Genomic DNA, 115,343 nt, shown 5'->3' with positions numbered 1-115,343 from the left:
TATCTGGACAACGGTCCGGTCGCCAAGCGCCGAGTCTTCCAGAACGTCATGCAGGCGCTGGGCATCGAATGGCAAACCCACATCCCTGCGGGCAAGGATGGAACACGCACCACTGCGCGCTCAAAGGGCAAGGTTGAGCGCCGTTCCGCACGGTAAAAGAAGCCCACGAGACGCTGTATCACTTCCACAAGCAAGAAACCGAAACGCAGGCCAACGAGTGGCTGATGCGTTACCTGGTGCGCACCTACAACGTGCAGCCCCATCGTAGCGAGCCGCATTCGCGGATTGAGGACTGGCAGTCCAATCTACCCGATGAAGGCATTCGTGGAATGTGCACTTGGGAGCAATTCTGCCGCTTTGCCGTGAGCCTGAACGGCGTAAGGTGGGTGTCGATGCACGGGTCACGGTTGATGGCACCGCTTTTGAGGTGGAGCCAGACATGGCTGGCGAGTTTGTAGTGTTGCTGTGGGGGCTGTTCGATAACGAACTCTATGCCGAATTCGGCGGTGAGCGATTCGGGCCTTACTATCCGGTGTCCGGACCGATTCCGCTGCATCGGTACCGAGCGTTCAAGCGTGGCAAAGTCGATGAACGATCTGACCGCATCCGTTCACTTGCCGATCAGTTGGGGTTGCCTATCGCTGCGCTGGCCGGTAACGATGTGCGGCTGGCCCCCTCCATTGCCTCATGGGAAACATTGAATCGCTTAGGTGGCATGAGGCGTGTGCAGAGCCATTTGATAGGTTTGAATAACCATTTCCAGTTCCAGAGAGCGACCCCTATCCCTACCAACGACAGTAGCCAGCCTGGTGTGAGGCTTTCAAAACTTTCCATATCCATTCCATTGCAATTTCCAGAGGCGCCGATAATACGTCAGCAGGCCCTAGCGTCGCTGCTCATCCTGTAGTTTGTAGCTTACGATTTTTCAGAATTCTGCAGGCTCCCCTTTTTCAGCGCGGAGCTTTCACCAGGTCATTCGCACGCTGCCAAAACGCATCGGCTTGGAGTTGGCTGAGCGCGCCGTCTTTGACGAACTGGGCGAGCCATCCTTCGAGTTTGCCGACCTGTGCTGGCCTTTTAGCCAGGGGCATACTAAGGGTAAACACCATACTTCGCGCTACGTCACGGTCACGAATCACCAGCTTATTGAATTTGATCGCCGCAAAAAGATCATCGGTGAATTGCCCGGCGAGCCGATCTTTGGTGCGCAGATCCGTCAGGCGTTGTTGCAGGAGTTTTTCTTCAAGGCTGGCCATCACTCTTCCCTAAGGAAACTCTGAAAAAGACTTCCCTATCTGGTGAAATACCCACCACGCACAAACGGAACAGTTGAGCCCCGATGTCACGGCACGGTTGTCGATGCAACGATCATTCATGCGCCGAGTTCGACCAAGAACAAGGACGGTAAACGCGACCCTGAAATGCATCAGACGAAGAAAGGAAACCAATATTTCTTCGGGATGAAAGCGCACATCGGCGTCGACGCCGAATCCGGCTTGGTGCATAGCCTGGTGGGCACCGCAGCGAATGTAGCGGACGTGACACAGGTCGATCAGTTACTGCACGGCGAGGAAACTTACGTGTGCGGGGATGCGGGTTACACCGGAGTGGACAAACGCCCAGAGCATCAGGGCCGCCAGATGATCTGGTCGATTGCCGCCCGGCCCAGCAGCTATAAAAAGCACGCGAAAAAGAGTTTGATCGGGCGCATGCGACGCAAGATCGAATACGCGAAAGCGCAGGTACGGGCCAAGGTTGAACATCCGTTTCGCGTGATCAAGCGCCAGTTTGGCTATACGAAAGTGCGCTTTCGTGGCTTGTCGAAAAACATCGATCAACAGACAACCTTGTTCGCTTTGTCGAATCTGTGGATGGTGCGAAAACGGTTGATGGGTATGGGCGAGATGCGTCTGTAATGCGGGCTGATCGCCCTGAAGCAGCGCGATCAGAGGAAAGAACCATGAATTAAGGGTAAGAAAGGTCTGATTTTCGACCGACTTATGATTTTTTGAGCCTCAAGTAGCGAAGGCATGAAAAATCGGTGGGTACTTCAGACCTCCCCTAAGAATTAACGCGTTAACTCTAAAACCGGCATCTACATGTGGCGGCTCGCGTTTGAAAACACGCTGGCTCGCATTCAGCGGCATTTCTGGCTCACATTAACTGCAACCAGCCAAAGCCGCCGGCTCACATTAATTGCAAATGAGCTTGCATTCCACGGAACGAGCTCGCATTTCATCGCGACAGGCGCACATTATTTGTGACTGATCGGCCGTCCATCAAACGTTCGGTTAACGGACTTATAGGAATGACTTTATGACAAAGCTGTTTTTACAGCGTTGTTTTGGGTGCGGGATTTCTTTTGCCCGCCTGAACCGCCGAGGATGCTTGGAAGGTTTGCGCTGGATCGGACGTTAAGTGTGCTGAAAAGAAATGGCTTAGAGGCCCACCACTATTTTACTGAAATCAGCATTGGGATAAAGAACTGTCCGATGCTGTCAGGTTGTTTGGTGATGCTGGTTTGTAGTGGAGAAATCGGTCACGTTGTTAGCAAAATGACCGGTCACGATGAGCGAAATACGCACTGTGGTCATGAGGATCCGCGCCGGCTGGCGTGATTCGAGTTTGTAGGCTATTTGTAGCGACCGTAAACGCGGCAAGGTTGGTCGGCATTTCTCCTGAAATACGTGGCTACTTCAGACCATCCCTAGCAAAAATACCGTCACTGAAATCGTCCGAAGACATCGTGAAAACGTTTAGGGTGTCATTTCGCCCCAGCCGGAACCGACCCCAGATACGCACCTCAAAGGACTCACCTCGTATCCTTGGGTCCAGCTTTTTTGCGCCGCCGCAAACCTTCTTCAGCCCTACGAAGTTCAAGTCCAGTTGTATCCGTATTAGTTCTTGATAATGAATCCCCGATCTTGTCAGCGGCGGCATTAGCCCCGGCAATGATCAACTGAGGAACAGCCTGCGTAACGGCGCGGGGAACGTGTTGAGTGATGTTCTCAGCCAGTCTGGCTTTTGTACCTATTGGTTGGCTATGCGCTAAGGTCGTACGGTCAGGATGGCGCAAATTCTGCCAGGGTACCTGGGCTCGGGTTGCAGGATTGTCCCTTCCGCCATTGAGCGCCTTATTTTCAGCCGCCGCCTGATTATTTGCAAAAAAAGGTTGCAAGGTTAGACCAGACTGAAAATACGTGGCCACGACGTGGGCGACCTTCTTGCGAACGCTTGGCTCATCCCCCAGTCCGGCGGCTTTCGCCAGGGCCGTGCTCATGGCGACACCCTCGCCCAAGCTCAGGATACGGCCCGCCAAGTCGTTGTAGGTCCCCATCTTGGTGGGATCGAGTTGAATGCCTACGGCGCGGAAGGTATCCCCCAGCGCTTTGCTGAAGTCCCGAGTATCTTTGGCGACACTGTGGGTTGGGATCTTTTCGTCACCATGAGCTTGCGAGTACTTGGCGACCGCTTGGGCGCCGGCCATGGCGGTACCACCGATGCCCGAGAACAGCGCCCTGGCATGTACGCTACCAGCATTGAGTGCCGTGAACTGGTCTAGCAGGTCACGTACCCCGTGCGCGCCGCCAAACGCCGTGAAGCCCGTAAAATCGCCGCTCATCGTGCCGAAGTAGTTGGCGTTTTGCATCGTTTTGTATTCGTTGCGCTTGGTTGTTTGTATGGTGTTCTGGGCATCGCGATTGGGATTGGCGACCCGCTGACCATCATTGCCCGCCACTACTTTGAGCGCCTTGGGATAAACCTTCAGGGGGTCGGCCTTGGCGACGTTGAGGCCGATACTCTGGTCCATGACCAATTGGATGAACGGTCGCACCGCGTCGCTGACGACTTTATGGGTGATGCCAAGCCCGGCGCCCGTCGCGGCGACGTGGCCGAGGAACGGCGCACCGATATCGTCCATGCGTTTGTCGATAACCGAACGGGTGTAGCCGAAGTGAAGATACGAAGCGCCCCCTTGGGGCACGCCCTGGCCCGCGAAGATACGGCCGGCGATCACCGCATTGTTGGCCTCTGCCTTGAGTTTGCCGACGTATTTATCGCGGCCGATATTGTTGAGACTAGTGTTTAAATTCTCGTTGGCTTTCGTCGCCTTTTGCAGGTCGGTTGGGCCGGTGGGGTTGGCGTGGTCGGCCACCCTGAGTAGCGAGAAGTCGGCGTTGGCCTTTTTTAGTTGCGACAGTTCGTCCTGGGCGACCGCGCGTTCGGTTTCTGACCGAGAAGTGTCCTTGACGGCGGCGTGGGCGTGGGCAATACGAGAATCGAAGAAATTGCTCATCAGGCTGGGCAACTCTTCGTTAATTTGCTTGGCGACGCCTGCAGCGTAGCTATTGAACGCCGTGCGGCTATTTCTGATGTGGACTTGGTCTTCTACCGAAGCGCCCTCGAGCGCTTTGTCATACAGCGAATGGTAGAAACCGAGGGTGTCGCCCACCCGCCCGACGTGTTTGTCGAAGACAGCTTGAAAGCCGCTGTCCTGTTGCGCGGCTTCTTCATTCTTAGTGAGGTATTCGGCGAGATCTCGGTTCAGTGCTTCGAGCTCTGACTGCCCCGACAACTCCGGGTGGGGGTGATGGCCAAGGGTGGCTAGGTATTGCTGCACCTGCTTGTAGCTCGCCTCCGGCGCGGCTCTGAGAATCTTGCCCTCCAATGCCATGTGTGCTCGGGCGTACTCGACGCCGTGGGTCTGGTGGTTCATTTTGCCGAGCTTGGTCGCGTCGGCCTGCAAGCGCTTAAGCAAGCCTTGCAGCTTTTTCGCTTGTTCGGCGCTGCCACTGCCGAAATGGTAGGGCACGACCGGCGTATGCGAAACATGGACCTGGGCGGCCAATCCACGGGGGGCTGGAGCGATCTGATCGTCTTGATGCAGTGAAAGGAGCTGGACCCTGGAGGTCGAGGCGCTGATGCGTGGGTCTGTCATGTCTGTCTCCCTAGCTCGAAAGCACGGTGTTCAGGCCTAGAACCCGTTTGCTTGCCTTCGACAGACGTGGAGGCTTTGCTTTGGCTCGCCTGATACCCATCAAGGAAGTAGTTCTTGCGCCACACCCAGGCCATGTCGGCGATGCCGCCCATCAACCCGAGCAGCTGCTCGGCAGTAAGGTTTTCCATCATGGCGTGGCCGGTCAGGACGACCTGCTGGCTGTCGGCGTTATAGGCCAGAGCCGGGCTGAACGGTCCGCTGAACAGCAGTAGATTGGCTTCGAGCAGGCGCTGCAGGATCACTTCACGGTTCGCCTTGGGCAGCGACCCGTAACTGCAATAAATGAAAACCTCACCCTCGCCGACGCTAGGGTTGTGGCGCAAGGTGAAGTCAACCTCCTTGACCGATAGGTTCGCGTGCTCATAGAACGCCGAGGGATTCGAAATCATCGTCAGCTCGCAGAGCTGATCAATCAATTTGGCATAGGCAGGGGTCGTCACAATAGGACTCGTCTTATATTTGTTGGTATCGCGGACGTATCCGTTTATCTATGTCGTTTGACAACCGATTAGGTTCCACAGTGCGAATGGCCCCCGGTGTCAGGGGGAGGGTAATTAACTCCATGGGGCGGAGGAAAACCAAATCCTGACATTATCGATCCTTTTGAGTGGTGTAGAGGCTTGATGGCAAACAAACGAGCATCCCATCCCCCCGGTTCCGTTGGCGGGTTTTTGGCATGTTGAAGGCGGTGCCGGATTCGCCCCTGCAGGAGGTGAGTGATATTTGCAGCGACTCGGTTCCACTTCATGCGTTCAGGCAGGCGGTGCGGGCCTGCAAACCTACCGCAATCAACGCGCGGTTCAACAAGCTGCTTGACCCACTGGCCGACTCGCTCACAAGGCACCGAATAGCGATTTCGCGCCACGCTGATCAGGCAGGTGCTGGAAACCCTTACGGTGCGCTCGACGTAGCCATCAAAGGCTGACGGCATCGGCATCATTTCGCCCCGTTCCAGCTCCAAAACTTCCGCCACTGTTAGTCCGTTGTACTGCGGATGCGGCATCTCGCTCCAGAGCGCACGACAGCGTTGGCCGATCCAGGCATTCAGTTCCTCGAAGGTGTGGAACATGCAGTTTTGAGCGTCAAGCCAAATGCGCCGTCGACTGTCTTGAACGTTCTTCTCGACAATGCCCTTTTCCCAGCCAGAGGCTACGTTGCAGAAATCCGGATCGAACAGGTAGTGCGCGCACATCACGGCAAACCGAGCATTGAACGCGAGGAGCTGGCGTCCCACACCGCAGCGCCGGGAACGACCGCGAGGCCCGGACTTCCGGGCGCCGCGGTGGCAGATCAACTAACCAATTTGGACAATCGGCCCAGAGGGCCCAGTCGGAGCATTTGGAGGAAAAGGTCCGTATGTGAGCGAGACAAGGTTCAGGGTATTCGTGAAGGTCTCCACGCCGCGCCCGCTCGACACCGAAGTGCTCCACCGGACTTGAGAGTATCCAGAAGAGGTCGGGGTACACGTGCCCGTTTCGCCGGGCTTAACCGCGTTACAAGTGAACTCCATGGTCTGTTTCCCATCGAAAATTTGGTTGTTCCACCAACGCACGTTCGCGATCACGTTGGATGAGCCATCGGTCACGTCCTCTGGCAATTGAAGCCATTTGATATCATTGCAAGAGGATATAAATGGGTGGATGAATTTCACGAGACACTAGGATGCTTGACCTCGTGACAGCTCTCTCCACAGAGCTAGCTGGCGTTGATGGTGCCTAAACAACGCCAGGAGCTGATCACGGCCGCCCTCGGCTTGGCCGACGAAAGGCACCAGGCCGAGGCGATCGCCGGGTTAGTCAATGGTTATCAAGCTGCGAGGGTTCGTGACTTTGTTGAGGGGCTGGCCGATACCATGCGCAAGCCGGGGGGTTAAGCCGGCCTTCCAGAAAATTCCGTCACCCCAGATTTAACCCGGCCAAGAGTGCCTCCAGGTCGATCACTTTGCCGTCGTGTGAAACGTGTCATTCCCTTTTAGTAGGATATGCCGCTAGGCAGCTAGCGAAATCTGCGTGGACGGCCGATCAGTCGCAAATAATGTGAGCCAGCGGAAGGTCAGTAGAAGGACGCCCGCTTTCGCGTCCGCGACACCGAGGAATGAAGCCGATACCCAACTGACTGAGTCAGCAAAACGAAATCCGTGACCGCAATTTCGATCAGCGACGCTACCCGCGCGGACATGGCCACGCAGTCGATGAATCGCTATTGCAGTATCTGTCGCCGCTGGGCTGGGAGCACATCAACCTGACAGGTGATTACCTGTGGCGCCGCAACAGCCCGTTACGACGGGCTTAGTATACGTTGAACTCCCTTTTCTGAGGCGACCCCAAGCGGCTGCACCTGACGTTGGCTTTCGAAGCCGGGTATCAGACCGGTGAGCGCCCAGGTACTATCACGGCACTTCGACGATTTGGAACCTGCGTTGACGCGCAATGGCTATCGCATGAAAGACCTTGTGGAACAGTTCAACGCCACAGCACACGAATTCAAGGCATTGTTCAGCAACATGATCCTCTTACGGCTTCTGTTTGCAAGGCAGTAGAGGACCAGACAGCAGCGATAACACCATCGCCTTCTACCGGCGTCGCGCACGCCTTATCGTTTGGAAGGCGCCTTCAGCTTCAACTTGAAGCCCCGGTTAATTGCCGCGCGCGTGCCTGGGTCAAGTCTGTGGTCCATAATGGCCGTATTGACCGCCGCCTCCAACGCTGCTGGGCGCTCTTCACCCGCAGCAGGCGCCAGCGCGGACCAGTGCCGACCCTGCTGCTCGAGATGGCACAGAAATCGTGAAATATTAGAGCGGTACGACTGGTCAAGGGTTTCGGGCAGTTGCGCCATCACTGTTTGGTGTTCGAGCAACACAGGTGCCAGTCGGACCTGACCGGAAGGCCCCTGCAGAAGCAGGTTGAAGCCGTGGTTAAGTGCCGCGCGCGTGCCTGTGTGAAGTTCGTGGTGCTGCACGGCCGTATTGACCGCCGCCTCCAACGCTGTTGGGCGTTCTTCACCCGCAGCAGGTGCCAGCGCGGACCAGCGCTGACCCTGCTGCTCGAGATGGCGCAGAAATCGTGAAATTCTAGAGCGCTGTTGCTTGTTAAGGGTTTCGGGCAGTTGCGCCATCACGGTTCAGTGTTCGGCCAGTAATCGTGTGGCTCCCCGCGTGGAGGCGGTCGATTGCAGCGCGCGCAAGGGGCCAGAGGACTGCGTCGACGACGGATAGGGAGGAGCCGCCCGCTCCTTGCCCCTGCGAGTGCGGGAAACGCCTGAGGTGGATGGGGCCGACGCGGCGTCGGCTCCGGACACAATGTGCCCAACAGGATGTGCGCCTTCGTCAAGCAGCGGCGGCGGTGCCCAGTATGATTCAGAGTGGTCCGAGTATCGTGAGGCCTTGCTCGACGTCGTCTCCCGGCTCTCGGTCGTGCTGCCCGACGGCAGGGACGACCCCGAGATGTCCTGCGGACTCCGTCTCTGAATCAAAGCACTGCGCAGTTGCGCTTCTGAGCGCGCGTGGAGGAAGTCGGAGCTATTCTGAGCCCGTTGCCGATTCAACTTCTCCAGCACAACCGTTTTTGGGGTGGGTCTAGCGTAGTCCTCGGACGGCAATGAATGCAGATAGTTCTTTGAGGAAGGTGAGAGCTCTCTGCGCGATGAGCCCGTGAACTCGGCGGGTTGGGGGGGGGATTGCCTCGACGAGCCGCAAGCAAGGTTTGAACGGTGCTGTTGCACGTCCTCTGCGGTGTTCGGCAAATGATCTGGTCCCAAAGCCGATTGCGTAGAGGCCTCCAATGGCGCTAAATCGCTAGGGCCTGCTGGTGGGTTGGTGGCATTGGGAACCGGGGCCGATGCAGCGAAGTTGGCGAGGTATGCAGAATACGGGGGAAGGGGACTCACTCTTTTCTCCTTGGGGGACGAGTAGCAGGCAGTCGCCTGCCAAAGATCGTTCGACCGAATGCTGACCATGGTCACGTGCATCGCCTATTGGGTGGTCTGGGGGCGAGTTGGGTTCCAGGGCACGGGAAAGTCGATGGGGCGCTCCGGCTGAATGACTGGCCACCTCGGACAATCCGCGCAGGCCTATCGCGTTGTCTCAGGATTTTCAATGTCGACAAGTAGTTGCAGACCCCATGAGTGAATGTCCCCTCATCTGGGCATGCCCCTGGTGAGCCCCTTAGAGGACGAGCATGCAGTGATAACAACCGTCGTCTTCTACCGACGGCGCGCAAGCCTTATCGCCTGGAAGGTGCTTTCAGTTTCAACTTCAAGCCCCGGTTAATTGCCGTGCGCGTGTTTGGGTCAAGTCTGTGGTGCTTAATGGCGGTATTGACCGCCGCCTCCAACGCTAGTGGGCGCTCTTCACCCGCAGCAGGCGCCAGCGCGGACCAGCGCTGACCCTGCTGCTCGAGATGGCACAGAAATCGTGAAATATTAGAGCGGTATGACGGGGTAAGGGTTTTGGGCAGTTGCGCCATCAGTGTTTGGTGTTCGGGCAGCACAGGTGTCAGTCGGATCTGACCGGAAGGTCCTACTAGAACCAAGTTGAAGCCGTGGTTAAGTGCTGCGCGCGTGTTTATGTGAAGTCCATGGTCCTGCATGGCTGTCTTGACCGCCGCCTCCAACGCTAGTGGGCGCTCTTCACCCGCAGCAGGCGCCAGCGCGGACCAGCGCTGACCCTGCTGCTCGAGATGGCACAGAAATCGTGAAATATTAGAGCGGTATGGCGAGGAGAGGTTTTCGGGCAGTTGCGCCATCAATGTTTGGTGTTCTGCCAGTAATGGTGTCAGTCGGACCTGACCGGAAGGCCCCTGCAGAACCAGGTTGAAGCCGTGGTTAAGCGCCGCGCGCGTGTTTCTGTCAAGTCCGTGGTGCTGCATGGCCGTATTGACCGCCGCCTCCAACGCCAGTGGGCGCATGTCGTCCGCAGCGCTGACCAACGCGGACCAGTGCTGACCCTGCTGCTCGAGATGGCGCAGAAATCGTGAAATATAGGAGCACTGTTGCGAGGTAAGGCTTTCGGGCAGTTGCGCCATCATTGTTCGGTGTTCGGCCATCAGTAATGATCTGGCTCCCCGCGAGGGTCCGGAGGACTGCGTCGACGACGGATAGGGGGGAGCCGCCCGTTTCTTGCCCCGGCGAGTGCGGGAAACGCCTGAGGTGGATGGGGCTGACGCGGCGTCGGCTCCGGACACCCTGTGCCCAAAAGGATGTGCGCCTTCGTCAAGCCGCGACGGCGGTGCCCAGTGTGACTCCGAGTGATCGGAGTCTCGTGAGGCCTTGCTCGACGTCGTCTCCCGGCTCTCGGTCGTGCTGCCCGACGGCAGGGACGGCCCCGAGATGTCCTGTGAACTCCGTCTCTGAATCAAAGCATTACGCAGTTGCGCTTCTGAGCGCGCGTGGAGGAAGTCGTCAGAAGTCAGGTGGCGAGTCAGGTGGCGAGTCAGCAATAAGTCCGTCACGACGGGTGTTATATCCGCGAGGGTATAATTCGCGCTGTCGGAGCTATTCTGAGCCCGTTGCCGATTCAACTTCTCCAGCACAACCGTCTTTGGGGTGGGTCTAGCGTAGTCCTCGGACGGCAATGAATGCAGATAGTTCTTTGCGGAAGGTGAGAGTTCTCTGCGCGATGAACCCGTGAGCCCGGCGGGTTGGGGTGTTGACTGCCTCGACGAGCCGCAAGCAAGGTGCTGTTGCTGCACGTCCTCTGCGGTGTTCGGCAAATGATCTGCTCCAAAAGCCGATTGCGTAGAGGCGTTCAATGGCGCTAAATCGCTATCGCCTGCTGGTGGGTGGGTGGCATTGGGAACCGGGGCCGATGCAGCGAAGTTGGCGAGGTACGCAGAATACGGGGGAAGGGGACTCACTCTTTTCTCCTTGGGGGACGAGTAGCAGGCAGTCGCCTGCCAAAGATCGTTCGACCGAATGCTGACCATGGTCACGTGCATCGCCTATTGGGTGGTCTGGGGGCGAGTTGGGTTCTAGGGCACGGGAAAGTCGATGGGGCGGTCCGGCTGAATGACTGGCCACCTCGGACAATCCGCGCACGCCTATCGTGTTGTCCCAGGATTTTCAATGCCGATAAGTAGTTGCGGATCTCATGAGTGAATGTCCCCTCATCTGGGCATGACCCTGGTGAGCCCCCTTAGAGAACGAGTGCAGTGATAACAACCGTTGCCTTTTACTGGCGTCGCGCAGGCCTTATCACCTGGAAGGCGCCTTCAGCTTCAACTTGAAGCCCCGGTTAATTGCCGCGCGCGTGCGTTCGTCAAGTCCGTGGTCCTTAATGGCCGTATTGACCGCCGCCTCCAACCCTGTTGGGCGCTCTTCGCCCGCAACAGGCGCCAGCGCGGACCAACATTGACTCTGCTGCTCGAGATGGCACAGAAATCGTGAAATTTTAGAGCGGTATGGCGAGTCGAGGCTTTTGGGCAGTTGCGCCATCAATGTTTGGTGTTCGAGTTGCACAGGTGTCAGTCGGACCTGACCGGAAGGCCCCGCTAGAGTCAGGTTGAAGCCGCGGTTAAGTGACGCGCGCGTGCCTTCGTCAAGTCCATGGTCCTTAATGGCCGTATTGACCGCCGCCTCCAACGCTAGTGGGCGCACTTCGCTCGCAGCAGGCGCCAGCGCGGACCAGCGCTGACCCTGCTGCTCAAGATGGCGCAAAAATTGTGAAATATTAGAGCGGTACGACCGGCCAAGGCTTTTGGGCAGTTGCGCCATCACGGTTAAGTGTTCGGCCACCAGTAATGATCTGACTCGCCGCGTGGGGGCGGTGGATGGCAACCCGCGCGAGGGGCCAGAGGACTGCGTCGACGACGGATAGGGGGGAGCCGCCCGTTCCTTGCCCCTGCGAGTGCGGGAAACGCCTGTGGTGGATGGGGCCGACGCGGCGTCGGCTCCGGACACCCTGTGCGCAAAAGGATGTGCGCCTTCGTCAAGCAGCGGCGGTGCCCAGTGTGACTCCGAGTGGTCGGAGTCTCGTGAGGCCTTGCTCGACGTCGTGCTGCCCGACGGCAGGGGCGGCCCCGAGATGTCCTGCGAACTCCGTCTTTGAATCAAAGCACTACGCAGTTGCGCTTCTGAGTGCGCGTGGAGGAAGTCGTCAGAAGTCAGGTGGCGAGTCAGGTGGCGAGTCAGCAATAAGTCCGTCACGACGGGGGTTATATCCGCGAGGGTATAATTCGCGCTGTCGGAGCTATTCTGAGCCCGTTGCCGATTCAACTTCTCCAGCACAACCGTTTTTGGGGTGGGTCTAGCGTAGTCTTCGGACGGCAATGAATGCAGATAGTTCTTTGCGGAAGGTGAGAGTTCTCTGCGCGATGAGCCCGTGAGCTCGGCGGGTTGGGGTGTTGACTGCCTCGACGAGCCGCAAGCAAGGTTTGAACGGTGCTGTTGCATGTCCTCTGCGGTGTTCGGCAAATGATCTGGTCCAAAAGCCGGTTGCGTAGAGGCGTTCAATGGCGCTAAATCGCTATCGCCTGCTGGTGGGTGGGTGGCATTGGGAACCGGGGCCGATGCAGCGAAGTTGGCGAGGTACGCAGAATACGGGGGAAGGGGACGCACTCTTTTCTCCTTTGGGACGAGTAGCAGGCAGTCTCCTGCCAAAGATCGTTCGGCCGAATGCTGACCACGGCCATGTGCATCGCCTATTGGGTGGTCTGGGGGCGAGTTGGGTTCCCGGGCACGGGAAGTTGATGGGGCGCTCCGGCTGAATGACTGGCCACCTCGGACAATCCGCGCAGGCCTATCGCGTTGTCTCAGGATTTTCAATATCGATAAGTAGTTACAGACCCCATGAGTGAATGTCCCCTCATCTGGGCATGACCCTGGTGAGCCCCTTAGAGGGCCAGCTGCAGCGATAACAACCGCGCCTTCTACCGGCGTCGCACAAGCCTTATCACCTGGAAGGCGCTTTCAGCTTCAACTTCAAGCCCCGGTTAATTGCCGCGCGCGTGTTTGGGTCAAGTCCGTGGTGCTTAATGGCTGTATTGACCGCCGCCTCCAACGCTGCTGGGCGCACTTCGCCCGCAGCAGGCGCCAGCACTGACCAGCGCTGATCCTGCTGCTCGAGATGGCACAGAAATCGTGAAATATTAGAGCGGTATGACGGGTTAAGGCTTTTGGGCAGTTGCACCATCAATGTTTGGTGTTCGAGTTGCACAGGTGCCAGTCGGACGTGACCGGAAGGCCCCACTAGAGTCAGATTGAAGCCGCGGTTAAGTGACGCGCGCGTGCCTTCGTCAAGTCCATGGTCCTGAATGGCCGTATTGACCGCCGCCTCCAACGCTAGTGGGCGCATGTCGTCCGCAGCGCTGACCAGCGCGGACCAGCGCTGACCCTGCTGCTCAAGATGGCGCAAAAATTGTGAAATATTAGAGCGGTACGACCGGCCAAGGCTTTTGGGGAGTTGCGCCATCACTGTTCGGTGTTCGGCCACCAGTAATGATCTGACTCGCCGCGTGGAGGAGGTGGATGGCAGCGCGCGCGAGGGGCCAGAGGACTGTGTCGACGGCAGATAGGGGGGAGCAGCCGGTTCCTTGCCCCGGCGAGTGCGGGAAACACCTGTGGTGGATGGGGCCGACGCAGCGTCGGCTCCGGACACCATGTGCGCAAAAGGATGTGCGCCTTCGTCAAGCGGGGGCGGCGGTGCCCAGTGTGACTCCGAGTGGTCGGAGTCTCGTGAGGCCTTGCTCGACGTCGTCTCCCGGCTCTTGGTCGTGCTGCCCGACGGCAGGGGCGGCCCCGAGATGTCCTGCGAACTCCGTCTTTGAATCAAAGCACTACGCAGTTGCGCTTCTGAGTGCGCGTGGAGGAAGTCGTCAGAAGTCAGGTGGCGAGTCAGGTGGCGAGTTCGCAGTAAGTCAGTCACGACGGGGGTTATATCCGCGAGGGTATAATTCGCGCTGTCGGAGCTATTCTGAACCCGTTGCCGATTCAACTTCTGCAGCACAACCGTTTTTGGGGTGGGTCTAGCGTAGTCCTCGGACGGCAATGAATGCAGATAGTTCTTTGCGGGAGGTGAGAGTTCTCTGCGCGATGAGCCCGTGAGCTCGGCGGGTTGGGGTGTTGACTGCCTCGACGAGCCGCAAGCAAGGTTTGAACGGTGCTGTTGCATGTCCTCTGCGGTGTTCGGTAAATGATCTGGTCCAAAAGCCGGTTGCGTAGAGGCGTTCAATGGCGCTAAATCGCTATCGCCTGCTGGTGGGTGGGTGGCATTGGGAACCGGGGCCGATGCAGCGAAGTTGGCGAGGTAGGCAGAATACGGGGGAAGGGGACTCACTCTTTTCTCCTTGGGGGACGAGTAGCAGGCAGTCTCCTGCCAAAGATCGTTCGACCGAATGCTGACCACGGCCACGTGCATCGCCTATTGGGTGGTCTGGGGGCGAGTTGGGTTCCAGGGCACGGGAAAGTCGATGGGGCGTTCCGGCTGAATGGGTGTCCGGTAATGAGATGGTCACCCCTGACCCAGCGAGGGCTAGGGGCATGCCGAGATAAGGCAAAATCAGGGTGTTTGCTTGTCCGGATTTTCAATACCGCATCGATGCCCTCACCAAGCGCCACTTGGGCCGCCCAACTTATACGCAAACCTCGCCTTGCGACACAACTGGCGCTCCAGGCATCGTCCCACCCCAGCTTGAGGACGAGCGCAGTGGTTGGCAGCCAGACCTCCCTCCACAAGCGGGCGCAGTGCTTGGGCTTACTAGAAAGCATCAAGGCTTTCACTCCAGGCGCTGACTGACCACAGAAACATAACTCAGGTTCGAAACTTATTTCGGAGACAGCAGGTTAGCCGCCCGGCGAACCAGATCATAGCTGGTGGTCTTGGGTTGCCGGCGTTGTGGTGCCAGCGTGGTATGCAGCGCTGTCTAAAATCGGAACATAGAACGAGATCGATGCCCGATGCGACGCCGGGCTAAACTCCTACTCTGGGATTGAGCACGGCTTGTCGCCTTTAGCCGCTAACTGACCAGTCCGGCGATCGCCCTCGCCTTGGCTTGCTCATCGAACAGACCGAGCGCTGCATCGACCAGGTTCTTGCGCTGTGACTCGTTCAGGTAAGCCAGCCCGGTGCCAAGCTCGGCGATCGCGTCGGCCTTGTACCTTTCATATATCAAGTTGAGGGTGGCGTCGACCAAACCCTGGCGCTGTGTCTCGTTCAGGTGCAGCAACCCGGTGCTTAACCCTGCGATCGCTTGAGTCCTGTACGCCTCATGGGCCAGGCCGAGAGCAACGTTGACCAGGCCCTGGCGCTGTGTCTCGTTGAGGTGCAGCAATCCGGCGCTTAACCCAGCGATCGCTTGGGCTCTGTATTCATCATGGGCCAGGCCGAGAGCGACGTCGAGCAAGGCTTGGCGCTGCGGTTCGCTCAGGTGCACCAGTCCCGCTCCTAGCCCGGCGATCGCCCTGACTTTTTCCCTCTCATCGGTCAGGCCGAGGGCGGCATTAACCAGGGATTGGAGTGGTGACTCGCTCAGATGCACGAGCGCGGCGCCCAGCCCGACGATCACCCTGGCCTTGCCCCACTCATCGGTCAGGCCGAGGGCGGCAGCGACCAGACCTTGGCGCTGCACCTCGTTCAGGTGTACCAGCTCGGCACCCAGCCCGGCGATCGCCTGGGCCTTGTACTTCTCATCGACCAGGCCGAGGGCGGCGTCGACCAGGTCCCGGCGCAGGGCCTCTTTCAGGTGTGTGATCCTCGCGCTCAGCCCGGGGATCGTCAGGCTCTTGGACCATTCATGAGTGAGGCCGAGGGCGGTTTTGACCAGATCCTGGCGCTGCGCCTCACTCAAGTGCTCCAGCCCGACGCCTAGCCCGGCGATCGCCTCGGCCTTGCGCCACTCATGGGGCAGGTCGAGTGCGGCCTTGACCAGGTCCTGGCGCTGCGATTCGCTCAGGTGCGCCAGCCCGGTACCCAACCCGGCGATCGCTTCAGCCTTTCGCCACTCCTGGGTCAGACCGAGGGCGGCGGTGACCAGACCCTGCCGCTGCGACTCGCTCAGATGCACCAGCCCGGTGGCCAACCCGGAGATCGCCGTGGCCTTGTGCATTTCACTGACCTGGCTGAGGGTGTAGTTAACCAAATCCTGGCGCTTGTTCGGACTCAATAATCCCAATGGTCTGCCACAGGAATAGGCTTTCATTGACCGAATCAATGCATAGGCGCCGAGACGATTAACGCTGGATATCAGGGCGAGGTGATTGCCCTCGAGGGCCTTGTCTCCCAGTTCCTCCGTCCTTAACCCCCTGGTACTTGGAAAGACGAGTCGCATATTCAAGAACGTATTGTGACCAACTGTGGATCGCTCTGTCGCTTGAGTCTCAGTTAACATTGGAGAGCTCGGAGAAGGGACCGACCCTGTTCTACAGTGGCCGGTTGCCAAGTGCCAGAAATACAGATTTTCATCGGTCATGGATTCCTTAAGAATTATGCAGGAAAGGGTAACAGCGTTCTGACGCGCTAATACTTGGCGCGCAGATGAACGTCTACCACGGTCTGTGTCGAGCGTACTGGGTGGCTTGAGAGCGATTCTGGTTCCGGAGTACGCGAAAATCGAGCGGGGTAGTCCGGCAAACACCGCATGAGATCGATGCGTCCAACTAATACTTTAGGTTACATATGATTGCGGGCAATTACGCTACACACAAACACCCGAAGGTGAAGGCTTGACTTAAGAAGCACAAACGTTCTACATGCATTTCCACCCCGACATCCAACTCGTGGATAAACGCGGTTGAGTGCTTATTTCGCAATATTACGGTGTAATTGCGTGAGGGTAGTCTATTTTGAGTAAAATATAGCTAGCCCATGAGGCGGTGGCCTCACAGGTTAATAGGTAAGTAATTTCAAAGCATCACATAGGCAACAGAATCCCAATTTCAATTGCCTTCACTTGCAGTCTTAGGTTTTACCAGGCAGGCGGATATGCCATCGCCGATTGTGTAATGAATGCGGCTGCAAACAGAGTAGCGCTGGTAATCAGGTATTTGATAAAGCTCATGGTTATTCCTCTTTATTTGAATAGCTAAGCCGAAAATTCAGCTGAGCTACGCTATTAGTAGTTCACCTTGTCAATTCAGTTCCCTTTAATTCAAATGGTACGTCGAGGCTAAGTTTACCGGCGAAAAAAATTTTCTTCTCAGGCAGTCATCAGGCCAGGAACGATCTCAAGCGAGACCCGGCGGTCGCGGTAGGAATGGCAGTCACCTGTCTCCCGCACAGATCCATACGTGCGGATTACCGCATCCTGCCTTGGGTTTTGACACCGAAGCGGGTTATGGGGGTGGTAAGGATGCATTGGTAAGGCCATCTACTCGTTGAACATCCCATATCGTAACGATGAGGCGCGGGATAAGACGGCACATGATTTGGTCGACCGAGATCAGCCAAGAGGCCGAGATGCGCAATTGCGTTATCGAAGCGGACGCCTGGGAGGAAGGCGCTGAGCGGCAATGGTAGGCCTTGCGTTGGTTTTTGGTTCATTGCTCCCAAGCCCCATCTCTCGCGCGATCTGAGAGTCTGCGATATCACGGGCATCCCGGCCGGACCTGGCTAAGCGGTCAGGTTTTTGGTCGGCGAGTGTATCCCCGCAACGAACCGCAGCAAGAGCCTGATCCAGTCCTGGTCAGGATCGATTGGTGCCAGTCAATCCATGATCCTCCTGCGCCTCTGTTTGCAAGGCAGTAGAGGACGACCAGCCAGCAGCGATGACACCGCGCCTTCTACCGGCGTCGCGCAAGCCTTATCGCCTATGAGGCGCCTTCAGCTTCAACTTGAAGCCCCGGTTAATTGCCGCGCGCGTGCGCTCGTCAAGTCCGTGGTGCTGCATGGCTGTATGAACCGCCGTCTCCAACGCTTCTGTGCGTTCTTCGCCCGCAGCAGGCGCCAACGCTGACCAGCGCTGATTCTGCTGCTCGAGATGGCACAGAAATCGTGAAATATTAGAGCGGTATGACCGGTCAAGGGTTTTGGGCAGTTGCGCCATCACTGTTTGGTGTTCGGGCAGCAAAGGTGTCAGTTGGACCCGACCGGAAAGCCCCAGCAGAGCCAGGTTGAAGCCCTGGTTAATTGCCGCGCGCGTGTTTGTGTGAAGTCCGTGGTCCTGCATGGCCGTATTGACCGCCGCCTCCAACGCTGCTGGGCGCCTGTCGCCCGCAGCAGGTGCCAGCGCGGACCAGCGCTGACCCTGCTGCTCGAGATGGCACAGAAATCGTGAAATTTTAGAGCGGTATGACGGGGCAAGCCTTTCGGGCAGTTGCGCCATCACTGTTTGGTGTTCGGCCAGTAATGGTGTCAGTCGGACCCGACCGGAAGGCCCCTGCAGAGCTAGGTTGAAACCGTGGTTAAGTGCCGCGCGCGTGTTTGGGTTAAGTCCGTGGTTCTTAATGGCTGTATTGACCGCCGCCTCCAACGCTGCTGGGCGTTCTTCACCCGCAGCAGGCGCCAGCGCGGACCAACACTGACTCTGCTGCTCGAGATGGCACAGAAATCGTGAAATATTAGAGCGGTACGACTGGTCAAGGGTTTCGGGCAGTTGCGCCATCACTGTTTGGTGTTCGAGCAACACAGGTGCCAGTCGGACGTAACCGAAAGGCGCCTGCAGAGCCAGGTTGAAGCCGTGGTTAAGTGCCGCGCGCGTGCCTCGGTGAAGTCCGTGGTGCTGCATGGCCGTATTGACCGCCGCCTCCAACGCTGCTGGGCGCTGTTCGCCGGCAGCAGGTGCCAGCGCAGACCAGCGCTGACTCTGCTGCTCGAGATGGCACAGAAATCGTGAAATATTAGAGCGGTACGACTGGTCAAGGGTTTCGGGCAGTTGCGCCATCACTGTTTGGTGTTCGAGCAACACAGGTGCCAGTCGGACGTAACCGAAAGGCGCCTGCAGAGCCAGGTTGAAGCCGTGGTTAAGTGCCGCGCGCGTGTTTGGGTCAAGTCCTTGGTGCTGCATGGCCGTATTGACCGCCGCCTCCAACGCTGCTGGGCGTTCTTCGCCCGCAGCAGGTGCCAGCGCGGACCAGCGCTGACCCTGCTGCTCGAGATGGCGCAGAAATCCTGAAATTTTAGAGCGGTACGACCGGTTAAGGGTTTTGGGCAGTAGCGCCATCACGGTTCGGTGTTCGGCCAGTAATCGTGTGGCTCCCCGCGTGGGGGCGGTGGATGGCAACGCGGGCGAGGGGCCGGAGGACTGCGTCGACGATGGATAGGGAGGAGCCGCCCGTTCCTTGCCCCGGCGAATGCGGGAAACGCCTGTGGCCGATGGGGCCGACGCAGCGTCGGCTCCGGACACAATGTGCCCCAAAGGATGTGCGCCTTCGTCAAGCAGCGGCGGCGCCCAGTGTGACTCCGAGTGGTCGGAGTCTCGTGAGGCCTTGCTCGACGTCGTGCTGCCCGACGGCAGGGACGGCCCCGAGATGTCCTGCGAACTCCGTCTCTGAATCAAAGCACTGCGCAGTTGCGCTTCTGAGTGCGCGTGGAGGAAGTCGTCAGAAGTCAGGTGGCGAGTCAGCAATAAGTCAGTCACGACGGGGGTTATATCCGCGAGGGTATAATTCGCGCTGTCGGAGCTATTCTGAGCCCGTTGCCGATTCAACTTCTCCAGCACAACCGTCTTTGGGGTGGGTCTAGCGTAGTCCTCGGACGGCAATGAATGCAGATAGTTCTTTGCGGAAGGTGAGAGTTCTCTGCGCGATGAGCCCGTGAGCCCGGCGGGTTGGGGTGTTGACTGCCTCGACGAGCCGCAAGCAAGGTTTGAACGGTGCTGTTGCACGTCCTCTGCGGTGTTCGGCAAATGATCTGGTCCAAAAGCCGGTTGCGTAGAGGCGTTCAATGGCGCCAAATCGCTAGGGCCTCCTAGTGGGTGGGTGGCATTGGGAACCGGGGCCGATGCAGCGAAGTTGGCGAGGTACGCAGAATACGGGGGAAGGGGACGCACTCTTTTCTCCTTGGGGGACGAGTAGCAGGCAGTCTCCTGCCAAAGATCGTTCGACCGAATGCTGACCACGGTCACGTGCATCGCCTATTGGGTGGTCTGGGGGCGAGTTGGGTTCCAGGGCGTGGGAAAGTCGATGGGGCGCTCCAGCTGAATGGGTGTCCGGTAATGAGATGATGACCCCCGCACCCATGCACTGTGAGGTGCAGGGGGAAGCGTTGACAGGGGAAGCCGATGGGCCAGCCATTGAGCCGCGTCATCAGGAGTCCGGGATGCTGCCGATGCTGTTAAGCGACGCAGGAAGGCAATCCGGAGCATGGCGTTATACGCCAATGCCTCGAAAACACGACTGATTGAGTTTGGTCGTTTTGCTGCGAGAAATCGTAGGAAGCGAGGTTTATGCAGACCGGAGGCGTTTGACTTCCTGGGCTTCACGCATTGTTGTCGTGCCAACAGAAACGGGGGATCTCAAATCCTGCGACTGACGGTCAAGAAGCAAGTGTGTACAACACTGCTGGCTATTCGGGATGAGTTGTAAGGCCAACGTCGTGAGCCTGTTCGACCAAAGGATCGCAGCAGCAGGCGCTGGTCACGGCCGCCTTCGGCCTGGCCGACGCCGTGAAAAACCGACTCCTCAGCGCTGAAGAATCGATTATCGAGACGTTCGACTAGCGCCTGCTCAGAGGACTCATCATGCGGGTCAGTTCGAAAGTGATTGATAACTGAATTTATCGGTGAACTTGTTTAGCCGTTCAGGGGCGAGCTTCTTGCGCAACGGGCCCACATGGAGCTGCTTGCCCGCCCTATGCGCCAACAACGGCAGGCGAGTTTCGTGGATCGAGGCTGGATCAGAAGCCTGCGGCCCCCTTGAGCGAGAGCTTTGGGCAACGTCACTGTTGGAAGAAGAGCCCAAGGCCCGCGCGGCCCTTGTCGAGCATCAGCCCCTGGGCAGGCGAAAACCGTCCCTTGCCGGTGCTCACCCAACTTTTGGAGGCGCGAACGATTACGACCAACATGGGAGTGCATCAGAACACGGAATTTAAAGCACGTTAAGCGTGTTCTGGGGCGCCCCCCCAGGAAGCCCCCCGAAGCGGATGCCTTGGAAGAAGGCACAGGGCGAGGTTGGTAGGGCGTAATTCCGTTGCTCCCCAAACCCCAATATTGGCGATGGCTGTCGGTGTTTGCCAGGCACCCGCGGAGGGTGTCGCTCTTTTCGCGGCCTCAGCGATTAACCGGCGTGTCCTGACTGGGGTTGTGGGTTGGCGCCAGTTTGCGCAGGGTATCGGCCAGCCCCTCAACGAAGATAGCCACGAACCCTCGAAGCTTGATAACCATTGACCAGTCCGGCGAGCGCCTGGGCCTTGTGCCTGTCGTCGGGCAGGCTGAGGGCGGCTGCGACCAGCGCCTGCTGCTGCGGCCGTTCGAGAGCCGCCAGCCCGGCGCCCAACCCGGCGATCGCCGTGGCCTTGTACCAGTCGTCGGCCAAATCGAGGGCGGCCGCGACCAGCCCCTGGCGCTGTGTAGGCCCCATCAACGCCAGCATGTGGCTATTTATCTGATGAATCGCCAGACGCGGTTTGAGTGCGTTGAAGGCGCCTATCAACGGTTGCAGAAAATCGTAATGCGCCTTGACCGACTGCTCACCCACTACCGACTTGCTTAAAAACTTGTTGCTCAACATGAGGGCGTGCCGCCCCGCGGCCGTATCACCCGCTGAGCCACTGGCGACCCGACGGATAATCTCCTGTAGCAACTCCGCGGGAAGGCTCCGGAGTCCGGTCTTGGGCGATGTGCCCGATCGGTCAAGGGTCGCCTCAAGGACCGCCGAGGACAACGAGGTTTTTTGTGAGGAGTTGCCCGGGCTGATCGGTGTCCCTGTCGCATCCGTACGATCCATACGCTTCTCGGGTGGCTCTGGTGTCGCTGTCGTTGAAGTCGAAATGGAGGCGACTGCCGAGGGGGGCGCGTCTGGCACAACAGTGGGCGGCGGGCTGGCAGAGGAAATACGCGTCATCGGTTATAGATTCCTTACGGTTCAGTTGACGGCCGGGCACGGAAGCCGGCGGTGTAACCGTGGATTGACTCACGGCCTTGTGTGTCGAGAGTATTGAGTGGTCTGAGCGCGGTTCGAGTTCCACCACGGCTACCCGACCCGAGGGGAAATCCCCCTGGCTCATGAAGCGCAGGGGCGAATGTATGGGGTCGTCATGAACTGGATACTGCGAGGGCTATTTCCGCGTTGTCGCGCAAATAACCTTGAGGGGCGGTGTTTGCCAGATACCCGCGGAGGGTGTCGCCCAGCCCCTCAACGAAGATAGTCACGAACCCTCGAAGCTTGATAACCATTGACCAGCCCGGCGAGCGCCCGGGCCATATGGCAGATCCGGGGGAAGATGCTTGCGTTGATACATACCCTAGTACGTAGCGGCAGCCCATCGGTTGCCGGTGTCGCGATTTGCGCAGAAACAATATGACTGTCCACCGGGGGGCGAAGCGGGTATACGACACTCTTTCCACCCATGCTAAAACGCTGATCACGCTGGTTGATTAGCGCTGTTGCCGAACTTGTCGATATTTTTGATGATCGAGCTGGTACCTGAATCCTGATGGCGGACGACTACGCCTGGCAGACCGGGCGATTTAACTGGAAGGTGTCATTTGGCGCAGCAGTGTTTGCGGTGTCTCAATTTGTCGCGCTTGTTCGCGCAATTGACGCCGATCTTCGCGGTACCGCAGCAGGTACGGTTTGACCCGCTCGCGCAACACCATTTGCTCAGTCATCGACAGTCGCAGCTGTGCGTCCAGGCTGTCATTCGCCTGCTGCCGGACAATGGCGGCGCGGCCGGGGGGGGGCAAAATGACTGCGCAATCGACAATTTCGTACTGCAATACAGGTCATGTAATTACACCTATAAAGCACCAATATTGATCGTAGCTGACTGGGGAATTGTCAGGTTTGAGAAGACAAGATTTTCACGCGTCATACCGCTTTTCAGCGTAGCCGCGGAAAAAAAAACGGTACACACAAGAGGCGCCCAGAAGGTTTGCGGTGCCTACCAGAAGCGGCTTGCAATCGAAAACGGCCATGCTTGCAACCAACGCTATTTGAGGCTCGGATTAATTGCGATTGAAGCAGCACCTGTGCTCGCATGAACTGCGACTAAACTTGCATCCAGCGGCACGTGCCTGCATTCCATTTGCGCAGGCTCACATTATTTGTGATTGACGGACCGTCCATCGAACTTTCGTTTTTTTTTGTAAAGTCGAAAGCCGCAGCTTCATTCACAACTAATGCTGGTTTGCGGAGGTGGATAAATGCAGCTAATTTTGGTCGAAAATCCCGATGAATACAGGTCGGTGTGTTTATGAATGCAAGTCACTTCTCTTATCCATGGAACTCAAAAGCTCGAAACGCCACTCATTGGTTCTGTGTTTTAAATTAAACCAATGAGCGGGATAAACAATGAGCGGGATAAACAGAGCCTCTGGTTCGCCGACTACCCCCATCCAACACAGCCCAAGCCAGTCGTCTGAGCCAGTTCGATTATTAAAGATAGAAACCGCTGATCAGGCTAGAGATCACTGGCGTACGATCACGAGCCCGTTACAAGCCGTAGAGGCGATGAGCGCGCTTGACCAGATGGCAGAGGTAGGGCATATAAGCGAGCAGACCTATCTGCTATTGGCGAATGCACTGCGGGAGTTACACAACACTCTACAGAGAGCAACTACTCAGCCAGGAGCAGCTAACCTGCCAGTACGCCCCCCGCCGCCTCTTTGGCGGCCTCCAACCACGGACCAGGCGAGTACGACTTACATCAGCGGACTGGGCGCCGGGCTGGCGGCGCTCGGACGGCCGGAGTAGCAGGCGTTGGGCCTGGCCCCCCGAGGCGTCGCCGACAGGGAGGGCCAGGCCTAAGTAGCGGCTTGCAATCGAAAACGGCCATGCTCACATTTACTGCAATTAAACGGCGGGAACGTGCATGTAACCCAATGTCGCCAAGATAGCTGGCCGTCCAGGGACGGGCTCAGATGCAGTTGAATCTGTAATTGGATGGAGTCGCCCGCGCCGAGGCGTCAATGCGCCGCGGTGGCAGTCTAATAAGCCAACGGGCCCTTATTTTTTCTCACCGTTCGCGCAAATCACGTTCGCGCTTTTCTCCCTGCGTGGGGATGCGTACCTGTTTTTCGGTGGACAAATCGTATAAAGCGCAGCGATGAAGGTGGCTAGCTTCATCGCTGTGCTTCTCAATGGCGAAGGACTTGGTACGGTGATTTTCTTTTCCTCCTCCATCACTTGTTGAAGGCGGCGTAGTATCGCGGTGAATCGCCCCGGATTCTCTAGACACCTTGCAAGCTTATTGCGTAACGCTTTTCAAACTCTACCGGTGACAGCTGATTGTTGAAACCATGGCGGCGTTTTACGTTGTAGAACATCTCGATGTAATCGAACACATCACTCCGAGCATCTTCCCGCGTGGTGTAGATTTTTCGCTTGATCCGTTCCCGTTTCAGAAGCTGGAAAAAGCTCTCGGCCACGGCGTTGTCATGACAGTTGCCTCGGCGACTCATACTGGCAACCAAATTGTTTGCCTTTAAAAAGCTGCGCCAATCGGAGCTGCTGTATTGGCTGCCTTGGTCGGAATGAACCATCACCTCTTGCTTAGGTTTACGCCTCCAAACCGCCATCAACAAAGCGTCAATAGCCAAATCACTGGTCATCTGCGCTTTCATTGACCAGCCAACGACCTGACGAGAAAACAGATCAAGCACCACCGCCAAATACAACCAGCCTTCATACGTACGAATGTAGGTGATGTCGGTGACCCAAACCTTGTTGGGTTCCACGACATCGAACTGGCGCTTCAGCAAATTGGGTGAGGCGACCGCTGGCTTACCGCCGTACTTTCCAGGGCGGCGTCGATAACCTGTCTGAGAACGCAGACCTTCAAGACGCATCAGCCTCGCCACACGATGACGACCACAATCCTCACCGACCTCGCGCAGATCGTCATGGATTTTGCGATAGCCATAAACGCCGCCGCTCTCCAACCAGGAATGCTTGATCAAACCCAGTAATCGCTGATCGTCTTTAGCGCGTGCAGATTGCGGCTCAGACAACCAAGCGTAATAACCACTGGGATGGACTTTCAGCGTCAGGCAAAGCCGTCGAATGGAATAGTCGCCCGCTCGCTGCTTGATAAAGGCGTACTTCAACCGCACTCCTTGGCAAAGTACGCGGCGGCCTTTTTTAAGATGTCTCGCTCTTCGGTGACCCGCTTGAGTTCGGCTCGCAGACGACGCAGTTCAGCGTGCTGATCATCGTCTTGCTGCCGTTCTGCCTGAGGTTTGCTGTAGCGCTTTATCCAGGCATAGAGGCTATGCGTCGACACGCCAAGACGCGCCGCCACATCAGCGACGGGTAGCTTCTTTTCGGTCACTTGATTGACCGCTTGGATTTTGAATTCTTCGGGGTAATGCGGGTTGCTCATGGCACCTCCTAATTGGCCTCAGTTTAAGGCAAAGAGGTGTCTACGAAACCCGGGGCGATTCAGTCCATCTATTTAAGTGGACACCATTTTTAGCCTCACAAGCGGATCGCCATGCGCTAACGAACCTCTTATCCAAAGCCCTTCAAAACCCAAGTCGTCCAGGAATGCCTGCAACGTCCTGGTCGGCGTCATCGTCGAAGGCGAATGGCATACCGATCGTGTTTAGTAAGGCTCATCACAGAGTGCACCTTAATAATGAAGGAAAGATAAGAATACTTCTTACAAAATTATCGAAAAAGCCTCTATAGGAATAAATAATTAATTCATAAAAAAAAGCACTTCCCCTAACCTTTTAGCATCAATTGCGGAGGTGCATTTATGTTGATTTTCATTAAGTCGATGATCATTGGGCTTTGTATTGCAGCCCCTGTGGGACCCATTGGGCTGTTGTGCATACAGAGGAGCCTTGCGCTTGGATGGAGAGCAGGTTTCGCGACAGGGTTAGGGGCGGCCACAGCCGATTCGATCTATGGATTTGTCGGTGCGCTGGGAATCACAGTCATCATAGCGACACTCATTAGCTTTAAGCCATGGTTGTGTATTTTGGGGGGGGGGTTCCTCGCGTACATTGGTTATCAAACAATAAGATCGAAAGCGAGCTCAACAGCCCTGGCGGGTGAACGAGCCAACCTGCTAAAAGCCTACTTGAGTACACTGTTTTTGACACTGTCGAACCCAATGACCATCCTGTCGTTTATTGCGATATTTGCTGCCATGAGCGACGGCATGGCTAATGATCAAAGCGGTCAGCACTCAGTGCTGCCTATGGTGACAGGTATATTTCTAGGCTCGGCTGTCTGGTGGCTGGGATTGAGCGGATTCTCCTCTATATTCAAGACCAGAATTTCCCAATCAAAGCTCAGGTTGATCAACTATTTTTCCGGGTCAACCATAACCATCCTGGGTGCCTACCAAGTAGCCACTGGCGTTATGCTCGCCACAGCAGTTTAAGCGGGAAATTGAGACAAGGCTTATTTCTCATTGACTGATGGGTAAGCCTTGGCATCAATCCCCTACGGTCTGACGGAAGGATGCTTTACTGCATTCTGGATTCAATGTACGCCCTGAGGTTGCCTATCGCTTGTTTGATTTCTGATTCTGTCGCATTGCTAAACGACAACCTGACCTGAGTGACAGCCTGATTCGTCAGCGAAAACAAGGAAGTGGGAAATACAATAACCTTGAAGTTCCTGGCGCACTCGCACATTTCAAAATATTCAAAGGTGAAAGGCAGCTGTACATTGATGAAAAAACCTCCCTCTGGATGGTTCCAGGTGACGCTTCTTCGAGAGTCAGCCTTGATCGGGAATTCACGTTCAAGGCATTCAATCATATAGTTTCTTTTTTGCCTGTAAGACAATACTCTTGGTTGATTAAGCTGTTTTAAAGAGTAATTGTTCTCTATCAGTAAACCTCCGACAATTGCTTGGCACAGGGCAGGTGTATTGACGGTGATCAAGCTTTTGGCTTTACATAATCTGGCGCTAAAGGAAATCACCCCAGCGCTCTCCGGGGCGACTACATAGCCCATACGCAATCCCGGAAAAATTGACTTTGCAAAAGAGCCAAGAAGGAATACTCGACTACTGTCGATCGACTTCATCAAGGGGATTTTATCTCCCTCGTACCTGAAGTAGCTGTAGGCATTATCCTCCAGGATAAAAAAATTCATTTCATTGGCCAAGGAGAGCAGAGCCTTTCTGTCTTCATAGGAAAGGCTGTTAGCAGTAGGGTTACTAAAATCTGAAATCGCGTACAGCGCTTTTACCTTTTCCCCCTTGGACTCAAGATCTTCAGCTACCTTGCGCAGGGCAGATGGATCGAGGAAGGTGTCCTCGGGAACGGGTACAATTTTTATTCTTAATAATTTCGCAATCCCCGTTATTCCGGAAAACACAGGGTCAGGCACTAATAAAACACCACCTCCTTCAAAAATTGATAGCAGTGTCAAGGTCGCAGCTTCCTGAAACCCCATACACACGACAATACTTTCAGGGTTGAAAATCTTTATGCCTTCATCCACCTGCAAGTGTTCGGCTATTATGCCGTTGATAATTCCGGTGGTTTTTCCATATTGGCAAAGTAGTGTCGCAAGCGAGTGTTCCGGATTGACGGCGTATCGTGCATAGCTGGCCAGCCCTTTATCAATAAGGGACAGGTCGCATTGCTCGTCGTCAGGTCGGCCGGAAGCCAGAGAGATTGCCTCTGGATTTTCACTGGAAATGGAATTTAGAAGATGGATAACGTTCAGAGTAGGGTCTTCGAATATCGTTTTTTCGAGTACGCTGGGCAATCTCGCTTCTCCATGAAAAAGCAACGAGCCGTTGAAGGCTCGTTGCTCATGATTAACATCTATTACACAGGTTTAAGTGCACTTTTTTGATTGGCCATATTTTCCATGGCCACAAATGCCTGAAGCAGATCCTCTTTAAGATCCTCAAGGGCCTCTAAACCAAAACACAATCGTACCAACCCCTTTTCAATCCCCATATCCGCTTTTTCCTGCTCAGTCATCGAGGCATGGCTTCCACTAAAGGGTTGCGCAACCATTGACGTGACACAGGCCATTCCTGTACCCGTTCCAAACCATTTGAGGGAGCTGGTGAAGGTTTTGTAAAAGGGGACCAGATCGGGCCGAATATCAACAAACACAATGCCACCGTAGCCGGTCAATTGTTTACCATCGACTCGTGGATAATAAACATGCTCAATAAAGGGCAGTTCCCGCAGATAGTTGAGCATGCTGGAGGTTGTGTTGCTGTGTTTCTCCATGCGCAGGTTAAATGTCTGCATGCTTCTGCGAAGCAGCCATGCGCTATTAGGCGCTAATATTGAGCCTGAATAAAAGCGGCCTTCGAGAAGGCGCGTATGAATCATTTCATTGTTGACGAGTACCAGGCCGCCCATGACATCGCTATGCCCGGAGAAATACTTCGTTGCGCTGTACAGAGAAATATCCGCGCCGAAGTTCAGAGGCTTTTGAAATATCGGAGTGGCCCACGTGTTGTCAACGACCACCAGAGCGTGTGGGTTGTTTTGCTTGACCGCCTTGCTGACCGCATGAATATCAATGTCTTTCAGAAAGGGATTGGTCGGTGTTTCGAAAATAACCATGTCCACGTTCAACGGCAACTCTTTCAATCCACTTTCCGTGGTGAGATCCAGAATCGTCAGTTTCGCACCGATACGTGCCGCATATCGCTGAAACAGCTTATAAGAACAGCCATAGATATATTTGTTGATCACCAGCGACCCACCGGGTTTCAGCAGCTCCAGCACCATGTAGATGGCACTCATTCCGGTGCTGTAGGCCAAGGCGTATTCGCTTCCTTCCAGTGCAGCGACAACCTGTTCCAGCTCAGTCACATTGGGATTGGCTTTTCTCGAGTAGAAGAACGCCGAGTCAGCGCTAAAAGCGCTGCACTGATAAATAGGCGTCACGGATGGGTGGGCCTCTCGGTCATCGACCCTGATATGGAGTATTTCAGTAGACACGCTCATGATTTGCTCACCAGTTTGATAACCTGCTCATACATGTTCTGCTTGCCTTCATACCCAATGGTCGGCGTGATGTCGTTTTGCGAAATACCAATCTCTTCAATCGACTCGGTTGGGAAGTGAGCCCTGTCGAATACTTCATGAAGATTTGAGTTCACCCCCTTGGGAAGCCAGACTTCAGGGCCTGATTCATCAATTCGTGCCTTGGCAATAATAAATCGATAGCTTTCATACGGCCGCAATGTCAGTGATTTCCAATCACTGTTGATCCCGTCGGTATAGTTGCGCCGCAGGTAGACGGTCTGTTCAAAGTCTTCAGTATTCAGCACTTGGGCGTGCAGCGATACGATATCCCCATGCCACTCGAACTTTCGCTTCTCGTAAGAGGTCAATGCAGCCTCTCGCAGTTCAACAGGCGTGTTCGCTTTGTGTTCGCCCAGTAACTTGAAGTGTGCGTCGTGCCCACACCGGGCACAGCAACCGTTGCTATCCAATCCGATTAGTTCAGCATTCAAACCGTAGCGGGTAACGAGTAGAGCGTTACAATTATTGCAGTTGGTGTTGGTGCCCTCGACATCATTTACGTTACCCAGATAAACATGCTCAACCCCCATGCTCCGGGCAATGTCCCGAGCCTTCAGGAGTCTATCCACGGGCGTCCTGATGCTATTACTCATTTTATAATCAGGGTGAAACCTTACAAAGTGGAGCGGTACATTCGGGCCCAGTTCATCCAGTACCCACTGGCTAATTTTCCTGGCGGTATCCTCATCGTCACTGATATCGGTAACCATCAAGGTGCTGACTTCAACATATTTACCAGCATCGTATACTTTCTTGATGCCAGCCAGAACGGGTTCTACCCAGCCTGTTGTGACTTTTCTATAGTATTCGGGGGAGATGGATTTTAGCGAAATCGAGAATATGTCGATGACTGGCAATAGTTCGTCAATGGCTTCTTCACTGATAAAAAAAGCTGATTTGTATAAATTGATTAAGCCCGCTTCCTTTGCCAGCTTTGCCGTGTCGAGGATGAATTCATGCCAGACAACAGGGTCGTTATACGTCCAGGAGATAACGCGTATACCATGCTTCAAGGCAGTTTCTACAACCTGCTCAGGCGTATAGTAGTAAACATCTTTATCTGTCACATACTTGGCCTGAGAGGTCTTCCAATTGTGGCAGTAGCCGCAGTTAAGCATGCAGCCGATATTGCCTAGGGAAAGGATTCGCTCTCCGGGAGCAAAGTGGAATACCGCCTCGGTTTCGATGGTCTCTTCGGTGCTGTGAACGCCTTTGCCATAATTCAACGTAACTAACCGGCCGCCTCTGTTTCCGCGCACCTTGCAAAAACCTACTTTGCCCTCCTGAATGACACAGTTTCGGGGAGAAAGATGACACTTTACAACGCCGTTCGGGAGTATTTCTTCCAACTTTGCAGGCGTGCTTTCCAAGGTCCAGTTTTTATTTTTTGTAGTGTCCATCTCTCACTCCTCATCTCACGGAAGTTGCTGTCAATATCATCGGTTTAAATAGTCGAGGCGAAACAATCCCGCCGCCACAGTGGCAGCAATCCCCTAGTGGTTATTGAAAGGCGGAAGAAATGCTGGTCAATCCATAATTCTTAAGTGAAAAACGCCTGGCGTTTATATTCATGAATGGCTGTATAAGAGGGCCTATGACCAACAAGAATGCAATGGTTCCCACACCGAAGGGCCCGCCCAGAAGCCATCCGGTTGAAAAGATGCCAATTTCAATTATCATTTTGGCTTTGGTGAATGACCACGCCCATTTGGACACCATGGTAAGCACCACAAGGTCCATGATCCTGATACCAATACCGCTCATGATAATCAGTGCAGACGAATAAGCACACAGCACCAGACCCATCGCCAATATCGTGTAATCATTAACTCTGACAATCAAATACTCTCCAAGCCCCAGCACGGACCAGAGGTCAATCAACAGACCTGTAAGTGTGGTTGTGATAAATGGGCTTATCGGAGGGTATTTCTTGTTCCAGAGCATCCACCACAGCAGAAAGAATAGAGAAACGATACCCGAACAAACGCCCATTCCGAGCATGAGTATTTTATTTATCGAGATGATCAGGACATCTAAGGGGTCAGTCCCCAGTTGACTGACTATGAAAAGCTTGGCCCCCACCGAGAAAAGTGCGACTCCAGCCAGATACATAAAAATCTGATCCATCTTGAAATCACGAAAACTTAGGACTTGCGTTCCAATATAATTCGCGAATGATGAATAGGATTTTTTTTCACACTTTATTTTTTCATCTTCCATACGAGCACCATCCCTGGAGGAGAATATTTTATTATGCAGTGCGTAACGCTAAGGATTCAGAGCTAATGATTGCCCGGGTTCTTGTTAGGCTTTATCGGGCTGCAAATAGACTAGCACTCTGCTTTATTTTGGTGCATTATTTTTTAATGAAAACCGGGTGCTTTTCATTAAAATTTATACTTTTTGCTGTGGGAGCTTACATGGATCGTATAGACATCAAAATCTTGGGGGAGGTGCAGGACTTTGGTCGCATTTCCATCACGGAGCTGTCCAAGCACGCAGGTCTTTCTATTCCCGCCACCACTGATCGGTTGCGAAAGCTCGAAGACTCTGGGGTCATCAAGGGATATAGCGCTCAGTTAGATCCAACCAAACTAGGGTTCGGCATATCTGCTGTCGTCGGCATGACCACCCTCAAGCCTGCGAAATCCAAATTGATAGCGACGCTCAACGACATACCCGAAGTCGTTGAGTGCCTGCACGTCACGGGTAACGACTCCTACCTGATCAGGATCTATGCCAGGTCAATGGCCGATATCGAAAATATCATTGCGAAGATCAACGCGTACGGTGAGACACGTACAAGCATTGTCTTGTCTGTCCCCATCGAGAGAAGAAAGCTTGTCCCTTGAGCCTGTACATAGAACAGTCAGCTGTCAGCTATTTCAAGGGTGATCATTTTGTTTGCCCGGAACGGCGCCAGCAGCGATTCATCTACCCTGAATCGGTAATTAACGTCCACGGCTCTTTGAGGAACGGTGAGCAATGTCATGCCGGTCGCAGATACTGCGGCCGATGTGCCTGCACCCACTAACGTACTTGGCCGTCATGGATCACCCGAAGAGGACATTGCGCCGGCGGTGCTGTTTCTCGCCAGCAAGGATGGGCAATTTTTGACGGGGTATAGCCTGACGCCTGACGGTGGCCAAATCATCGACAGCGCACGCTGATTTTACCGTCCAGTCTGCAACCGATTGCCCCACTGGGAACACAAGACTCGCCTTGGCGCGTCTTGTGTTTTTTCAAGCGATGCTCTCCGATGCAACAGGCTCTCGCGAAGCTGCGCGTGCGGCCAGGAAGGCAAGAACTGCCGCCACGCCTAGCAGCGTGGCGCTCAACTCGAAAGTCGCTCTATAGCCATTCGAGTCAAATACCAGCCCGCCAACGGTTGCGCCGGATGCAATGGCCAGTTGGATGATCGCCACCATTAAGCCGCCTCCGGCTTCAGCATCCTCTGGCAATGTTCTGGCCAGCCATGTCCACCATCCCACCGGCGCCGCGGTCGCAACCAGCCCCCAGAGGCCCAACAAGACGGTGGTGGTAGTCACAGAGCTGCCGTACGAAACGAGTGCCAGCGCGATCGCCGCCATCAATATCGGGATGACGATGAGGGTGCGATGCAGGCCATTTTTCAAGAATGCTTCAATCAGGAAGGTTCCCGCGAGGCCTGCCAGACCGAGGGCGAGCAACATCAGTGACAGCATGCAAATACTGACGTGCGTGACCGTTTCAAGGAACGGGCGCAGGTAGGTAAATAGCATGAACTGGCCCATGAAAAAGACACTGACCGCCGCCATGCCTAACGCGACCGGTGTGCTTTTCATCAACCTGAAAACATTTCCAGTGCCTGAACCGCTTTGCGACTTCATCGCAGGAAGGCTCGCCCAAAGCCAGATACTGGCGATTACCGCGACCGGGATGACGCACAAAAATGCACCGCGCCATCCGATGAAGGCTCCGAGAAAACTGCCCAGAGGTGCTGCAATCACTGTCGCCAGAGCGTTGCCGCCATTGACGACTGCCATGGCGCGAGCGATCTGGTCGTCAGGCACCAGGCGTATGGCAGTTGCCGCCGACAATGACCAGAAGCCACCAATTGCCACGCCGATCAGCGCGCGGCCGGCCATGAACACCCAGTAGTTCGGCGCGAACGCGACCACGGTTCCCGAAACGATCATCAGCAGAGTCAGGGACAACAGCAGTGGCTTGCGGTCGACCCGCGCCGCCACCGAAGCGGTCAGGAGGCTGGCGAATAGCGCAAACAGCCCGGAGACTGAAATGCCCTGGCCCGCTTGCCCTTCGGTGATATGCAGATCGGCGGCAATCGGTGTCAGCAGGCTGACGGGCATGAACTCCGATGCCACCAGGACGAAGGCGGCGAGCGACATGGCGAATACGGCACCCCATGATTGTTCAGGTTTTCGCGGGCCTGAGAGCGTGTGTTGGATCATTGATTGAATCCTGTAATGCGCGAAGCGTCGCGGCCCCGGGAACGAGGCCGCGCGTGAGAACGGATGCCCGGCCAAGGCACTGCTCAGTGCTACTTCAGGTTGCTTTTGAAGAACGTGGTCAACTTGGCGAATGGTATGAGGTTGACCCGGTCGTAAAGATCCACATGGCCGGCATCTGGAATGATGAGCAGTTCTTTAGGTTCTGCCGCGCGTTTGTAGGCATCCTCACTGAACTCGAGTGAGTGTGCCCGGGCGCCAGCAATGAACAGCAGTGGGCGAGGGGAGATCGTCTCGATGTCGTTGAACGGATAGAAGTTCATGAATTTCACGTTGCTGGTCAGCGTCGGCATGGTGGTTGTCTGCGCCGATGCGCCGGCAGGGGTGACCTCACCACGTGGTGTGCGATAGAAATCGTAGAACTCGTCACCCACGGCGTTGCCGGTTAGCTTCAGTGGTGAGCCGCTGGTATAGCGGACTTCGCCACCCCAGAATTCGGCGTTGCGCTGCTGCGCCGCTTCGCGAATGATTTGCTGGCGTTGTTCGATCGTTACACTGTGCTTGAGGCCATTACGATTGGCGGCGCCCATGTCGTACATGCTGACGGTGGCGATGGCCTTCAGACGCGGATCGATCTTGGCCGCACTGATGGCGAAGCTGCCACTGCCGCAAATACCGATGACGCCGATACGTTCACGATCGACCAATGGGCGAGAGCCGAGAAAGTCCACGGCGGCACTGAAGTCTTCGGCGTAGATATCAGGCGAAACGGCCTGGCGAGGCGTGCCCTCACTTTCACCCCAGAAGGACAAGTCCAGCGACAGTGTGATAAATCCCTGCTCGGCCATTTTTGTGGCGTAGAGGTTTGCACTCTGCTCCTTCACTGCCCCCATTGGATGACCGACGATGATCGCGGCATTCTTCGATTGAGGATTGAGGTTCTTCAGGATGAACAGATTGCCCACCACCTTCATGCCGTATTGATTCTTGAAGGAGACCTTTTCTACCGTCACTTTTTCGCTTTTGTAGAAGTTGTCCGCGCCGTTCGACAAATCGGCTCCCGTTGAAGAAAAAGAGGTAACAAGCAGCCCTAGGGCAAGCAAAATGCCTTTCACTGGATAGTCCTTTTGATGAGTGGTTATTCGCTGGCGCTTTTTGCTTAGCCAGCCAATGTGGCGTTGTCGATCACGAAGCGATACTTGACGTCGCCCTTGAGCATCCGCTCGTAGGATTCGTTGATCTGATCGACCCGGACCAACTCGATGTCGGCGACGATGCCGTGCTCGGCGCAGAAATCCAGCATCTCCTGCGTCTCGGGGATACCACCGATCATCGAGCCGGCAATCGTTCGTCGTTTCATGATCAGGTTGAACACATTGGGCGATGGATGCGGCGAGGCGGGCGCACCGACCAGGGTCAGCGCACCATCGCGCTTGAGTAGAACCAGGAAGGCATCGAGATCGTGGGGGGCTGCGACGGTGTTGAGGATGAAGTCGAAGCTCTTGGCATGCGCGGCCATCTCCTCAGCGTTGCGCGATACCACCACTTCGTCAGCGCCTAACTCCTTCGCCGCTTCGCGCTTGGATTCGGATGTAGTGAACGCCACAACGTGGGCGCCCATCGCGTGGGCCAGCTTGATGCCCATGTGGCCCAGGCCACCAATGCCGACCACGCCGATTTTCTTGCCCGGCCCGGCGTTCCAGTGACGTAATGGGGAATAGGTGGTGATGCCTGCACACAGCAGTGGTGCGACGGCGGCCAGTTGTTCTTCGGGATGGCGGATACGCAGAACATAACGTTCATGCACCACGATGTTTTGCGAGTAGCCGCCGAGCGTCCAGCCGGGTTCGTCCGGGGTCGGGAAGTTGTAGGTACCGACCATGCCGTCGCAATAGTTTTCCAGCCCCGTGGCACAGTCTTCACAGTGTTTGCAGCTGTCGACGATGCAACCGACACCGACCAGATCGCCGACTTTGAAATCCACAACATGCGCGCCGACCGCCGATACACGGCCCACAATTTCGTGCCCCGGTACGCAGGGAAATTGCGTGCCTGCCCACTCGGCGCGCACCTGGTGCAAGTCCGAATGGCAGATGCCGCAAAAGGCAATATCGATCTGAACGTCATGGGCGGCGGGTGTGCGGCGAATGATTTGCAACGGTTCAAGGGGCTTGTCACCCGCATGAGCACCATAGGCTTGTACAAGCATGGGAGAGTCCTCAATGGCTTTGTCGGATGAACATTTTCCGGCTCTGCCCAGACTCCCTGTAGTGCATTGCGCTGGATTATTTGCCTGATTCTATGAGTCTCTGTTTTTTTGCAGGACGGTCACGAGCGGGCGAGTTAGAGTTCAGCGAAGAGGTACAAGGCGAACATGACGATCAAACACGACACCGCTGCTCAACACCTGTCGCCACAAGAAACGCTTGCGCGGATCATTGGCGAGCAGATCCCGAAACCAGGCGACTACGGTACGCCCATTACGGGCCTGGGCTTTTTCAGGCGCGAACATCCGTCGCCGCCCGTCGTCTGCATGGTCGAGCCAAGCATCATCCTCGTCGCCCAGGGGGAGAAACAGCTGTGGGTAGGTGGCGAGGGCTACCCGTATGACACGTCGCGATTTCTGATCACCTCATTGGACTTGCCCGCCAATTCTGAGGTGCTGGTGGCAAGCCCGGAGCAGCCATGCCTGGGGCTGACTTTGAAGCTCGATCTGCGCATGCTGGCTGAGCTGATAGTGCAGGGTGACTTGCCGCCAGCCCGTGATCGATCAGTGGTGAAAGGTGTCGGGATTGGTTCAGTAACGCCTGCCATGTTGGCGTCGTTCGAGCGCTTGCTGGCGCTACTCGATGAACCCGAAGCCATCCCTGTGCTTGCGCCCCTGATTCAGCGCGAAATTCACTATCGTCTCTTGAAGAGCGATCAGGCTGCCAGGTTGCGGCAGATTACCTCGGTCGATGGCCAGGGTTATCGCATCGCAAAAGCCATCGACTGGCTGAAGTTGAATTACGCCTCGGCGCTTCGCGTCGAAGAACTTGCGGCGCGAGTGCAGATGAGCACACCCACCTTTCATCACCACTTCCGCCAGCTCACCTCGATGAGCCCGTTGCAGTACCAGAAGTGGCTGCGATTGAACGAGGCGAGGCGATTGATGCTCAACGAGCATCAGGAAGTATCAAGCGCAGCCTACCAGGTCGGCTATGAAAGCCCGTCGCAGTTCAGTCGCGAATACAGCCGTCTGTTTGGCGTACCCCCCAAGCGGGATATTGCGATGTTGCGAGGGCAGGGGGTAGCAACATAAATACACCCTGTCAGGCAGGCGCCATCAGGACGGCTCTCAGCTGGCAGCTAAGGCTATACAAGGCCGACAAACGACAGAATAACCAGGACAATCACAACTGCCCCGACGATGTAGATAATATTGTTCATGAAAGCCACCTCTCTATCCCAACAGGATTGCGACACCACGGTGCCTAATACAGATGACACCTTCGTTCGCAGTTCCGTTCCCCGAACCAGTCTCGGCGGCAGCGCTCACCACTGAAGGACTATCAGATAATGTTCTCCAATAAATCAGTCGTGCGTCGCGCAGCAGCAACTCTTCGAGGCAGCCACTGTCGACCGGCTCAAGTGATGAAGTTTGTGGGCGCTCGGAAAAGTCGTTCAAAATGGCCGATTCGTGACTAGATATCTTATCGGTCACAAGTTGTCAGTCGGCGATTGGGTGAGTAAGCTGTTCTCATGAATCAGCCATCAATATCTTCATCTTCGCCCAGCCCCCGTGGTCCTGCCGATCACGACATTCGAGACCAGATTGTCGTGGCGGCCAACGAACACTTCAGTCAATACGGCTACGGCAAAACCACGGTTTCCGACCTGGCTAAGACCATCGGGTTTTCCAAGGCCTACATCTACAAATTTTTTGATTCCAAGCAGGCGATCGGTGAAGCCATCTGCGCAAATTGTCTGGCAGAAATCGTCGCGGCTGTGGAGCAGGCGATCAATGTAGAAGACCTGTCGCCGACGGAGCGCTTTCGACGATTGGTCAAAACTGTGATCGCCACAGGTGTGAATCTGTTCTTTAACGACCGAAAACTCTATGACATTGCAGCATTTGCGGCGTCGGAAAGCTGGCCCAGTACGCAGGCTTATGACGCACAGATCAAACGCTTCGTGTTGCAAATCGTGCGGGAGGGGCGAGAGATCGGCGAATTTGAACGCAAGACTCCCCTGGACGAAACAGTAGAAGCGATACATCTGGCTTTGCGGCCTTTCGTCAATCCATTACTCCTGCAGTACAACCTCGATTATGTCGAGGAGGCGCCCACGCTCACCTCCAACCTCATTTTGCGTAGCCTCATGCCTTGACCTTCGGCTAACGGTTTTACGTCATGCCTGTGTAAGCGACACATCACCAAAACGGCTTTTCACTTTGCCCTTCTTCCAGTCGTCGAAGGGCATTTCATTTATTCGCATTGTGACCGTTGACTGAATCGGTCACATGAATAAATATGGTGGGCCGTTGCTTCTACTGCTTCATCTCAGTGATCCCATAGAGTTCAAACAATGAAAAAAATAGTGCTCAAGAGCCCATTTGGCCTCGCTGTCGTGCTCGCATCTTCAAATGTGTTTGCAAGCGGTTTCGCTCTCAATGAACAAAGCGTCAGTGGGATGGGGGCCGGGTTTGCCGGGCGCTCCTCATCCGCTGAAGATGCGAGCACGGTCTTCGGTAATCCGGCGGGTATGTCTCGATTGAAAAGAGAGCAGGTCAGCGTGGGCGCGGCGACTCTATTCGCGAAGACCGACATAAGCCAAACCCGCAGTACATTCGGGGGCCAGGAAGACGGCGACATGGTGCCAACCACCACAGTGCCTATGGGTTACTACGTCAAACCCATCGATGAGCATTGGGCGTTCGGTGTAGGTTTTTATGTACCTTTCGGTCTGATGACTGACTATGGCAGCGGTTTTGCCGGGCGTTACTACGCCAACAAAAGTGAGGTCACGACCCTTACGTTCCAGCCCACCATCAGCTATGCCTTCAACGACAAAGTTTCGATCGGCTTCGGTCCGACCATCAACCGCATCACCGGTGAGCTGTCCGGGATGGTGCCCAATCCACTTAGCCCAGGTCGCAATGACGGAAAACTCAAAAGCACGGGCGATGACACGGCCCTCGGTTTCAACGCCGGTATCCTGGTGCAGGCTACAGACCAAACTCGCTTGGGCATGACTTACCATTCCAAGGTCAGTTACCACTTGGACGCCAAGACCAAGGTCACCGACGGCATCTTTAGCGTGTTGGGGGTCAGCGGTCGGAGTTATGACGCTTCGCTGGATGTGGATACCCCAGAGTCAGTGGATTTCTCGGTGACTCATCAGCTCAATAATGACTGGACTCTATATTTGGGGAGTACCTGGACACGCTGGAGTCGCTTCAAAGAGTTAACCATCGAGAACACGGGTTTACCCCCTTTGTTGAGCGGCTCCCTGGGCACGATTACCGAAGAACAGAACTGGCATGATACGTGGGCTCACGCTATCGGCACGGCGTACAAATTGAACAGCCAATGGGTACTTCGCGCAGGCTTCTCGGTCGACCAGTCTCCCACCAACAACACCAACCGTGGACCACGTATTCCTACGGGTGACCGGAAGGTTATCAGCTTCGGTGCTGGCTGGACTCCGGCGAACAATGTCACGATCGATGTTGCTTATTCCTACCTATGGGAGGAGAGCGTGCGGATCAACGACGCCTCTGCGAACAGAGGTGCATACAGTGCCAAATTTAAGAACAGTGCGAACGGGCTCGGTACGTCTGTGAGTTACCGCTTCTAATTGAGTGCTGTTACACGATGAATGTCCTGTCGGGAGCACGCGTTGCCTCCCGACCGTTAAGAGCACATCTCGGGCCTTTTCCCTGAGGTAAAAGGCCTCTTTGTCGCCCCCTCAGACTCCCATCACCTGCGCCATAAGGCCCTGATGAAACCGACGAGGCGTGGCCCAAGTCAAGACAGTAATGGCCTTGTTGCCAAAACCCGGCACCACACTCATGCGTCCGGCTTGCAGCGCACGGATTCCTGCACGCACGACGGGTTGAGGCTGCATCATCACCATTTTTAAGGTCGGTGTGATCCGTTGCTTGGCGCTTTCTGCAAATCCGGTATCCGACATTCCTGGGCAAAGAGCGGTAACGACGACGCCGTCATTTTTCAGTTCGCGATGAAGCGCATCAGAGAAGCGAAGAACATAGGCTTTCGCGGCAGAGTAAACGGCGAAATTCTTCACGCCCTGGAAGGACAGCAAGCTGGCGACCATCAGGATGTGCCCACGTTTGCGGGCTCGCATGTCGGCCGCGAAAAGGCGTGTCAGGGCTGTCAGGCTGGCGATATCCAAATCAATCATGGTCAGGGACTCATCCAGAGGTTGATCCAGGAAAGGCCCCTGCAATCCATGACCCGCATTGTTGATGAGCACATCGATCACTATATTGCGTTCGCTGAGTCGCTCATGCAGTCCGATGATCGCCGGGATCGAGGACAGGTCTACTTGTTCGACGATCACATCAACGCCGAAGCGTTCGCGCAACTGCGCCGATAGCGCTTCGAGCTTACTCAGCCTTCTTGCTACCAGAACGAGCGATTTTCCCTGCGCTGCATATTGCCGGGCAAACTCCTCGCCAAATCCGCTTGATGCGCCGGTGATGAGCACCCAGGAATTTTCGTTCGACTTCATTTCGCTTTACTCCGGTTGGTTTCTATTGAGCAATTGGCTGCTGACCGCGTCAGTCGGTGAGCGAACCCACTCTCGGATTGGGTAGTAGCTGAAAGAGGGGGGGAGGTGCGTGCATCAAGTGCTACGTCACCTGGTTAAATCATCGTGTCGCAACAGGCTGAGTTTCAGGAGGCTGCCAGCCACCACCGAGCGCCTTGAATGCCGCAACCGCCGCCCGTGCCGATTCCGTTCGTGCTTGTGCCCGAGCATCGGAAGCCTGCAGCATCGTCTCGTCGGCGTGCAGGACATCGATCAGGCTGGCCGTGCCTTTCTCATAGGCAATGAACGACGATTGGCGAGCCTGTGTCAGAGACGCCTCACCCCCGGTGAGGGTGGCTGCTTGAGCTTCCCGATTCACCAGGGAGGAGAGCGCGTTTTCGACATCCTCGGTGGCGCGCAGCACGGACTGACGGTAAGCGGCCAGGGTTTCGGCTTCTTGTCCCTTGGCTTGGTCGATTTGGGCGTTTATGCGACCGAAGTCGAAGAGTCTCCAGTGCAGGCCCAGTACGCCCGCTGACTGGCTGGCGCCGCTGGTGAAAAGATTGCCTGCGGATACAGCCGTAGCACTACCCAGCAATGCGCTGAGGGAGAATTTCGGGTAGTACTCAGCAATCGCCTCCCCGATGCGTGCGTTTGAAGCCGCCAGACGGCGCTCAGCCACAATGAGGTCTGGCCTGCGGCGCAGCAAATCGGCCGGCGTTCCCATCGTCTTTAACTGCGGCGCTACAGGAATGCTCCCCGCACTTGCCAGTTGTGTGCGGTGAGTGCCTGGCGGCGTGCCGAGCATGACATCCAGCGCATTCATGGCAGCATCCAGACCGGTCTGCAGGACCGGCACTGTCGCCTGGACCTGCGATAGCGCCCCCTCGGCCTGGCGAACCTGATAGTTGGCGGCGAGCCCCTTGCTGTAGAGCAATTGGACTTTCTCTAGTAGCTCTCGCTGTGTTTTGACTTGTCGGTTCGCAATGTCCAGCCGGGTCTGCAGTCCGCGGATAGTGATGTAGACATCGGCGGTCTGTGCAGCGACGGCCAATCGTGTGGCAGCGGCGCCCGCCTGGGAAGCCTGGTACTCGGCCAGAGCAGCCTCGCGTCCGCGGCGCAATCCGCCAAAGACATCTACCTCCCAGCTGGCATCGAGGTTGGCCTCGTAGGAACTTCCGTACCGGTCATAGCCAGGCGTTGAGTTCAACACCTGGCCGAGCGGCGTCTCGATTGACTGGTAGGAGCGCGCGGCCTGTCCGCTGATGTTCCCCGAGGGCAGTAAAGCGGCACTTGCAGCGCCCAGTCCTGCCCGCGCCTGCGTGACTCGCGCCGACGCCTGCGCCAGGTCCAGGTTCTGCTCAAGTGCCCTGGAGACGAAGTCGGCTAACAGCGGATCACCAAAGCCTTCCCACCAGGCGACAAGACTGGCCGGCGTCGCCCCAGGCCTCTGTTCGACAGAAGACTGCCCCAAGTAATGGTCCGACAGTGGGGCGTCCGGACGGTGATAGTCCGGACCGACCGCGCAACCTGTCATCAAGCTGGCACTCACCAAGAGAGCAATGGGGCGGAGGGGAGGCATTGAGGTACCTTCAATTGAGGATGTTTGTGACTATATTACGTTATGGTCACTATCTGTCAATCGACGCTCTTTGGGCTAAGTTGGAGGTTGGCCAGCAGTATTCGGCAATACTAGTGCTGAGATCATGGGGTTCGGTACTTCATGGTTCGTGACCATTGACAGAAATGGTCACTAGACTGAGAATGAAGCGCCAGTCCTATTTGTTTAAGTAAGGGAACCTATGCGCCGGCTTCGACCTGTCCCCATTGCCGTTTGCTTGTTGCCTCTCGTCCTGACGGCGTGTGGCGACTCATCCACCGTTGAAGATCCACGCACGCATGCCCCTCTGGTGAGGTCCTCTGCGGTTCAGGGTTCGTCCGACGTCTCACGTTCTTTCACGGGCGTCGTGGCTGCCCGCGTCCAGGGCGACCTGGGCTTCCGGGTATCAGGCAAGGTGCTTGAGCGTCTGGTTGACACCGGTCAGACCGTTAAGCGTGGTCAGCCACTCATGCGTCTCGACCCAATCGACCTGGGGTTGCAGGCGCGAGCACAGCAAGAGTCAGTCATAGCCGCTCGGGCCCGAGCCAAGCAGACTGCAGATGACGAGGCGCGATATCGCGACCTGGTCGCCGCAGGCGCTATTTCCGCATCGGCTTACGACCAGATCAAAGCCGCAGCGGATACCGCAAAGGCGCAGCTCAGCGCCGCTGAAGCGCAGGCTGATGTAGCCCGCAATGCTTCTGGTTATGCGGTGCTGTTTGCGGATTCCGACGGCGTAGTGGTGGAGACGCTCGCCGAGCCCGGGCAAGTCGTCAGCCCGGGGCAGCCCGTGGTTCGACTGGCGCGGGCGGGGCAGCGCGAAGCCATCGTGCATCTGCCCGAGACGCTACGCCCCGCAGCAGGATCCACCGCGCAGGCGACGCTTTATGGCAATACCACGGGTGCTGTTACAGCGAAGCTGAGGTTGCTTTCTGACTCGGCCGACCGAATGACACGCACCTTCGAGGCGCGGTATGTGCTTGAGGGCGCGCTGGCCAATGCACCGCTAGGTTCGACCGTCACGCTTCGGATCGCTGAAGGCGCCACGCAAGGGCAGGGGCTACAAGTGCCGATCGCTGCCGTTTATGACCCAGGCCAAGGCACTGGCGTGTGGGTCATTGCCGGTACACCTGCGAAGGTGGCCTGGCGACCTGTTCAAATCTTGGGCTTGAGCGACGACGCAGCGCGAGTCGCAGGCGATCTCAAGGTCGGCGAGCAGATTGTAGCGTTAGGCGCGCATCTGCTGCGCGATGGTGAGGAGGTGAGGCTGGCTCAACCGGATGGCGTCAAGGTCGCAGGGAGTCATCCATGAGCGAGGGGCGCTTCAATCTCTCCGCGATCGCCGTTCGCGAGCGCTCCATCACGGTGTTTTTGATCTTCCTGATCGCCGTTGCGGGCATCCTGTCGTTCTTCCAGCTGGGGCGTGCGGAAGATCCTCCGTTTACGGTCAAGCAGTTGACGGTCATTACCGCGTGGCCGGGCGCCACGGCGCAGGAGATGCAGGATCAGGTAGCAGAGCCACTTGAAAAGCGCCTGCAAGAACTGAAATGGTACGACCGCACGGAAACCTACACCCGTCCTGGCCTCGCCTTCACCATGGTGTCACTGCGCGATAGCACGCCGCCCGCGCAGGTGCAGGAGGAGTTCTATCAGGCGCGTAAAAAGCTCGACGATGAGGCCAGGAAGCTGCCGGCGGGTGTCATCGGGCCAATGGTCAACGACGAGTTTTCGGACGTGACATTTGCACTGTTCGCCCTGAAAGCCAAAGGCGAACCGCAGCGACTGTTGGTACGTGATGCAGAGTCGTTGCGCCAACAACTGCTGCATGTGCCGGGCGTGAAGAAGGTCAACATTATTGGGGAGCAACCCGAGCGCATCTTTGTTTCCTTTTCCCATGATCGGCTGGCCACCTTGGGCGTATCACCTCAGGACATCTTTGCCGCGCTGAATAATCAGAACGTGCTCACGCCTGCCGGTTCGATCGAAAGCGACGGGCCACAAATCTTCCTCCGGCTGGATGGCGCCTTCGACAAGGTGCAGAAGATTCGTGACACACCCATTGCGGTTCAGGGGCGGACGCTGAAGCTCTCGGACGTGGCGACGATCGAACGTGGTTATGAAGATCCGGCAACCTTTCTCGTGCGTAATAACGGTGAAGAGGCCTTGTTGCTGGGGATCGTGATGCGTGAGGGTTGGAACGGTCTTGACCTGGGCAAGGCGTTGGACGCGGAGACGGTCAAGATCAATGAAGGCATGCCGTTGGGCATGACGCTCTCCAAGGTCACCGATCAATCTGTAAATATCAGTTCGGCCGTCGGCGAGTTCATGGTCAAGTTTTTCGTCGCGCTGCTTGTGGTGATGCTTGTCTGCTTTCTCAGCATGGGCTGGCGTGTAGGGGTTGTGGTCGCTGCGGCTGTGCCGTTGACGTTGGCGGTGGTGTTTGTGGTGATGGCGTCCACTGGAAAGAACTTTGACCGTATCACCCTTGGCTCGTTGATTCTGGCGCTCGGACTGTTGGTGGACGACGCCATCATTGCTATCGAAATGATGGTGGTGAAAATGGAAGAGGGCTACGACCGCATCAAAGCTTCCGCGTACGCCTGGAGTCATACAGCCGCGCCGATGCTTTCCGGTACGCTGGTGACGGCTATCGGCTTTATGCCCAACGGTTTCGCGCAGTCGACAGCCGGCGAGTACACCAGCAACATGTTCTGGATCGTGGGCATTGCCCTGATTGCCTCCTGGGTGGTTGCGGTAGCTTTTACCCCGTACCTGGGTGTGAAGATGTTGCCGAACATCAAGAAGGTGGAGGGTGGTCATGCGGCCATCTACAACACCCGAAATTACAACCGCTTCCGCCAGGTATTGACGCGTGTCATCGCTCGCAAATGGCTGGTAGCCGGTACTGTTATCGCAATGTTTGGCGTGGCGATTCTCGGCATGAGCCTGGTCAAGAAACAGTTCTTCCCTACCTCGGACCGTCCAGAGGTATTGATTGAAGTGCAAATGCCTTATGGAACCTCCATTGAGCAGACCAGCGCCACCACCGCCAAGATAGAGGCCTGGCTGCAAAAGCAGGGTGAGGCAAAAATCGTCACCGCTTATATCGGACAAGGCGCGCCGCGTTTCTATCTGGCGATGGCGCCGGAACTCCCTGATCCATCGTTCGCGAAGATTGTGGTGCTGACGGACAGCCAGGAGGAGCGCGAGGCCCTCAAGTTCCGTCTCCGCGAGGCCGCTGCTGAGGGACTTGCCCCAGAAGCGCGTGTCAGGGTGACTCAGCTTGTGTTTGGTCCATATTCGCCGTTCCCTGTTGCCTATCGGGTGATGGGGCCTGATCCGTCAAAATTGCGCGAGATCGCGAGCCAGGTACAGGACGTGATGCAGTCGAGCTCGATGATGAGAACTGTCAACACTGACTGGGGGCCACTGACGCCGACGCTGCATTTCGCTCTGGATCAGGATCGCTTGGAGGCGGTGGGGTTGACGTCAAACTCAGTCGCGCAGCAACTGCAGTTCCTGTTGGCCGGAGTACCGATCACTGCGGTTCGTGAGGACATTCGTTCGGTGCAGGTGGTCGGTCGCGCAGCGGGTGATATCCGGCTCGATCCCGCCAGGATAGAAGGTTTTACTCTGGTAGGCTCGGCGGGTCAGCGGATTCCGCTGTCTCAGGTGGGAGAGGTCGATGTTCGTATGGAAGATCCGATTCTCCGACGTCGTGACCGCACGCCGACCATTACCGTGCGCGGTGATATTGCCGAAGGCCTGCAGCCACCGGACGTCTCGAGCGTGATCATGAAGGAGCTGCAGCCGGTCATCGACCAGCTGCCTGACGGGTACCGGATCGAGCAGGCGGGTGCAATCGAGGAGTCGGGCAAAGCCGGTAAAGCGATGTTGCCGCTGTTCCCGATCATGATTGCCATGACGCTGCTGATCATTATTCTGCAGGTACGTTCGATCTCGGCGATGGTCATGGTGTTCCTCACCTCGCCACTGGGGTTGATTGGTGTGGTGCCGACACTGCTTATCTTCCAGCAGCCGTTTGGTATCAACGCTCTGGTAGGTCTAATCGCCCTTTCAGGCATTTTGATGCGCAATACGCTGATTCTGATTGGGCAAATCCATCACAACGTGCAAGAAGGGCTGGATCCGTTTCACGCGGTGATCGAAGCCACGGTCCAACGTGCCCGCCCGGTACTGCTGACAGCGCTGGCGGCAATCCTGGCATTCATTCCCCTGACACACTCCGTCTTCTGGGGGACGCTGGCCTACACGCTGATCGGAGGCACGTTCGTCGGAACCATCATGACGCTGGTGTTCCTGCCAGCGATGTACTCCATCTGGTTCAAGATCCGTCCTGACCATACGGGGAAAACTGAACCAGCCAATAAGCAAGCAAGCCTGGTGGATAGGACGCCACCTCGTCCTCTCGACGTTCACCAAACCACAGAGCTTTAGCCGTAGGCCATAGCGTGCTGCTTTAGTGGGCGTCGACGTGGCTGTTTACCTGACACCGAACCGCCGAGGGGACGCAACGTCTCCTCGGCGGCCAACGTTCAGTCAGTCACAGACCCCTGCGGTATTCTCCCGGCGAAACTGTCCACCAGGCTCGCCACCACCATCTCTCCCATTCGCGTGCGAGTCTGCAGCGTCGCACTCGCGCGATGGGGCTGCAGCACCACGTTCTCGTTACCAAACAGTGCTTCGGGTACGTTCGGTTCATCGACAAACACATCCAGCGCCGCACCTGCGATCTCTCCAGCGGCCAGTGCCGTCACCAGATCGACCTCGTTGACCAGCTTGCCGCGCGCCACGTTGATCAGATACCCGTTCTTGCCCAGCGCCTGCAGCACCTCGGCATTGATGATGGCTTCAGCCTTGTCGGCAGCGGCCGCGAGAATCAGTGCATCACTGTTGCTGGCCAACTGCTTCAGATCGGCGATGAACGTGTGGTTCACGTCGCTCATCGGCTGCAGATCGGTGTAACTGATCGGGCAGCCGAACGCCGCGGCCCGGGTCGCCACGGCACGGCCGACCCGGCCCATGCCGACGATCCCGATGCGCATGCCCGACACCTGACGTGCCAACGGCAACGGAGCCAACGGCGTCGGGCTATGGGGCCATTGGCCCGAACGCACATAACGATCACTGGTGCACAGACCCCGGCACACGGCAATCAACAATCCGATGGCCAGGTCGGCGACATCTTCGGTCAGCGCTCCGATGGTTGCCGTTACGCGGATTCCGCGATCCCGGGCGTAAGCCAGATCCACCGCATCGGTACCCACGCCATTGACCGCCACCACTTCCAGTTTCGGTAGTTGCGCCATCAGCGCCTGGCTGATCCCGGTATGCCCGCCGGTGATCACCCCGCGAATGTTCGCGCCGTGTTCCTGCAAATACGCCTGCTTGTCGGCCTGCTGGAAGTAACGTCTGACGGTAAACAGCTCATCGAGCCGCGCGTTGATTTCAGGGATCAGGATCGGGCTGAGCTGCAAGACTTCTGGCTTCATGTAAACCTCGTGTAGCGGAATTAAGAAGGCCGGTTTAACCGCGACCGGCAAACGGCATGGCACTGGCCATGACGGTCATGTTCAGGACGTTCGCTTCCAGCGGCAGGCCGGCGATGTAACGCACGGCATCGGCCACATGTTTGACGTCCACCATCGGCTCCACGGCGATGGTGCCGTTGGCCTGGCGCACGCCTTTGGTCATGCGCACCGACATTTCGGTCAGGGCGTTGCCAATGTCGATCTGGCTGCAGGCGATGTTGAATTCACGCCCGTCCAGGGCCAGGGATTTGGTCAGCCCCAGCACCGCATGTTTGCTGGCGGTGTAGGCGCTGCTGAAGGGGCGTGGGGTATGCGCCGAGATCGAGCCGTTATTGATGATGCGTCCGCCCTGTGGCTGTTGCCGGCGCATCAGTGCGAAGGCTCCACGGGCGCAGAGGAAAACGCCGTTGAGGTTGGTGTCGATCACGTTTCGCCACTGCTCGAACGTCAGCTCATCGAGCGGCACTGCAGGGGCGTTGACCCCGGCGTTGTTGAACACCACGTCGAGGCGTCCGTATACCTCGGTGATGGTGGCAAACAGCGCATCGACGCTGGCCGGGTCGCGTACATCAGTGGGCACCGCCAACGCTTCGTGTGCTTCGCTGAGCGCCAATTCGACCAAGGCCTGCAAAGGCTCCGCTCGGCGACCGGCCAACACCAGGGTGAATCCGTCTGCCATCAGAGCCAGCGCCACGGCGCGGCCGATTCCGCTGCCGGCGCCGGTGACCAGGGCCACTTTCAAAGGACTGGACATGTTGTTATCTCCTTTTTTCAATTCACGAGAGCGTACGTCGGGTTCAAGGTCGCTGACCGACGCGCATTTCCAGTTGGCCGATGCCGTCGATCCCGGCATTGATGATGTCGCCCGGTTGCAGCACATCGACGCCCGCCGGGCTGCCGGTCATGATCAAGTCACCGGCCCGGAGCGCTACCGATTGCGAGATGCGGCTGATGATTTCACTGACCGACCAGATCTGGCTGTCGAGGCTGTCGCGTTGGCGCTCTTCGCCGTTGACGTTCAGCCACAAATCACCGTCCGGGTGTCCGGCACGAGTCACCGGCACGATGGCGGTCATCGGCGCGGCGCCGTCGAACACCTTGGCACCTTCCCACGGCAAGCCATTGCTTTTGGCCGCACGCTGGACATCACGGCGGGTCAGGTCAAGGCCGACGGCATAGCCCCAGACATAGGCCAGCGCCTGACTCTCCGGAATATTGGCGCCGCCTTCGCCGATGGCCACGACCAATTCGATTTCGTGGACAAACTCTTCGGTCAATGGCGGGAAAGTCACTTCGCCCGTCGCATCCACCACGTTGCTCGCCGGTTTCATGAAGAACACCGGCGGCTGGCGGGACTGGCCTTGGGTGTCTGGCCAAGGGTAGTTGCGGCCGACGCAAAATACTCGGCCAACGGGAAAGCGTTGCTGGCTGGCGGCAACCGGCAAGGTCACGGGCAGGTCCGGGGTAAACACGTACTCGGTCATCGTCATTTTTGTTGTCGTCCTGTTTGAAGCGTCAGCGTACGGCGGCAATCTTTTGCAAAGTTGGACGAAAGCCGCCTCGTGTTGGAGAAAAACGGTTTCTTGGCTCAGCGCGCCTTGAGTTCGATGCGATACAAGCGACCGAGCAGCAACGAATAGGACAAGGTCCCCATCAGCGCCACGCCGCCAATGAACCAGAAGGCGTAGGCAAACGAGCCTGTCGCGTGGACGATGCCGCCAATCACGATCGGGGTGACGATCCCGCCGATGTTGGCGGCCAGGCTGGTGACCCCGCCGGTCAGGCCGATCAGTTCCTTGGGCGCGACTTCCGATACGGCCGCCCACGACGACGAAGCGATTCCCTGGGCGAAGAAGGCCATGGTCAGCACTGCAATGCAGATCACGTTCGAGTCGGTGAAATTCACCAGCACGATCGACATCCCCAGCATTGAGCCGACCACCAATGGCAACTTGCGAGCGAAGGACATTGAGTAACCACGACGGATCAGCAAGTCGGAGACGATGCCGGCCAGCAGAATGCCGACCGTTGCACCTACGAACGGCAGCACGGCGAAGACCCCGGCCTTGATCATGGTCAGCTTGCGTTCTTCGATCAGGTACGTCGGGAACCAGGTCAGGAAGAAGTACAACGCCGAGGTGCTGGCGAACTTGCCGATGCAAATCGCCCAGATCTGCCGATAGCTGAACAGCTCGGCGATCTGCCGCCAGTTGAACCGGGTGCGCTCCTGACTGCTCTTGACCAGTCCACCCCCGGCTTCGATGTACTTCAGTTCTTCCTGGCTGACGTTCTTGCAGCTCAGCGGATCGCGGTAAACGAAGAGCCAGATCACACCAAACACAATGCCGAGTATCCCGGTGCTGTAGAAAACATGGCGCCAGTCATAGGTCGTGGCCAGCCATAACAGCATGCCGGTAAACAATGCCGTGCCCAGATACTGGCCGCACACGTAAATGCTGCTGGCCAGGCCCCGTTCACGGGCCGGGAACCACACCGTGACCGCTCGGCTGTTGGCCGGAAACGCTGGAGCTTCCATGGCGCCGACAGCCAGTCGCAGCCCGAACAGCGAAGCGAACCCAGTGGCAAAGCCTTGGCACACGGTGACCGTCGACCAACTGATCAGCGACACCCCGTAGGTGAACCGGGAACCGAAGCGATCGGCGATGAACCCGGCGGGGACCAGGGCGAGTGCGTAGGTCCAGGCAAACGCGGAAAAAATCAGGCCCATTTCGATCTTGTCCAGGCCCAGATCCTTGGCCATGAACGGTGCGGCAATCGAGATATTTACGCGGTCGATGTAGTTGATGATGGTCGCAATCAGCAGCAATGACAGCATGAACCAGCGCCGACGCGTCGGTAGTCGCTGAGGCAACAGGGCGTCCCGGGCGCCGGCGCTCACCGACGGCGCGGTGGACGGGGAGGTTTGCGAATTCGACATGGGTAGACCTTCTTATTGTTAGGAGAATCGAGATGTTCGCGCGCAGCCGAAGCCGATGCCCCCAGTGCCGGGGCAGGGCAATCGCTACTTGAATGAGGGCGCGGACAGCTACTGTCAGGCGCTCAGATACGCCTTCGGACTGGCTCGGTCGGGGGAGGGTTGGCGAGGGAAAAAAGCAGGTTCATCACGAGCGCACCTTTTGATTGTTATTGGAAGGGTCGGGCTGCATTGGTTGTTACAGTGGTCGTACAACTTCTCAAAATCAACGGAGGCGTTAGATCGTTTTTTCTCCTGTAAAAGACGATCAATGCAGGTGTCCAAGAAAAATCAAATCAGCTCATTTCCTTCGTTATGCTTTATTCGATTCATAAGTTGATGTTTTTAAAAGATTAAATATTTTTGCGTGCTCGTGGTTTTTTGGACAGGCGACACATCACACACGGATACAATTAATTCTCTGTGTTTCGTTGTCATCCTATGACATGTTGAAGCCGGCGGTGTCTGCCTTCACAATCACTGCGGTCGCCGCCTGCGTCGCGGCGCGACGACAACCTGTCCATGTACCTGTCGAGGATCCTCAGGCGATGTCGTCACCGAGTCGAGTACCCACTTATGTCATGCAGCAACGCAGCGAATTGACGGACTTTTACATCCGCGACAAAAAGGGCCGGCGCGCCGAAACCAGCCCGCATCGCCATGAGTATTTCCAGATCCAGGTCAACCTCGGTGGCGATACCGTGCAGCACATCGGTAATGTCGAGCGGCCGTTTCCGCGCAACACGCTGGCCTTCATCCTGCCGCATCGCGTGCACGTGATTCCGCATCCGGCCGACAGCAATTTCATGGTGATCAACTTTTCCCAGACCTTCCTGTTGCCGCATTTGCAGTGCGACCCGATGGACCTGGAGGAGGTCTCGATTCTGCTGGCACCCGAGTTGTCGCCGTTCCGCTTTCAGGAGCATCTGGATTTCATTCTGGCCGATGAAGATTTCAGCAAAGTCTGTGCCCTGATCGAACAGATGCGCGTGCTCGATGAAAACCGTCAGTTCGGCACTCGCGAGATGCTCAAGGGGTTGTTGCTGCAACTGGTGGGGAGCGTTTGTGCCTTGTACGCCGAGCCGCTCAAGCGGTTGGCCGAAGAGAATGCCGCCGAAGTCAGCCGACGCGATGCGCTGAGCAGGATGTCCGAATACTTGCGCAAGAACATTGCCGATCCCGACCTCAACCTGATCAAGGTGGCTGCTGCGACTTACCTGTCACCGACGTACCTGACGCACTGGTTGCGCAAGGAAATCGGCAAGACCTTCACTGAGCTGGTGCTCGAGCGCAGGATGCACGCGGCACGCAATTATTTGCTCAATGGGACACGACCAGTGGGGGAGGTGGCGAGGTTGTGCGGTTTCGCTGACGAGGCTTATTTTTCGCGACGCTTCCGCCAGATCCACGGCCAGCCTCCAGGGCAATTCAGGCGTCAGCAACTCAATCCTGATACGCCGCAATCACCGTCCAACACGTGATTGTTCATCGCTCACGTTGCAGCGCAAACTCGACGGCGCTTAGCAAGGCATCGCCGTTGAAGGGTTTACGCAAGCATTCGATGGGCTCATAGCGGCTGGATTCGGCCAGTGTGGCTTCATCCCAGTGTGCCGACATGCAAATCACTGGAAACTTTCGGCCCTTGAGCGTCAGCGCACGCATGACGTCCAGCCCTGACAGGCCGTTCATTTTCAGATCCAACAGCAGGCAGGCAACGTCATCGAAGTTTTCGAGGGCCAGGAATTCCTCGCCCGAGGCGAACACCCGAGAACGGTATCCGGCCGACCGGAGCAGATTGGCCAGGCTTTTGCGTACGGACGCATCGTCGTCCACGATGCAGACGATGATCATGGCGCTACGGGATGATTCGGAGGCGCAGCCAGTCTCCGTAGTCATGAAGAACCCTGCATGCCAAACGCTGGCTCCGTGCTGATCAAGCCATACAGCTTGACCAGATTGACCAGCGAGCGTGTCTGCATCTTCTCCATGATGTGTTTGCGATGGACCTTGGCGGTGACTTCACTGGTGCCCAGCTGGTTGGCGATGTGCTTGTTGGACAGACCCGCGACGATCAGCGGCAGCACTTCGCGCTCACGGGGGGTCAACAGGGCAGCCCTTTGACGGGCGCTTTGTATGCGTTGCCATTGCTCGAACGCCGTCGCTGCACGCTGACGGGTGGCGCGCAGGGTGTCCAACAACTGGTCGTCGTTGAATGGTTTGGTCAGGAATTCGACCGCACCTGCTTTCATGGCCTGCACCGACATCGAGATGGTGCCGAAACCGGTCATGAAAATGACCGGCCACGGATGCCCGCGCTGTCCGAGCGCCGATTGAAGTTCCAGGCCTGTCGTTTCGGGCAGACTGACGTCAAGCAACAGGCAAGCGGGGCCGGTGTCGAGGTCAGCGTTGAGCAATTCTTCGGCCGAGGCGAATATCCGGTGCGCGATGCCTTCAGCCCGCAGCAGTCGGCTGAGAGCTGTACGCACGCTCGCTTCATCGTCGACGATGAACACCGGCACGCTATCAGGATCGATCGTCTCCTGATCCTCGGTCGCCAAAGGGCCCGGTGCCACCGGATGGAACAGGGGCAGGGGCGGTTCACGTTTTTTCAATAATCGGTAACCTCGGCGCGGGACCGTCTGGATGAGTTCTTTTTCACCGAGCAACTTGCGCAGTGAGGAAATCTGCACCTGCAGATTGTTTTCCTCGACGACGGTGTCGGGCCAGACCTGTGTGATCAATTCATCTTTGCTGACAATCCGGCCATCGGCGTGCATCAGCACCGAGAGGATTTCGAACGCCCGGCCCCCGACACGCAGCGGCCGTCCATCAAGAAAGGCTTCGCGTCGCTCCAGGGAAATAGTGGCTTGGCCGAGTCGGATCATGCGTTCCTCTGCACTGCGTGGATGGAGAGTGACGCCGGAGCATCGATTCATCAGAGGTACACGCTAGGGGACGGCCCCGCATAATGCAATTATCCCGAGGGATAACACACCGTGATTTCAGTGCGCAAAAACCATCGGCAACGGGGCAGCACGACAGCCATCATGGTGCCGATTACGGACAGGATTACCGGCATGCAGCCGTTGGGCCAGAGCCTTGCGTATACTCCAGGGCTCAGCCCGAAACGAATCTTCAGCGGTGATTGTTCATGTCCAGCCGTCCTCTCTCATCATCCGGTTCCCGCAGTCTTGAGGTCGTCCACGATGAAGCCTGGCTGGAACGCTGCACCTTCTCCATGCTGCGCCGGGAAAATGACCTGACCTGGTTCACGCTTCAGGACCGACCGTCGGGCACACACTGGCTTGCCGCCAGGGCGCCGATTCAGCTGCCCGCCACGTGCCAGCGGCTGGAGCGCGATTTTCATCTGCGCCTGGATCCGGCATGGGCGATTGCACCTGTCGCGTTTATCCGCTCGGCCGAGGGGCCCTTGTTGATCTATCCCGCATCGGGGACGCCGCTGATGGATCTGATCGGTGACGCCGGGCTGCCGCTGGGGCGCTTGTTGGCCATCGCCGTGGCGGCGGCCAACGCGCTGGCCAGCGCGCAGAACGCGGGTGTGCGCCATGCCAGCCTGCTGCCCCATCACCTGATGGTGGATACCGTCGATTCGGTGAGACTCCTGGGTTTTCACAGTCATGCCGCAGAGGTGCCCACCGCTGAATTGCCCGGTCTGGAACAATGGCCGTACCTGGCGCCCGAACAGGTACGGCGCGATGCCGCCAGTTTTGACGCGCGCAGCGATATCTACGCCCTGACCGTAATCCTCTATCAAGCGCTGACCGGCCGACTGCCGCTCACCGCCCGCGACCTCTCGCAATGGCTGCACGTGCACGCCGCCGTGCAACCGCAATCACCGGCAATCCATGTTGCCGATCTGCCGGAAGGCATCTGCCAAGTGCTGCTCAAAGGCTTGGCGAAGGAACCGGGTGCCCGCTATCAGCGCGCAGAGTCGATGGCCGCGGATCTGGCCTGGTGCCAACAGCAGTGGCTGGAACACGAGCGCATTGATGGGTTTCGGCTGGGCGCCTTCGATGCGTTGCCTTCTGCGGCCCGCGGTGATGTCCTGTTCGGCCGCGAGGCTGAACGCATGCAGTTGATCGAGCAGATAAGTCAGGTGCGCAGCGATGGCATCGCCCGGGTCCTGCTGGTCGGTGGCGCGCCGGGTGCCGGCAAGTCGACGCTGATCCACCAGGGTGTCCGGCCCCTGGCGCCCGGCTACTGGGCCAGCGGCAAGAGCAATCTGCTGCAGCAGGAAATTCCCTACGCGCCATTGGCACAGATCCTCAAGTCGCTGATGACCCAACTGCTGGGCAAGCCGGCTCTGGAACTGGAGACGCTGAGCGAGCAACTGATCGAACGCCTCAAGGGACGGGGCAAACTCCTGGCGGAGCTGGCGCCCGAGGCCGAGCTGGTCATCGGTGTCGCGCCTGAACTGCCGAACATGCCGGCCCGGCATGCGCTTGATCGCGCCAATCAAACGCTACTCGATGTTTTGGAAGTCTTCGCTCAGCCGGGGCGACCCCTGGTGCTATTCGTAGATGACGTGCAGTGGGCCGATGATTCGACGCTGTCGTTCTTGCAAGCCTTCATAGCCCGGCCGCCCCGGCATCTGGCGCTCATTCTGGCCTACCGTGAGGCCGAATCGCAGTCCCTCCAGCGTGAGGGTGGATTGCTGCAGGTGTTGGAGCATGGGCAATCGTTACCCTGTGCAAGCATCATGCTGGGTCCATTATCGGTGCCAGCAGTCGCGGAACTGATCGCCGCTGAACTGGACACCGACCCCGAGGCTATCGAGTCGCTCGCACCAGTCGTGCACTACAAGACGGCCGGCAACCCTCTTTTCATCAGCCAGGTGTTGCGCGCGTTGATCGATGAACGTCTGGTGTGCTTCGACGTGCACGGTCGCCGCTGGGTCTGGAACCAGGAGGAGGTGGATGGTTACCGTTACGCCGATAACGTCGCGGACTTGATGGTGCAGCGATTCGAACGGCTGGCACCGATGGAACGCGAAGTGTTGCGCACGGCCGGATATGTCGGCGGGCGCTGTGATGAATCGCTGCTGCACCGGTTGTTACCGTGTGATCAGCAACAGATCAACTGTGAAGTGCAAAGTCTGGTCGATGCCGGTTTTCTGTTGCGTGAGCGTGAGCAACTGGTGTTTCCCCACGACCGTGTACTTGAGGCAGCCTGTCAGCTTGCTGCGCCAGCGGGACGCGCCGCCGAGCATGCCCGTATCGCCGTCGCCATGCTTGATCAGTGGGGTGAGCAGATCCATGAGCGTGTATTTGAAGTCGCCAGCCAGGTTCAGCGTATTGACGTGGATAAACTGGAGGCGCATCGCCGTGCCGCGTTCGTCGAGCTGTTGGTCGAAGCTGCCGAACGTGCCAGGGACACCGCGGCTGTCGAGCAGGCCGTGGGCTATCTGCGCACGGCCGAGCGTCTGCTCGGGCAGACCGGTTGGTCGAGCCTTTACACTCAGGCGTTCGCCACCCAATGGCTGGCTGCCGAATGTGACATGCTGCTGGCCGATCTGGCCAGCGCCCAACGCCGCCTCGACGACTGCCTGAATCACGCCACCACAGCGCTCGACCGCGCGAAAACCTATCGGTTACGGGCCACCTTGCGCACGTTGCACTCCGATTACGAGGGTGCCATAACCGAGGCGTTGACCGGGTTGGCCCTGCTGGATATTCCCCTGCAGCGCAAGCCCTCGCACGATCAGCTAAGCCTCGTGTTTGCCCAGGTACGCGCACTCGTGGGCGCGCGCCGAATCGCCGATCTGGTGCATTTGCCCAAGGCCGATGACCCGCTTGTCGAAGTGGCCATGGAGTTGCTCAGCACCGCTCGAACAGATGGCGCCTGCCTCGGTGCTCAACGCCAGCAAGCGCACCCGCAACACTCTGGTGCTCGACGATGCCCGGGCAGATTGTCCCGAGGCCTACAGCGCCGACCTCCTACAGCGCCAGACGCGTTCCATGTTGTGCCTGCCGTTGCTCAGACAAGGCACATTGATCGGTCTGGTCTATCTCGAAAACAGCCTGGTCCCCAAGCTGTTCAGCGCCGAGCGCCTGACCATGCTGGAAATACTCGCCTCCCAGGCCGCCGTGTCACTGCATACCGCCAGGCTGTATGCGCAGCTGGTCGAAGACACCCGACTGCGTGCGCAAATGAAAGCGGACTTGCGCAGTTCCCGGGCAGAACTGGCGCGTAGCTCGCACCTTAAAGTCATGGGCGAGCTGTCTGCTTCGATTGCCCATGAAATTAGCCAGCCGCTGCTGGGCATCTTGTCTAACGCCTCGGCGAGCCTGCGCTGGCTTAAGCGTGATCAGCCCGATCTGGAAGAGGCGATTCAGGGGCTGGAAGACATTCGCTCAGACAGCGCCCGCGCCGCCGATATTGTCCAGGCACTTCGCGCGCTCGCCAAACAGGCGCCGTTGCAACGGCGACCGGTGCAGATCGACGAGTTGATCGGTGAGGTCGTGCGCCTGACCGCCACCGATCTGGCGAACCGCAACGTGCAACTGCAAACCCGGCTTGATGCGCAATGCCCGGTTTGGGTCGATGCGGTGCAGATCCAGCAAGTGGTGTTCAACCTGATCACCAATGCGCAGGAAGCCATTGCCGGAGCCGGGTTGCCAGATGGACGCATCATCATCGGCTCAGCGGTCAAGGACGATCATGTTCAAGTCTGCTTCCAGGACAATGGGCCGGGAATTGACGCACCACAGCGCGAGCAAATCTTCGATGCGTTCTACACCACCAAAGGCAGCGGCATGGGGATGGGGCTGGCCATCTGCAGGTCAGTGATCGGTGCGCACGGCGGGACGCTGGTGGTCCAGGACAGCGATCAGGGCGCCAGGATCTGTTTCAATCTGCCGATCGCGGCGGCCAGCGTCGGATAAAAAAAGGCCGCATGAGCGGCCAAAGGGGAGGAGTTCGTTCTGTTGGCCTCGATCAGTTCACGCGTGCAATGCCTGCGCGCGAAGTTGTCGCAAGCCGTCGACCACGCTATCGGGGATTCTCCTGTCGGATATGTCTCGATCAATCATTGGTGTGTTGGGACGTCGGTTTGTGATCACGTGATCAACGGCCCGCCGCCAGGCCTTGGGTGTCATCCCTTCCAGCCGGCTAAAGGTGTGGGTGAAATGCGAGTGGTCCGCGAAACCGCATTCATAGACGACGTCGGTGATCGGCATCGAGGTGATCAGCAGGCTTTTGGCTTTTTCGATTTTCATCCTCACCAGCCAACCTTGGGGTGAGTGGCCGGTACTTTTTTTGAACGCCCGGGAAAAATGGCTGCGCGAAAGGTTGCAGTGTTCGGCAATCTCGCTGATGCGAACGCAACTGCCCATATCACGCAGCATCAGTTCCTTGGCGCGGCGCTCTTGCCAGCTGGACAGGGCGCCCAGCGGTCTCGCAAGTTCACATGGATGGTCTGAATTCACCGATTGCGGGTTCATGGCGGCTCTCCTGATCGTTAGGGAAAGTCTGTCCGCCGGCGACCTTTAAAGTCCTTAATCAAACCTTAAGAATTATGAAACGCCGCGACCGATCGGCGTGGGTGATTAAAGCCATACGAGGCGGGCGCGCGTAGGGTGCTCAGCGGGGCGAGTCCCTTGCTCTATTTTTGGCTGAGCGCCGCGATCGATACCCCCGATGCCACAAACGTCATTCCTGCCCCCACGTCAGACCATTCACAAGTCGTGGCCGCTGGCGTAGAAAACCGGAAAGTGTAGTGGCGAAAGCGCCCATGAGCGCGAATCCAGCTGCCGTAAGTACAGCAAATCACACGCCGTACACCTGCATCTGGATACTCACTGAGCCGCGGTGCGGGTCGACAAACTGCGGAATGAATGCCAGCACGAAAAGGCCCAACCATTTAAGTATTTCCAAGCTGCCTGGCTTAGGGGCTGCATTCTATTTTGGCAAAACCTCAGAGGCGCCGAACGGGCGACGCTGGCTCCCCCAACAACATCTTTTGCCGCCAGGCGGGTGCGCTGGTGGGGAACAGCACTTCGTTCGGTCGCCAGCGAGCAACGCCGAAGGCGGCCGCAATACGCTGGCGTTGCTGGCCCTGGACAAGGACGCGTCGGTAACTGCTCTCGCTCTGCTGTAGCCCCAGCACATAGCCCACGCCCGCCTGGAAATCGCCTCCATGGGCCCGCCACCAGGCGGCGATCAACTGCGGGTCGGGCCAGGGCAGGTTTTCATCGGGGTCCATGGCGACATTAGCGTCCTCAGGATCGTCGTTCGGGCCGGCATCGAAATCCGGCAGGTCCTGCAATTCCAGGTCGAGCAGCGCCAGGTCAGCGCCAGTGATCAGACTGAAGGCTTCGCCGGCGACGCGGGCATGAGGCAGGTCGCTCATCTGCTGGATCAACCAGGGCACGCTGAACGGGTCGCCCAGCAGCCCGATGGCCTGGATGCCGATGCGCTGTTGCCCAGGGTTCTCTATCAATTGGCGTATCCAGGCGATGCTGTTTTCACGCTTTTGCCAGGCCAGCAATACGCAGAGCGCGCGGTACTGGAACTCGCCCGGTTGCTCGGCGAACTGGCGCAGCGGTTCCAGAGCGTGCTCATCGCCCATCTGTGCGGTGGCCCAGTTGGCCCAGAAGCGCGTGGCTGGATCCGGGTGTAGACGGTGGGCACGAATTGTCGGCATCAGGTCACGACGACGCAGCTCGCCGGCAGTGCGGGCGGCACGTGCCAGCACGCTTGGGTCGGCGTGGGAAAGTCCGGTAAGCAGGGCAGGGCCAGGGTCGTGGCGGTGCATGCCGCAGGCGGCCAGGCCGAGGCGGTGGAACAGGGGTTCAGGGGAGGCGAGCATGCGGTCGATCCAGGGCGATATCCACTCCCAGTCGAGCCAACCCAAGGCCATCAGATAACCGCGCTCTGTGTCCACGGCACTGCGCAAATGCTGGCTGAGCCGTGACAACACCTGCGCGTTACCCGCCTCGAAGGCCAGTACTGCACTGGCGAACATCTCGCCGATGGCGTGCGGGTCGAGCTGAGCCAGCAAGGTGTCGTAGCCTGTCTGGCCGGCGATGGCCAGGCCGTCGATGTGCGCCTCGATGCGCTGGTCGAGTTTCTGCAGCTCCTCTAGGTCATAGTGCGGGGCGCGTACGGCGTAGCCGCGAAGCATGGTGAGGAAAGAGGCTTCCTCGGCGTGAAGGGTAACCATCTGACCCTCCACGGCGTCCATCAATCCTTCCACACTAACCGCTGAATCATGTCCAGAACGGTATAGCCGGCCGCTTCGAAACAGCGTGGATCATCTTCGGACAGTTCCCACAGCTCACGCATCCGCTCACCGGACAAATAGGTCGAGAGCACTCCGGTAATCGTTCCCGGCCGCCGTCCGTGGAGACTCATCTCGGGCGCGGTAAGGCGCTGCATGACTTCATCCAGCTCGATACTGCGGAACTCGCCCTGATCCTGAAGCAGGATGAATGCTTCAGCACCGACCTGCCGCACGACCGTCATGCAGACCGCTAGGAAGTCGCGCTTGATCTCAGCATCGAACTGGCCGTCCATGCCGTCCTCGAACTCATAGATCGCCGGAAACGCACGGTCGCCGAAATTGAACTGGAGTCCGCCGCGATCCGTTCCTTCGCCATCAGGAAAGCTGCATAACGCCGCGAAATAACGTCCCTGTCCGAGCCGTAGCTCTACCTCCACGCTCAGCCAGCGATACCGCTCCAGGCATTGTTCCAGCGACACACAGTCGGCCGCGACCGAGACAGTGTCGAGCCACTCGCCGGAAATGGGGTCGACCACCAACTCTGACACGCAATCCTGCAATCGCGCGGCCATGATATGCCTTGTCTTCAAGGCTGCGATCACGGCCAACAACTTCTCTCTCAGACTGTCCCGGGGTAGCGATGGGAAATGGATCGATATCGGATACGAAAACGCCATACGCTAGTGCTCCTGAATTTTCCCCGACATGTGTGGCTTGTTTTCCTTCCCGAACTTGTTTTCCAGGTTGCCCCGCTGGCCTTTCGGGATGGCGACGTGCACGACAGTTCCCGGGCCGAACACATCCGGTCGCTGCGCCAACTGTTCTTCCCGTTTGAACTGTGTGAGTCCGACCTGGCCCCAGCTCGCCTTGCACTCCTTGACGACACCCTCGCGCGTCACTACGTCGAACTCCTGGATCACCAGGCCGCAGTCCCGACAGGTTATTTTAACCGCCACTTCCTTTGCCTGGGTCTGCTCAGCCACTTTCACCTCGAAACGCTCGCCCTTGATCAGGGTGTCGTATATCAGCGCAGCCTCGAACAGCTCCTGTTTCTCCTTGGGGCTACCAGCCTTGTTGGCTTTGTTCAGCATCCGATCCAGCTTTTTCTCATTGCGCTGCTGCAGTTTCTTCCGTCGCCTGATGCGCACCTGCTGGTTGATCTCGTGTTCATCCTTGGGCGGGTCACGCTTGAGATTGGCATGAGGGCAGGACGAATCCTGGGCGACCCCGTCGGTGGTCGGTCCCGGAGGCGTCTGCGCCGGCATCGACGCATGATTGTGTGTGGTCAGGTCCAGGTGCCGGTCGACGTTCTGCCCCTCGAACTTGACGTTCATCGACCACGAGACGAAATACACCTTGCCCTTGATCTTGCTGGTGACTATAGCTTTCTTCGGAGCGTTGCCCGCCTCGTCGCCGGTGCTGGTCTTGAAGTAGCTCTTGTCCTTGAGCATGACTTCCTTGCCACTGATGCTGACCGTTCGGCTGCCACGGGTCGTGTCTTTTGCATAGCCGGTATTCGGATAGGGGATGGGTATGCCGGCAGGGGTTGCCGCAGTCTGTGGCGGGGTGAAGCAGACATCCGGAAACCTGGCGATCGATACCCCGTCCCCCGCCTTGCAGGAAATCTCCCGATTGTTGGCATACACCTCATTCGCCATCACGCAGCCCTCACAGTCTGGTAACTGAGCATCACGGCGGCGCGTTCGCCGGCGTCGTTGCCCAAGTGGCAGAAGATATTCGGGCCTTCGCCATAGCCCTTGCGGCTGGCGGCCAGGGCTACGGCGAGCATCGCCGGGCCGATGGCGGCGCCGACTTCGCCGATGCAGTCGGCGGGGTGCCAGAGGTGGAAGAACTCCTTGCGCACGCGCAGGGTGCGGCTCAGGGCCAAGGACGCTTCCTTGAAGTAGTACTGCTCGCCGGAGATGTCGGTGAGCCGATAATCCATTTGCTCCAACCCACAGCCGACTTCGCTCAGGGCAGCGCGTACGGCTTGAGTCAGGCCATCGGCGCGCAAGGGAATGTCTTCGGCCTCCACCGTGGCCTTCTCCATACCGAACCCCAGGCCGATGCAGGCCAATTGCGGCTCTTTGCTGGCGACGGGGGCGGCCAGCACCACGGCGGCAGCGCCTTCGCCGGGAATAAAACCGTTGGAGTTCTGGCTGGTGAGCAGGCGTTCGCGTGCTTCGAAAGCGGCCAGGGTCGGTCCGCTGAGGAAGGAGTCGACGCCGGCAATCAGCACGTGGCGATGGCCGCCCTGGTAGATCAGCGTGCGCGCATTCAGCAGGGCCACGGCAACGCTGACCCGACCACGGGCAATGACGTTGGAACCGGGATGAAAGCGCAGGCCCAGTTCGGCTTCGATGGCGTGCAGCAGCCCCTTATCGAGACCATCGAGGCGGCCGGGGCGCTCGACTTCCGCCACCCCCAGCAGCAGCGGGGTCTTTTCCGGGTCGACGTTGGGGGTGCTTTGTATCGCCTCGGCGATGGCGCGGGCGGCCATCTTGATCAGCTTGGTGCGGCCGCGCCAGGGCTGTTCCAAAGGCACGCTGGCGGCAATCAGCCATTCGCCGCCTTGGTCGATAAAGCGGGTTTCCTGGAAATTGTCGATGGCGCAGCGGATCGCCGCGCAGCTCGCGGGTGCGCTGAGGCCGACAGCACTGACCATGCCGGAGCCGATGATGCAAAGCGCGGTCATCAGTCCGTCTCCTCGGGTGCGCGCTTGTTTTTTACCAGGGAGGAGAGCGATGGGTAGTAATCCTTGCCCAGTTCACGGGCGCGCCACCAGCCCGTGGACATCGTGCCGACCAGCACCTGAGCGATCTCGAACATGTTGCGCCGTAGCGGACGGGCGACACGCCAGGTCAGCTGCACTTGGAGCGCGTCGGTGTCGATCAACAGGGTGTCGATTACTGCCTGCACAGTCTCATGACCGCCTTTTTTCAGGAAGAAGGTCACCGGCACGTCGATTTCGGGGATGCGAAAGCCCGCGCGCTCCTGGGGCGTGAGGTTGAGCAGCAGCACGTCCTCGCCGCCGCGCAGGTGCTGGATCTGCTGATCGTCAGGAGCCGCCTGAAAGTAGCGGCGGTCGAAATCGCCCGGCAGAAACGGAAAGCAGTCGGCCAACCAGGTCTCGTCGTAAGTACCGGCGAAGCGGGCGCGTTGCGGCCAGCTGCGGCCGATGGGGCCGAGGGCCATCGGGCGGTAGTCGCCAGAGGGGCTGTCGATCGCCTTGCCCAATTCCTCGGTGTTCGGCATCGGCATGCCAACGATGTCAGCACTACCCATATGGCGTGGGAACCAGCCACAACCGGTCGGATTGTCCAGGTAGCAGTGACGCATTTCGGAGTCCTTGGCCATCGGATGACTGCCGCCAAAGGCCTGGGCATAAGAGATGTGCTGCTCGGTGAAGGGCTGCGGCAAGCCGGGAGAAACGCCCAACAGCCCCGGTTGCCACTGCCGGGGGCCGAGGACAGAAAAGGCTTTGCTCATCTGACCGACGCGAATGCCCGCAGCCAGTTGCCTCACGGGCCGCCCGCCTGGGGCATAGGCCTTGCCGCGCACCAGCACATCGCAGAATGGCTTGACCGGGGCGAAGTCCATTTCCTGCAGCGGGGTGCTGAGACCAGGCTCGCCGAGGAAGGTATCGGCCATCAGCAGCGGTTGCTGAGTGTCGGCGAGGGTCGCCGCGCGGCCGTCCAGCGGCAGATTGAAAGTGCCTTTGGCCACCACCACCAGGGATTCGCGGCCATCGGGCTCCATGCCCTGGGTATAGGCAGCAAGCAGTTTGCTGGCGTTGAGCAGTTCCATGGGCCGAATACCTGTCTAGTTGATCTGCACCGAACCACCCTTGATGCGGTTGACCCCGCTGGAGCGGCTGGACAGGTAGGCGCCCTGGATAATCACTTTGCCCGCGCGGGTCAGGGTGATACTGGCCTTGCCGCAACGCAGCACGATCTCGCGGTCGGCACTCAATTCCAGGCGCTGGTCGTCCAGTTGCACGCAGGCAACCGGTGCGGGCGCCGCGGCCTGGCCCAGCAGGCGACCGATCACTAGCGGGCGGAAAGGGTCGCCATCTTCGAACATCAGCGCCACCTGGGTGCCGATGTCTGCAGGGGCGAGCAGGGTGGTGCTGCGGGCGGCGATGCTCTGTTCCTCGGGGCAACCGGGGTAGGTCACCAGGGGCGCACTGGCCTGCGGCAGGTCGAGCAGGACGCCGATGACCACGCCATCGATGCGGGCCTGGGTGGGTAGTGGGTATTGAACCGTCATACGCGTGACTCCTAGTTTTGCAGGATCTTGCGTCCCTTGATCACCACGTTCTTGTTGGCCTTGATGTTGATCGCGCCAGAGCCGTCTATGGTGATGTCCTTGCCGCGGATGCTGATGGTGCCGTCCTTCTTCATGACGATGCTGGCTTTGCCGGTGGTGATGGTCACCGAGTCACCGGCATCGATGACAAGGTCCTTGCCCACCGTCAGCGCATCGTTGTTGTCGATATCGGTCGTGCGTCCTGCACCGACCTTGCGCGATTCGTTTGCCTTTACCGTGGTTGAAAGATTGGCACCCACGTCCACCGAGCGGTTGGCGCCCACATTGGTCGACTGGTAGAGGCCCACATTGACGTTTTGGTAGGCCCCGACATTCACCGTTTGAAAGGCACCGATGACAACTTCCTGCGCTGCGCCGATGGCGATCGTCTCGTTGATACCTACCGCATGGGTGCGCTGCAGGGTCACGGTCGCGGTTTCGTTGGCGCCGACGCTGATCGTGCGGTTGCTGCCAATGTTGATGGTCTCGTTGCTGCCGACGCGTTCCGTACGGTTGACGCCAATGGTGATGGTCTCGTTGTTATCGACGGTTTCGGTGCGGTCGTGTTTGACGTGCACGGTTTCGTCGTTGTCGATGCTCTTGCTGCGGTCGTGGCCCACCCGGTGGGTCTCGTCGTTCTCGACCTCGATGTCCTGGTTCTTCTCGGCGTGGATAAACAGTTGCTCCGCACCCTTTTTGTCCTCCATGCGGATTTCATTGAAGTTGGCCGGTGAGCCGCCCTTGCTTGAACGGCTCTTTACGCCGCTCTGGGTGGCATTGGCCGGCAGCGTGTAAGGCACCGTCTGCTCGGCGTTGTAGACGCGGCCGGTGATGATCGGCCGATCCGGGTCGCCTTCGAGGAAACTGACAATCACTTCCTGACCGATTCGCGGGATCTGCATCGCCCCCCAGTTCTTGCCGGCCCAGGCCTGGGAGACGCGCATCCAGCAGGAGCTGTTCTCGTTGGATTGGTCGTGGCGATCCCAGTAGAAGTGCACTTTGACCCGGCCATACTGGTCGGTCCAAATCTCCTCGCCATTGGGGCCGACCACCACCGCGGTCTGTGGCCCTCGGACAATCGGCATGGGGGTCAGGGGGAGGGGGTGGAAAACCTGGCTGGCATCCATGCAAGCGAGTTCGCCCACGAACTGCTCGGAGAGATCCTGGGTGCCACTTTCATAGGGCTCCTGGTGGATGTGGTAGCGCGCGCTGACCACCAGGTATTCGCGGTTCTGGTCTTCGCGCTCGTAACCGGTCAGCGTGAACAGGTGGCCGGAGCCCAGCCCGCGGGCACGGCCGCGCAGTTGTACGCGCTCGAACTGGCTGTGGATGGCTTCGATGCGGGTACGCGCATAGTGCTCGCCGTCGTTGCTCTGTGCGTATTCACCGGGGTAGTCGTAGAGCGGGTAGTCGCCGTTGCTGTGGCTGCGCGACACACTGGAGCGCACCCCAAGGTTGGCGCGGGGGCGCTGGAAGTCGTAATCGTTGAGCTCCAGCGAACCGGGTTGGACTTCCCGCGCCAGTTGCCAATCGTAGAAATGATCGCGCTCGCGCATTTGCCGATCGGGCGGGTAGAACGGCACTGAGTCGTAGTCGGCCACCGTGGAGTGGGCGCCATAGGCGTCGGCCAACACCAGTACATGACGCGCTTGCTCATGGCGGAAGTAGTAATAGATCCCTTCCTGTTCCATCAAGCGGCTGACGAAGTCGAAGCTGGTTTCGCGGTACTGCACGCAATATTCCCACTGGCGGTAGCTGCCGCTCAGGCTGTCTTCGAAATCGGAAAAACCGAGGTCGCGGAACACCTGCTTGATGATGTCCGGCACCGTATTGTTCTGGAAAATCCGGCAATCCGAGGTGCGTGTGAGCAGCCAGAACCAGGGCCGCAGGCTGACGTGGTAGCCGGCGAACTGGCCATGGCCGGTCAGTTGTCGACAGCTGCAGGCAATGCCGTGGAAGTAGCGTTTTCCGCCGTCGTGCAGTTCCAGGGTCAGGCCCATCGGCTTGCCCAGCAAATGGTCGAACGTGATCGCCCGGTCTTCGGAGGTGAGGTTCAATTCGTAGTGGAACAACCGCCCCAATTCTTCGTTGCCTTCCATGCTCCGCAGCAGCAGGACATCGCCGCCGAGGGGGCAGTTGACCTGCACCAAACGGTTGTTTTGCGTGATTGCCATGCACGGCTTCCTCTGCCTCGTGTTTGGGCGTCAGTCGGCCGTCTCGAATACATGACGCAACGTACGACTGAATCCGTTTCCTGCGGATTAACCTTTTGCCCAACGCCTCTTTGGCGTTATCTCTAATCCTTACAATTCAAGGAAGTGTTAGCGCTGTTCAATTCTTGTCAAGAAACTCTCCGACCAGTGGGGTGAACACTGAGGCGTTTCAAGATCGGTGATCGGAGGTCATTATTTAGTATCTTTGGTTATAGGCTTTATTCTAAAAAGTGAGTGCCCGCGCAATTTATTCAGGCGCGAATTCAGTCGTGCTTATGAAGATCATCTTTCAAAGTTGCGTAAAGGATGAGTACTGTAAAACTAAAGTTCGCGTACTTTTAACTACCGAAGACCTGATGACGGCAGAACCGACTATCCTTTCGGATAGTGAACGCTGCACTCTTGGCAAAAAGGGACGCCATGCCAGACTATGATCGCGCCATCGGCTCCACACCCGGCATTACATACGGTGATCGAACCTGTCTGATCGGGCCCTGGTTACTCAGGCCCTGGCTACTCCGGATGGCTTCAATTACGGTTTTCTGTCTTTTCACGGCAACACCCGGATACGGCCAGAACCTGCCAACCGCGGCAGGTGTCGAAAACGCCACGGTAACGGTGATTCAAGCGCAGGAAATCGTTTCCAGGGCCACCCTCGAAGCCGTTCGCTGGAGCGGCCCTGAATCCGGCCCGCAAGCCCTGCGGGGCAAGAACATCGCCCTAGTCGCGGAAGATTTGCGTAACGGAGGCATCGTCGGTGTCGCGCAGGGCGCTCGCGAGGCAGCCAAGGCGATGGGCTGGACGCTGAAGGTATTCGATGGCGCTGGATCATCGGCCGGGCGCGCAAAGGCCTTTTCCGATGCCCTGGCAGAGAAACCCGACGGCCTCATTCTGTGCGGCTCCGATGCCCTTGAGAACAATGCGGCGCTGATCCTCTTCGCCAACAGGGATGTGCCGGTGGTTGGCTGGCACGCCGGGGCACGCCCCGGGCCGATTGATGGCACGCCGGTGGCCATGAACGTCACGACCGACCCGCTCGAAGTGGCTCGCCTCACGGCCATGGCGGCAGTGGCACAGTCAAACGGACACGCCGGCGTGGTCATCCTGACCGACTCCAAGTACAGCATCGCCATGGCGAAAGCCAAGGCTATGGAAAACGTCATTCGGGCCTGTCAGGAATGTACGGTGCTGGAAGTGCGCGATGTCGCGATCTCCGAAAGTGGCGAGAAGATGCCGGCGATCACCAAGGAGCTGCTTCAGCGCTATGGCAAGCGCTGGACCCACACACTGGCCATCAATGATATCTATTTCGACTACTCGATTGCCTCATTGACCAACGCCGCAATACCCAGTGACGGCATCAGTCTGTTGTCTGCCGGTGATGGCAGCGCTTCGGCTTTCTTGCGCATACAGGCAAAAACCTACCAGACCGTCACCGTGGCCGAGCCGCTCAACTTGCATGGCTGGCAAGTGATGGATGAATTGAACCGGTTGTTTGCAGGTCAGCCGGTGAGCGGCTTCGTAGCGCCGATTCACCTGGTCAATGCCGACAATATCGCCTTCGACGGCGGGAAGAAATTCCAGTACGACCCTGACAATGGTTATCGAGACATCTATCGCCACCAATGGAATCCATGACATTGGACGTTACTTCCCGGCTCGGACGCCGGCTATTGCCGCAATCGTTGCGCGCCCAGTTCACACTGGCGTTCCTGACGCTGGCGCTGCTGATTCTGGCGGGCGGTGCAACGGCGGTCTACGCGTTGCGCACTTCAAACAGCGCCACCCGCCAGCTGACGGATGAACGACTGGTGCGCATGCAAAATGGACAAGACATGGTGCAGCGGACCTTGCTGATCGAACGCCAGACCGATCAGCTTCTGACAACCCGTTCCCCCGACGCCCTGCGTTCAAGCTATGCGGCGACCGTCGAACAGCTTGAAGCCCTTGATCAACTGGTGCAGGAGCTGACTGCCGCGAACAGTGGCGAGGCGATACTCGACATGCATCAGTCGAGTCAGTTGTTCCGCAATACCGCCAACATCGTTGCGCAACTGCGAGAAAGCCTGCTGCAAACCGAGGTCACCTTCGAGCACACCCTGGAGGATCACGCCGCCCGGTTGACCGCGACCCAGACCCGGGCCAGCCTGGAACTGGCGGTGTTACTTTTCGATCTGCCGCAGGCTAATGACAGTGATGCGGTGCAACGGCTGCGGGTCCGATATGAGCGCCTGTCACGCGCCGCAGGCAAGTTACCCGACGCTGATGTGGAGACGGCCGATCTCTTCTCCCTGCGCCTGAGGCTCATCAATCAGCGCAACGTCATACAGCGCTTCAATGAGGAACTGAAGAATGAGGCCGGGGTTCTGGTCGCGGTGGCCCGTGAGCAATCCAGTGCTTACACCGAAGACTATCGCGAAGCCGTGCAGCGCCTGGTCGAGGCCTCAAATCGTAGCCAGCGATGGGTACTGATCATGTTGGGCGCGAGCCTGATATTCGCCTGGTTCGTGACCCGGGTCTTCATGGGCCGTCATGTGCTCGTGCGCCTGAACGAAATAAGCCGGCAATTGCGTCAGGAACGCACTGACAAAACGCATTTGATGATGGTGGAACATGGGAAAGACGAGATCGGCAACATGGCTCGCGCGGTGAATCAATTCCTCAAAGACCGTCTTCAGCTTGAAAAAAAAACGGTCCAATTGAGTATCGCCACAGAGCGGCTCGCCCTGCAAAACAACCGATTAGAGCAAGAAGCCATCATCCGTGCCGGACAAGGTCATGTCCTGGAGCTGATCGCCAGGAGCACCGAGCTTGCAGAAGTCCTCGATAGTCTGGCTCACCTGGTCGAGTCCCAACTGGAGGGGATGATGGTGTCCATCCTGGTGCTGGATGAGGATGGCAAGCACCTGCTGCACGGGGCTGCCCCCAGTTTGCCGAAAGCCTATAACCAGCTCATTGACGGGATTGCGATCGGTCCAAACGTCGGCTCTTGCGGTACCGCGGTGTATCGACGAGAACCGGTCATCGTCACGGATATCGAGCTGGACCCGCTGTGGGAGGAGTACCGATCAGCCGCTGCGCCCTATGGATTTCGCGCCTGCTGGTCGACGCCGATTCTGTCCCATGAGCGAAAGGTATTGGGTACGTTTGCCTTGTATTCCAACACCGTCCGCAGCCCCAGCTCGACCGAGACGCGACTGATCGACATGGCGACACCTCTTGCCGGCATTGCGATAGAACGCCAACTGACCGAAAAACGCATTCGCTATATGGGCGACCATGACGCACTGACCGGGCTGCCGAATCGCACCCTGCTCGAAGACCGTCTCAAGCAGGCAATACTTTATGCCCAGCGCTACAGCCGGCTGGTGACGGTGGTGTTTCTCGATCTGGACAAATTCAAACTGGTGAATGACAGCCTTGGGCACAGCGCTGGAGACGTACTGCTGAAAACCGTCGCCCAGCGCATGCAGGAGTGTGTGCGCCGCACCGACACCGTCGTGCGACTGGGTGGCGACGAGTTTGTAATCATCCTGTTCGACCAGCCCTCAGACCTCGACGGCGTTACTCCAGCCCTGCACAAGATCCAGGAAGCCATCCTGCGGCCGATTCAGCTCAGCGGGCATACACTCCACGTCACCTGCAGCATGGGGTTGGCCACCTACCCAGCTGACGGCAGCGATACCGACACGTTGCTCAGCAATGCGGACGCCGCCATGTACCGGGCCAAGGAACTGGGTCGCAACAGTTACCAGTTCTATACGAGCGAGATGAATAACAAGGATCAGGGCAAGCTCGCCATGCAAGACGGGCTACGAAACGCACTCAACCATGACGAGTTCCTGCTGCTGTACCAGCCACAGGTGGATTTGCAGTCAGGTCAGATTATCGGCGTAGAAGCACTGATCCGCTGGCAGCATCCCGAACTCGGCATGGTGTCTCCAGTCAAATTCATTCCGCAGGCCGAAGAGACCGGGCTGATCGTGCCCATAGGCGATTGGGTGATTCATACCGCGTGCAGACAGAACAAGGACTGGCAGGATGCGGGCTGGCCGCCGATCACCATGTCGGTGAATATTTCAGCACGCCAGTTCATCGAAAGGGACCTGATCGACCGGGTGAGGCATGCCTTGCAAGAGACCGGTCTGGACCCGATGTACCTTGAGCTGGAGCTGACCGAAAGTCTGATCATGCAAGACCTTCAGCAAGCCATCAGCAAAATGAAGGAATTGCAATCAATGGGGATCAGTCTGTCGATCGACGACTTCGGCACCGGCTACTCCAGCCTCGCGGCATTGAAAAGCTTCCCCATCGCAAGACTCAAGATCGACCAGTCTTTCGTGCACGATCTGCCCGACAACGAGAACGACAAAGCCATCGCTACCGCAGTGATTTCGTTGGGGCACCAACTGAACCTCAAGGTCATAGCCGAAGGTGTCGAAACCGAAGAGCAGCAAACCTTCCTGCGTGAAAACGGCTGCGATGAAATTCAGGGCCACTTTTTCAGCAGAGCGGTCAGCGCAGAGGAAATCAGTCTGTTACTGCGTACGCCCCGATTGCCTCAATCGAGCTGCATTACCAGCCCTGACGCGGTAAGGCGAAAACGCGATGTAAAACGTCCACGCAGTCCAATGCCCGGGCATTAATGACTTGGCGTACGGTAAAACGCTGCTGTGTCGACCTGCGGCAAAAAAGGCATCGGCGATTTTTCTGCTGCTCACCCAACTGGTGACCAGAGAAACCACCAGAGTGGCCAGCACCGGACGACGGAATTTCGCTTCAGCATTTTTGATGGACTGTGGCATGGCACGCTCGGCATTCAGCAAGAGAGAAAACTTGCATCTGGCATGAACCATGGTGCCAATCTCGATGAGCCGGGTAGTGTGGCAGGGGAACGACCTATGAAGGCCGTCCCCATGCCGATTGTGGCGCAAACCACTTGAGGTCGGTGCTCTCGCGTATTTTCGCCGGTCAACTACGAGCTTCTTCGGTCAGCTCAAACACCTCTAGTTATCGATTAAAGCGCTCGACCAATGAGTACTGAGTATTGGCCGTCCGGGTCAATTCCTTGCTTAACTCTGCCGAATGATGGGCCTGCTCTGATGTCTGATCTGCCAGGTGCGCGATGGTGGTGATATTGCGGCTGATTTCCTCTGCAACGGCGGTTTGCTCTTCAGTGGCCGCTGCAATTTGGGTTGTCATATCAGTGATGTTGGCGACCGCTTCACTGATACCTACCAATGCTTTGTCTGCCTCAAGCACCCACGTCACACCTTCTTCGGCCTGACGGCGACCACTTTCCATTGTTTGCACGGCGTTATCGGAAGACATCTGGAGCTTGGTTATCAGGCCATGGATTTGCGTCGTGGATTCAGAGGTGCGCTGCGCCAACTGACGCACCTCGTCCGCCACCACGGCGAAGCCTCGACCCATATCACCAGCGCGGGCAGCTTCGATCGCGGCATTCAGGGCCAGTAGGTTGGTTTGATCGGCAATGCCTTTGATGACATCGACCACGGTTCCGATTTCATTGCTGTCCTTGGCCAACTGCGCGACCGTCTGCCCGGTTTCGCCAACCACTGCGGACAGTCGCTGGATCGCTTCGCGGGTATCTCGGGCCACATCGCGTCCGCGTCCGGTCAGCAAGTTAGCTTCTTGGGAGGCGTCAGCGGTGCGTTGGACATGGCTGGCAACTTCTTGTGTGGTCGCCGCCATCTGATTGACCGCTGCGGACACTTGTTCGGTCTCGACACGCTGGCGATCAAGACCCCGTGAGCTGTCGGCGGCCAATACGTCGGACCTCCCGGCTAGTCCGCTGAGTTGCTCCGCGGTGTCCTGCAGACGTGTAAGACAGGTCTTCAGGCGCGCGGCCTGGCTCACAAAGGCGGTTTCAAGGCGTGCCTGAGGGCCACACTCGTCGCTGTACATTTTCGCGATCAGTTGATCGGAGGTGGAGGGTTCAGCCATCTGTAACAAGCGCAGTGTCCCCTGCTTTTGCCAGCGCGTGACGATCAGTCCGAGCGGTGCAGAGACTGCTGCGGTGATGGCAATGGCCACGAAGGTGTTGAGTAAGACACCACTCAAAGCCCCCGCCAAGCCCATAACCAGGAATGGCAGCCAGCCAAGCAGGGCCGGTTGCCACTTGTCACGCGCGGGGATGGCTGCCTTGCCCTGACTGATGCGCTTGTAGAGGGCTTCGGCGCGGTGAACTTGTTCGGCAGTGGGTTTGACCCTGACCGATTCATAGCCAACCACTTGGCTGCCTTCGAAAATCGGTGTGACGTAGGCATTGACCCAGTAATGGTCACCGTTTCTGGAGCGGTTTTTGACAATGCCCATCCACGGGTTGCCTTGCTTGAGAGCGCCCCACATATGGGCGAATACGGCAGGAGGCACATCGGGATGGCGGACGATATTTTGCGGTGCGCCAATCAGGTCGGCTCTGTCGAAGCCACTGATTTCTACGAAGGCGTCATTGCAGTAAGTGATGACTCCTCGAGCATCTGTTGTCGAGATGAGTTTCTGTTGAGGTGCAAGCGCGACCTCACGTTGCGTAACGGGTTGGTTGTTCCTCATTCCTGCAGCTCCCTGGGTCCGGTAAAAAAGCCATCGGCAGACGCCAGAAAAATGTGAGTAATTTTTTAAAAATATATTTAACAACAATGAGTTACATCAATTTTGCTCGTTGGAAACCGGGTCCGGATTAGATTTTTTTCAGGTCCGTCCTCGACATCCAGTTTTACGCAAGGTTGTAGGAATGGCCTTGTCTACATTACTTGATTGACGTCAACCGCCTGTGTCGGCCTGCGCTGTATTCTGCGCTGAAACCGACTGTTGGTAGCGCAAGGCTTATTGCTCATGACTGAATTGATGCTGACTCACCTCGACTCACTGGGACGCGTGCGAATGGTCGATGTTACGGATAAATGCGTAACGTCCCGAGAAGCCGTGGCTGAGGCATGGGTTCATATGCTTGCCGAGACCCGACAGCTGATTGCCAGTGGTGCTCACCCTAAAGGTGATGTATTTGCGGTAGCGCGGATCGCGGGCATTCAGGCGGCCAAACGCACGTGTGAGTTGATTCCGCTCTGTCATCCGCTGCTTCTGAGCAGTGTTAACGTTGAGTTGAGTTTTGAAGGTGACCAACGCGTACGCATTGTTTCTCGGTGCAAGTTGTCCGGACAGACCGGCGTCGAGATGGAGGCACTGACCGCCGCCAGTGTGGCGGCCTTGACCCTGTATGACATGTGCAAGGCCGTGGACCGGGGCATGAGTATCGAATCGGTGCGGCTGTTGGAGAAGCAGGGTGGTAAAAGTGGCTGGTATCAGGCGCCGCAACAATGAAGCTGAATGTTTTGTATTTCTCGCGGTACCGCGAAACGCTTGGCCTTGACGATGAAACGATTGAAGGTGATTTCACTTCTGTCGATCAATTGCGTCGGCACCTGATACATCGTTCTGGCGTTTGGCAGGTGCTGGCCGAACAGAACCTCATGTGTGCCCGCAATCAGGACATGTGTGGGCTCGATGAGCCGTTGATAGACGGTGATGAAGTGGCTTTTTTCCCAACCGTAACGGGAGGGTGATTCGATGATTCGAGTGCAGACAGAGCGCTTCGACCCCGGCACCGAAATCAATACCCTGCAGGCTTTGAGCCTGAATGTCGGCGCCGTGGTGAATTTTGTCGGGTATGTACGTGACACCAACGCCGGACAAGAAGTCGCCGGGATGTTTCTCGAGCATTACCCCGGTATGACCGAAAAGGTCCTGGGCAAGATCGCTGACGAAGCCCGGCAGCGCTGGCCGTTGCTCGGACTGGTGCTGATCCATCGAATCGGCGCGCTGCAACCGGGAGACCCCATTGTCTTTGTCGGCATCAGCAGCAGTCATCGTCAAGCGGCATTTGATGCCTGTGCATTTGTAATGGATTACCTGAAAACCCGCGCGCCATTCTGGAAAAAAGAACAGGTGGCCGAGAGTTCCCATTGGGTCGAGGCTCGCAACAGTGATCGCGAGGCGGCGCAACGATGGGAGTGACGTTTCCCTCGCGGTGAGTGGAGCGTGTTCAGCTGTATTGAGAGCGAGAATCCCATGCTCTATCCGCTGTTTCTGACGTTGCATCTGTTTGCCGCGCTGATTTTCATCGGCACGGTGTTCTTCGAAGTCCTGTTCCTTGAAAGTATCCGCAAACAGCTGCCCGTCAAGGTCATGTTGCTGCTCGAGCAGGGTATCGGTCGACGCGCACGCACCTTGATTCCATGGGTCTTGCTGGTGTTGTTCGGTGCCGGATTGGGGATGGTCTGGCTGCGCTATTTGCCGGCCCTGGCCACACCAATGGCTTCATCGTTTGGCACGTTGCTGATGTTGAAAGTCGTGGTGGCTGTCAGCGTACTGCTGCATTTCCTGGTCGCCATGTTTTTGTTCAAAAGTGGCCGGATGAGTGCTCGATACCTGCATTTCATCCATGGCAGCCTGTTCTGCCACATGGTTGTCATTGTGCTGTTGGCCAAGTGGATGTTTTACCTGACGTGGTGACTGGACTTGCCTGGTGTCCGTTGCGCGACAAGCACTTTGCTCGCGCTTGATGCAAATCAAGGAGCATGGGTCGCCAGGCTCCGACACTGGCGGTCCGCAGCCAGTCTCGGAGACCCGTTATGCTCAATTCGTTTCACAGCCCTGGAGAGCTGAACGTCCGGTGCGATCAAGGCGTGCTCGACCCCAACGGCCATGTCGACACTGAAAAATTTCACGACGGCATCGGCTCTCTGGATTTGCATCGTGCATTGCGCGTCAGCCGTCAGAAGTGCCGTCCGCTGTCGCTGAACGTGCAACTGCCTTCTAACCTCAAGCGTGCCTTGTGGTCCCCTCGCGAAACTTCATGCGAGCACAGTGGTGTCGAACACTATCTTCAGCGTCTGCAACATGAGATCGACCTCGTCGGTTGTCATCTGGGAGCCGGGCAGCGGGTCGAGCAGTTCCATCTGGGGGGCGGAACACCCGCCATCGCCCAACTGAGACGGCTGATGAATCACCTTCGTGGCCGATTCAACTTTCTTGGACATGAGTGCGGTGACTACAGCATAGAAGTGGACCTTCACCATACGGATTGGTCGACCATGGGCATGCTGCGTGACCTGGGGTTCAACCATGTCAGCATCGGCGTTCCGGACATCGGTGCCGACCGTGCGATGTCGGTGGCCTGCTACCAGAATCCGGCACCGATCCATTCGCTTATCGATGCCGCTCGGACCTTCGGCTATCGATCCATCAATGTCGATCTGGGTTATGGCCATACCTGGCAGACGCCAGAAAGTTTTGCGCTGAAACTGGCGACCATCATCGAACTGGAGCCGGACCGGCTGCTGGTGTTTGACTATGCCCGGCCACCCCAACGCTATCGGCCAAAGGCTGCAGACACAATCGGGGCGTTTTGCAGCGAGGAAGATAAAGGCGCCATGCGCCGGATCTGCTTTGAGCAGTTGATCGGCGCCGGTTATCACTACATTGGCCTGGGGCAGTTTGTCCGGCCCGATGACGATTTGGCGATTGCTCAGGAGCGCGGCCGATTACGTCGCAATTGTGAGGGGTTTACCCGTCACGGGCATTGCGACCATATCGGGTTCGGTTTGGGCGCTATCAGTCAGATCGACGGTTTGTATGCGCAAAACACCGACGAACTGGAACGGTACCAGCAGCAACTGGACATGGACCAACTGCCGACGAGTCGTGGCTGGCGCTGTGAGGAAGGGGATCAGGTCAGGCACATGGTCATGGAGCGCCTGGCGTGTGATCTGGAACTGGATATCCGGGCAATCGAGACGCGTCATGGAGTCATTTTTCGCCAGTACTTTTTCACCGCCTGGCCTGTGCTGGAGCAATTGAACCGTGACGGGTTGATTGAACTGTCTGACCGTTTCATCAGCATTCTTCCGGCCGGTCGGCCGCACGTGGATGCCGTCTGCAACCTGTTTGAAAAGGATTCGGACGGTGCGGGGCATGAACCCCTTTGCGAATGGATTGATCATGACAACTTCATTTGATTTCAATCGCGCCCTGGTCGAAAAGTATGACCTCCCGGGGCCGCGCTATACCTCTTACCCGACCGCGCCGCAGTTTCATCAGGCGTTCGCCGTCGATGACTATCAGCGTGCGGCCTCGGACAGTAACCAGGCGACAACGCCAAAATCGCTGTCGGTGTACATCCACATCCCGTTCTGCAAGAGCCTTTGTTACTACTGCGCCTGCAACAAAATCATTACCCGGAAAACCCACCGCGCCGTCGAGTACCTGACGTACCTCAAGCGCGAGATCGTGATGCAAGCGGCCTTGTTCGACCGCACTCGCAAACTCACGCAACTGCACCTGGGAGGTGGCACGCCGACCTATCTGACCGGCGAGCAACTGGCTGACCTTATGGACTGCCTGCACCAGGCATTCGACATGGATGACAGCGATGACCATGAGTTTTCCATCGAGGTCGATCCTCGCACCATCAGTACGCAGCAGATCCAGTTGTTGCGTCAGTTGGGGTTCAATCGTTTGAGCTTTGGCGTACAGGACTTCGACCCCGACGTGCAGGCAGCGGTCAATCGGCAGCAAAGTGAAGAGCAAATCCATGCGCTGGTCGCCGCGGCGCGCCAGGCGCGATTCAAATCGATCAGTGTCGATCTGATTTACGGCCTGCCATTGCAAACCGTGGAGAGTTTCGATGTCACCCTCGGCAAAATCATCGCGCTGCGTCCGGACCGGATTGCCGCCTACAGCTACGCCCATTTGCCGGAACTGGTGCGCGCACAACGGCTGATTCGTTCGGCCGACATGCCGCCACCGGAGCGCAAACTGGAATTGCTTGAACTGACTGTCCGTCGTCTGACTGAGGCCGGTTATATCTATATCGGCATGGACCATTTTGCCTTGCCGGACGATGAGTTGGCGCTGGCCCGGGCCAATGGCACGTTGCAACGCAATTTCCAGGGTTACTCCACCCACGCCGACTGCGATTTGATCGGTCTCGGGGTGTCTTCCATCGGCAAGGTCGGCGACAGCTACAGCCAGAGCGTCAAGGAGCTATCGCAGTACTACGCCCGCATTGATCAAGGCTTGTTGCCTGTGCATCGGGGTTACCGGTTGAGCGCCGATGATCGGCTGCGCCGTGAAGTGATCAGCGATCTGATGTGCCACGGCCGGATCGACTTCGACAAGTTTGAAGCGCGTCATGACATCTGCTTTACCAATTACTTTGCCGATGCGCTGATGCAACTGGACGAGCATGTTCGCGATGGCTTGCTGCAGATTCACAAAGACGCGTTGGTGTTGTTACCCCACGGGCATTTGATGATGCGCAGCGCGGCGATGGCGTTTGATGCCTATTTGGGCGCTGATCAAAAAGGCCGGTTTTCACGTACCGTTTGAAGTCCCCAATGCTGGCGTCCGCGATGCCAGGAGGAAATGATGAGAACCGAGCTTCAGGATCGTTTGGCGGTGGCTCAAGGCGCGCGGGGTGTTTATGGTCAGGACTGGAAAGTCGATAACGGTTATACCCTGAGCTGAAGAGGTGAACACAAGTGCGATGTGTATTTCGATATTCAGACACAAAATCTAGTGCGACGTACCCTCGGCAAACTCAATCTTGTTGCCCACGTTGTACTTGCCCGACGGCTTGTTCATTGGCAGGCGCTTGATCTCCTTGAGGGTGTTGCTGTCGTAGACGATCAACGCACCGTCGGTGGCCCAGATACTCAGCAGCAGGTAGCGACCGTCGCGGGTGAATTCGACGTGGGCGGCGGTCTTGCCGGGCATCGGGCGCAGGGTGTGGGCGATTTCCAGGGTCTGTTTGTCGATCAGGTGGATCGCATCGTTGTCGGGGCCGAAGAACACGTCGGTCCAGGCATACCGCGAGTTGACGTGGCTGCGCATGAAGAAGCCCGGCCCCAGGGTCGGTATTTCCTTGAGCAGTTTCCAGGTCTTGAAGTCGATGACCGAGATCAGGCCCTTGCTGATGTTCGGCGTGGCGAACACCCACTCACCGTTACGTTTCCAATAGGTCCCGGACCCCAGGTGCGGCATGCCCGGCAGTGGAATGTCGGTGACCGCCTTGCCACTGTCGAGGTCGATCACCTGACCGCCCTTGGCCTTGCGCGATGTCGCCAGCAGCTGCTTGTAGTCCGGTGAAAAGGAAAAGTCGTCCAGCACATCCTCGGCGTGGATCCGTCGCGGTTCGAAATCCGGTGTGCCGGTGCACGGCAGTTCCCAGACTTCCTTCACGTCCTTGAGCGCCACGATGAAGCTGTCCCGTGGCGGCGCGGTGTAGACCGCGCTGACCCGTGACGCGGTGCCGTCCTGGCCGATCGCCGGAATGGTTTTGACCCATGACAGATCACGGGCATCGAGCACCACCAGGTTGCCAGGCAGGTAGTTGCCCACCAGCACCCATCGGCCGTCCTTGCTCACCGCGAGGTTGCGGGTGTTGAGCCCGGCGCGGACCTCGGCGATCAGTTTCAGGTTATGCAAGTCATACAGGCTGATCCAGCCATCGCGAGAGGCCACGTAGACGAAGCGTCCGTCCGGCGAAAACTTCGGCCCGCCATGCACTGCAAAGTGCGAAGCGAACCGAGCCAGCACTTCAAAGCGGTCGCCGTCGAGGATGTCGATGTGATGATCACCGGCTTCCACCACCACAAACAGGTTCAGTGGATCGGCGCGATGCTGGGGCGTGTCGGGCAGTTTGTTGATATCGGCGAGAATCGAATGACTGCCGCGAATGTCATCGTTACTCCAGGTGGGTGGGGTGGTGGGTGGTTGCTGGAGGTAATCCACCAGCGCGTCGATTTGCGTGGCGTTGAACACGTTGGCATACCCGGTCATCTGACTCGCGGGACGACCGTCCTGGATCACGCTGCGGATTTCGTCGGGTTTGATCCGGCTCAGGCTTTCCGGCAGCAAGGCCGGTCCCGTACCGCCGAGACGGTTGGCGCCATGGCAGCTCTGGCAATGCTGTTGGTAGAGATTGACGGCCGCGTCGGAGGGCGGAGTCGATGCACCGGCGTGAGCCGCACCGATCCATAACAATGGGCCAAGCACCATGCGCCTCATATCGCCACCTTGCGCTGGCGTTGCAGCGCTGCGGGGTAAAAGCGCGCCGGGAATTCCTGTTGTTGGGCAGCGAACAGATCGACCACTTTGCCGATCACCGCAAGCGTCGGAATGCCAGTTGGGCATTCCCGCGCCAGGGTCGGCAATTGGTGCAACCTGCCTCGTGCAACATGCTGGTCGGGACGCGTGCCATTGCTGATCAGCGCCGCCGGTGTCTCGGCGGGCATTCCAGCTTCGATCAAGCGCTGGGCGATAATCCCGAGATTGGATAACCCCATGTAAAACACCAGGGTCTGGCTGCTGTCGACGAGGCTGCTCCAGGGTAATTGCAACTCACCATCGTGTTGCAGATGCCCGGTGATGAATCGACAGGAGTTGACCAGATCCCGATGGGTCAGCGGAATGCCAGCGTAAGCGCTACACCCGGAGGCGGCAGTGATACCGGGGACCACCTGGCAGTCAATGTTGCGTTGCAGCAGATACTCCAACTCCTCGGCGCCACGGCCGAAGATGAACGGGTCGCCACCCTTGAGCCGGACTACACGCTGCCCCAGATCGGCGAGGTCGGCGAGTAGTTCGTTGATCTGATCCTGGGGCAGACTATGGCAGCCGCTGGCCTTGCCGACGTAATGCCGGGCGCAGGTGAGGGGGATCAATGCCAGCAGCTCGGGGCTGATCAGGCGGTCGTAAACCACGGCGTCGGCTTGCATCAACAGGCTCCAGGCGCGCAGGGTCAGCAAGCGTGGATCGCCGGGGCCAGCGCCGACCAGGGCGACTTCGCCCGGTCTGAACGGGGACTCAAGTACAGCCGGTAAAATAATCGATGGATGCATGGGACGTCCTTGGTACTTCATCAGGTGGGCCGGCCCCATCCTTTGTCAGATGGCTCGCCAGGCGGGTGTTTCAGTGCATGACGCAAGGGATGGTCGTTAATGGTGGTATGCCGATTTCTTCATCGCTGAGGTGGCATCCGGGGTCCGGGCCCCAGAGATCACCTTCGGCCCAGGCGCGGGTGCGGGTATTGCCGTTGCAGATGCTTAGCCAGCGGCATTGAGCACAGCGGCCACCGACGGCCCGAGGATGCGTGCGCAGTTGCTGCAACAAGGCGTCCGGGCGGTCCAGCCACAGCGTGCGAAACGGCGTGTGCCGGACATTGCCCACCGAGTGCTGCCACCAATAGGTGTCGGGGTGCACTTCGCCGGTGTTGTCGATGTTGGCGATGCCGCTGCCCGAGGCGTTGCCGCCCCAGGCGCGGAGCATGTGTTCCAGGCGCCGGTAATGCTCGGGTAGATGCAGGCCTACCCATTGCAGCAGGAGAATCGCGTCGGCATCGTTGTTGCCGCTGACAAAATCGCTGTCACGACCCCGCTGGATGTCCTCCCAGGCCCGTTCGAAGATCAGCGTCATCGCCTCGCGGCTCATCTGCTGCCGGGCGTCGAGCTGGCGGCTGCGTTTGCCGCGACCGCTGTAGTTGAGGTGCGATAGATAAAACTTTTGCACGTCGTACTCGCGCATCAACGCCAGCAGTTGGGGCAGTTGCGCATGGTTCTCCTGGGTCAATGTGGTCCGTAGACCGACGCGAATGCCCTGTTCGCGACAGAGCCGGATCGCCCGCATGGAACTGGCGAAGCTGCCCTTCAATTGACGGAAGGCGTCATGGGTGGCTTCCAGGCCGTCGATGCTGATCCCGACATAATCGAAATTCGCTGCGCGGATCTGCGCGATGTTCTGCTCATCGATCAATGTGCCGTTGGTGGACAAAGCCACAAAGAAACCCTTCGTGCGGGCATAGGCGCTGAGCACAAACAGATCGTCACGCAGCAGGGGTTCACCGCCGGAAAGAATCAATACCTTCACGCCGGCATCGTGCAGATCGTCGATCACGGTCAGCGCGGCGGGCGTATCCAGTTCGTCGCGAAAGACGCTGTCGGCGGACGTGGCGTAGCAGTGTTTGCAGGTCAGGTTGCAGCGCCTGAGCAGGTTCCAGATCACCACCGGCGGCCGGTTGCTGCCCGGTGGGCTGGTTCTGGGGACGGGCACCTGGCCGGTCAGGGCACGCAGGTATTGGCTGATCCTCAACATGCAACTCTCCTTGAACCAGCGCGTGTTCAGCGTGGCACTGGCGGTAGCCGTAATCCGGTTTTTTTCAGGATGCGACTGCTCACCAGCATCTCGTCGGCGACACAGGCGTCGCCCAGCAAGTAGCGCAGGTGTTCGCGGTAGCTGTCGATTTCCTCGCGGCTGCGACCGTGCACCATGGCGAACAGGTTGTAGCGCCACGCGGTTCGTCGCGGGCGTCGATAGCAGTGGCTGACAAAAGGCTGTGCGCCGATCAGCGCGCCGAGGCGCGGCATGTCGGTGTTGCGCACATCCCAAACGGTCATGCCGTTGTAGCGATAGCCCAGGCGATAGTGGTTGGGGACAGCGGCGATGCGCCGGATCGCGCCCTCGGCCTGCAAGCGCTTGAGCAGATCCAGGGTGGATTCGATGCTCAGGTCCAGCTGTTCGGCGAGCCAGGCCCACGGGTCATCCAGCAGCGGCAAGCCGGCCTGGGTCAGTTCAATCAGCCGGTGCGCCAGGGTGTCTTCAGACCGGGAAGTACAGACCGACATGGTAAGTCTCCTCTTTAGGCACGTTGAGCAGCGGCAAACCGGTCAGGGTTTCGATGTATTGCAAGGTTTTGGTGACGTCTTGTTCGGTCGCGCAGGCGAGCACGAACCACATGTTCCAGGCGTGTTCGCGTCGATAGTTGTGCGCCACTTCAGGCAGGGCGTGCAGTTGCTCGGCGACCTCTTCGAACCGTTCTTCCGGCACTGCCAGCGCCGCGAGGGTGAAGGCGCCACCGAGGCGTTCGATGTCGAACATCGGACCGAAGCGCGTGAGTATTCCTTCACAGAGCAGTTCGTGGAGGCGGTGGAGCAATTCAGTACTGCTGCTGTCCAGTTCGCTGGCCAGCGCCTGCCAGGGGTTACGCACCAGCGGCAGGCCCAGTTGCAAGCGGTTGATCAACCGACGGTCAAGATCATCCATGGGGCTTGGTTCCCGTTGAGGAGGCGGCAAAGCGTCCGCCGCATTGTTTGAAGGCATGGGTGCTGAACAGCAGTTGATGGGGCAGGTCACTCAGCAAGTGTTCTTCCAGCAACGTCTGGATCTGCGCCTCGACCTGCGCGCGTTGGCGTCCGTGAACCATGCAGAACAGGTTGTAGCGCCACTGCGGCAGGCGCCGTGGCCGTTGATAGCAGAGGGTGATACCGGACGCTCGCCCCAGGCGCTGGCCGACTTCGTCGATCAGCGCGTCCGGAACATCCAGCACCAGCATGGCGTTGGCGGTAAAGCCCAGTGCGCGATGGTTGAGCACCAGGCCGACCCGGCGAAACAGCCCCTGTTCGTGCCACTGGTGCATCTGCGCGAGCACCTGGTTTTCGTCGGCGTTTATCCGTTCGGCGAGGGCCTGATAGGGGCGCGAAACACTCGGTAATCCGTCTTCCAGGTGCCTTCGTAAGGCCTGTGTCTGTTCGGGACTCAATCCCGGCTTCATGGGCCTTCTCCCAAGGCAAAACCGAGGTCGATGCGGTAAGCGGTCAACATCGGCAGATCCAGCGGAACAAGGCCGGTTTCGTTCTCAAGTTGTTCGAGAACACGTTCGATGTGTGGGCGATCAGGCCCGGTCAGCACAAACCACAGGTTGTAGAAATGCTCCCGTGCGTAGTTGTGATTGACCTCGGGATACTGGCTGACGCGCTCGGCGACCTGTTGCAGACGTTCGGCAGGCACGGCGAAGGCGGCGAGGGTACTGGCCCCGGCGCGGCGGTGTTCGAACACCGGGCCGATGCGTGAGAGGGTGCCGGCCTGAGCCATTTCTTCCAGACAATCCATCACCTGGGCCTCGCGGCAACCGAGAATCCGGGCCATCTCCTTGTAAGGTTCCGGGCACAACGGCATGCCGTGCTGGAAGCGGTCGATCAGTTGGCGGCTGAGCAGGTCGAGGTTCATTTCAATAGCCCATTTTCTGCGCGCGACTGCTGAAGAAGATGCCGCTCGGCGCGGTGGCGGGAAGGGTGCTCAGCTGCTTCAGGCTGTACGGATCCCAGACCTGAACCTGATCGCCATCGCGTAACGACAGCCACAACTGGTCGCCGCGCGCGGTGAATTCCATGTGCAGCACCGCCGGCCCCGGTCGCAGATCGGCGACCACGGCGTGGGTCTCGGTGTCGATGACCTGGACCCGATCGTTGTCCGGGTAGGCGAAATTGACCCACAGTTGCCGACCGTCCGGCCGCGACGTGACGAACACCGGTTGGCCGGCCACCGGGATGACAGCGGTCTGCTGCCACGAGCGGGAATCCATCACCAGCACCTGATGACGGCCGACGGCGGGTACGAAGGCCTGGTTGTCGGCAACGGCCCAGCCCTCCAGATGCGGCATCTTGTAGACGGGCAACTTCGCCTGGCCGCGTCCGTAATCACCGAGCACTCGCTGCACCCCGCGCTCGGGGTGCCAGAGGTCGAGTTGCGCCATGCCGTCTTCGCCGAACAGTCCAGCCATGTAATAGCGACCATCGGGGGTAATCAGCGCGTCGTAGGGTTGCTGGCCGATGCCGGTGAAGCGGCTGATCTGCGGCGTGTTGCCTTGACTGAAATCCGCGCTCCAGATCTCGCCGGTATCGAACAGGCTGAACACAAAACGCTGACCGGGCGCGTCGACCAGGCCGACCACCCGTGAGCGTTTGCTGCCATCGGCGAGCGGTGTCGCGGGAATATCGGCCACCTGTTGCAGAGTGACGGCATCGAACACCTTCACGCCGCCGGGCACGTAGTTGGAGACTGCGATCAACTTGCCGTCCTGACTGATGGCGCCGCCGATGCTGTTGCCGCCCTGGATGACGCGATGGTCGATGCGTTGGGTCAGCAGGTTGATTTTGCTCAACCCGCCGTCGCGGCCGAACACATAGGCATAACGCTGGTCGCGGGAAAACACCACCGAGGCATGGGACAAGTCGCCGAAGCCCTCGAGGCGGGCCAGCGCGGTGTGGGTAGCGCTTTCGATGATTTGCACGCTGCCGGTGGCGCGCTCCACCACCACGCCCAGATCGCCGGTACCACGCAAAGGTGACTGAGCGCAGGCGGACAACAACAGCCCGGTCGCCGCTAAAAGCAGGGTTGAACGGATCATGGTGCGGGGTATCCCTGGAGAAGAAGATCGACCAGCCAACGAATGTCGTCCGGGCTGAGCAATGGGCCCCAGCCGGGCATCGCGGTGCCGGGGCGGCCTTGGGTGACGGTGGCAATCAGGCTGTCCCGGGACTTGCCGGCCAGGGTTGCACGCGTCAGGTCCGGACCCAGCCCGCCGGTCATGTGCAGTCCATGACAGGCGCCGCAATCCTGGGCCAGCAGGTGCTCGAGTTGGGCCTGACGCTTGGCGTTCGGCGCCGCAACCGAGGTCGCGCAAAAAAGGAGGAGGGCCGCCAGAACCACTGCGTGTCGATGAACCATCATGGCGCCCTCCGTTGGCTATTTGAGACTCAGGACCCAAGTTGCAAGTGTCTTCGCTTCGTCATCCGTCACCGGGTTGGCCGGCATTGGTATCGGGCCCCAGTTACCTTGCGTACCGTTCTTGATGTGGTTGGCCAGGGTGTCCGTGGCACCGGCCACGCCAGCGTTCCGGGCGGCTACTTCCTTGAGTGCCGGGCCGACTAATTTAGTGTCGATGGAATGGCAGGCTGCACAGGGTTTGCTCTTGAACAGCTCCGGCGCGTCTTGGGCCACCACCGGTTGCAGGCTCAATGCGCCGGTCAGGGCGAACAGTGAAAGCAGAGTATTTTTCATGGTCGTTCCTTGCATTGATGGAGCTCAATAAATGTCGTGTTGGGTGTTGTAGACATTGAATTTCCCGGTGGGGGTAATCAGTCGTTTGTCCTTGATCACCGATTTGAGCTTCAGCGTTTTGTCGTCGATCACCACCAGTGCCGACTCCTCTGATTGGCCGCTCCACACGGAGAACCAGACCTCATCGCCGGCCTTGTTGTATTCCGGCTGCACGACCCGCATGGCGCCTTGCTTGATGCCTGCGTACTCGGCGATGGGCAGCACGGTGTAGCCGGTGTCGAGTTTGTCGAGGTTGAACACCGCCACCGACTGACTCAGCCTGGCGTCCGGGTTGAGGGTGGTGTCGACATACAGGTGGCGCGAGTTGGGGTGGGTTTTGATGAACAACGAACCGCCGCCCTGGCCCTTGAGCGAGGCGACCTGTTTCCAGGCGTATTGCGGGTGTTTGGCCGGGTCGGTACCGATAAGCGAGATACTGTCGTCTCCCAGGTGGCTGGTGGCCCAGACCGGCCCGTAGACAGGATGATCAAAGTTGGCGCCACGACCCGGGTGAGGGGTTTTGCCGACGTCCACCAGGGCGGCCAACCTGCGATCCTTGGAGTCGATCACGGCGACTTTGTTGGAGTTGTTGGCGGCGGTCATGAAGTAGCGATGGGTGCTGTCCCAACCGCCGTCATGCAGGAAGGGGGCGGCATCGATGTAGGTGATGGTGAGGTTTTTGATGTCCTGGTAATTGACCAGCATGACCTTGCCGGTTTCCTTGACGTTGACGATGAACTCCGGCCATTCGTGGGAGGCGATGATCGCCGCGACCCGGGGTTCCGGGTGATATTCCTGCTTGTCGACAGTCATGCCGCGGGTCGAGACGATCTGTTTGGGCTCCAGGGTTTCGCCATCCATGATGGTGAATTGCGGTGGCCAGTAGGAGCCGGCGACCGTGTATTTGTCTTCGTAGCCCTTGAACTTGGAGGTCTCCACCGAGCGCGCCTCGATGCCCACTTTGACCTCGGCGACCTTGGTCGGCTCCACCGGCCACAGGTCGATCATGTCGATCCGGGCGTCTCGACCAATCACCAGCAGGTAGCGACCGGAGGCAGAAATGCGCGAGATGTGCACCGCGTAACCGGTCTCGATCAGCTTGACGATTTTCTTGCTGTCACCGTCGATCAGGGCAATCTTGCCGTCATCGCGCAACGTCACCGAAAACAGGTTCGGCAGATTGAGTTTGCTCAGTTGCTTCTTCGGACGATCCTCGGGCTTGACCAGTACTTTCCAGGTTTTCAGCGTCTCGGCCATGCCCCATTCCGGTGGCGTGGGCGGTGTGTGCTGAATGAACTTGGCCATGGCCGTGATCTGATCCTTGGTCAGTGCATTCGATGTTCCCCAGTTCGGCATGCCCGCTGGTGAACCGAAGGTAATCAACGCCTCCAGATACGGTTGGCCGCGAGACTGGGTAATGTCCGGCGTCAGTGGTTTACCCGTGGCGCCTTTGCGCAGCACGCCGTGGCAGCCGGCGCAGCGCTGGAAGTAGATTTCCTTGGACGCGTCGAACTCGGCCTGACTCATGTCGGGCGCTCCGGCGGTTTTGACCATCAGCGGGCTGGCCGCAGCAGTGGCGGGTTCCTCGGCTCTGGCTGCGTGAGTCACCGCAAGGGCCAGCGCCGACCACAATGTGGCGACAGTCAGAGCAAACGTTTTTCTATTGCTGATCAGCATTCCATTTCTCCTCAGGCAAGACCTTTGCGATGTGCTGGAACGGCAGCGCAGAACGCAGGTTCTTAGTGCCGTGCAAGGCTATGCCCGAGCAGGCCAATGCTTGCTTGACCGCGATCAAGTTTGCCGGCCATGTCGCTTGCCAGGTTGTCGCAGGCGCCCGTAGCGTGTGGCTTGAATCCGCTTTTGGAACAGACAGCCCATGGACCGAATCCAGTCTTGCGAACCCTTCTATCAACCGCTCAATAATGAGGAGGCGCTGTTCGAGCAAGCCTGGCGACACGGCATGCCCGTACTGATCAAAGGCCCGACGGGGTGTGGCAAGACCCGTTTCGTCCAGCACATGGCCCATCGGCTGAAGCTGCCGCTGTACACCGTGGCTTGCCATGACGACCTGAGTGCCGCCGACCTGATCGGTCGTCATTTAATCGGTGCCCAGGGCACCTGGTGGCAGGACGGACCGCTGACCCGCGCGGTACGTGAAGGCGGTATTTGTTATCTGGACGAAGTGGTCGAGGCGCGGCAGGACACTGTGGTCGTACTGCACCCACTGGCCGATGATCGTCGCGAGTTGTTCCTGGAACGCACCGGCGAAGTGTTGCAGGCGCCATCCTCATTCATGCTGGTCGTGTCGTACAACCCCGGCTACCAGAACCTGCTCAAAGGCATGAAACCCAGCACCCGACAACGTTTCGTGGCGATGCGTTTCGGCTATCCGCCGGTGGCCGACGAAGAGCGTATTGTCAGTCGGGAAGCGCAGGTGGACAGCGCGTTGGCGGCGCAAGTGGTCAGGCTGGGGCAGGCCCTGCGAAGGCTGGATCAACATGATCTTGAGGAAGTCGCCTCGACACGGCTGTTGATTTTTACCGCGCGAATGATCCGCTCCGGCATGAGCCCGCGTGAAGCGTGCATGGCTTGCCTGGCCGAGCCGCTGAGCGATGATCCGCTGACGGTTGCGGCGCTGATGGGCGTGGTTGATGTCCACTTCGGCTGAGTCCAGGGGCGTTGCGCGTGGCCACCTGCCGGGCGATCTGGCGATGTGGTTTTTCATTTTGGCCGAGTTGTCGGTGTTCGCCATCCTGATTCTGGCGTTCGCCGTGACCCAGGCACTCAAGCCGCAGCTGTTCGGTGAAAGCCGTCAATTGCTCAACACCTCTACCGGCCTGGCGATGACCCTGAGCCTGCTCACCGCCGGGCTGTTCGCCGCGCTGGCTCAGGAGCAGGTCAGGCGCTCCCGGTCCCTCCACGGCGCCGTGCTTCTGCTGGCCGCGTTGCTTGCCGGCAGCGTTTACGTGGTGTTGAAACTTACCGAATACCGGCATTTGCTGGCCTCGGGGCTGGGCATGGAGCACAACACGTTTTTCACCCTCTACTGGATCCTCACCGGTTTTCATTTTCTCCATGTATTGCTCGGCATGGTCATTCTCGGATGGCTGGCCGAGCGCTGCCGTCGAGGCCTGTACAACGCCGCCAACCGCAGCGGGCTTGAATCGGGCGTGCTGTATTGGCACATGGTCGATCTGATCTGGGTCGTGCTGTTTCCGCTGGTGTACGTGCTGAATTGACGGAGGTTCTGATGTCGGCTTCCAGGTTGTTGCTCGTCTGCTGGGCAGCGTTGGCCACATTAAGCGTGTGCACCGTTGTGTTGTCACAAGTCGGCGCGACGTGGCTGTTGTCCATTGCCATTTTGCTGGTGGCGGTTGGCAAGGCCTGGCTGATCGCCGATGGCTTCATGGAGATGCGTCACGCGCCGCGATTGTGGCGCCGGTTGATGGTGAGCTGGGCGCTGGTGTTGGCGACCGTTGTGGGGCTGACGCTGGTGTTGTTCCGCTAGCCATCTGTGGCGTCCTGGTGCCTATACCCGACCAAAACCATCTGCCTTTCTTGATCGCCATCAAGCAGGTTTTACCCCCTCGCTTTCTATCATGAGCACGCCAAGCAAAGAGGAAGCGACCATGTCAGAGACCTTCACCAAAGGCATGGCCAGGAATATCTACTTCGGGGGAAGCGTCTTTTTCTTCCTGATATTCCTGGCCTTGACCTATCACACGGAACAGACCTTTCCAGTGCGTAGCAACGAAGCGCAGTTAACCGAATCAGTGATTCGCGGCAAGACGGTCTGGGAGCAAAACAACTGCGTCGGCTGCCACACGTTGCTGGGCGAGGGCGCCTACTTTGCGCCAGAGCTGGGCAACGTATTCCAGCGGCGCGGCGGGGAGGAGGGCTTTAAACCTTTTCTACATGCCTGGATGAAAATGCAGCCACTGGGTGTACCGGGCCGACGAGCGATGCCGCAGTTCAAGTTGAGCGAGCAAGAGGTGGATGACATCGCCGAGTTCCTCAAATGGAGCTCGAACATCAACACCAATGGCTGGCCGCCAAACAAGGAGGGCTAAGAGATGAGCATCGCTAATCCGCATCTGAAATTCGCCTCGCAAGCCGTGGCCAAACCGTACTTCGTGTTTGCCCTGATGCTGTTTCTCGGTCAGGTGCTGTTCGGTTTGATCATGGGGGTGCAATACGTGATCGGAGACTTTCTGTTCCCGATCATTCCCTTCAACGTGGCGCGGATGGTGCACACCAATCTGCTGATCGTCTGGTTGCTGTTCGGCTTCATGGGCGCCGCCTATTACCTGATTCCGGAAGAGGCCGACCGCGAACTGCACAGCCCGAAGCTGGCGATCATTCTGTTCTGGGTATTCGCCGCTGCTGGTGTGCTGACGATTCTCGGCTATCTGCTGGTGCCTTATGCGGGCCTGGCCAAACTGACGCATAACGAGCTGCTGCCGACCATGGGCCGGGAGTTCCTGGAGCAGCCGACCATCACCAAGATGGGCATTGTGGTGGTGTGCCTGGGCTTCCTCTATAACATCGGCATGACCCTGCTCAAAGGTCGCAAGACCACGGTCAGCATGGTGATGATGACCGGGTTGATCGGCCTTGCGGTATTCTTCCTGTTCTCCTTCTACAACCCCGGTAACCTGGCCCGCGACAAGTTCTACTGGTGGTGGGTGGTGCATCTTTGGGTGGAAGGCGTGTGGGAACTGATCATGGGCTCGATGCTCGCCTTCGTGCTGATCAAGATCACCGGTGTCGACCGGGAAGTCGTGGAGAAATGGCTCTACGTGATCATCGCCATGGCGCTGATTACCGGGATCATCGGCACCGGTCACCACTTCTTCTGGATCGGTGCGCCCGAGGTCTGGCTGTGGGTCGGCTCGATCTTCTCCGCATTCGAACCGCTGCCGTTCCTGGCCATGGTGATCTTTGCCTTCAGCATGGTGAAGAACCGTCGTCGGCAACACCCGAACCGCGCCGCCACGCTGTGGGCCAAGGGGACTACGGTCACGGCGTTCTTCGGTGCGGGTGTCTGGGGCTTTCTGCATACCCTGGCGCCGGTCAACTTCTACACCCATGGTTCGCAACTGACGGCAGCCCACGGTCACCTGGCTTTCTACGGTGCTTACGCGATGATCGTGATGACCTTGATCAGCTACGCCATGCCACGCTTGCGCGGGCTGGGTGAAGCCGGTGACGAGCGTTCGCAGACCCTCGAAATCTGGGGCTTCTGGTTGATGACCCTGTCGATGGTGATGATCACGTTGTTCCTCACCGCGGCCGGTGTCGTACAGGTGATGTTGCAGCGCTGGGCTGTCGATGGCAGTGCCTTGCCATTCATGTCCACGGTCGAGCATCTGCAAGTGCTGTTCTGGGCGCGTCTGGGTGCCGGTCTCGGCTTCTTCGCCGGGCTGATCTGTTACCTGTTCAGCTTCAAGCAACGTGGCCGCGCAGCCTTGCGCGCCCCGGCTGCGGTTGTGCCTTCATGAACGAGTGCAATAGCTAGAAAAGGTCGGCCCGGCTGATACAGCGGGCCGTTTTTTTGGTTTCCAGCAAGGGCAAGCATCATGGCGTTTACCGTCGAACTGGAAGAGTGGGTAGGCAGTGTCTGGCATCGTTTCATCACCCGGCGCGCGAGCCCTGATTTCCCCGAAGCACGGGTTGAACTGGCCAGCCAGCAACGCCCGCTGGCGCTGTTGTTCCGCGCCATGGGCGGTGCCAATGGTGTCGGTGTGGAAGCGGCCAGCGACCGCGATCTGCTGCTGCGCCGCAACGTGTTGCAGCAGATCGCCGGCACCTGCAAACAAGTGCCGTTGGCGTGGTGCGACGCGAGCAATTTGCGGCTGCCGTCGAGCTTGGCGGTGTTTCCTGAAGTGGCGTTGAACGAGGAACTCTATCGCTGGCTCGCGTTGCTGGCGGCGCAGGCCGGGCCGATGCGCCACTGGGGCCAGGACAATCAACGCTGGACGCAACAGCTGCTGCGACGCTATCCAGCGCTACGTGTTCGTTACCAACGACTGGTCGATGCCCATCTGCAATTGCGCCCCGATCCGGCCTCGTTGAACGCCAGCGAAGCGGCACTGGAACGGGCGTTATGCCAGGCGTTGCGCGAGCCCGGCAGTGTCGAGCATTTTCCCCGTAGCGAACGGGCGGCGTGGCCGCTGCCGCTGTGGTTGTATCCGCCACAAAACCTCGCCAGCCCCCAGGCTGCCGATCTGGGCGATGAATCCGAAGAGTTGTTGACCACCCCACCCGGCGAACAGAAAGGCGGGCGTAAACGCGCGACGCGGATCGACGAAAGCACCCGCGATGGCGGGCTGTTGGTGGTGCGTCTGGAGAACCTGTTCAGCTGGACCGAGCACGTGGACCTGGATCGCTGGTCGGACGACAGCGAAGACCCGGACGCTGCCCGAGTCGCCGACGACCTGGATGAATTGACCCTGTCGCGCACCCGTCTGCGCAAGGGCGGCGGTCTCAAGCTGCACCTGGATTTACCACCGGCCGATGTCGACGACATTCCCTTGGGCGAGGGCATCAAGTTGCCGGAGTGGGACTATCGCAAACAACGGATGCAGGACAGCTTAGTCAACCTGCAAATGCTGGTGCCCCGCGACTGTGAGGCGCAGCCGCTGCCGCTACGCTTGAAGCCCTCGGCGCACCGTTTGCGGCGTCAGTTCGAGCACCTGCGCAATGATCGTCAATGGTTACGCCAACAACCTCAGGGGTCAGAGCTGGACATGCAGGCCTGGCTGGATTTTCACGTTGAGCGCGAGCACGGCCAGTGCGCCGAACGCGGTCTGTTCATGGAGCAGCGGCAGACCCGCCGCGACCTGGCGTGCCTGTTGCTGGCCGACGTGTCGATGTCCACTGACGCCCACCTGAACGATCAGCATCGTGTCATCGACGTGATCCGCGACAGCCTGCTGCTGTTCGGCGAAACCTTGTCGGTGTTGGGTGATGATTTCGCCCTGTACGGGTTTTCCTCGTTGCGTCGTCAGCAAGTGCGCATGCAGGAACTCAAGTCGTTCATCCAGCGTTATGACGACACCACCCGAGGTCGTATTCAAGGTCTCAAACCGGGGTACTACACACGCATGGGGGCTGCCATTCGCCAGGCCACGAAACTATTGGGCACGAGCAAGCGGCGCAGCAAACTGCTGTTACTGCTGACGGATGGCAAACCGAATGATCTGGATCTGTATGAAGGGCGCTACGGTGTTGAAGATACCCGCCAGGCGGTGCTGGAGGCACGGCGTCAGGGGCTGACGCCGTTCTGTATCACGATCGATCGCGAGGCCGGGGATTACCTGCCGTACATGTTCGGCGCCAATGGCTACACCTTGATCCGCCAGCCCGAACAACTGCCCCTGCGCTTGCCGCAGTTGTACCGCCAGCTGACCCAACCGTGATGTCCTTGACCACCTGCACCCTTGTAGCAGCTGCCGAAGGCTGCGTTCGGCTGCGCAGCAGTCGCAAAACCATACAACGCGGTGTTTCAGTCGTACCGTGGGCTCAGGATTTACGACTGCTGCGCAGCCGAACGCAGGCTGCGCCAGCTGCTACAGGGATATGTGCGATCTTCAGCTGCGCGGCAGCCAGAAAAACATCACCACGCAAAAGACCGTCAGGCCAACGCAGAACCACATGAATCGGCGCTGTCGACGTTCCCCGGCGTGTTCAGCCAGTACCGGCAGGGGCATGCCGCATTGGTGGCACTCGGTTTCTTGTGACGGGTTGGCATGTTGGCAATACAGGCAGACGGGCATGGCGCTCACTCGAACTGTTCCAGGCGCAGACGATCAAGAATGGCAATCTGACGGCCGTCCTGGGTGATGATGTTTTCATCGATCAAGCGACGGATGATCCGCGAAAAGGTTTCCGGCTGGATCGACAGATGCCCGGCAATCAGTTGCTTGGCCATCGGCAGTTCGAATTGGCAGTCAACGGTTTGCTGGCGCACCAGTTGCGTCAGCAGATAACGCACGACCCGGTGGGTGGCGTTTTTCAGCGACAGGGTTTCGATTTCGTTGACCCGTTGATGTAAGCGAACGCAGAGCTTGCCCAGTAGTGCGAAGGTCAACCGACTATTGCTCTGCAGCAGGCGCATGTAGGTGCTGTTGGATAAACGATAGAGCTGGGTGGGGCAGATCGCTTCGGCCGAGGCCACATAGTTTGGGGTGTCCATCAGCATCATCGCCTCGGCGAAGGTTTGCCGCTCGCTGATGACCTCGAACACTTTCTCCTGCCCATCCGGTGCCAGCCGGTAGATTTTTACCGCGCCGGCAATCACGAAGTAGAACGCATCGGCCGGCTCGCCCTGACGGAACAACGGCTCGCCTTTGTCGATGCTCAGCAATTGGCTGGTACTCATCAATTCGTCCAGCTGTTCTTCGTTCAACGGCTCGAACAGATGATGACTGCGCAGAATCTGGTGATGGACGCGGTGAAGCACCATGAGAATTCATCCTGAAGATTGAGAAGGGGGGCTGGTGATCAAGTCAGACGAGGCCCAGGGAAACGCCGCTGGCCACGGCCAGGATTGAGGTCAACACCACGAACCAGGCCAGTGGCTGGATGACTTTTTTCATGACGACTCCGGGTAATCGAGAGGGATCCAGGGTTTCTGTAAGGTTGCCCATGCTGAGCAAGACGCGGGCCAGGCCCGGAGGCCCTTGTTTAGTGAGGTTCTCAGGTGTGAGGGTAAAAAAGACTATGCTGCCTGGGGTGTAAATAACCCTTAAATGGTCATTTCTACCCTGAGCCGATCACCCCGTGGCGAGGGGGCTTGCCCCCGTTCGGCTGCGCAGCAGTCGTAAAACTGGTTGATGGGTTCTATATGACGCGTCGCGGATGCTGGTTTCAGGAGCGCTTCGCACTCCAACGGGGGCAAGCCCCCTCGCCACCGGGGTTCGAATGAGTATCGGGGCACGCCCCTTGCACACTTGATCTGCGACAACGGCAATGGATCGGCAATACCCGATGATTGCCCCTGGATTTACCTCGGCGCCTGCGGGTTGGTGTCAGGTCAGCAACAAGGTAGAGGAGTGGTTTTATGCAAGTGCTTGACCGCCGTAAAGCGATGGCAATCACGCCGCTGTTTCGGCTGGCCTTTCGGCCATTTTTCCTCGCCGGCTGCCTGTTGGCGGTGCTGGCCATTCCGCTCTGGCTGGCGGCGTTCAGTGGTTCGATTTCCAACTGGCAACCGGCGGGCGGTTGGCTGGGCTGGCATCGTCATGAATTGTTGTTCGGGTTCGGCTTGGCGATTATCGCGGGCTTTCTGTTGACGGCGGTGCAGACCTGGACCGGTCGCCCAGGCCTCAGCGGCAAACCGTTGGCCGCGCTGGCGTTGCTGTGGTTGTTGGCGCGGGTGGCCTGGCTGGCCAATGCGCCATGGCCGTTGCTCGCCGTGCTGGAACTGGCGTTCCCGTTGGCGGTGGCGGTACTTATGGGCTTCACCTTGTGGAAAGTGCGGCAGAAACGTAACTACCCGATTGTGGTGGTTTTGCTGTTGTTGGCCGTGGCTGACGGGTTGTCCCTGTATGGTCTGGTCGAGGGGCATGAAGGCTGGCAACGCCAGGGCGTGCTGAGCGGCATCTGGCTGGTTGCGGCGATGATGGGGTTGATCGGCGGGCGGGTGATTCCGTTCTTCACCCAGCGCGGCCTTGGTCGGGTGGAAGGCGTTGCCGCCTGGCCCTGGCTGGATCGCCTGCTGTTGGTCGGTTCGCCGCTGGTGGCGTTGTTGTATGCCGCAGGACCTGCGCTCGCCGCCGATGTCTGGGTGGGCCTGCTGTTCGCGGTGCTGGCGGCAGGGCATCTGGTGCGCCTGGTGCGCTGGCATGACCGGGCACTCTGGCGCGTGCCGTTGTTGTGGTCGCTGCATCTGGCCTATGGCTGGCTGGCGGTGGCGTGTCTCGTGATGGCGCTGTGGCATTTCGGTGTGCCGGTTAACCCGAGTCTGGCGGTGCATTGCCTGACCATAGGGGCCATGGCTGGCCTGGTGCTGGCGATGATCGCGCGGGTCAGCCTCGGCCACACCGGTCGCCCCCTGGAACCGCCCTCGGGCATGACCCTGGCCTTCATTTTGCTCAACCTGGCGTGTCTGAGCCGGGTGGTGTTGATCCTGTTTTTCCCCTTGGCCGCATTGTGGTTGGCGGGCCTGTGCTGGACGCTGGCGTTTGCGCTGTATGCCTGGCGCTATGGGCCGATGCTGTTGCGGGCCCGGGTCGACGGTCATCCGGGATGAATACGCGAATGAATGGAGGCAGCCGCTGATGTATCCCTTTTTACTGGTCACGCATTTGCTGGCGGCGATTGCCTTCATCGGCACGCTGTTTTTCGAGGTGGTTATCTGGCATCGCGCTCGCCAGCAGTTGACGGACGTATCGCAAGTGACGGCGGACCAGGCGATTGCCGTGCGCTCGCGCAAAGTGCTGCATGGCGTGGTGTTGCTGTTGTATGGCGCCGGCATCGGTTTGGCGTGGCAGTACCGGGGCGCATTGAGTCAGCCGTTGGCCAGCAGTTTTGCTACGTTGCTGAGCCTGAAAATTTTATTGGCCCTGAGCATCATCGGTCATTACTTGCTGCTGGCCTATTGGCTGACCCACGGGCGCCTGACCGCGACCCGCGCAAGCTGGATTCGCCGCAGCATCCTCGGGCACATGGTGTTGATCGTGATCCTGGCCAAGGCCATGTTCTATTGGCACGGCTGATCGCAATTCGTCCCTCATAAACAAAACCCGCGTCATCCGGTTGGATGGCGCGGGTTGGGGGTGGCCGACTATCGATCAATGGCGGGGGTTCAGGGCATTAATGAACAACACGTTGTTTTCCAGGTGGATGTGTTGCATCAAGTCGTCTTTGAACTCCAGCAGCCCGCGATAGAGGGCGCGCCAGGTGTTGCAGGCATCGGCCGGCGGGATGATGTGATTGGTCAGGGCGAGCATTTTCTCCAGTGCTTCACCATGTTGATCATGCTCGAAGCGCAATACCTGGATCGGCGGCGCCGCTTGAGGACCGATGCCTTGTTGCAGCATCGGGAACAGCACCTGTTCTTCCTTGAGCATGTGGCCTTCGAGTTCCTGTTGCATGTCGGTCAGAAGGTCGGCCAGGCCGTTGGGGCAGCTGCTGCGCGCACCATGGACCTGCTCGACGCGCCGGGCCAGTCGGATCAGCTCCGGCAGTTGCTCGCGGTGGCGGGCGTGGTAGCGCGCCAGAAGGTGGGCGATCAGCAGTTCGGACGGTTCGTTGCGCCAGTCGTGTTGGGTTTCGCCGGCGTCTTGCAGAATCTGCAGGGCGTCGGCAATGAGGACCGGATCGAGGTTTTTGCCAAGGGCCGCTTCGCGCAGGCTTTTATGCCCGCCACAACAGAAGTCCAGTTTGAAGGTGTGAAAGATCCGGGTGGCACCGGGAATGTCGCAGGCCAGTTGGTCGAGGCTTTGTTCCAATAGGGGCTGGCTCATCAGGGTTCCTTGTTTAGGTTTCAACAGGTTCCCCAGGCCTATTGCATCCGGCATGCCATTTTCAACTGATTGAAAACCATGGATTAATTTTTAGTTGTGGTGATATTCACCCTGATGCTTCAGGGTGAATCCAACCATAGAGGGTGATGACTACCATGCTGCGAGAAAGCCTGGCGGCCGACCTGATCGTCGAGTTGCCCAATGCCGTGCGGTTGCAACGACTGGTCCAGACCCTGCGCGAATACTTCAACAGTGGCGCCGTGGGCTTGCTGCGCCTGGATGACGACAGCCTCAGGCCCGTTGCGACGGTGGGGCTGGTTCATGAAGCGTTGGGACGGCGGTTCGTCATTGCCCAGCATCCTCGGCTGGCGGCAATCATGGCGTCGCGCGAGCCGACCTGGTTCGAGCCCGACAGTCGCTTGCCCGACCCCTATGATGGCTTGCTCGACAACCACATCGGCGAGCCGCTGCCGGTGCATGACTGCATGGGCGTGAGCCTCTATGTCGAGGGGCGGATCTGGGGCGCGATCACCCTCGATGCACTGCACGCCGGGACCTTTGACAACCGGGCGCGGGAAGAACTCAAGCGCTGCACCTTGCAGATCGAAGCCGCCGTGCGGGTCACCCGCCTGGAGCAGGAAAACCGCAGTTTGCGCCTGTCCCGCAGCGATCCCCAGGACTTGCGCATGCCCGTCGGAGAGGGCGAGATCCTTGGGCAGAGTGAGGTGTTGCATCAGTTGCTCAATGAGCTGGATGTACTGGCCGATTCCGATCTGCCGGTATTGCTGCTGGGCGAGACCGGCGTCGGCAAAGAGCTGTTCGCCCGGCGCCTGCATCGTCTTTCAAGGCGCCACCACAAACCGCTGATACAGGTTAACTGCGCCGCCTTGCCAGAGTCGCTGGCAGAGAGTGAGTTGTTCGGGCATGTCAAAGGCGCCTTTTCCGGTGCTACGAGTGACCGTGCCGGACGCTTCGACGCCGCCAACGGTGGCACGCTGTTTCTCGATGAAGTCGGGGAGTTGCCCTTGAGCGTGCAAGCGAAATTGCTGCGCACCCTGCAAAACGGTGAGATCCAGCGTCTGGGCGCCGACAAGCCGTTGCACGTCGATGTGCGAATCATCGCCGCCACCAACCGGCACCTGCCGGACAGCATTCGCGACGGCTTGTTTCGGGCCGATCTGTATCACCGGCTCTCGGTGTATCCGGTGCCGATTCCGGCCCTGCGCGAGCGTGGTCACGATGTGTTGATGCTGGCCGGGCATTTTCTGGAGCTCAATCGGGCGCGGCTCGGCCTGCGAGGTTTGCGTTTGTCGCCAGCGGCGGAGCGAGCCTTGCTGGCATACACCTGGCCGGGCAATGTGCGCGAACTGGAGCACGTCATCAGTCGGGCGGCGTTGAAGCAGCTCAGTCGCGGGACGAGTCGCACATCGATCATGACGCTGGAGCCAGAGGTTCTCGATCTCGACAGCCCGATGGCAGCACCGGCGGCAGAGGTCGAGCCATCCCGGGACATTACGGCTGATCTACCGTTCCAGCCCTTGGGCGAAGCCGTCGACGATTACCAGCGCAGGAAGATCCTCGAGGCCCTGAGCCTGTCCGGGGACAACTGGGCCAGCGCCGCGCGGATGCTGGAAGTCGACCCCAGCAATTTGCACAAACTGGCGCGACGCCTGCGTCTGAAGTAGGTCAGGGCGCTGCCGCGTCGACGCTCGGTGTTGATGGCGGTCAAGGTGGTATCGCGCAGTGCCTCGCACACTGCGCAAAACCTTCCGGAGATCACCGTCATGCCCCTGTCCCTGGCCCAAATGCGCCGTAACTACACCCTTAATGGCCTGCAAGATGAGGCTGCGCTGGACGATCCGCTGGCGATGTTCCGGCAATGGCTGCAACAGGCCCGCGACACCGAGTGCGCACCTGTCGAGGCCAATAGCATGGTGCTGGCGACGGTCGATGATGAAGGGCGGCCGCACTGTCGGGTGCTGTTGCTCAAAGGCTTGAGCGATGAAGGTTTTACTTTTTTCGGTAATTATCAGAGCGACAAGGGTCGGCAACTGGCCGCCAATCCCTATGCCGCCATGACGTTTTTCTGGCCGGGGCTGGAGCGTCAAGTGCGCATCGAAGGCCGGGTGTCCAGGCTCGACCCGCAACTCTCGGATGCATACTTCGATTCCCGCTCGATGGCCAGTCGCCTGGGCGCCTGGGCTTCACCGCAAAGCCGTCCGTTGGCCAGTCGTGCCGCGCTGGAGTCGATGCTGGCGCAGACCATCAAGCGCTTCGTTGGCCAGACCGTTTCGCGCCCCGAACATTGGGGCGGTTATTGCCTGCACCCTGAACGTCTGGAGTTCTGGCAGGGCCGTGCCGACCGCTTGCATGACCGCCTCGATTACCGGTTGCGAGATGGTGTATGGCAACGGAGTCGTTTGGCGCCTTGAGCGACGAGTAAGTTCCCCCGTAGCAGCTGCCGCAGGCTGCGTTCGGCTGCGCAGTAGTCGTAAAATCAGGCACTGCGGTACTCCAGACAAACCGTGTAAGCAGGGTTTACGACTGCTGCGCAGCCGAACGCAGCCTTCGGCAGCTGCTACGGGCGTGAGTCCCCCATTAATCCTTAGACGCCGACGAGGTACCTCCTTGGAGGAATAGGCTCGTTCGCTATTCCGGTTCAGGCTTTGGGCCATACCCTCATCTACGGGAAAGCCTGGACATGGCCCATCTGACGCAACGCAGTTTCGAACCCCTGAACATTGCCGTGCTGACCATCAGCGATACGCGCACCTTTGACACCGACACTTCAGGACAGACCCTGACGGATTTGCTGCAAACGGCCGGGCATGTGTTGATCGATCGGGATCTGGTCAAGGACGACATTTATCAGATCCGCGCCACCGTTTCCCGGTGGATCGCCGACCCCAAGGTGCAAGTGGTACTGATGACCGGTGGCACCGGTTTCACCGCTCGTGACAACACACCGCAAGCGGTGCTGCCACTGCTGGACAAACATGTGGAAGGCTTCGGCGAACTGTTCCGCCAGGTGTCGCTGGAGGAGATCGGCATGTCCAGCCTGCAGTCCCGGGCTCTGGCCGGGATGAGCAATGGTGTACTGGTGTGCTGCGTTCCTGGCTCGCCGGGTGCCTGTCGGACCGCGTGGAACAAGATTCTGCTTGAGCAACTGGACAGTCGCACCGGCCCGTGCAATTTCGCCCCGCATTTGAAAGCGCAAGCGCAGCGGGTCATCGACGCCTGCGAGACACGCACATGAGCGGCCGGGTGTGCGACCTCGGCCACCTGATGCCGGTGGACGAGGCCATCAGCCGTCTGCTGGACCAGGCACCACCGCCACCCCTGGCGCAAATGGTTCGTCTGGATCAAGCCTTGGGGCGGGTGCTGGCGGCGGACATTCATTGCCCGGTGAACCTGCCGGCCTGGGACAACAGTGCCATGGACGGGTATGCCCTCAGGGCTGGTGACCTGCCAGCGGAAGGTGGCTGTTTGACGATTGGCGGGCGAATTGCGGCGGGGGATCAGGCGCGCTCGCCCTTGCTCGCGCAGCAAACGGTGCAGATATTTACCGGCGCGCCATTGCCACCGGGTGCCGATACCGTCGTGCCGCAAGAGCGCTGCCGGGTCGAAGGCGAGCGGGTCTGGTTCCCGCCCATAGCCGTTGGCGATCACGTACGCAAGGAGGGCGAGGAAGTTCGCCGCGGGCATCTGCTGCTCAAGGCCGGCAAACGCCTGCGCGCGCAAGAACTGGGATTGCTGGCCGGTGCCGGGATTGCCCGGGTCGAGGTCTATCGGCCGTTGCAGGTGTGCCTGCTCAGCAGCGGTAATGAACTGCGTGAGCCGGGTGATCCTTTGGCGCCGGGGCAGATCTACAACAGCAATCGTTACTGCCTCGCTGCATTGTTGCGCGGCTGGGGCGTCGAGGTGCATGACTATGGCGTCATGGCCGATGAGTTGGTGGCCAGCCGGCATGCCTTGAGCCTGGCGTCTTCGGAATGCGACTTGCTGTTGAGCTCCGGTGGCGTGTCGGTCGGCGAGGAAGATCACCTCAAACAGGCCATCGAGGAACTGGGCAGTGTGGATTTCTGGCGGCTGGCCATCCAGCCGGGTAAACCATTGGCCTATGGCGAAGTGGCCGGTAAGCCGTGGATCGGTATGCCGGGAAACCCATCGGGGGCGCTGATTACCGCGTTGGTGGTGGTGCGTCCGTTCCTGCTCAGGGCCCAGGGTGTGACTGACGTGCTGCCAGTGCCGTTGGCTGTACCCGCCGGGTTCGACTGGTTGCAGCGTAACAAGCGTCGACAATACCTGCGGGCCAGGTTGATGCCCGGTGCCGATGGCCAGTTGAGTGTGGAACTGCACCCTCAGCAAAGCTCGGCCATGTTGACCGCCGCGTGCTGGGCCGACGGGCTGGCGGTGATCGAGTGCGAGCAGCAAGTGCTCAAGCACGACAACGTGATGTTCCTGTCCTTCGCCGACCTGATGCAGTGATGGCAATTGATTGCCGTCAAGGCTATGCCTGCCGGTCTGGCTAGACTGGCAGCGCCTTTTTCGAACGGCGCGCCACAAGCGCCGGGCGATGGTCGAGACGCGTTTTTTCATGAGGATTACCCATGCAACTGGTCTGCCCGGCAGGGAACCTGCCTGCGCTTAAAGCGGCGGTGCGCCAAGGTGCCGATGCCGTCTATGTCGGCTTTCGCGATGACACCAACGCCCGGCATTTCGCGGGGCTGAACATGGACGACAAACAGTTCGACGCCGCCGTCGCCCACATCCGCCAACATCAACGCAAACTCTACGTCGCGGTCAATACGTACCCACAACCCAAGGGGTGGGAGCGCTGGCAACGGGCGGTGGATCGTGCCGCCGATTTCGGCGTCGATGCGCTGATCGCCGCCGACCCCGGGGTGCTCGACTATGCCTGTCAGCGTCACCCGCAATTGGCCCTGCATCTGTCGGTTCAGGGTTCGGCAACCCATGCCGCGGCGCTGGAATTTTATGCGCAGCGCTACGGCATTCGTCGCGCGGTATTGCCACGGGTGTTGTCGTTGGCGCAGGTGCGTCAAGTCGCCGCCAGCAGCCCGGTGCCCATCGAGGTCTTTGGCTTCGGCAGCTTGTGCATCATGGCCGAAGGGCGTTGCCACCTGTCTTCCTACATCACCGGCGAGTCGCCGAACCTGTGCGGTGTCTGTTCGCCAGCCAAAGCCGTGCGTTGGAGCGAGGACGCCGAAGGCTTGAGCGCGCGCCTCAGCGAAGTGCTGATCGATCGCTACACCCCAGACGAATCGGCCGGTTACCCGACCTTGTGCAAAGGCCGTTTTCTGGTCGATGGCAAGCGCTTTCATGCGCTGGAGGAGCCCACCAGCCTCGACACCCTGGACTTGCTGCCGGAACTGACAGCCATCGGCGTCGAAGCGGTGAAAATCGAGGGCCGCCAACGCAGCCCGGCGTATGTCGAACAAGTCACCCGGGTCTGGCGCGCGGCATTGGACGCTCACCGTGGCGCGCCAGGCAGTTTTCGGGTCAAGGAAGAATGGCGTCAGGTGCTGGCCGGTTTGTCCGAAGGCAGCCAGACCACCCTGGGCGCTTATCATCGATCATGGCAATGAGGGACGCGACATGAAGCTTAGCCTGGGACCGGTCCTGTTTTATTGGGACAAAGAGCAACTCAGCAACTTTTACGCCGACATGTCGACCTTGCCCCTGGACGTGATTTATCTGGGGGAAACCGTGTGTTCCAAACGCCGGGCCTTTTCCCTGGATCAATGGCTGGGGCTGGGGCGCGAGTTACAGGAATGCAGCCAGGCACAGTTGGTGCTTTCCAGCCTGACGCTGATCGAGGCTGCCTCCGAACTCTCCAGCCTGCGCCGGCTGTGCGACAACGGCCAATTGCTGGTGGAGGCCAATGACATGGGCGCGGTGCAATTCCTGGCCGAGCGCAAGTTACCTTTCGTGGGCGGCCCGGCGCTCAATCTGTACAACGGCCACTCATTGGCACAATTACTCGACAGCGGAATGACTCGCTGGGTGCCGCCCGTGGAGTGTTCGGCGGCGCTGATCAGCGACGTGATCGGGCAAGTGCGCGAGCTGGGCCGTGCAGTGCCGGAAGTTGAAATCTTCGCCTATGGGCATCTGCCGTTGGCCTATTCCGCCCGCTGTTTCACTGCCCGTGCAGAAAACCGGCCCAAGGACGACTGCCGGTTCTGCTGCATCAACTACCCCGATGGCCTGGCGCTGACCAGCCAGGAGGGGCAACCACTGTTTACCCTTAACGGTATTCAAACGATGTCGGCCGAGGTGACCAATCTGCTGGCCGATTACGCCGGACTGGTGGCCTGCGGTGCCGATCTGTTGCGCTTGAGCCCTCGTGCTCAGGGCATGGACGAAGTGATCGCGGCCTATCAACGGGTTCGTCTGGGCGAAACGCCGCCGCTGTTCGTCGAAGGTTGCAATGGCTATTGGCATGGTCAGGCCGGCATGCTGCGCGTCGAGGAGGTTGGCCTGTGCTGAATCGAAAGAAGTGGCTGTTGAAAGGTGCCGACCGGTTGTTGCCACTGGTGCGCCGGGTGCCTTTTGCCGTGCAGCGCCTGGCGTTGCAGCAGGCGCTGAATCGCTGCCTCGCCGAGCCATTGCGCGAGGGCGAGTTCGAAGTGCTGCGCGGACGTTGGCTGTGCTTGCGGATTCCGGACCTGGGTTTGTCCTGGTACCTGACGCTCAGTCGTCAGGGCTTGCGGATTGCCGAGCACGCTACGGCGAACGTGACCATCAGCGGTAACTGGCGCGAATTTTTATTGCTGGCCAGCCGTCAGGAAGATCCGGACACGTTGTTCTTTCGCCGGCGACTGGTCATCGAGGGCGATACCGAACTGGGGCTGGCGCTGAAGAACCTGATCGACAGCCTTGATCCCGATGTTCTACCCGTGTGGTTGTGGCGCAATCTGGAGCGAGCGGGGAAGGGCTTGGCGGCGGGGTAATCGACATCGTTCGGTCCTGCTCTGTGGGCCTTCCAACGGGGCAGATCAAGATCAAATGCCAAAGCAACAGCAGCCGTTCCCACACTGATCGTTCCCACGCTCTGCGTGGGAATGCCGCCGGGGACGCTCCGCGTCCCGCTGTCGACGCAAGGCGTAAGTCCTGCGCACTGGTGACGCGGAGCGTCACGGGATGCATTCCCACGCGGGAGCATGGGAACGATCATTACGCGCAAGCGTTAAATTGCGTTGATCATCAGACCATCCTTGCCTGACGGTTTTCATGCTGCCGGGCATCACTGGCAATCAACCGCCTGATCCCTTCAAACAACTCATCACTCTGCGCCTGTGTGCAGTCCTCGCCATAGCGTTTGCGCAGCCCGTAATGGCTGAGAATCAGGTGCACATCAGCATGCAGGCCATGCTGCTTGAGGCAGTTCTCGACGCATTGCAGCGGGCAGCCGTCCAGCGCGAAGATCCGGCGCCCCGAACGCGCTTTGTTGACCAGCGCTGTCACATGCCCGCCGACACCAACGATGCAGGACATTTCAGCGAGACCACTGCGATCCAGGCGCACGGCCAGGGTGTTGGCCAGTTGGGCGACATTGGAGCAGCCTGAGCAGGAGTAAACCAAAGGCAGGGTTGAATGGGGCATTTGCACTCTCCGTGGATGGGCTCTGTCAGTGTGCAAGAGGCATGGCAGGACGCCTTGATGACGGTCAATTCCGACTATTGGAAAGCGGCCAGTTCCTCTTCAGCGAGGATGCTGATGTGGCGTCGCTCCATGGCAATCAGGCCGCTTTCCACCAGGCGATGCAGTATCCGCGAAAAGGTTTCCGGTTGAATTCCCAGCTTCGACGCCACCAGGCGTTTGGACATCTGCAAGACAATCTGGCCGGTCACCGGGTGGCGTTCCTGGAACAGGAAATTGATCACCCGACGGCTCGCACTGGCCATGGTCAAGGTATCGATATCGCGCAGACGCAGGTGCAGGTGAACGCTCATGCTCGCCAGGATGGCCAGGCAGACTTTCGGCTGGTCCTCCAGGGCATTGCGGTAATGGTTGCCGTCGATGCTCACCAGCACGCTGTCCTTCAGCGCGGTGGCGCTCACCGGATACAGACGAGCCTGGCTGAACAGCAAGGCTTCGGCAAAAGTCTGGCCGGGCTGAATGATCTCCACCAGGTTCTCCTGGCCTTCGCCGGTGAGCCGGTACAGCTTGACCTGGCCGCTGACCAGCAGGAAAAAACGCCTGGCCGGATCCCCTTGATGCATGAGCGTACTGTGACAACTCAGGCGCTTGAGCATGGCCAGGCCGCAGACTTCCTCGAAGACTTTCTCCGGCAGTTGGCTGAACAGATGATGACGGCGCAACGTTAAAACGATGGAAGGGTGAGTCAGCATGGCGTACCTCCGCTGACGACCATAGTAGAGAGCGCAGGCTCGATGACCTATGCCTCTGCAGGCCTACCTCCAAAGAGGAATACCCGTCAGCCGGCGTTGCGCAGATGTTCCATGGCCCACACAGCCGCCTCTACCCGTGAGCGCAAGCCGAGTTTGTGCAACAGGTTTTTGACGTGAACCTTGACCGTTCCTTCGGTGATGCCCAGCTTGTGCCCGATGACCTTGTTGCTGAAGCCGCTGGCGATGGTTTTCAGCACCTGACGCTCACGCTCGGTCAGTTCCACCACGGCCTGACGCGCAGGAGCACGCAGCGCTTGCGCCATGACTTGGGTCAGTCCCGGGCTGATCACCAGCGCGCCGTTCAGGGCATCGCGGATGTACTGAATCAACAATTCGGGCTCCATGTCCTTGAGCAGATAGCCGTCGGCATCCAGGCGCAGCGCATCGCGAATATCGTCTTCGGCGTCCGATACCGTAAACAGCAGGACTTTGCCGGTGTAGTGCATGGCTCGTAGTCGGCGCAGGGTTTCGATGCCATTCATTTGCGGCATGTTGTTGTCGAGCAAAACCAGATCCGGTTGAAGCGGCTCAATGAGACTGAGTGCTTCTTCACCCTGGCTGGCTTCGCCGACGATCAGGAAATCATCTTCGAGTTCGAGCATCTGGCGAATGCCGTGACGCATCATCGGGTGATCGTCTACCAGCAGGATTTTGTGTTGTGGGGACGGGGTCATGTGGCGCTACCTTCTGTTTGCTGCCCGAGAAACTCCGGGTGGAATTCCAGTTGGACACGGGTGCCTTGGGGCTCCCTGGAAAATATCTGCAGTTGGCCGCGCAAGCTGCGAGCCCGCTCATCCATGATGTTCAGGCCGTGGTGTTCGCGCTGGTCGACGTTGCCACTGAACCCACGCCCGTCGTCTTCGACCGACAACCTGACGGTCTCGCCATCCTGGCGCAGTTGCAGCCAGGCGTTTTGCGCATGGGCGTGGCGCAGGCAGTTGGAGAGCGCCTCGCGGGTGATCTGCAAAATGTGGATTTGTTCGCTGGCCGATAGCTGAAAGGCCAGCGTGTCGACGTGCAGGTGCACCTGAAACTCTCCGCGACGGGAAAACTCCTCGGCCGTGTCCTTGAGTTCCTGTACCAGTCCCGCGTCGTGAATCTGCAAGCGAAACGTGGTCAGCAACTCGCGCAACTGGCGATAGGCATTGTTCAGTCCCTCGCGCAATTCGCTGGTGACGGTTTCCAGGGTCTGGACCGGTTCGCCCCGGCGCATCAGGGTTTGCATGCGGCTGACTTGCAGCTTCATGTAGGACAGGGCCTGGGCCAGTGAATCGTGCAGCTCGCGGGCGATGATCGTGCGTTCTTCGAGCAGTAGCAGGCGATGATCCTGTTCCCGTTGACGCTTGAGCGAGAGCGAGGTGCCGATCAGATTGGCCAGGGCCTGGATCAGTTGGGTTTCCCAGGCTTGCATGGGGTGCCCGTCGACAAAGTGCGCCTTGAGTTCCCCCAGTTCACTGCCCTGGTTGCTGATGCTGAAGATTTGCGGGTTGGTTTTAGGGTGTCGCTGGCACGTGGCGCAGTCGCTACTGGCGCAGACTTCCCGGATGTTCGCGCCATGCAGGGCGAGCAGCTGCTGGGCCGGTGCCTGCAACTGTCCCTGCAGGCACAGCGACAGGCGCAAGCCGGGCAGGCGTTGCTGGAAGCGCCGAATCAACTCATCCAGGCCTTCGGCATTGGCCAGGCGTGTGGCCAGGCTTCGGCTGCTTTGATACAGAAGCTCCAGGGCCGCGTTGGCTTGTTGCAGGTTCAGGGTTTTCTGCTGGACCTGACTTTCCAGGGTGCGATGCGACTCTTCGATCGTCTCGGCCATGGTGTTGAAACTCATGGCCAACTGGCCCAGCTCATCCTCGGACTGATGGTTGACCCGCACCTTGAAGTCGCCGCGACGAAAGCGCTGGGTTGCATCCACCAATTCCTTCAAGGGGGTGACAACGCCGTACTGCAGTTCGTAGAGCCCGAGCAGCAGGACGATCATGGTGGTGAACAGGGCCAGGCCCTGGATCGCCTGTTGCCAGCCTTGCTTTTGTTCGCTTTGGCGCTGCAACAGATCGACGAACTGGTTCAGTTGCTCAACGAAGGACTGGGCCTGGGCCTGAAAGGCTGCCGCATCGCCGCGCTCCAGTGCCGGACGCAAATCCTCATTCCAGTGTTGCTGGATTTGCCCATAACTGAGTTGCAATGCGGTGGTCGGGCCATCTTCCAGTACCGCTTTGAGAGAGTGGCTGTCCAAGCGGTTTTGCAGGCTGTCGATGATGGCGGTGATTTCTTCGTCGGCGACGCCAGCGGCGAGTTTCCAGCTCAGGTGATAGGTCTCCATGCGCACCGAGCCGGCGGTGTTGATGGCAGCGGCATCGCCCTGGCTGAACCAGGCGATCAGCCCGGCGCTCAATGAACTGGCGAGCGCCAGCACGGCGATCAGGATCACCGCCAGCCCGGCGCGAGCGGGCAGGGAGCTGCGCAACCAGCGGATCATCGGCGCAGGTCCGGGAAAGCGATAAGAAAACAGAGCATGCACGTTCCAGCGTGGGGTTTTGCCGCCGTTCCTGGGCGAGCTACCTCTAAAGAGTTGTCGACAGTTCCTTGTCGGCAAAAGCGTGGGTTAAAACCCTTAACAAGCTGATAAATAAAGGTTTTTAAGGTTTTCTTGCACTACCTCCTTGGAGGTAGGCGGGCTAAGCATAGGCTTAGGCCCTCATGGGCATCGTTGACCTGGGTCAAGTTTTTGCGGGGTTTGCCTCTCTAGTCTGCCGCCATGGCTAATTGACGGGAGAGCATTGTGACCCAACCGCGTGTACGACAAGGCTTGGTGCTGGGCATGAGCACGCTGGCCTTCACTGTGTGCTTCATGGTCTGGATGATGTTTGCCGTGCTCGGAGTGCCGATCAAGGAACTGCTCCAGCTCAACGAAACCCAATTCGGCCTGCTGGCCGCGACCCCGGTGCTGACCGGCTCACTGGTGCGTTTGCCGCTGGGTTTGCTGACCGACCGCTTTGGCGGGCGCAGCGTGTTTTTCCTGCTGATGCTGACCTGCGTCACGCCGCTGTACTTGATCAGTCACGCCACCGCCTACTGGCAGTTCCTGGTACTGGGTTTGTTCGTCGGCCTGGCCGGTGGCTCGTTTTCCGTGGGGATTGCCTACGTCGCCAAATGGTTCGACAAGGAGAACCAGGGCTTCGCCATGGGCATCTTCGGTGCCGGTAACGCCGGGTCGGCGGTGACCAAGTTCCTGGCCCCGGCGCTGATCGCCGCCGGCAGCTGGCAGCTGGTGCCGAAAGTCTTCAGTGCGATCTTGTTTATCACTGCGCTGCTGTTCTGGTTCCTGACCTCAGAAAACAAGGGCCATAGCAGTGCCACGGGCGCCAGCTTGCGTGAGCAGCTGCGCTCACTGAAAGATCCTGCGGTGTGGCGCTACTGCCAGTACTACTCGATCGTCTTCGGCGGCTACGTTGCGCTGGCACTGTGGATGACCAAGTACTACGTGCAGGAATACGGTTTCAGCCTGCAAAGCGCGGCGCTGCTGGCGGCCTGTTTCTCCCTGCCCGGCGGCGTACTGCGTGCCGTCGGCGGCTGGATGTCGGATCGCTGGGGTGCGCAAAGCGTGACCTGGTGGGTGTTGTGGGTCAGCTGGATCTGCCTGTTCCTGCTCTCGTATCCCCAGACCCAACTGCAAGTGCAGACCATCGATGGCCCGCTGGATTTCCACATTGGCCTGAGCCCCGCGTTGTTCACCGTGCTGCTGTTCGTCATGGGCATCGCCTTCGCATTCGGCAAGGCCTCGGTTTTCAAATACATCGCCAATGAATACCCGAAAAACATGGGCGCGGTGTCCGGCATCGTCGGCCTGGCGGGTGGCCTGGGCGGTTTCGTGCTGCCGATCCTGTTCGGCGCCCTGGTGGATCTCACCGGCGTGCGCTCTTCCTGCTTCATGTTGATGTACGGCGTGGTCTGGGTCTCTCTCACCTGGATGTACTTCAGCGAAATACGCAAAAGCCCGGTGCTTGGTAAAGAGCCGCTGCTGATCCCGTCCCCGATTTCCAGCATTGCCCAAGGAGAAGAACATGTCCGTTCTGCAAACGCCTGACAAAGGCCCGGTCATTCATGACTGGCGCCCCGAGGACCCCGCGTTCTGGGGAAGTAGCGGCAAACAGACCGCCACTCGCAACTTGTGGATTTCCATTCCTGCGCTGTTGTTGGCCTTTGCGGTGTGGATGGTCTGGAGCACGGTGATTGTGCGCTTGAACGCCATCGGCTTCAGCTTCACCACCGACCAACTGTTCTGGCTGGCGGCATTGCCGGGGCTGTCCGGTGCGACCTTGCGGGTCTTCTATTCCTTTATGGTGCCGATCTTCGGCGGCCGGCGCTGGACCGCCCTGAGCACCGCGTCGCTGCTGCTGCCATCGATCTGGATGGGCTTCGCCGTGCAGGACCCGAGCACCTCCTACAGCGTGTTCGTGTTGATTGCCTTGCTCTGCGGTTTCGGTGGCGGCAACTTCGCCTCGAGCATGTCCAACATCAGCTTCTTCTATCCCAAGTCCCAGCAGGGCACAGCGCTGGGCCTCAACGCCGGACTGGGCAACCTGGGCGTCTCGGTGATGCAGTTCTGTGTGCCGCTGGTGATTACCTTCGGTGTGTTCGGCTTCATGGGCGGCTCCTCGCAAGCGTTGCCGGACGGCGGTCAGTTGTGGCTGCAGAACGCCGGGTTCATCTGGGTGCCATTTATCGTCCTGGTGACAGTGTTGGCCTGGTTCGGCATGAATGACCTGTCCAGCGCCCGGGCTTCGTTCAGCGAGCAGGCGGTGATCTTCAAGCGCAAACACAACTGGCTGATGTGCTGGTTGTACCTGGCGACTTTCGGTTCGTTCATCGGCTTTTCCGCCGCGTTTCCGCTGCTGATCAAAACCTCCTTTCCGGATGTCATTGCCTTGAAATTCGCCTTCCTCGGCCCATTGGTCGGTGCGCTGGTACGGCCATTGGGCGGCTGGCTGGCGGACAAGCTCGGTGGCGCGAAAGTGACCCTGTGGAACTTCGTGGCGATGATCGCGATGGTCTTCGGCGTGATGCACTTCTTGCCGCAGAACGGCGCGGGCGGAAGCTTCTACGGCTTCCTCGGCCTGTTCATGCTGCTGTTCATCACCACTGGCGTGGGTAACGGCTCTACCTTCCGGATGATCCCGGTGATCTTCCGCACGCAGCACGAAAAAGCCTCGGCCGGGAAATCGCCAGCCGTGCGCGAACAGGCGCTCAAGGATGCCGGCAAGGAGTCGGCCGCCGTCCTGGGATTCAGTTCGGCCATGGGCGCCTTCGGTGCGTTCTTCATTCCCAAATCCTTCGGCACTTCGATGGCCCAGACCGGCGGCCCTGAGATGGCTTTCTACATGTTCGTCGGCTTTTACCTGAGCTGCATCGTGGTGACCTGGTGGTGGTACGCGCGCAAAGGCGCCGCAACCCCCTGCTAATCCGACCCGAATCCAACCATTGCGTGGGCGGGGCACAGAACCCCGCAGCAAGCCTGAGAGGACACACCGTGAGTCATTTACTGGATCAACTGCGGTTTTTCAATCGCAAGCAAAACGAGTTTTCCGATGGTCATGGAGAGACTCGCAAAGAGTCTCGCGACTGGGAGAACATCTACCGTTCGCGCTGGCAGTACGACAAGATCGTGCGTTCCACCCATGGGGTGAACTGCACCGGCTCGTGCTCGTGGAAAATCTACGTCAAGAACGGCCTGATCACCTGGGAAACCCAGCAGACCGATTACCCGCGCACCCGCAACGATTTGCCTAACCATGAGCCCCGTGGTTGCCCGCGTGGCGCCAGTTACAGCTGGTACATCTATAGCGCCAACCGCCTCAAGTACCCGAAAATCCGCAAGCCGTTGCTCAAACTGTGGCGAGAGGCGCGGCAGACCATGGCGCCGGTGGAAGCCTGGGCGAGCATTGTCGAGAACAAGGCCAAGGCCGACTCCTATAAAAGCAAGCGCGGCATGGGGGGCTTCATTCGCTCCAACTGGGAGGAAGTCAACGAGATCATTGCCGCGTCCAACGTTTACACCATCAAGCAATACGGCCCGGACCGGATCGTCGGTTTCTCGCCGATTCCGGCCATGTCGATGGTCAGCTATGCCGCGGGTTCGCGTTATCTGTCGCTGATCGGCGGTGCGTGCCTGAGTTTCTATGACTGGTACTGCGACTTGCCACCGGCCTCACCGATGGTCTGGGGCGAGCAAACCGACGTGCCGGAATCGGCCGACTGGTACAACTCCAACTACATCATTGCCTGGGGCTCCAACGTCCCGCAGACCCGTACCCCCGATGCGCACTTTTTCACCGAGGTCCGTTACAAGGGCACCAAGACCGTCGCCATCACCCCCGACTACTCGGAAGTCGCCAAGCTCACCGACCTGTGGCTCAACCCCAAGCAGGGCACCGATGCGGCGCTGGCCCAGGCGTTCAACCATGTGATCTTCAAAGAGTTTCACCTGGACAAACCGAGCGCGTATTTCACCGACTACGCCAAGCGCTTCACCGATTTGCCGGTGCTGGTGCTGCTCAAACAAATGGTCGACAAGGCGCCGGGCGCCGGTTACCAGCCGGACCGTTTCTTGCGCGCCTCGGACCTTACCGACAACCTCGGCCAAGAGAACAACCCGGAATGGAAAACCATCGCGCTGGATGTCAGCGGCGAACTGGTTTCCCCGCAAGGCTCCATCGGTTATCGCTGGGGTGAGAAGGGCAAGTGGAACATTTTGCCTCGTGAAGGCGGCGAAGGGCGTGAGATCGACCTGAAGCTGAGCCTGATCGGCGATGACGTCGCCGAAGTCGCGTTTCCGTATTTTGCCGGCGAGTCCCACGAGCACTTCCAGCATGTGGCTGGCGATGCCGTGCAATACCGCCGCGTGCCGGTGCACAACGTGGTACTGGCCGATGGCAGTGTGGCCAAAGTGGCCACCGTGTTTGACCTGTCGGCGGCCAATCTGGCGATCGATCGTGGCCTGGGTGGCGCTAACGTCGCCAAGGATTACAACGACGCAAGCGTACCCGGCACCCCGGCCTGGCAGGAGCAGATCACCGGCGTCAGCCGTGAGAAAGCCATTCAGATTGCCCGTGAGTTCGCCGACAACGCCGACAAGACCCGTGGCCGCTCGATGATCATCGTCGGCGCGGCGATGAACCACTGGTACCACATGGACATGAACTACCGCGGGCTGATCAACATGCTCATGCTCTGCGGGTGTGTCGGCCAGACCGGTGGCGGTTGGGCGCACTATGTCGGTCAGGAAAAGCTGCGTCCGCAATGCGGCTGGCTGCCCCTGGCGTTCGGCCTGGACTGGAACCGTCCACCACGGCAGATGAACGGCACCAGCTTCTTCTACGCCCACAGTTCGCAATGGCGCCACGAGAAAATGAGCATGCACGATGTGCTCTCGCCGTTGGCCGACAAGTCGCAATTCCCCGAGCATGCCCTGGACTACAACATCCGTGCCGAACGCGCCGGCTGGTTGCCCAGCGCACCGCAACTCAACACCAACCCGCTGCACATTTGCCGCGATGCCGCGGCAGCCGGCATGGACCCGAAAGACTACGTGGTCAAGTCGCTGCAAGACGGCTCGCTGCGCTTCTCCTGCGAACAGCCGGACAGCCCGGTGAACTTCCCGCGCAACATGTTTATCTGGCGTTCCAACCTGCTGGGCTCCTCGGGCAAGGGCCACGAGTACATGCTCAAGTACCTGCTCGGCACCAAGAACGGGGTGATGAACGAAGACATCGGCCAGGTCGGGGATTGCAAACCCGAAGAAGCCGAATGGGTGGACGAGGGCGCCATCGGCAAGCTCGATCTGGTCACCACGCTGGATTTCCGCATGTCCTCGACCTGCGTCTATTCCGACATCGTCTTGCCGACCGCGACCTGGTACGAAAAGGACGACATGAACACCTCGGACATGCACCCGTTCATTCACCCGTTGTCGGCCGCCATCGATCCGGCGTGGGAATCGCGTTCCGACTGGGAAATCTACAAGGGCATCGCCAAGGCCTTTTCCAGCATGGCGGTCGGGCATCTGGGCGTTGAGAAGGACCTGGTGACCATCCCGCTGATGCACGACAGCGTCGGTGAACTGGCTCAACCTTTTGGCGGCACCGACTGGAAAAGCGCCGGCGTGGCCCCGGTGCCAGGCAAGAACGCGCCGAACCTGCATGTGGTGGAGCGTGATTACCCGAACATTTACAAGCAGTTTTCCTCGCTGGGGCCATTGCTGGAAAAACACGGCAACGGTGGCAAGGGCATCAACTGGAACACCGACGCCGAAGTGAAATTCCTCGGTGCGCTCAATCACCGCGAAGGGGCGGCCGGGATCAGTCATGGTCGGCCGAAAATCGACTCGGCGATCGATGCTGCTGAAGTGATTCTGTCCCTGGCGCCGGAAACCAATGGCCATGTCGCCGTCAAGGCCTGGGCTGCGTTGTCGGAATTTACCGGCATCGATCACAGCCACCTGGCGTTATCCAAGGAACACGAGGCGATTCGATTCCGCGACATTCAAGCGCAGCCGCGCAAGATCATTTCCAGCCCTACCTGGTCGGGTCTCGAAGACGATCATGTCAGCTACAACGCCGGTTACACCAACGTTCACGAAGCCATCCCATGGCGCACCATCACCGGTCGCCAGCAGTTCTACCAGGATCACCCGTGGATGCAGGCATTCGGCGAGCAACTGATGAGTTACCGCCCGCCGGTCAACACCCGCACCATTGCAGGGGTGAAAGGCAAGCGCAGCAACGGCGAGACCGAAATCGTCCTGAACTGGATTACTCCGCACCAGAAATGGGGCATCCACAGCACTTACAGCGACAACCTGCTGATGCTGACCCTCAGCCGTGGCGGACCGATTGTCTGGCTCTCGGAGAACGACGCGAAACGCGCCGGCATTGAAGACAACGACTGGATCGAATGCTTCAACGCCAACGGCGCGCTGACCGCCCGAGCGGTGGTCAGCCAGCGCGTCAAGGACGGCATGGTGATGATGTACCACGCCCAGGAACGGATCGTGAACGTGCCAGGTTCGGAAACCACCAAGACCCGTGGCGGCCACCACAACTCGGTCACCCGCGTGGTGCTCAAGCCGACCCACATGATCGGCGGCTACGCCCAGCAGGCCTACGGTTTCAACTATTACGGCACGGTCGGTTGCAACCGCGATGAGTTCGTCGTGGTGCGCAAGATGGCCAAAGTCGACTGGCTCGATGGCACAGACGGCGATGCCTTGCCGCGTCCACTGCCGACCGACATCGAGGAGAACTGAGATGAAGATTCGCTCACAAATCGGCATGGTCCTGAACCTGGACAAATGCATCGGCTGCCACACTTGTTCGATTACCTGCAAGAACGTCTGGACCAGCCGCGAAGGCATGGAATACGCCTGGTTCAACAACGTCGAATCGAAACCCGGCATCGGTTACCCGAAAGAATGGGAAAACCAGGACAAGTGGAAGGGCGGCTGGATCCGCAATGCCAACGGCACGATCAACCCGCGCATCGGCGGTAAATTCCGCGTATTGGCGAATATTTTCGCCAACCCGGACCTGCCGAGCCTCGACGATTACTACGAACCGTTCGACTTCGATTACCAGCACCTGCATACCGCGCCGCTGGGCGAGCATCAGCCCACTGCGCGCCCGCGTTCGCTGATCTCCGGCAAGCGCATGGAAAAAATCGAGTGGGGCCCGAACTGGGAAGAAATCCTCGGCACCGAATTCGCCAAGCGTCGCAAGGACAAGAACTTCGACAAGATCCAGGCGGACATTTACGGCGAATACGAAAACACCTTCATGATGTATTTGCCGCGCCTGTGCGAGCACTGCCTCAACCCGACCTGCGCAGCGTCGTGCCCGAGCGGGGCGATCTACAAGCGTGAAGAAGACGGCATTGTGCTGATCGACCAGGAAAAATGCCGTGGCTGGCGGATGTGCATCAGCGGCTGCCCGTACAAGAAGATCTATTTCAACTGGAAAAGCGGCAAGTCCGAGAAGTGCATTTTCTGCTACCCGCGTATCGAAGCCGGGATGCCGACGGTATGCGCCGAAACTTGCGTCGGGCGCATCCGCTACCTCGGTGTGCTGCTGTATGACGCCGACCGCATCAGCGAAGTGGCGAGCACTGCCAATGAGCAAGACCTGTACGAGAAACAACTGGAGATCTTCCTCGATCCGAATGACCCGGCAGTGATTCGCCAGGCCCTGGCCGATGGCGTACCGCAGTCGGTGATTGATTCCGCCCAGCGTTCGCCGGTCTACAAAATGGCCGTGGACTGGAAACTCGCACTGCCGCTGCACCCGGAATACCGCACTTTG

91 protein-coding genes and 9 pseudogenes (2 of these 100 cut by a window edge) are annotated in these 115,343 nt (G+C 58.6%); 44 read left to right on the top strand and 56 right to left on the bottom strand.

Features of this window, described 5'->3' with window-relative positions; all coding sequences use genetic code 11:
* A pseudogene (locus tag PSH69_RS17785) lies at positions 1-688 on the top strand (IS481 family transposase); its annotated part reaches 711 nt to the left of the window's first position; the annotation flags it as partial.
* Between the two features lie 262 nt (positions 689-950).
* On the opposite strand, the gene PSH69_RS17780 reads toward PSH69_RS17785, so the two are convergent.
* On the bottom strand, positions 951-1,256 hold the full coding sequence (locus PSH69_RS17780; protein WP_305409283.1) for a hypothetical protein: 306 nt from the start codon (positions 1,254-1,256) through the stop codon (positions 951-953).
* 90 nt (positions 1,257-1,346) lie between these two features.
* Here PSH69_RS17780 and PSH69_RS17775 point away from each other — a divergent pair.
* Positions 1,347-1,916, top strand: a pseudogene (locus tag PSH69_RS17775) (IS5 family transposase); the annotation flags it as partial.
* A gap of 896 nt (positions 1,917-2,812) precedes the next feature.
* Here the strand turns inward: PSH69_RS17775 and PSH69_RS17770 are convergent.
* The 3 genes and pseudogenes from PSH69_RS17770 to PSH69_RS17760 all read right to left on the bottom strand — a co-directional run.
* Entirely contained in the window at positions 2,813-4,939 is a 2,127-nt protein-coding gene (locus tag PSH69_RS17770) for a type III effector (protein WP_305409282.1), read from the bottom strand.
* A complete protein-coding gene (locus PSH69_RS17765) occupies positions 4,936-5,388 on the bottom strand; it encodes a CesT family type III secretion system chaperone (protein ID WP_305409281.1) in 453 nt (150 codons plus the stop codon). Before PSH69_RS17765 ends, PSH69_RS17770 begins: the two co-directional genes overlap by 4 nt.
* 407 nt (positions 5,389-5,795) lie before the next feature.
* Positions 5,796-6,209, bottom strand: a pseudogene (locus PSH69_RS17760) (IS21 family transposase); the annotation flags it as partial.
* A 501-nt stretch (positions 6,210-6,710) separates the two neighbouring features.
* On the opposite strand from PSH69_RS17760, the gene PSH69_RS17755 reads away from it, so the two are divergent.
* Both PSH69_RS17755 and PSH69_RS17750 read left to right on the top strand, forming a co-directional pair.
* Entirely contained in the window at positions 6,711-6,872 is a 162-nt protein-coding gene (locus PSH69_RS17755) for a hypothetical protein (protein WP_305409280.1), read from the top strand.
* A gap of 257 nt (positions 6,873-7,129) precedes the next feature.
* Positions 7,130-7,291 (top strand): annotated as a pseudogene (locus PSH69_RS17750) (Tn3 family transposase); the annotation flags it as partial.
* A 300-nt stretch (positions 7,292-7,591) separates the two neighbouring features.
* Here PSH69_RS17750 and PSH69_RS17745 read toward each other — a convergent pair.
* The 5 genes from PSH69_RS17745 to PSH69_RS17725 all read right to left on the bottom strand — a co-directional run bounded on the left by PSH69_RS17745 (position 7,592) and on the right by PSH69_RS17725 (position 16,128).
* The gene (locus PSH69_RS17745) at positions 7,592-8,113 is read right to left on the bottom strand and encodes a hypothetical protein (protein ID WP_305409279.1); all 522 of its coding nucleotides are present in this window, start codon (positions 8,111-8,113) and stop codon (positions 7,592-7,594) included.
* 1,106 nt (positions 8,114-9,219) lie between these two features.
* Positions 9,220-10,041, bottom strand: coding sequence for a hypothetical protein (locus PSH69_RS17740; protein WP_305409278.1), 822 nt, complete (start codon positions 10,039-10,041; stop codon positions 9,220-9,222).
* A gap of 1,147 nt (positions 10,042-11,188) precedes the next feature.
* Positions 11,189-11,728 carry a hypothetical protein gene (locus PSH69_RS17735; protein ID WP_305409277.1) on the bottom strand — a complete coding sequence of 180 codons (540 nt, stop codon included), beginning with the start codon at positions 11,726-11,728 and terminating at the stop codon, positions 11,189-11,191.
* Between the two features lie 1,156 nt (positions 11,729-12,884).
* The gene (locus PSH69_RS17730) at positions 12,885-13,403 is read right to left on the bottom strand and encodes a hypothetical protein (RefSeq protein ID WP_305409276.1); all 519 of its coding nucleotides are present in this window, start codon (positions 13,401-13,403) and stop codon (positions 12,885-12,887) included.
* 1,543 nt (positions 13,404-14,946) lie between these two features.
* Complete coding sequence (locus PSH69_RS17725) at positions 14,947-16,128, bottom strand: hypothetical protein (protein ID WP_305409275.1); 1,182 nt, start codon at positions 16,126-16,128, stop codon at positions 14,947-14,949.
* A gap of 461 nt (positions 16,129-16,589) precedes the next feature.
* Here PSH69_RS17725 and PSH69_RS17720 point away from each other — a divergent pair.
* Positions 16,590-16,748: pseudogene (locus tag PSH69_RS17720) on the top strand (IS630 family transposase); the annotation flags it as partial.
* Between the two features lie 718 nt (positions 16,749-17,466).
* On the opposite strand, the pseudogene PSH69_RS30290 reads toward PSH69_RS17720, so the two are convergent.
* From PSH69_RS30290 to PSH69_RS17710, 3 genes and pseudogenes are all read right to left on the bottom strand, one after another.
* Positions 17,467-17,643: pseudogene (locus PSH69_RS30290) on the bottom strand (recombinase family protein); the annotation flags it as partial.
* 84 nt (positions 17,644-17,727) lie between these two features.
* Positions 17,728-19,086 carry a hypothetical protein gene (locus PSH69_RS17715; RefSeq protein WP_305409274.1) on the bottom strand — a complete coding sequence of 453 codons (1,359 nt, stop codon included), beginning with the start codon at positions 19,084-19,086 and terminating at the stop codon, positions 17,728-17,730.
* 2,119 nt (positions 19,087-21,205) lie between these two features.
* Positions 21,206-21,808, bottom strand: coding sequence for a hypothetical protein (locus PSH69_RS17710; protein ID WP_305409273.1), 603 nt, complete (start codon positions 21,806-21,808; stop codon positions 21,206-21,208).
* A 791-nt stretch (positions 21,809-22,599) separates the two neighbouring features.
* On the opposite strand from PSH69_RS17710, the gene PSH69_RS17705 reads away from it, so the two are divergent.
* Positions 22,600-23,064, top strand: coding sequence for a hypothetical protein (locus PSH69_RS17705; protein ID WP_305409272.1), 465 nt, complete (start codon positions 22,600-22,602; stop codon positions 23,062-23,064).
* A gap of 1,188 nt (positions 23,065-24,252) precedes the next feature.
* On the opposite strand, the gene PSH69_RS17700 is transcribed toward PSH69_RS17705, so the two are convergent.
* A protein-coding gene (locus PSH69_RS17700; protein WP_305409271.1) for an IS3 family transposase occupies positions 24,253-25,403 on the bottom strand; the annotation gives its coding sequence in 2 pieces (ribosomal slippage) (positions 24,253-25,169 and positions 25,169-25,403; 1,152 coding nt in all).
* Between the two features lie 378 nt (positions 25,404-25,781).
* Here PSH69_RS17700 and PSH69_RS17695 point away from each other — a divergent pair.
* Positions 25,782-26,414: a LysE family translocator gene (locus PSH69_RS17695; protein ID WP_305409270.1), complete on the top strand. Its 633-nt coding sequence runs from the start codon at positions 25,782-25,784 to the stop codon at positions 26,412-26,414.
* Between the two features lie 85 nt (positions 26,415-26,499).
* Here PSH69_RS17695 and PSH69_RS17690 read toward each other — a convergent pair whose 3' ends face one another.
* The 4 genes from PSH69_RS17690 to PSH69_RS17675 all read right to left on the bottom strand — a co-directional run bounded on the left by PSH69_RS17690 (position 26,500) and on the right by PSH69_RS17675 (position 31,265).
* Positions 26,500-27,756 carry a PLP-dependent aminotransferase family protein gene (locus tag PSH69_RS17690; protein WP_305409269.1) on the bottom strand — a complete coding sequence of 419 codons (1,257 nt, stop codon included), beginning with the start codon at positions 27,754-27,756 and terminating at the stop codon, positions 26,500-26,502.
* A 62-nt stretch (positions 27,757-27,818) separates the two neighbouring features.
* The gene (locus tag PSH69_RS17685) at positions 27,819-28,964 is read right to left on the bottom strand and encodes a PLP-dependent aspartate aminotransferase family protein (RefSeq protein ID WP_305409268.1); all 1,146 of its coding nucleotides are present in this window, start codon (positions 28,962-28,964) and stop codon (positions 27,819-27,821) included.
* Positions 28,961-30,445, bottom strand: a complete 1,485-nt coding sequence (gene amrS / locus PSH69_RS17680; protein ID WP_305409267.1) for an AmmeMemoRadiSam system radical SAM enzyme — start codon at positions 30,443-30,445, stop codon at positions 28,961-28,963. Before amrS ends, PSH69_RS17685 begins: the two co-directional genes overlap by 4 nt.
* A 100-nt stretch (positions 30,446-30,545) precedes the next feature.
* Entirely contained in the window at positions 30,546-31,265 is a 720-nt protein-coding gene (locus PSH69_RS17675; RefSeq protein WP_305409266.1) for a YitT family protein, read from the bottom strand.
* 200 nt (positions 31,266-31,465) lie between these two features.
* Here PSH69_RS17675 and PSH69_RS17670 point away from each other — a divergent pair, with 200 nt between their 5' ends.
* Complete coding sequence (locus tag PSH69_RS17670) at positions 31,466-31,897, top strand: Lrp/AsnC family transcriptional regulator (protein WP_305409265.1); 432 nt, start codon at positions 31,466-31,468, stop codon at positions 31,895-31,897.
* Between the two features lie 138 nt (positions 31,898-32,035).
* Positions 32,036-32,215 (top strand): short-chain dehydrogenase/reductase, encoded by a 180-nt coding sequence (locus tag PSH69_RS17665; protein WP_305409264.1) that lies wholly within the window; start codon positions 32,036-32,038, stop codon positions 32,213-32,215.
* Between the two features lie 72 nt (positions 32,216-32,287).
* Here the strand turns inward: PSH69_RS17665 and PSH69_RS17660 are convergent, their stop codons facing one another.
* The 3 genes from PSH69_RS17660 to PSH69_RS17650 form a co-directional block, all read right to left on the bottom strand.
* The gene (locus PSH69_RS17660; protein ID WP_305409263.1) at positions 32,288-33,496 is read right to left on the bottom strand and encodes an MFS transporter; all 1,209 of its coding nucleotides are present in this window, start codon (positions 33,494-33,496) and stop codon (positions 32,288-32,290) included.
* An 89-nt stretch (positions 33,497-33,585) separates the two neighbouring features.
* Positions 33,586-34,608: an alpha/beta hydrolase gene (locus PSH69_RS17655; protein WP_305409262.1), complete on the bottom strand. Its 1,023-nt coding sequence runs from the start codon at positions 34,606-34,608 to the stop codon at positions 33,586-33,588.
* 44 nt (positions 34,609-34,652) lie between these two features.
* Positions 34,653-35,702, bottom strand: coding sequence for an NAD(P)-dependent alcohol dehydrogenase (locus PSH69_RS17650; protein WP_305409261.1), 1,050 nt, complete (start codon positions 35,700-35,702; stop codon positions 34,653-34,655).
* Positions 35,703-35,867: 165 nt separating this feature from the next.
* On the opposite strand from PSH69_RS17650, the gene PSH69_RS17645 reads away from it, so the two are divergent.
* From PSH69_RS17645 to PSH69_RS17635, 3 genes are all read left to right on the top strand, one after another.
* Positions 35,868-36,794, top strand: coding sequence for an AraC family transcriptional regulator (locus PSH69_RS17645; protein ID WP_305409260.1), 927 nt, complete (start codon positions 35,868-35,870; stop codon positions 36,792-36,794).
* Between the two features lie 440 nt (positions 36,795-37,234).
* Positions 37,235-37,861, top strand: coding sequence for a TetR/AcrR family transcriptional regulator (locus PSH69_RS17640; protein WP_305409259.1), 627 nt, complete (start codon positions 37,235-37,237; stop codon positions 37,859-37,861).
* Positions 37,862-38,059: 198 nt separating this feature from the next.
* A complete protein-coding gene (locus tag PSH69_RS17635; RefSeq protein ID WP_305409258.1) occupies positions 38,060-39,331 on the top strand; it encodes an OmpP1/FadL family transporter in 1,272 nt (423 codons plus the stop codon).
* Positions 39,332-39,442: 111 nt separating this feature from the next.
* Here PSH69_RS17635 and PSH69_RS17630 read toward each other — a convergent pair whose 3' ends face one another.
* Together PSH69_RS17630 and PSH69_RS17625 are read right to left on the bottom strand one after the other, a co-directional pair.
* Positions 39,443-40,228 carry an SDR family oxidoreductase gene (locus PSH69_RS17630; protein ID WP_305409257.1) on the bottom strand — a complete coding sequence of 262 codons (786 nt, stop codon included), beginning with the start codon at positions 40,226-40,228 and terminating at the stop codon, positions 39,443-39,445.
* A 139-nt stretch (positions 40,229-40,367) separates the two neighbouring features.
* Complete coding sequence (locus PSH69_RS17625) at positions 40,368-41,828, bottom strand: efflux transporter outer membrane subunit (RefSeq protein ID WP_305409256.1); 1,461 nt, start codon at positions 41,826-41,828, stop codon at positions 40,368-40,370.
* Positions 41,829-42,048: 220 nt separating this feature from the next.
* On the opposite strand from PSH69_RS17625, the gene PSH69_RS17620 reads away from it, so the two are divergent.
* Entirely contained in the window at positions 42,049-43,158 is a 1,110-nt protein-coding gene (locus PSH69_RS17620; RefSeq protein ID WP_305409255.1) for an efflux RND transporter periplasmic adaptor subunit, read from the top strand.
* Positions 43,155-46,304 (top strand): efflux RND transporter permease subunit, encoded by a 3,150-nt coding sequence (locus PSH69_RS17615; RefSeq protein WP_305409254.1) that lies wholly within the window; start codon positions 43,155-43,157, stop codon positions 46,302-46,304. Before PSH69_RS17620 ends, PSH69_RS17615 begins: the two co-directional genes overlap by 4 nt.
* Before the next feature lie 98 nt (positions 46,305-46,402).
* On the opposite strand, the gene PSH69_RS17610 is transcribed toward PSH69_RS17615, so the two are convergent.
* The 4 genes from PSH69_RS17610 to PSH69_RS17595 form a co-directional block, all read right to left on the bottom strand.
* Positions 46,403-47,359, bottom strand: a complete 957-nt coding sequence (locus tag PSH69_RS17610; protein ID WP_305409253.1) for a 2-hydroxyacid dehydrogenase — start codon at positions 47,357-47,359, stop codon at positions 46,403-46,405.
* A gap of 34 nt (positions 47,360-47,393) precedes the next feature.
* Positions 47,394-48,152: an SDR family oxidoreductase gene (locus PSH69_RS17605; RefSeq protein WP_305409252.1), complete on the bottom strand. Its 759-nt coding sequence runs from the start codon at positions 48,150-48,152 to the stop codon at positions 47,394-47,396.
* 43 nt (positions 48,153-48,195) lie between these two features.
* Positions 48,196-48,888, bottom strand: coding sequence for a fumarylacetoacetate hydrolase family protein (locus PSH69_RS17600; RefSeq protein ID WP_138867309.1), 693 nt, complete (start codon positions 48,886-48,888; stop codon positions 48,196-48,198).
* Positions 48,889-48,986: 98 nt separating this feature from the next.
* On the bottom strand, positions 48,987-50,336 hold the full coding sequence (locus PSH69_RS17595) for an MFS transporter (RefSeq protein WP_305409251.1): 1,350 nt from the start codon (positions 50,334-50,336) through the stop codon (positions 48,987-48,989).
* A 584-nt stretch (positions 50,337-50,920) separates the two neighbouring features.
* Between PSH69_RS17595 and PSH69_RS17590 the strand changes: the two genes are divergently transcribed.
* On the top strand, positions 50,921-51,853 hold the full coding sequence (locus tag PSH69_RS17590; RefSeq protein WP_204125122.1) for an AraC family transcriptional regulator: 933 nt from the start codon (positions 50,921-50,923) through the stop codon (positions 51,851-51,853).
* A gap of 4 nt (positions 51,854-51,857) precedes the next feature.
* Here the strand turns inward: PSH69_RS17590 and PSH69_RS17585 are convergent, their stop codons facing one another.
* Both PSH69_RS17585 and PSH69_RS17580 read right to left on the bottom strand, forming a co-directional pair.
* On the bottom strand, positions 51,858-52,223 hold the full coding sequence (locus tag PSH69_RS17585) for a response regulator transcription factor (RefSeq protein ID WP_019578533.1): 366 nt from the start codon (positions 52,221-52,223) through the stop codon (positions 51,858-51,860).
* A gap of 41 nt (positions 52,224-52,264) precedes the next feature.
* Positions 52,265-53,257 (bottom strand): response regulator, encoded by a 993-nt coding sequence (locus tag PSH69_RS17580; protein ID WP_305409250.1) that lies wholly within the window; start codon positions 53,255-53,257, stop codon positions 52,265-52,267.
* A gap of 353 nt (positions 53,258-53,610) precedes the next feature.
* Between PSH69_RS17580 and PSH69_RS30285 the strand changes: the two are divergent.
* A pseudogene (locus PSH69_RS30285) lies at positions 53,611-57,277 on the top strand (AAA family ATPase).
* A gap of 57 nt (positions 57,278-57,334) precedes the next feature.
* On the opposite strand, the gene PSH69_RS17560 reads toward PSH69_RS30285, so the two are convergent.
* From PSH69_RS17560 to PSH69_RS17520, 9 genes and pseudogenes are all read right to left on the bottom strand, one after another.
* Positions 57,335-57,835, bottom strand: coding sequence for a helix-turn-helix transcriptional regulator (locus PSH69_RS17560; RefSeq protein ID WP_018927751.1), 501 nt, complete (start codon positions 57,833-57,835; stop codon positions 57,335-57,337).
* A gap of 161 nt (positions 57,836-57,996) precedes the next feature.
* Positions 57,997-58,247 (bottom strand): annotated as a pseudogene (locus PSH69_RS17555) (LysE family translocator); the annotation flags it as partial.
* A gap of 61 nt (positions 58,248-58,308) precedes the next feature.
* Positions 58,309-59,556, bottom strand: a complete 1,248-nt coding sequence (locus tag PSH69_RS17550; RefSeq protein ID WP_305409249.1) for a TIGR02270 family protein — start codon at positions 59,554-59,556, stop codon at positions 58,309-58,311.
* 20 nt (positions 59,557-59,576) lie between these two features.
* Positions 59,577-60,293 (bottom strand): hypothetical protein, encoded by a 717-nt coding sequence (locus tag PSH69_RS17545; protein ID WP_305409248.1) that lies wholly within the window; start codon positions 60,291-60,293, stop codon positions 59,577-59,579.
* A 560-nt stretch (positions 60,294-60,853) separates the two neighbouring features.
* Positions 60,854-61,274 (bottom strand): annotated as a pseudogene (locus tag PSH69_RS17540) (DUF4150 domain-containing protein); the annotation flags it as partial.
* The gene (locus PSH69_RS17535; RefSeq protein ID WP_305412848.1) at positions 61,274-62,314 is read right to left on the bottom strand and encodes a hypothetical protein; all 1,041 of its coding nucleotides are present in this window, start codon (positions 62,312-62,314) and stop codon (positions 61,274-61,276) included. The gene PSH69_RS17535 and the pseudogene PSH69_RS17540, both read right to left, overlap by 1 nt.
* The gene (locus tag PSH69_RS17530) at positions 62,311-63,423 is read right to left on the bottom strand and encodes a DUF2169 domain-containing protein (RefSeq protein WP_305409247.1); all 1,113 of its coding nucleotides are present in this window, start codon (positions 63,421-63,423) and stop codon (positions 62,311-62,313) included. The genes PSH69_RS17535 and PSH69_RS17530 overlap by 4 nt, the downstream gene beginning before the upstream one ends.
* Positions 63,424-63,438: 15 nt before the next feature.
* The gene (locus PSH69_RS17525; RefSeq protein ID WP_305409246.1) at positions 63,439-63,885 is read right to left on the bottom strand and encodes a DUF6484 domain-containing protein; all 447 of its coding nucleotides are present in this window, start codon (positions 63,883-63,885) and stop codon (positions 63,439-63,441) included.
* 11 nt (positions 63,886-63,896) lie between these two features.
* A complete protein-coding gene (locus tag PSH69_RS17520; protein ID WP_305409245.1) occupies positions 63,897-66,098 on the bottom strand; it encodes a type VI secretion system Vgr family protein in 2,202 nt (733 codons plus the stop codon).
* A 657-nt stretch (positions 66,099-66,755) separates the two neighbouring features.
* Between PSH69_RS17520 and PSH69_RS17515 the strand changes: the two genes are divergently transcribed.
* Genes PSH69_RS17515 through PSH69_RS17505 form a run of 3 tightly spaced genes read left to right on the top strand, consistent with a single transcriptional unit; the run spans position 66,756 to position 71,080 of the window.
* Complete coding sequence (locus PSH69_RS17515) at positions 66,756-67,775, top strand: substrate-binding domain-containing protein (protein ID WP_305412847.1); 1,020 nt, start codon at positions 66,756-66,758, stop codon at positions 67,773-67,775.
* Positions 67,763-70,783: an EAL domain-containing protein gene (locus PSH69_RS17510; RefSeq protein WP_305409244.1), complete on the top strand. Its 3,021-nt coding sequence runs from the start codon at positions 67,763-67,765 to the stop codon at positions 70,781-70,783. Before PSH69_RS17515 ends, PSH69_RS17510 begins: the two co-directional genes overlap by 13 nt.
* Positions 70,784-70,810: 27 nt before the next feature.
* The gene (locus tag PSH69_RS17505) at positions 70,811-71,080 is read left to right on the top strand and encodes a hypothetical protein (RefSeq protein WP_168206163.1); all 270 of its coding nucleotides are present in this window, start codon (positions 70,811-70,813) and stop codon (positions 71,078-71,080) included.
* A gap of 67 nt (positions 71,081-71,147) precedes the next feature.
* Here PSH69_RS17505 and PSH69_RS17500 read toward each other — a convergent pair whose 3' ends face one another.
* Positions 71,148-72,713 carry a PAS domain-containing methyl-accepting chemotaxis protein gene (locus tag PSH69_RS17500; RefSeq protein WP_305409243.1) on the bottom strand — a complete coding sequence of 522 codons (1,566 nt, stop codon included), beginning with the start codon at positions 72,711-72,713 and terminating at the stop codon, positions 71,148-71,150.
* 294 nt (positions 72,714-73,007) lie between these two features.
* On the opposite strand from PSH69_RS17500, the gene moaC reads away from it, so the two are divergent.
* The 6 genes from moaC to hemN all read left to right on the top strand — a co-directional run bounded on the left by moaC (position 73,008) and on the right by hemN (position 77,549).
* A complete protein-coding gene (gene moaC, locus PSH69_RS17495; protein WP_305412846.1) occupies positions 73,008-73,481 on the top strand; it encodes a cyclic pyranopterin monophosphate synthase MoaC in 474 nt (157 codons plus the stop codon).
* Positions 73,478-73,723, top strand: coding sequence for a MoaD/ThiS family protein (locus PSH69_RS17490; protein WP_305409242.1), 246 nt, complete (start codon positions 73,478-73,480; stop codon positions 73,721-73,723). Before moaC ends, PSH69_RS17490 begins: the two co-directional genes overlap by 4 nt.
* A 4-nt stretch (positions 73,724-73,727) precedes the next feature.
* Entirely contained in the window at positions 73,728-74,174 is a 447-nt protein-coding gene (moaE, locus tag PSH69_RS17485) for a molybdopterin synthase catalytic subunit MoaE (protein ID WP_305409241.1), read from the top strand.
* Between the two features lie 54 nt (positions 74,175-74,228).
* On the top strand, positions 74,229-74,672 hold the full coding sequence (locus PSH69_RS17480) for a CopD family copper resistance protein (protein ID WP_305409240.1): 444 nt from the start codon (positions 74,229-74,231) through the stop codon (positions 74,670-74,672).
* A gap of 119 nt (positions 74,673-74,791) precedes the next feature.
* Entirely contained in the window at positions 74,792-76,177 is a 1,386-nt protein-coding gene (locus PSH69_RS17475) for a coproporphyrinogen III oxidase (protein WP_305409239.1), read from the top strand.
* On the top strand, positions 76,161-77,549 hold the full coding sequence (gene hemN / locus PSH69_RS17470) for an oxygen-independent coproporphyrinogen III oxidase (RefSeq protein ID WP_305409238.1): 1,389 nt from the start codon (positions 76,161-76,163) through the stop codon (positions 77,547-77,549). Before PSH69_RS17475 ends, hemN begins: the two co-directional genes overlap by 17 nt.
* A gap of 186 nt (positions 77,550-77,735) precedes the next feature.
* On the opposite strand, the gene PSH69_RS17465 is transcribed toward hemN, so the two are convergent.
* The 11 genes from PSH69_RS17465 to PSH69_RS17415 form a co-directional block, all read right to left on the bottom strand.
* Positions 77,736-79,229: a cytochrome D1 domain-containing protein gene (locus tag PSH69_RS17465; RefSeq protein WP_305409237.1), complete on the bottom strand. Its 1,494-nt coding sequence runs from the start codon at positions 79,227-79,229 to the stop codon at positions 77,736-77,738.
* Positions 79,226-80,062, bottom strand: coding sequence for a uroporphyrinogen-III C-methyltransferase (gene cobA, locus PSH69_RS17460; protein ID WP_305409236.1), 837 nt, complete (start codon positions 80,060-80,062; stop codon positions 79,226-79,228). The genes PSH69_RS17465 and cobA overlap by 4 nt, the downstream gene beginning before the upstream one ends.
* A gap of 70 nt (positions 80,063-80,132) precedes the next feature.
* Complete coding sequence (gene nirJ / locus PSH69_RS17455; protein WP_305409235.1) at positions 80,133-81,311, bottom strand: heme d1 biosynthesis radical SAM protein NirJ; 1,179 nt, start codon at positions 81,309-81,311, stop codon at positions 80,133-80,135.
* A 26-nt stretch (positions 81,312-81,337) separates the two neighbouring features.
* Positions 81,338-81,841, bottom strand: a complete 504-nt coding sequence (locus tag PSH69_RS17450) for a nitrite reductase (RefSeq protein WP_305409234.1) — start codon at positions 81,839-81,841, stop codon at positions 81,338-81,340.
* Positions 81,816-82,259, bottom strand: coding sequence for an Lrp/AsnC family transcriptional regulator (locus tag PSH69_RS17445; RefSeq protein WP_305409233.1), 444 nt, complete (start codon positions 82,257-82,259; stop codon positions 81,816-81,818). Before PSH69_RS17445 ends, PSH69_RS17450 begins: the two co-directional genes overlap by 26 nt.
* Complete coding sequence (locus tag PSH69_RS17440) at positions 82,252-82,767, bottom strand: AsnC family protein (protein WP_305409232.1); 516 nt, start codon at positions 82,765-82,767, stop codon at positions 82,252-82,254. The genes PSH69_RS17445 and PSH69_RS17440 overlap by 8 nt, the downstream gene beginning before the upstream one ends.
* Entirely contained in the window at positions 82,764-83,222 is a 459-nt protein-coding gene (locus PSH69_RS17435) for an Lrp/AsnC family transcriptional regulator (RefSeq protein WP_305409231.1), read from the bottom strand. Before PSH69_RS17435 ends, PSH69_RS17440 begins: the two co-directional genes overlap by 4 nt.
* Before the next feature lies 1 nt (position 83,223).
* Positions 83,224-84,402, bottom strand: a complete 1,179-nt coding sequence (locus PSH69_RS17430; RefSeq protein WP_305409230.1) for a cytochrome D1 domain-containing protein — start codon at positions 84,400-84,402, stop codon at positions 83,224-83,226.
* A complete protein-coding gene (locus tag PSH69_RS17425) occupies positions 84,399-84,725 on the bottom strand; it encodes a cytochrome c (RefSeq protein WP_305409229.1) in 327 nt (108 codons plus the stop codon). The genes PSH69_RS17430 and PSH69_RS17425 overlap by 4 nt, the downstream gene beginning before the upstream one ends.
* 15 nt (positions 84,726-84,740) lie before the next feature.
* The gene (locus tag PSH69_RS17420; protein ID WP_305409228.1) at positions 84,741-85,055 is read right to left on the bottom strand and encodes a c-type cytochrome; all 315 of its coding nucleotides are present in this window, start codon (positions 85,053-85,055) and stop codon (positions 84,741-84,743) included.
* 24 nt (positions 85,056-85,079) lie between these two features.
* The gene (locus tag PSH69_RS17415; RefSeq protein WP_370695211.1) at positions 85,080-86,771 is read right to left on the bottom strand and encodes a cytochrome D1 domain-containing protein; all 1,692 of its coding nucleotides are present in this window, start codon (positions 86,769-86,771) and stop codon (positions 85,080-85,082) included.
* 208 nt (positions 86,772-86,979) lie between these two features.
* On the opposite strand from PSH69_RS17415, the gene PSH69_RS17410 reads away from it, so the two are divergent.
* From PSH69_RS17410 to PSH69_RS17385, 6 genes are all read left to right on the top strand, one after another.
* On the top strand, positions 86,980-87,762 hold the full coding sequence (locus tag PSH69_RS17410) for a CbbQ/NirQ/NorQ/GpvN family protein (protein ID WP_370695265.1): 783 nt from the start codon (positions 86,980-86,982) through the stop codon (positions 87,760-87,762).
* Positions 87,746-88,333 carry a cytochrome c oxidase subunit 3 gene (locus PSH69_RS17405; RefSeq protein ID WP_305409227.1) on the top strand — a complete coding sequence of 196 codons (588 nt, stop codon included), beginning with the start codon at positions 87,746-87,748 and terminating at the stop codon, positions 88,331-88,333. Before PSH69_RS17410 ends, PSH69_RS17405 begins: the two co-directional genes overlap by 17 nt.
* Positions 88,334-88,344: 11 nt before the next feature.
* Positions 88,345-88,602, top strand: a complete 258-nt coding sequence (locus PSH69_RS17400; RefSeq protein ID WP_305409226.1) for a cytochrome C oxidase subunit IV family protein — start codon at positions 88,345-88,347, stop codon at positions 88,600-88,602.
* Positions 88,603-88,723: 121 nt separating this feature from the next.
* Positions 88,724-89,164 (top strand): cytochrome c, encoded by a 441-nt coding sequence (locus PSH69_RS17395; RefSeq protein ID WP_018927787.1) that lies wholly within the window; start codon positions 88,724-88,726, stop codon positions 89,162-89,164.
* Positions 89,165-89,167: 3 nt separating this feature from the next.
* Complete coding sequence (locus tag PSH69_RS17390) at positions 89,168-90,595, top strand: cbb3-type cytochrome c oxidase subunit I (protein WP_111454563.1); 1,428 nt, start codon at positions 89,168-89,170, stop codon at positions 90,593-90,595.
* 78 nt (positions 90,596-90,673) lie between these two features.
* Positions 90,674-92,515, top strand: coding sequence for a nitric oxide reductase activation protein NorD (locus PSH69_RS17385; RefSeq protein WP_305409225.1), 1,842 nt, complete (start codon positions 90,674-90,676; stop codon positions 92,513-92,515).
* A gap of 171 nt (positions 92,516-92,686) precedes the next feature.
* Here the strand turns inward: PSH69_RS17385 and PSH69_RS17380 are convergent, their stop codons facing one another.
* Together PSH69_RS17380 and PSH69_RS17375 are read right to left on the bottom strand one after the other, a co-directional pair.
* Positions 92,687-92,872, bottom strand: a complete 186-nt coding sequence (locus tag PSH69_RS17380; RefSeq protein WP_370695264.1) for a protein DnrP — start codon at positions 92,870-92,872, stop codon at positions 92,687-92,689.
* Between the two features lie 5 nt (positions 92,873-92,877).
* Entirely contained in the window at positions 92,878-93,561 is a 684-nt protein-coding gene (locus PSH69_RS17375) for a Crp/Fnr family transcriptional regulator (RefSeq protein ID WP_305409223.1), read from the bottom strand.
* A gap of 597 nt (positions 93,562-94,158) precedes the next feature.
* Here PSH69_RS17375 and PSH69_RS17370 point away from each other — a divergent pair.
* Positions 94,159-95,349 (top strand): NnrS family protein, encoded by a 1,191-nt coding sequence (locus PSH69_RS17370; RefSeq protein WP_305409222.1) that lies wholly within the window; start codon positions 94,159-94,161, stop codon positions 95,347-95,349.
* Between the two features lie 28 nt (positions 95,350-95,377).
* A complete protein-coding gene (locus PSH69_RS17365; protein ID WP_105341008.1) occupies positions 95,378-95,815 on the top strand; it encodes a hypothetical protein in 438 nt (145 codons plus the stop codon).
* A gap of 75 nt (positions 95,816-95,890) precedes the next feature.
* On the opposite strand, the gene ytfE is transcribed toward PSH69_RS17365, so the two are convergent.
* On the bottom strand, positions 95,891-96,565 hold the full coding sequence (ytfE, locus tag PSH69_RS17360; RefSeq protein ID WP_305409221.1) for an iron-sulfur cluster repair protein YtfE: 675 nt from the start codon (positions 96,563-96,565) through the stop codon (positions 95,891-95,893).
* A 155-nt stretch (positions 96,566-96,720) separates the two neighbouring features.
* Between ytfE and norR the strand changes: the two genes are divergently transcribed.
* The 7 genes from norR (at position 96,721) to PSH69_RS17325 (ending at position 103,536) form a co-directional block, all read left to right on the top strand.
* Complete coding sequence (norR, locus tag PSH69_RS17355; RefSeq protein ID WP_305412844.1) at positions 96,721-98,250, top strand: nitric oxide reductase transcriptional regulator NorR; 1,530 nt, start codon at positions 96,721-96,723, stop codon at positions 98,248-98,250.
* Positions 98,251-98,349: 99 nt separating this feature from the next.
* A complete protein-coding gene (gene pdxH, locus PSH69_RS17350) occupies positions 98,350-98,997 on the top strand; it encodes a pyridoxamine 5'-phosphate oxidase (protein WP_305409220.1) in 648 nt (215 codons plus the stop codon).
* 269 nt (positions 98,998-99,266) lie between these two features.
* Positions 99,267-99,821, top strand: a complete 555-nt coding sequence (moaB, locus tag PSH69_RS17345) for a molybdenum cofactor biosynthesis protein B (RefSeq protein ID WP_305409219.1) — start codon at positions 99,267-99,269, stop codon at positions 99,819-99,821.
* Complete coding sequence (gene glp / locus PSH69_RS17340) at positions 99,818-101,053, top strand: gephyrin-like molybdotransferase Glp (protein WP_305409218.1); 1,236 nt, start codon at positions 99,818-99,820, stop codon at positions 101,051-101,053. Before moaB ends, glp begins: the two co-directional genes overlap by 4 nt.
* Positions 101,054-101,175: 122 nt before the next feature.
* Complete coding sequence (locus tag PSH69_RS17335; RefSeq protein WP_305409217.1) at positions 101,176-102,171, top strand: peptidase U32 family protein; 996 nt, start codon at positions 101,176-101,178, stop codon at positions 102,169-102,171.
* Between the two features lie 10 nt (positions 102,172-102,181).
* Positions 102,182-103,072 (top strand): U32 family peptidase, encoded by an 891-nt coding sequence (locus tag PSH69_RS17330; protein ID WP_305409216.1) that lies wholly within the window; start codon positions 102,182-102,184, stop codon positions 103,070-103,072.
* On the top strand, positions 103,066-103,536 hold the full coding sequence (locus PSH69_RS17325) for an SCP2 domain-containing protein (protein ID WP_019649068.1): 471 nt from the start codon (positions 103,066-103,068) through the stop codon (positions 103,534-103,536). The genes PSH69_RS17330 and PSH69_RS17325 overlap by 7 nt, the downstream gene beginning before the upstream one ends.
* Before the next feature lie 253 nt (positions 103,537-103,789).
* On the opposite strand, the gene PSH69_RS17320 is transcribed toward PSH69_RS17325, so the two are convergent.
* The 4 genes from PSH69_RS17320 to PSH69_RS17305 form a co-directional block, all read right to left on the bottom strand.
* On the bottom strand, positions 103,790-104,188 hold the full coding sequence (locus PSH69_RS17320) for a putative zinc-binding protein (RefSeq protein WP_305409215.1): 399 nt from the start codon (positions 104,186-104,188) through the stop codon (positions 103,790-103,792).
* 74 nt (positions 104,189-104,262) lie between these two features.
* A complete protein-coding gene (locus tag PSH69_RS17315) occupies positions 104,263-104,937 on the bottom strand; it encodes a Crp/Fnr family transcriptional regulator (RefSeq protein WP_192351179.1) in 675 nt (224 codons plus the stop codon).
* Between the two features lie 86 nt (positions 104,938-105,023).
* A complete protein-coding gene (narL, locus tag PSH69_RS17310; RefSeq protein WP_018927806.1) occupies positions 105,024-105,671 on the bottom strand; it encodes a two-component system response regulator NarL in 648 nt (215 codons plus the stop codon).
* Positions 105,668-107,470, bottom strand: a complete 1,803-nt coding sequence (locus PSH69_RS17305; protein ID WP_305409214.1) for a HAMP domain-containing protein — start codon at positions 107,468-107,470, stop codon at positions 105,668-105,670. Before PSH69_RS17305 ends, narL begins: the two co-directional genes overlap by 4 nt.
* 303 nt (positions 107,471-107,773) lie before the next feature.
* On the opposite strand from PSH69_RS17305, the gene PSH69_RS17300 reads away from it, so the two are divergent.
* From PSH69_RS17300 to narH, 4 genes are all read left to right on the top strand, one after another.
* Complete coding sequence (locus PSH69_RS17300) at positions 107,774-109,078, top strand: nitrate/nitrite transporter (RefSeq protein ID WP_305409213.1); 1,305 nt, start codon at positions 107,774-107,776, stop codon at positions 109,076-109,078.
* Entirely contained in the window at positions 109,056-110,453 is a 1,398-nt protein-coding gene (locus tag PSH69_RS17295; protein WP_305409212.1) for a NarK family nitrate/nitrite MFS transporter, read from the top strand. The genes PSH69_RS17300 and PSH69_RS17295 overlap by 23 nt, the downstream gene beginning before the upstream one ends.
* Positions 110,454-110,521: 68 nt before the next feature.
* Positions 110,522-114,295, top strand: a complete 3,774-nt coding sequence (locus PSH69_RS17290) for a nitrate reductase subunit alpha (RefSeq protein WP_305409211.1) — start codon at positions 110,522-110,524, stop codon at positions 114,293-114,295.
* A gap of 1 nt (position 114,296) precedes the next feature.
* A protein-coding gene (narH, locus tag PSH69_RS17285; protein WP_105349140.1) for a nitrate reductase subunit beta crosses the window boundary here: on the top strand, positions 114,297-115,343 show its 5' portion. It continues 492 nt past the right edge of the window; only the first 1,047 of its 1,539 coding nucleotides appear in the window; it begins with the start codon at positions 114,297-114,299; the stop codon falls past the right edge of the window.

This window comes from Pseudomonas sp. FP1740 (assembly GCF_030687165.1).
Classification (GTDB): Bacteria; Pseudomonadota; Gammaproteobacteria; order Pseudomonadales; family Pseudomonadaceae; genus Aquipseudomonas.
The sequence above is the reverse complement of the archived record's forward strand: the minus strand, read 5'-3'. Positions and strand labels throughout refer to the sequence as shown.

Bases quoted from the DNA above. Each gene is read 5' to 3' on its own strand.
- PSH69_RS17530 (WP_305409247.1), bottom strand. From the start codon at position 63,423: ATGGAACTGCTCAACGCCAGCAAACTGCTTGCTGCCTATACCCAGGGC.
- PSH69_RS17630 (WP_305409257.1), bottom strand. From the start codon at position 40,228: ATGAAGTCGAACGAAAATTCCTGGGTGCTCATCACCGGCGCATCAAGC.
- PSH69_RS17650 (WP_305409261.1), bottom strand. From the start codon at position 35,702: ATGCTTGTACAAGCCTATGGTGCTCATGCGGGTGACAAGCCCCTTGAA.
- ytfE (WP_305409221.1), bottom strand. From the start codon at position 96,565: ATGAGCCAGCCCCTATTGGAACAAAGCCTCGACCAACTGGCCTGCGAC.
- PSH69_RS17625 (WP_305409256.1), bottom strand. From the start codon at position 41,828: ATGCCTCCCCTCCGCCCCATTGCTCTCTTGGTGAGTGCCAGCTTGATG.
- PSH69_RS17385 (WP_305409225.1), top strand. From the start codon at position 90,674: ATGGCGTTTACCGTCGAACTGGAAGAGTGGGTAGGCAGTGTCTGGCAT.
- PSH69_RS17740 (WP_305409278.1), bottom strand. From the start codon at position 10,041: ATGGCCGAACACCGAACAATGATGGCGCAACTGCCCGAAAGCCTTACC.
- PSH69_RS17510 (WP_305409244.1), top strand. From the start codon at position 67,763: ATGGAATCCATGACATTGGACGTTACTTCCCGGCTCGGACGCCGGCTA.
- PSH69_RS17645 (WP_305409260.1), top strand. From the start codon at position 35,868: ATGACGATCAAACACGACACCGCTGCTCAACACCTGTCGCCACAAGAA.
- moaB (WP_305409219.1), top strand. From the start codon at position 99,267: ATGGCCCATCTGACGCAACGCAGTTTCGAACCCCTGAACATTGCCGTG.
- narL (WP_018927806.1), bottom strand. From the start codon at position 105,671: ATGACCCCGTCCCCACAACACAAAATCCTGCTGGTAGACGATCACCCG.
- PSH69_RS17305 (WP_305409214.1), bottom strand. From the start codon at position 107,470: ATGATCCGCTGGTTGCGCAGCTCCCTGCCCGCTCGCGCCGGGCTGGCG.
- PSH69_RS17490 (WP_305409242.1), top strand. From the start codon at position 73,478: ATGAAGCTGAATGTTTTGTATTTCTCGCGGTACCGCGAAACGCTTGGC.
- PSH69_RS17610 (WP_305409253.1), bottom strand. From the start codon at position 47,359: ATGAAGCCAGAAGTCTTGCAGCTCAGCCCGATCCTGATCCCTGAAATC.
- PSH69_RS17315 (WP_192351179.1), bottom strand. From the start codon at position 104,937: ATGCTGACTCACCCTTCCATCGTTTTAACGTTGCGCCGTCATCATCTG.
- PSH69_RS17415 (WP_370695211.1), bottom strand. From the start codon at position 86,771: ATGCTGATCAGCAATAGAAAAACGTTTGCTCTGACTGTCGCCACATTG.
- amrS (WP_305409267.1), bottom strand. From the start codon at position 30,445: ATGGACACTACAAAAAATAAAAACTGGACCTTGGAAAGCACGCCTGCA.
- PSH69_RS17405 (WP_305409227.1), top strand. From the start codon at position 87,746: ATGTCCACTTCGGCTGAGTCCAGGGGCGTTGCGCGTGGCCACCTGCCG.
- PSH69_RS17430 (WP_305409230.1), bottom strand. From the start codon at position 84,402: ATGATCCGTTCAACCCTGCTTTTAGCGGCGACCGGGCTGTTGTTGTCC.
- PSH69_RS17635 (WP_305409258.1), top strand. From the start codon at position 38,060: ATGAAAAAAATAGTGCTCAAGAGCCCATTTGGCCTCGCTGTCGTGCTC.
- pdxH (WP_305409220.1), top strand. From the start codon at position 98,350: ATGCCCCTGTCCCTGGCCCAAATGCGCCGTAACTACACCCTTAATGGC.
- PSH69_RS17395 (WP_018927787.1), top strand. From the start codon at position 88,724: ATGTCAGAGACCTTCACCAAAGGCATGGCCAGGAATATCTACTTCGGG.
- PSH69_RS17745 (WP_305409279.1), bottom strand. From the start codon at position 8,113: ATGGCGCAACTGCCCGAAACCCTTAACAAGCAACAGCGCTCTAGAATT.
- PSH69_RS17620 (WP_305409255.1), top strand. From the start codon at position 42,049: ATGCGCCGGCTTCGACCTGTCCCCATTGCCGTTTGCTTGTTGCCTCTC.
- PSH69_RS17560 (WP_018927751.1), bottom strand. From the start codon at position 57,835: ATGAACCCGCAATCGGTGAATTCAGACCATCCATGTGAACTTGCGAGA.
- PSH69_RS17465 (WP_305409237.1), bottom strand. From the start codon at position 79,229: ATGAGGCGCATGGTGCTTGGCCCATTGTTATGGATCGGTGCGGCTCAC.
- PSH69_RS17440 (WP_305409232.1), bottom strand. From the start codon at position 82,767: ATGAAGCCGGGATTGAGTCCCGAACAGACACAGGCCTTACGAAGGCAC.
- PSH69_RS17550 (WP_305409249.1), bottom strand. From the start codon at position 59,556: ATGGTTACCCTTCACGCCGAGGAAGCCTCTTTCCTCACCATGCTTCGC.
- PSH69_RS17670 (WP_305409265.1), top strand. From the start codon at position 31,466: ATGGATCGTATAGACATCAAAATCTTGGGGGAGGTGCAGGACTTTGGT.
- PSH69_RS17335 (WP_305409217.1), top strand. From the start codon at position 101,176: ATGCAACTGGTCTGCCCGGCAGGGAACCTGCCTGCGCTTAAAGCGGCG.
- glp (WP_305409218.1), top strand. From the start codon at position 99,818: ATGAGCGGCCGGGTGTGCGACCTCGGCCACCTGATGCCGGTGGACGAG.
- PSH69_RS17580 (WP_305409250.1), bottom strand. From the start codon at position 53,257: ATGATCCGACTCGGCCAAGCCACTATTTCCCTGGAGCGACGCGAAGCC.
- PSH69_RS17525 (WP_305409246.1), bottom strand. From the start codon at position 63,885: ATGACGGTTCAATACCCACTACCCACCCAGGCCCGCATCGATGGCGTG.
- PSH69_RS17640 (WP_305409259.1), top strand. From the start codon at position 37,235: ATGAATCAGCCATCAATATCTTCATCTTCGCCCAGCCCCCGTGGTCCT.
- PSH69_RS17715 (WP_305409274.1), bottom strand. From the start codon at position 19,086: ATGGCGCTACTGCCCAAAACCCTTAACCGGTCGTACCGCTCTAAAATT.
- PSH69_RS17685 (WP_305409268.1), bottom strand. From the start codon at position 28,964: ATGAGCGTGTCTACTGAAATACTCCATATCAGGGTCGATGACCGAGAG.
- PSH69_RS17500 (WP_305409243.1), bottom strand. From the start codon at position 72,713: ATGAGGAACAACCAACCCGTTACGCAACGTGAGGTCGCGCTTGCACCT.
- PSH69_RS17665 (WP_305409264.1), top strand. From the start codon at position 32,036: ATGCCGGTCGCAGATACTGCGGCCGATGTGCCTGCACCCACTAACGTA.
- moaC (WP_305412846.1), top strand. From the start codon at position 73,008: ATGCTGACTCACCTCGACTCACTGGGACGCGTGCGAATGGTCGATGTT.
- PSH69_RS17380 (WP_370695264.1), bottom strand. From the start codon at position 92,872: ATGCCCGTCTGCCTGTATTGCCAACATGCCAACCCGTCACAAGAAACC.
- PSH69_RS17765 (WP_305409281.1), bottom strand. From the start codon at position 5,388: ATGATTTCGAATCCCTCGGCGTTCTATGAGCACGCGAACCTATCGGTC.
- PSH69_RS17710 (WP_305409273.1), bottom strand. From the start codon at position 21,808: ATGGATCGTACGGATGCGACAGGGACACCGATCAGCCCGGGCAACTCC.
- PSH69_RS17780 (WP_305409283.1), bottom strand. From the start codon at position 1,256: ATGGCCAGCCTTGAAGAAAAACTCCTGCAACAACGCCTGACGGATCTG.
- PSH69_RS17365 (WP_105341008.1), top strand. From the start codon at position 95,378: ATGTATCCCTTTTTACTGGTCACGCATTTGCTGGCGGCGATTGCCTTC.
- PSH69_RS17520 (WP_305409245.1), bottom strand. From the start codon at position 66,098: ATGGCAATCACGCAAAACAACCGTTTGGTGCAGGTCAACTGCCCCCTC.
- PSH69_RS17595 (WP_305409251.1), bottom strand. From the start codon at position 50,336: ATGTCGAATTCGCAAACCTCCCCGTCCACCGCGCCGTCGGTGAGCGCC.
- PSH69_RS17420 (WP_305409228.1), bottom strand. From the start codon at position 85,055: ATGAAAAATACTCTGCTTTCACTGTTCGCCCTGACCGGCGCATTGAGC.
- PSH69_RS17695 (WP_305409270.1), top strand. From the start codon at position 25,782: ATGTTGATTTTCATTAAGTCGATGATCATTGGGCTTTGTATTGCAGCC.
- PSH69_RS17725 (WP_305409275.1), bottom strand. From the start codon at position 16,128: ATGAAAGCCTATTCCTGTGGCAGACCATTGGGATTATTGAGTCCGAAC.
- PSH69_RS17375 (WP_305409223.1), bottom strand. From the start codon at position 93,561: ATGGTGCTTCACCGCGTCCATCACCAGATTCTGCGCAGTCATCATCTG.
- PSH69_RS17450 (WP_305409234.1), bottom strand. From the start codon at position 81,841: ATGTCGGTCTGTACTTCCCGGTCTGAAGACACCCTGGCGCACCGGCTG.
- PSH69_RS17400 (WP_305409226.1), top strand. From the start codon at position 88,345: ATGTCGGCTTCCAGGTTGTTGCTCGTCTGCTGGGCAGCGTTGGCCACA.
- PSH69_RS17295 (WP_305409212.1), top strand. From the start codon at position 109,056: ATGTCCGTTCTGCAAACGCCTGACAAAGGCCCGGTCATTCATGACTGG.
- PSH69_RS17585 (WP_019578533.1), bottom strand. From the start codon at position 52,223: ATGATCATCGTCTGCATCGTGGACGACGATGCGTCCGTACGCAAAAGC.
- PSH69_RS17480 (WP_305409240.1), top strand. From the start codon at position 74,229: ATGCTCTATCCGCTGTTTCTGACGTTGCATCTGTTTGCCGCGCTGATT.
- nirJ (WP_305409235.1), bottom strand. From the start codon at position 81,311: ATGTTGAGGATCAGCCAATACCTGCGTGCCCTGACCGGCCAGGTGCCC.
- norR (WP_305412844.1), top strand. From the start codon at position 96,721: ATGCTGCGAGAAAGCCTGGCGGCCGACCTGATCGTCGAGTTGCCCAAT.
- PSH69_RS17590 (WP_204125122.1), top strand. From the start codon at position 50,921: ATGTCGTCACCGAGTCGAGTACCCACTTATGTCATGCAGCAACGCAGC.
- PSH69_RS17770 (WP_305409282.1), bottom strand. From the start codon at position 4,939: ATGACAGACCCACGCATCAGCGCCTCGACCTCCAGGGTCCAGCTCCTT.
- PSH69_RS17435 (WP_305409231.1), bottom strand. From the start codon at position 83,222: ATGAACCTCGACCTGCTCAGCCGCCAACTGATCGACCGCTTCCAGCAC.
- PSH69_RS17605 (WP_305409252.1), bottom strand. From the start codon at position 48,152: ATGTCCAGTCCTTTGAAAGTGGCCCTGGTCACCGGCGCCGGCAGCGGA.
- PSH69_RS17600 (WP_138867309.1), bottom strand. From the start codon at position 48,888: ATGACGATGACCGAGTACGTGTTTACCCCGGACCTGCCCGTGACCTTG.
- PSH69_RS17320 (WP_305409215.1), bottom strand. From the start codon at position 104,188: ATGCCCCATTCAACCCTGCCTTTGGTTTACTCCTGCTCAGGCTGCTCC.
- PSH69_RS17545 (WP_305409248.1), bottom strand. From the start codon at position 60,293: ATGGCGTTTTCGTATCCGATATCGATCCATTTCCCATCGCTACCCCGG.
- PSH69_RS17730 (WP_305409276.1), bottom strand. From the start codon at position 13,403: ATGGCGCAACTCCCCAAAAGCCTTGGCCGGTCGTACCGCTCTAATATT.
- hemN (WP_305409238.1), top strand. From the start codon at position 76,161: ATGACAACTTCATTTGATTTCAATCGCGCCCTGGTCGAAAAGTATGAC.
- PSH69_RS17390 (WP_111454563.1), top strand. From the start codon at position 89,168: ATGAGCATCGCTAATCCGCATCTGAAATTCGCCTCGCAAGCCGTGGCC.
- PSH69_RS17615 (WP_305409254.1), top strand. From the start codon at position 43,155: ATGAGCGAGGGGCGCTTCAATCTCTCCGCGATCGCCGTTCGCGAGCGC.
- PSH69_RS17675 (WP_305409266.1), bottom strand. From the start codon at position 31,265: ATGGAAGATGAAAAAATAAAGTGTGAAAAAAAATCCTATTCATCATTC.
- PSH69_RS17475 (WP_305409239.1), top strand. From the start codon at position 74,792: ATGCTCAATTCGTTTCACAGCCCTGGAGAGCTGAACGTCCGGTGCGAT.
- PSH69_RS17370 (WP_305409222.1), top strand. From the start codon at position 94,159: ATGCAAGTGCTTGACCGCCGTAAAGCGATGGCAATCACGCCGCTGTTT.
- PSH69_RS17330 (WP_305409216.1), top strand. From the start codon at position 102,182: ATGAAGCTTAGCCTGGGACCGGTCCTGTTTTATTGGGACAAAGAGCAA.
- moaE (WP_305409241.1), top strand. From the start codon at position 73,728: ATGATTCGAGTGCAGACAGAGCGCTTCGACCCCGGCACCGAAATCAAT.
- PSH69_RS17445 (WP_305409233.1), bottom strand. From the start codon at position 82,259: ATGGATGATCTTGACCGTCGGTTGATCAACCGCTTGCAACTGGGCCTG.
- PSH69_RS17425 (WP_305409229.1), bottom strand. From the start codon at position 84,725: ATGATGGTTCATCGACACGCAGTGGTTCTGGCGGCCCTCCTCCTTTTT.
- PSH69_RS17660 (WP_305409263.1), bottom strand. From the start codon at position 33,496: ATGATCCAACACACGCTCTCAGGCCCGCGAAAACCTGAACAATCATGG.
- cobA (WP_305409236.1), bottom strand. From the start codon at position 80,062: ATGCATCCATCGATTATTTTACCGGCTGTACTTGAGTCCCCGTTCAGA.